91 protein-coding genes (2 of these 91 running past the window's edge) are annotated in these 115,343 nt (G+C 28.2%); 10 read left to right on the top strand and 81 right to left on the bottom strand.

Features of this window, described 5'->3' with window-relative positions; all coding sequences use genetic code 11:
• From dtd to glgA, 24 genes are all read right to left on the bottom strand, one after another.
• Window positions 1-199: the 5' end (the start) of a D-aminoacyl-tRNA deacylase gene (gene dtd, locus VJY38_RS09370; RefSeq protein WP_353680432.1), read on the bottom strand. 251 nt of this gene lie to the left of the window's left edge; the window shows 199 of its 450 coding nt (coding positions 1-199); it begins with the start codon at window positions 197-199; its stop codon lies beyond the left edge, outside the window.
• Entirely contained in the window at window positions 196-1,050 is an 855-nt protein-coding gene (gene prmC, locus VJY38_RS09365) for a peptide chain release factor N(5)-glutamine methyltransferase (RefSeq protein ID WP_353680431.1), read from the bottom strand. Before prmC ends, dtd begins: the two co-directional genes overlap by 4 nt.
• Before the next feature lie 69 nt (window positions 1,051-1,119).
• Window positions 1,120-2,448 (bottom strand): c-type cytochrome, encoded by a 1,329-nt coding sequence (locus VJY38_RS09360; RefSeq protein WP_353680430.1) that lies wholly within the window; start codon window positions 2,446-2,448, stop codon window positions 1,120-1,122.
• Between the two features lie 11 nt (window positions 2,449-2,459).
• Window positions 2,460-3,344 carry a protoheme IX farnesyltransferase gene (locus VJY38_RS09355; protein WP_353680429.1) on the bottom strand — a complete coding sequence of 295 codons (885 nt, stop codon included), beginning with the start codon at window positions 3,342-3,344 and terminating at the stop codon, window positions 2,460-2,462.
• A 2-nt stretch (window positions 3,345-3,346) separates the two neighbouring features.
• Window positions 3,347-3,949 (bottom strand): cytochrome c oxidase subunit II, encoded by a 603-nt coding sequence (gene coxB / locus VJY38_RS09350; RefSeq protein ID WP_353680428.1) that lies wholly within the window; start codon window positions 3,947-3,949, stop codon window positions 3,347-3,349.
• 9 nt (window positions 3,950-3,958) lie between these two features.
• A complete protein-coding gene (locus tag VJY38_RS09345; RefSeq protein ID WP_353680427.1) occupies window positions 3,959-4,240 on the bottom strand; it encodes a cytochrome C oxidase subunit IV family protein in 282 nt (93 codons plus the stop codon).
• A gap of 6 nt (window positions 4,241-4,246) precedes the next feature.
• Window positions 4,247-4,879 (bottom strand): cytochrome c oxidase subunit 3 family protein, encoded by a 633-nt coding sequence (locus tag VJY38_RS09340; RefSeq protein ID WP_353680426.1) that lies wholly within the window; start codon window positions 4,877-4,879, stop codon window positions 4,247-4,249.
• Window positions 4,872-6,509 (bottom strand): cytochrome c oxidase subunit I, encoded by a 1,638-nt coding sequence (gene ctaD, locus VJY38_RS09335; protein ID WP_353680425.1) that lies wholly within the window; start codon window positions 6,507-6,509, stop codon window positions 4,872-4,874. Before ctaD ends, VJY38_RS09340 begins: the two co-directional genes overlap by 8 nt.
• Window positions 6,510-6,515: 6 nt before the next feature.
• Window positions 6,516-7,298, bottom strand: a complete 783-nt coding sequence (locus VJY38_RS09330) for an SCO family protein (protein ID WP_353680424.1) — start codon at window positions 7,296-7,298, stop codon at window positions 6,516-6,518.
• Window positions 7,299-7,308: 10 nt separating this feature from the next.
• Entirely contained in the window at window positions 7,309-8,229 is a 921-nt protein-coding gene (locus VJY38_RS09325) for a c-type cytochrome (RefSeq protein ID WP_353680423.1), read from the bottom strand.
• A gap of 3 nt (window positions 8,230-8,232) precedes the next feature.
• Window positions 8,233-9,420 carry a quinol:cytochrome C oxidoreductase gene (locus VJY38_RS09320; RefSeq protein ID WP_353680422.1) on the bottom strand — a complete coding sequence of 396 codons (1,188 nt, stop codon included), beginning with the start codon at window positions 9,418-9,420 and terminating at the stop codon, window positions 8,233-8,235.
• Entirely contained in the window at window positions 9,417-10,556 is a 1,140-nt protein-coding gene (locus VJY38_RS09315) for a quinol:electron acceptor oxidoreductase subunit ActD (protein WP_353680421.1), read from the bottom strand. Before VJY38_RS09315 ends, VJY38_RS09320 begins: the two co-directional genes overlap by 4 nt.
• An 18-nt stretch (window positions 10,557-10,574) precedes the next feature.
• Window positions 10,575-11,939 carry an NrfD/PsrC family molybdoenzyme membrane anchor subunit gene (gene nrfD / locus VJY38_RS09310; protein WP_353680420.1) on the bottom strand — a complete coding sequence of 455 codons (1,365 nt, stop codon included), beginning with the start codon at window positions 11,937-11,939 and terminating at the stop codon, window positions 10,575-10,577.
• A complete protein-coding gene (locus tag VJY38_RS09305) occupies window positions 11,936-14,995 on the bottom strand; it encodes a 4Fe-4S dicluster domain-containing protein (protein WP_353680419.1) in 3,060 nt (1,019 codons plus the stop codon). Before VJY38_RS09305 ends, nrfD begins: the two co-directional genes overlap by 4 nt.
• Window positions 14,996-14,997: 2 nt before the next feature.
• On the bottom strand, window positions 14,998-15,168 hold the full coding sequence (locus tag VJY38_RS09300; RefSeq protein WP_353680418.1) for a hypothetical protein: 171 nt from the start codon (window positions 15,166-15,168) through the stop codon (window positions 14,998-15,000).
• Between the two features lie 12 nt (window positions 15,169-15,180).
• Window positions 15,181-15,750: a cytochrome c3 family protein gene (locus VJY38_RS09295; RefSeq protein WP_353680417.1), complete on the bottom strand. Its 570-nt coding sequence runs from the start codon at window positions 15,748-15,750 to the stop codon at window positions 15,181-15,183.
• 129 nt (window positions 15,751-15,879) lie between these two features.
• Entirely contained in the window at window positions 15,880-16,854 is a 975-nt protein-coding gene (locus VJY38_RS09290; protein WP_353680416.1) for a polyprenyl synthetase family protein, read from the bottom strand.
• Entirely contained in the window at window positions 16,851-17,606 is a 756-nt protein-coding gene (gene tatC / locus VJY38_RS09285; protein ID WP_353680415.1) for a twin-arginine translocase subunit TatC, read from the bottom strand. The genes VJY38_RS09290 and tatC overlap by 4 nt, the downstream gene beginning before the upstream one ends.
• A 7-nt stretch (window positions 17,607-17,613) precedes the next feature.
• Entirely contained in the window at window positions 17,614-18,915 is a 1,302-nt protein-coding gene (glyA, locus tag VJY38_RS09280) for a serine hydroxymethyltransferase (RefSeq protein ID WP_353680414.1), read from the bottom strand.
• 24 nt (window positions 18,916-18,939) lie between these two features.
• A complete protein-coding gene (locus VJY38_RS09275) occupies window positions 18,940-20,172 on the bottom strand; it encodes a tetratricopeptide repeat protein (RefSeq protein ID WP_353680413.1) in 1,233 nt (410 codons plus the stop codon).
• 22 nt (window positions 20,173-20,194) lie between these two features.
• Window positions 20,195-21,442, bottom strand: a complete 1,248-nt coding sequence (gene bamG, locus VJY38_RS09270; RefSeq protein ID WP_353680412.1) for a BamG family beta-barrel-assembly machinery protein — start codon at window positions 21,440-21,442, stop codon at window positions 20,195-20,197.
• Between the two features lie 5 nt (window positions 21,443-21,447).
• Entirely contained in the window at window positions 21,448-22,644 is a 1,197-nt protein-coding gene (locus VJY38_RS09265) for a DNRLRE domain-containing protein (RefSeq protein WP_353680411.1), read from the bottom strand.
• The gene (locus VJY38_RS09260; RefSeq protein ID WP_353680410.1) at window positions 22,645-23,220 is read right to left on the bottom strand and encodes a D-glycero-alpha-D-manno-heptose-1,7-bisphosphate 7-phosphatase; all 576 of its coding nucleotides are present in this window, start codon (window positions 23,218-23,220) and stop codon (window positions 22,645-22,647) included.
• Window positions 23,220-24,713 carry a glycogen synthase GlgA gene (gene glgA / locus VJY38_RS09255; RefSeq protein ID WP_353680409.1) on the bottom strand — a complete coding sequence of 498 codons (1,494 nt, stop codon included), beginning with the start codon at window positions 24,711-24,713 and terminating at the stop codon, window positions 23,220-23,222. Before glgA ends, VJY38_RS09260 begins: the two co-directional genes overlap by 1 nt.
• Before the next feature lie 124 nt (window positions 24,714-24,837).
• Between glgA and hutI the strand changes: the two genes are divergently transcribed.
• From hutI to VJY38_RS09230, 5 genes are read left to right on the top strand one after another with little or no spacing between them, the layout of a single operon-like run.
• Window positions 24,838-26,082, top strand: coding sequence for an imidazolonepropionase (hutI, locus tag VJY38_RS09250; protein ID WP_353680408.1), 1,245 nt, complete (start codon window positions 24,838-24,840; stop codon window positions 26,080-26,082).
• A 9-nt stretch (window positions 26,083-26,091) separates the two neighbouring features.
• Window positions 26,092-27,111: a glutamate formimidoyltransferase gene (gene ftcD, locus VJY38_RS09245; protein ID WP_353680407.1), complete on the top strand. Its 1,020-nt coding sequence runs from the start codon at window positions 26,092-26,094 to the stop codon at window positions 27,109-27,111.
• Between the two features lie 17 nt (window positions 27,112-27,128).
• Window positions 27,129-27,758 carry a cyclodeaminase/cyclohydrolase family protein gene (locus tag VJY38_RS09240; RefSeq protein WP_353680406.1) on the top strand — a complete coding sequence of 210 codons (630 nt, stop codon included), beginning with the start codon at window positions 27,129-27,131 and terminating at the stop codon, window positions 27,756-27,758.
• Window positions 27,758-29,008 (top strand): exo-beta-N-acetylmuramidase NamZ family protein, encoded by a 1,251-nt coding sequence (locus VJY38_RS09235; protein ID WP_353680405.1) that lies wholly within the window; start codon window positions 27,758-27,760, stop codon window positions 29,006-29,008. Before VJY38_RS09240 ends, VJY38_RS09235 begins: the two co-directional genes overlap by 1 nt.
• A 59-nt stretch (window positions 29,009-29,067) precedes the next feature.
• Window positions 29,068-29,619 (top strand): hypothetical protein, encoded by a 552-nt coding sequence (locus tag VJY38_RS09230; RefSeq protein ID WP_353680404.1) that lies wholly within the window; start codon window positions 29,068-29,070, stop codon window positions 29,617-29,619.
• Between the two features lie 124 nt (window positions 29,620-29,743).
• Here the strand turns inward: VJY38_RS09230 and VJY38_RS09225 are convergent, their stop codons facing one another.
• The 5 genes from VJY38_RS09225 to VJY38_RS09205 form a co-directional block, all read right to left on the bottom strand.
• The gene (locus VJY38_RS09225; protein ID WP_353680403.1) at window positions 29,744-31,408 is read right to left on the bottom strand and encodes an Ig-like domain-containing domain; all 1,665 of its coding nucleotides are present in this window, start codon (window positions 31,406-31,408) and stop codon (window positions 29,744-29,746) included.
• Entirely contained in the window at window positions 31,387-32,433 is a 1,047-nt protein-coding gene (mltG, locus tag VJY38_RS09220; protein WP_353680402.1) for an endolytic transglycosylase MltG, read from the bottom strand. Before mltG ends, VJY38_RS09225 begins: the two co-directional genes overlap by 22 nt.
• A gap of 884 nt (window positions 32,434-33,317) precedes the next feature.
• A complete protein-coding gene (gene tsaD / locus VJY38_RS09215) occupies window positions 33,318-34,358 on the bottom strand; it encodes a tRNA (adenosine(37)-N6)-threonylcarbamoyltransferase complex transferase subunit TsaD (protein WP_353680401.1) in 1,041 nt (346 codons plus the stop codon).
• Window positions 34,358-35,257, bottom strand: a complete 900-nt coding sequence (locus VJY38_RS09210; protein WP_353680400.1) for a proline dehydrogenase family protein — start codon at window positions 35,255-35,257, stop codon at window positions 34,358-34,360. The genes tsaD and VJY38_RS09210 overlap by 1 nt, the downstream gene beginning before the upstream one ends.
• Before the next feature lie 131 nt (window positions 35,258-35,388).
• Complete coding sequence (locus VJY38_RS09205) at window positions 35,389-37,581, bottom strand: sodium-translocating pyrophosphatase (protein ID WP_353680399.1); 2,193 nt, start codon at window positions 37,579-37,581, stop codon at window positions 35,389-35,391.
• 318 nt (window positions 37,582-37,899) lie between these two features.
• Between VJY38_RS09205 and VJY38_RS09200 the strand changes: the two genes are divergently transcribed.
• The 3 genes from VJY38_RS09200 to VJY38_RS09190 all read left to right on the top strand — a co-directional run bounded on the left by VJY38_RS09200 (window position 37,900) and on the right by VJY38_RS09190 (window position 39,285).
• Window positions 37,900-38,214, top strand: a complete 315-nt coding sequence (locus tag VJY38_RS09200) for a hypothetical protein (protein ID WP_353680398.1) — start codon at window positions 37,900-37,902, stop codon at window positions 38,212-38,214.
• Window positions 38,207-38,560: an iron-sulfur cluster insertion protein ErpA gene (gene erpA, locus VJY38_RS09195; RefSeq protein ID WP_353680397.1), complete on the top strand. Its 354-nt coding sequence runs from the start codon at window positions 38,207-38,209 to the stop codon at window positions 38,558-38,560. Before VJY38_RS09200 ends, erpA begins: the two co-directional genes overlap by 8 nt.
• Window positions 38,561-38,673: 113 nt before the next feature.
• Window positions 38,674-39,285, top strand: a complete 612-nt coding sequence (locus VJY38_RS09190) for a superoxide dismutase (protein ID WP_353680627.1) — start codon at window positions 38,674-38,676, stop codon at window positions 39,283-39,285.
• 620 nt (window positions 39,286-39,905) lie between these two features.
• Here the strand turns inward: VJY38_RS09190 and VJY38_RS09185 are convergent.
• The 15 genes from VJY38_RS09185 to VJY38_RS09115 form a co-directional block, all read right to left on the bottom strand.
• Window positions 39,906-46,871 carry an SdrD B-like domain-containing protein gene (locus tag VJY38_RS09185; protein WP_353680396.1) on the bottom strand — a complete coding sequence of 2,322 codons (6,966 nt, stop codon included), beginning with the start codon at window positions 46,869-46,871 and terminating at the stop codon, window positions 39,906-39,908.
• A 30-nt stretch (window positions 46,872-46,901) separates the two neighbouring features.
• Window positions 46,902-47,318 (bottom strand): DUF1573 domain-containing protein, encoded by a 417-nt coding sequence (locus VJY38_RS09180; RefSeq protein ID WP_353680395.1) that lies wholly within the window; start codon window positions 47,316-47,318, stop codon window positions 46,902-46,904.
• Window positions 47,319-47,336: 18 nt separating this feature from the next.
• Window positions 47,337-47,606, bottom strand: a complete 270-nt coding sequence (locus VJY38_RS09175) for a hypothetical protein (RefSeq protein ID WP_353680394.1) — start codon at window positions 47,604-47,606, stop codon at window positions 47,337-47,339.
• A gap of 169 nt (window positions 47,607-47,775) precedes the next feature.
• Window positions 47,776-50,826 carry a ligand-binding sensor domain-containing protein gene (locus tag VJY38_RS09170; protein ID WP_353680393.1) on the bottom strand — a complete coding sequence of 1,017 codons (3,051 nt, stop codon included), beginning with the start codon at window positions 50,824-50,826 and terminating at the stop codon, window positions 47,776-47,778.
• Between the two features lie 2 nt (window positions 50,827-50,828).
• Entirely contained in the window at window positions 50,829-51,572 is a 744-nt protein-coding gene (locus tag VJY38_RS09165) for a LytR/AlgR family response regulator transcription factor (RefSeq protein ID WP_353680392.1), read from the bottom strand.
• Window positions 51,573-51,945: 373 nt separating this feature from the next.
• Window positions 51,946-52,944: a dihydroorotate dehydrogenase-like protein gene (locus tag VJY38_RS09160; RefSeq protein ID WP_353680391.1), complete on the bottom strand. Its 999-nt coding sequence runs from the start codon at window positions 52,942-52,944 to the stop codon at window positions 51,946-51,948.
• A 58-nt stretch (window positions 52,945-53,002) separates the two neighbouring features.
• A complete protein-coding gene (gene nifJ / locus VJY38_RS09155) occupies window positions 53,003-56,602 on the bottom strand; it encodes a pyruvate:ferredoxin (flavodoxin) oxidoreductase (RefSeq protein ID WP_353680390.1) in 3,600 nt (1,199 codons plus the stop codon).
• A 1,250-nt stretch (window positions 56,603-57,852) separates the two neighbouring features.
• The gene (hepT, locus tag VJY38_RS09150; protein WP_353680389.1) at window positions 57,853-58,272 is read right to left on the bottom strand and encodes a type VII toxin-antitoxin system HepT family RNase toxin; all 420 of its coding nucleotides are present in this window, start codon (window positions 58,270-58,272) and stop codon (window positions 57,853-57,855) included.
• On the bottom strand, window positions 58,259-58,684 hold the full coding sequence (locus tag VJY38_RS09145) for a nucleotidyltransferase domain-containing protein (protein WP_353680388.1): 426 nt from the start codon (window positions 58,682-58,684) through the stop codon (window positions 58,259-58,261). Before VJY38_RS09145 ends, hepT begins: the two co-directional genes overlap by 14 nt.
• Before the next feature lie 337 nt (window positions 58,685-59,021).
• Window positions 59,022-60,047, bottom strand: coding sequence for an IS110 family RNA-guided transposase (locus VJY38_RS09140; protein WP_353680387.1), 1,026 nt, complete (start codon window positions 60,045-60,047; stop codon window positions 59,022-59,024).
• Between the two features lie 649 nt (window positions 60,048-60,696).
• Window positions 60,697-61,968, bottom strand: coding sequence for an ATP-binding protein (locus VJY38_RS09135; RefSeq protein ID WP_353680386.1), 1,272 nt, complete (start codon window positions 61,966-61,968; stop codon window positions 60,697-60,699).
• 499 nt (window positions 61,969-62,467) lie between these two features.
• Entirely contained in the window at window positions 62,468-63,754 is a 1,287-nt protein-coding gene (locus VJY38_RS09130) for an ATP-binding protein (RefSeq protein WP_353680385.1), read from the bottom strand.
• Window positions 63,755-64,422: 668 nt separating this feature from the next.
• Complete coding sequence (locus VJY38_RS09125; protein ID WP_353680384.1) at window positions 64,423-65,040, bottom strand: sugar transferase; 618 nt, start codon at window positions 65,038-65,040, stop codon at window positions 64,423-64,425.
• 220 nt (window positions 65,041-65,260) lie between these two features.
• Window positions 65,261-65,956: a YjbH domain-containing protein gene (locus VJY38_RS09120; protein ID WP_353680383.1), complete on the bottom strand. Its 696-nt coding sequence runs from the start codon at window positions 65,954-65,956 to the stop codon at window positions 65,261-65,263.
• Window positions 65,957-65,958: 2 nt separating this feature from the next.
• The gene (locus VJY38_RS09115) at window positions 65,959-67,890 is read right to left on the bottom strand and encodes a sugar transferase (RefSeq protein WP_353680382.1); all 1,932 of its coding nucleotides are present in this window, start codon (window positions 67,888-67,890) and stop codon (window positions 65,959-65,961) included.
• A 414-nt stretch (window positions 67,891-68,304) separates the two neighbouring features.
• Here VJY38_RS09115 and VJY38_RS09110 point away from each other — a divergent pair, with 414 nt between their 5' ends.
• Entirely contained in the window at window positions 68,305-69,096 is a 792-nt protein-coding gene (locus VJY38_RS09110; RefSeq protein WP_353680381.1) for an O-antigen ligase family protein, read from the top strand.
• A gap of 714 nt (window positions 69,097-69,810) precedes the next feature.
• Here VJY38_RS09110 and VJY38_RS09105 read toward each other — a convergent pair.
• The 27 genes from VJY38_RS09105 to VJY38_RS08975 form a co-directional block, all read right to left on the bottom strand.
• Complete coding sequence (locus VJY38_RS09105) at window positions 69,811-70,449, bottom strand: PIG-L deacetylase family protein (RefSeq protein WP_353680380.1); 639 nt, start codon at window positions 70,447-70,449, stop codon at window positions 69,811-69,813.
• Window positions 70,439-71,077, bottom strand: a complete 639-nt coding sequence (locus VJY38_RS09100) for an HAD-IA family hydrolase (protein WP_353680379.1) — start codon at window positions 71,075-71,077, stop codon at window positions 70,439-70,441. Before VJY38_RS09100 ends, VJY38_RS09105 begins: the two co-directional genes overlap by 11 nt.
• Before the next feature lie 2 nt (window positions 71,078-71,079).
• Window positions 71,080-72,129, bottom strand: coding sequence for an ATP-grasp domain-containing protein (locus VJY38_RS09095; RefSeq protein ID WP_353680378.1), 1,050 nt, complete (start codon window positions 72,127-72,129; stop codon window positions 71,080-71,082).
• A 321-nt stretch (window positions 72,130-72,450) separates the two neighbouring features.
• Window positions 72,451-73,566, bottom strand: a complete 1,116-nt coding sequence (gene wecB, locus VJY38_RS09090) for a non-hydrolyzing UDP-N-acetylglucosamine 2-epimerase (protein ID WP_353680377.1) — start codon at window positions 73,564-73,566, stop codon at window positions 72,451-72,453.
• Window positions 73,567-74,234: 668 nt separating this feature from the next.
• Window positions 74,235-74,675, bottom strand: a complete 441-nt coding sequence (locus VJY38_RS09085) for a hypothetical protein (protein ID WP_353680376.1) — start codon at window positions 74,673-74,675, stop codon at window positions 74,235-74,237.
• 151 nt (window positions 74,676-74,826) lie between these two features.
• Window positions 74,827-75,639 carry a hypothetical protein gene (locus VJY38_RS09080; RefSeq protein ID WP_353680375.1) on the bottom strand — a complete coding sequence of 271 codons (813 nt, stop codon included), beginning with the start codon at window positions 75,637-75,639 and terminating at the stop codon, window positions 74,827-74,829.
• A gap of 2 nt (window positions 75,640-75,641) precedes the next feature.
• Window positions 75,642-76,175 carry a haloacid dehalogenase-like hydrolase gene (locus VJY38_RS09075; protein WP_353680374.1) on the bottom strand — a complete coding sequence of 178 codons (534 nt, stop codon included), beginning with the start codon at window positions 76,173-76,175 and terminating at the stop codon, window positions 75,642-75,644.
• Window positions 76,176-76,184: 9 nt separating this feature from the next.
• Window positions 76,185-77,252 carry an ATP-grasp domain-containing protein gene (locus tag VJY38_RS09070; RefSeq protein ID WP_353680373.1) on the bottom strand — a complete coding sequence of 356 codons (1,068 nt, stop codon included), beginning with the start codon at window positions 77,250-77,252 and terminating at the stop codon, window positions 76,185-76,187.
• Between the two features lie 222 nt (window positions 77,253-77,474).
• Entirely contained in the window at window positions 77,475-79,505 is a 2,031-nt protein-coding gene (locus VJY38_RS09065; protein WP_353680372.1) for a hypothetical protein, read from the bottom strand.
• Window positions 79,506-80,597: a glycosyltransferase family 4 protein gene (locus VJY38_RS09060; RefSeq protein ID WP_353680371.1), complete on the bottom strand. Its 1,092-nt coding sequence runs from the start codon at window positions 80,595-80,597 to the stop codon at window positions 79,506-79,508.
• Window positions 80,598-80,939: 342 nt separating this feature from the next.
• Window positions 80,940-81,668 (bottom strand): methyltransferase domain-containing protein, encoded by a 729-nt coding sequence (locus tag VJY38_RS09055; protein ID WP_353680370.1) that lies wholly within the window; start codon window positions 81,666-81,668, stop codon window positions 80,940-80,942.
• A 559-nt stretch (window positions 81,669-82,227) separates the two neighbouring features.
• On the bottom strand, window positions 82,228-83,316 hold the full coding sequence (locus tag VJY38_RS09050; protein WP_353680369.1) for a glycosyltransferase: 1,089 nt from the start codon (window positions 83,314-83,316) through the stop codon (window positions 82,228-82,230).
• Complete coding sequence (locus VJY38_RS09045) at window positions 83,309-84,265, bottom strand: GDP-mannose 4,6-dehydratase (RefSeq protein ID WP_353680368.1); 957 nt, start codon at window positions 84,263-84,265, stop codon at window positions 83,309-83,311. The genes VJY38_RS09050 and VJY38_RS09045 overlap by 8 nt, the downstream gene beginning before the upstream one ends.
• A 331-nt stretch (window positions 84,266-84,596) precedes the next feature.
• Window positions 84,597-85,796, bottom strand: a complete 1,200-nt coding sequence (locus tag VJY38_RS09040; protein ID WP_353680367.1) for a glycosyltransferase — start codon at window positions 85,794-85,796, stop codon at window positions 84,597-84,599.
• Between the two features lie 628 nt (window positions 85,797-86,424).
• Window positions 86,425-87,741, bottom strand: coding sequence for a glycosyltransferase (locus VJY38_RS09035; protein ID WP_353680366.1), 1,317 nt, complete (start codon window positions 87,739-87,741; stop codon window positions 86,425-86,427).
• An 8-nt stretch (window positions 87,742-87,749) separates the two neighbouring features.
• Entirely contained in the window at window positions 87,750-88,988 is a 1,239-nt protein-coding gene (locus VJY38_RS09030) for an ACT domain-containing protein (RefSeq protein ID WP_353680365.1), read from the bottom strand.
• A gap of 418 nt (window positions 88,989-89,406) precedes the next feature.
• A complete protein-coding gene (locus tag VJY38_RS09025) occupies window positions 89,407-90,636 on the bottom strand; it encodes a glycosyltransferase family 4 protein (protein WP_353680364.1) in 1,230 nt (409 codons plus the stop codon).
• Entirely contained in the window at window positions 90,633-91,955 is a 1,323-nt protein-coding gene (locus tag VJY38_RS09020; RefSeq protein WP_353680363.1) for an MATE family efflux transporter, read from the bottom strand. Before VJY38_RS09020 ends, VJY38_RS09025 begins: the two co-directional genes overlap by 4 nt.
• 521 nt (window positions 91,956-92,476) lie before the next feature.
• The gene (locus tag VJY38_RS09015; RefSeq protein WP_353680626.1) at window positions 92,477-92,779 is read right to left on the bottom strand and encodes a transposase; all 303 of its coding nucleotides are present in this window, start codon (window positions 92,777-92,779) and stop codon (window positions 92,477-92,479) included.
• A gap of 19 nt (window positions 92,780-92,798) precedes the next feature.
• Window positions 92,799-93,104 carry a hypothetical protein gene (locus tag VJY38_RS09010; protein ID WP_353680362.1) on the bottom strand — a complete coding sequence of 102 codons (306 nt, stop codon included), beginning with the start codon at window positions 93,102-93,104 and terminating at the stop codon, window positions 92,799-92,801.
• 153 nt (window positions 93,105-93,257) lie between these two features.
• Entirely contained in the window at window positions 93,258-93,413 is a 156-nt protein-coding gene (locus VJY38_RS09005; protein WP_353680361.1) for a hypothetical protein, read from the bottom strand.
• 70 nt (window positions 93,414-93,483) lie between these two features.
• Window positions 93,484-93,720 (bottom strand): hypothetical protein, encoded by a 237-nt coding sequence (locus VJY38_RS09000; protein WP_353680360.1) that lies wholly within the window; start codon window positions 93,718-93,720, stop codon window positions 93,484-93,486.
• Window positions 93,721-93,923: 203 nt separating this feature from the next.
• A complete protein-coding gene (gene wecB, locus VJY38_RS08995; RefSeq protein ID WP_353680359.1) occupies window positions 93,924-95,066 on the bottom strand; it encodes a non-hydrolyzing UDP-N-acetylglucosamine 2-epimerase in 1,143 nt (380 codons plus the stop codon).
• A gap of 29 nt (window positions 95,067-95,095) precedes the next feature.
• On the bottom strand, window positions 95,096-96,220 hold the full coding sequence (locus tag VJY38_RS08990; RefSeq protein ID WP_353680358.1) for a polysaccharide biosynthesis C-terminal domain-containing protein: 1,125 nt from the start codon (window positions 96,218-96,220) through the stop codon (window positions 95,096-95,098).
• Window positions 96,221-96,265: 45 nt separating this feature from the next.
• Window positions 96,266-97,309: a polysaccharide biosynthesis protein gene (locus VJY38_RS08985; protein WP_353680357.1), complete on the bottom strand. Its 1,044-nt coding sequence runs from the start codon at window positions 97,307-97,309 to the stop codon at window positions 96,266-96,268.
• A 193-nt stretch (window positions 97,310-97,502) separates the two neighbouring features.
• Window positions 97,503-97,577, bottom strand: a complete 75-nt coding sequence (locus tag VJY38_RS08980; protein ID WP_353680625.1) for an NAD-dependent epimerase/dehydratase family protein — start codon at window positions 97,575-97,577, stop codon at window positions 97,503-97,505.
• Window positions 97,578-97,915: 338 nt separating this feature from the next.
• Window positions 97,916-98,257 carry a four helix bundle protein gene (locus VJY38_RS08975; protein WP_353680356.1) on the bottom strand — a complete coding sequence of 114 codons (342 nt, stop codon included), beginning with the start codon at window positions 98,255-98,257 and terminating at the stop codon, window positions 97,916-97,918.
• Between the two features lie 922 nt (window positions 98,258-99,179).
• On the opposite strand from VJY38_RS08975, the gene VJY38_RS08970 reads away from it, so the two are divergent.
• Window positions 99,180-99,872, top strand: a complete 693-nt coding sequence (locus VJY38_RS08970) for a hypothetical protein (protein ID WP_353680355.1) — start codon at window positions 99,180-99,182, stop codon at window positions 99,870-99,872.
• Between the two features lie 572 nt (window positions 99,873-100,444).
• Here the strand turns inward: VJY38_RS08970 and VJY38_RS08965 are convergent.
• The 10 genes from VJY38_RS08965 to VJY38_RS08920 all read right to left on the bottom strand — a co-directional run.
• A complete protein-coding gene (locus VJY38_RS08965) occupies window positions 100,445-101,191 on the bottom strand; it encodes a hypothetical protein (protein ID WP_353680354.1) in 747 nt (248 codons plus the stop codon).
• Between the two features lie 1,045 nt (window positions 101,192-102,236).
• Entirely contained in the window at window positions 102,237-103,562 is a 1,326-nt protein-coding gene (locus VJY38_RS08960) for an MFS transporter (protein ID WP_353680353.1), read from the bottom strand.
• Window positions 103,563-103,730: 168 nt separating this feature from the next.
• A complete protein-coding gene (locus VJY38_RS08955; RefSeq protein WP_353680352.1) occupies window positions 103,731-105,194 on the bottom strand; it encodes an aminoacyl-histidine dipeptidase in 1,464 nt (487 codons plus the stop codon).
• A 2-nt stretch (window positions 105,195-105,196) separates the two neighbouring features.
• Window positions 105,197-105,568, bottom strand: coding sequence for a PqqD family protein (locus VJY38_RS08950; protein WP_353680351.1), 372 nt, complete (start codon window positions 105,566-105,568; stop codon window positions 105,197-105,199).
• Window positions 105,569-105,805: 237 nt separating this feature from the next.
• Window positions 105,806-111,205 (bottom strand): C25 family cysteine peptidase, encoded by a 5,400-nt coding sequence (locus VJY38_RS08945; protein ID WP_353680350.1) that lies wholly within the window; start codon window positions 111,203-111,205, stop codon window positions 105,806-105,808.
• Entirely contained in the window at window positions 111,159-111,944 is a 786-nt protein-coding gene (locus VJY38_RS08940; RefSeq protein ID WP_353680349.1) for a WecB/TagA/CpsF family glycosyltransferase, read from the bottom strand. Before VJY38_RS08940 ends, VJY38_RS08945 begins: the two co-directional genes overlap by 47 nt.
• Window positions 111,945-111,948: 4 nt before the next feature.
• Complete coding sequence (locus VJY38_RS08935) at window positions 111,949-113,058, bottom strand: glycosyltransferase (RefSeq protein WP_353680348.1); 1,110 nt, start codon at window positions 113,056-113,058, stop codon at window positions 111,949-111,951.
• On the bottom strand, window positions 113,015-114,190 hold the full coding sequence (locus VJY38_RS08930; RefSeq protein ID WP_353680347.1) for a glycosyltransferase: 1,176 nt from the start codon (window positions 114,188-114,190) through the stop codon (window positions 113,015-113,017). The genes VJY38_RS08935 and VJY38_RS08930 overlap by 44 nt, the downstream gene beginning before the upstream one ends.
• Window positions 114,177-115,262 (bottom strand): glycosyltransferase, encoded by a 1,086-nt coding sequence (locus VJY38_RS08925; RefSeq protein ID WP_353680346.1) that lies wholly within the window; start codon window positions 115,260-115,262, stop codon window positions 114,177-114,179. The genes VJY38_RS08930 and VJY38_RS08925 overlap by 14 nt, the downstream gene beginning before the upstream one ends.
• A 72-nt stretch (window positions 115,263-115,334) precedes the next feature.
• A protein-coding gene (locus tag VJY38_RS08920) for an OPT family oligopeptide transporter (RefSeq protein ID WP_353680345.1) crosses the window boundary here: on the bottom strand, window positions 115,335-115,343 show its final stretch. The gene runs 2,037 nt beyond the window's last position; only the last 9 of its 2,046 coding nucleotides appear in the window; the start codon falls outside the window, past its right edge; its stop codon occupies window positions 115,335-115,337.

Here is a 115,343-nt window from a genome sequence, read left to right as displayed (position 1 = left end):
AAGATAAATTCATTTTACCATTTTCATCTTCGAATATTCTTAAATTCGAACACTTATCAGCAACAAAAATCATATCTTCATCAGTATCTCCTTCTTTAACACCGAGAAGAATAACCATACCTTTTCCTATTGATGCATAATAATTTGCTTCTTTAATTTCTACAGAACCTTCTGTAACTCTCTGTACAAGTGCTCTCATATTTTTATCCCGTAAACAATTCTATTTATTTGTTGATAATCTTTTACAAATTGAATATTGCTAAATCCAGTAGTAGTCAGAATATTTTCAATTTGTTCACTTCTACCTGCTCCAATTTCAAGATATATTCTTCCACCTGTTTTTAAATTTTTATCTGCAATCTCAGAAATTTTTCTATAAAATTTTAATCCATCATCATTATCTGTGACAGCAATTTGTGGTTCATAAAGAATTATTTCTTCCTGCAGTGATTGATATTCATTAATACTTACATAAGGTGGGTTGGAAACTATAATATCAAACTTTAGATTATAGAAATTAGTGTCTTCTAAAATATTTTTTCTTACTAATTCTATTTGATTTATAACATTATGTTTATTAACATTTTCTTCAGCAACCTTCAATGCTTCGTTCGATATATCAACAGCAACAATTTTGCTTTGAGAAAGACTTTTTGCAAGAGCAATAGCAATATTACCACTACCTGTTCCAATATCCAGTATCAGTAATGAATTTTTATCTTTTTCTCTATTAATGATTGTTTCAACTAAAATTTCGGTTTCAGGTCGTGGAATTAGCACAGACTTATTTATCTTCAGTTCCAATCCAAAAAAATCGACTTTTCCAATTATATATTGAAGTGGTTCTCTTTTAGCTCGTCTGGAAATATATTCTCTGTACTTATTAATTTCATCTTCGGATAATGGTTGATCATATTTCAAATATAAATCGAGCCTTTTGCAATTAAGAATATCTGCCAATAACAACTCTGCATTCAATCTTGGAGATTCAACCCCTTTTTTCTCTAAGTATTCAGTTGATAATTTTATAGAATCTAATACAGTAATCATAAATTAAAAAGTATTTAAGAAGCAATTAAAGATAACAAAATAGAAGGAAGTATGTTAATACTTTACAAATTATTTCTTATAAGTATTCATAATATAATTCGCAACTGCCTCAGCTTCTTTTGGTTTTAATCCTTGATTTGGCATTGATGGATAATCTGGATTTACTTTAACTGGATTTAAAATAAAATTAATGAGTTCATCCATTTTACCTTCATATTTGGGAAGTACCTCATTATAAGGTGGTCCAACAACTTTCTTATCAAATTGATGGCATGCTATACATTTACTGTTAAATATTTCTTCGCCACTGATTGTCTCTTTCAATAAACCAGTTTCTTCTAATAATTTTTTTTGATACGATTCATAATTAGCAGCTAATTGTACAAATTGTTTTTTTGCAGCTATATTAAATGCATACTGATCTTTAATAATTAAAAATGCAATTATCAATACAAATAAAAGGATTGAAATAAAATTATAATTTATTTTCCCCTGCTTAAGCATTACATACAATAGTATGCTAACAAAAAGAATTAAAATCAGTGCTATAAGTGTAAAGCTAAACAAATTATACGATAGAGAATATTTTGATTTAGTAATTACAGTAATAGTTATAATGACAGGTAAAGTTATTGTGCTTATCAAACCCAGCTTAAGTGAAAAATTATGAATAAAATTTTTATAACTTTCTTCCTGTTCTATTGCCTGTCTATTTTTTGTAAGTATAATTAAAGAAGTAAAACCAAGTGATATAAGAATGAATTGAATATAGTTGATGAAAGCATTAAAGGAAAAAATTACACCAGAATAATTATTCGAATTAGTCCACTTTTCAGGATTTTGTGTAAACTCAACAGAAGCTATAAATAAATATGTTGATAATAAAATAAATATTAATCCCAGAATTTTACTTGCATTTATAATCTTGCTTGATTTAAGAAGATAATTTCTAACATCAGATTCACTTCCATCGGGATTATAATCTTTTACAACATCTAAAGCATTTTTTATATGAATTGCATGCTTGTATGTGTATATAGATATCAATGCCAAGAAAAATAAAAAAGTTGAAATAAATATTGCTTCTGTAACAATTAAACCAGATAAATGAAGCAATTGTGCATAGCAAAAAGCTGAACTCAATAATGGTATGATACCCAATGAGAAAGCTATTCCTTTATTAAAAGTAATAAGATCAATTAATTCAATAGAAACTTTTTTATATGTAAGATTATTTTGCTTTTTACTCTTTTGTTCAAATATAATTGATAAAATAAACGAGCCAAATAACAAACTTGCATAAGAAATAAACAATATAAATGTCAGAACAAGAATATATTTGAGTAACAATAAATGTTGTGCAGATTGTGGTAAAATAATTTTATCGATAAGCTCCATATTTCTTCCCGTTATATTTCTTTAAATAATAATCTATCAATTGATATAACTGTAATTACAGCAAGGACATATAAATTAATACGAAGGAAAGTTTCTTTTAAAAAACTTTTTTCTGAATATTTTAATAATAGTCTACTTGATTCTATTATAAGCCAGATTGATAAAACAATTAGAGCAATAACGGAATAGATCTTGAACGAATAATCAAGTAAAAAAATAAAATAGCTACAAACTGAAAGAGAGACAATCCATATAAAAGTAATTCTCGATAATTGCTCATTAGAAAATATTTTAGTTAAAGTCGGGAAATTTGCTTTCTGATAATCATTATTAAAGATTAGAAGTAATAACCAGAAATGTGGAATTTGCCAGATAAAGAAAAATAAAGCTAAAGCCAGAATTTGATAATCAAATGGTGACCCTCCTGCTGATGTATAACCAATCATTGGTGGTAAAGCACCAATTAATGAACCAGGTACTACTGCCATTGCAATTTTTTTCTTAAGTGGTGTGTAAAAGAAATTATACCAGATAAGTGCCAGTAAACTTAAAATTAACGAAACAATATTTGTTGTAAAGTAAATTATTGTTAAGGAAATAATTATAATAGCAATAGATAAAATTAAAGCATGATTAGCACTTATTCTACCTGAAGGGATTGGTCTTTTGCATGTTCTACTCATTAAAGCATCTGTAAATCTTTCCTGATAATGATTTAAAGATGAAGAACCACAAGCTAAAATAAAAACTCCAATTACTGGTAATATCATATTTATGGATAATTCTTTGGAATAAAGAATATATCCAACAAAAGTAGAAAGAGCTACGAAAGAAGTAATTTTAAATTTGCATAACTCAAGAAGTAACTTAATATAGTTTAAAATTTTTTTTATCATTATTAATTCTTATTTAACCAAAAATCAAAATCTTCTTTTGATAAAACTTTTACCTTGGTATACATCATTGAATGTCCCAAGCCACAATATTCTGCACATGCAACATCATAATCACCAATTTTACTGGGTGTAAAAGCTAAATAAGTTGTCCTGCCATATATTGCATCTTCTTTAATTCTAAAAGCTGGTATATAAAATGAATGATTAACATCAGAAGAAGTCATCTCTAATTTAATTGGTTTGTTAACAGGTACATATAAAGTATCAGTAACTTTATTATTTGGATATTTAAATTCCCATTGCCACATTTTTGCAGTAACTTTAATCACAAATGCATCTTTCGGGATATACCTGATTTTCTTGAATCCAGTATAACCAAAATAAAACATCGACAATGCTATTATCGTTGGAATGATAACCCATGTAATTTCCAGCCAGATATTTCCATGTACATCAACTGGTTTGTGACCTTTGTTTCTGTTATACTTAATTACAAAGTAAATCATAGTTATAGTAACACCAAGTAAAAGTATAACAGCTATACTTACTATATATAACATTACAAAATCTACAGTTTCAGTATGTAAAGATGGTGCAGACGACATTTATTTACCTCATCTATAAATAATATCGAAAAATGTTAGAACGAATAATATTATTAAAGTTGTTCCGCTGAGAGCCAGAAATACCTTAAATATTGGCTCATCAAATTTGATATGCATAAATATATTTATCACAAGAGCAGACTTTATTGATGCTATAATCAGAGCAATAAACAAAGTATATTTTTCGAGATTTAGACCTGCTACTGTAACAGTAATTGATGTGAGAGCAAGCAAAGATATCCAAACAATAACATAAGTTAGAATACTTATATGATTATTATGATTTTTCATTTTGCCTCACTGAATTAGATAAAATAATGGGAATAAAAAAATCCAGATTAAATCGACAAGATGCCAGTATAAACCAGAATTTTCAAGTTTTATATTATTGTCTTTGGTAATTTTATTTCTTATCAAAAAGAATAACATGAATGATAAAATTATGATGCCAATTATAACATGAAGTGCATGTAAGCCTGTCATAACATAATACAATCCAAAAAATAATATTTGTCCGTTTGGTCTATTTAATAACTCATTAGAGCCTGGGTAAATTCCATGTTCAAATTTAGCTGTCCATTCAAAATATTTATTAACAAGGAATATTAAAGCAAGTAATATTGTTGAGATTAAAAAAAGTATAGATAATAACTTATTCCCTTTCTGGATGAAAGCAATAGAAAGAGCCATTGTCAAACTACTGGTTAATAGTATGATAGTATTGAATGTTCCAATCAATGTATTTAATTCCATTCCAGCAATATGAAAATCAATACTATATTGATATCGATATAAAGCATATGCTAAGAACAATCCACCAAATAATAAAACTTCAGTAAACAAAAAAAGCCACATTCCCATTTTAGCACCAATCTTATCGATATGAGAATGTTCGTGCGACATAGTTACTGTATTAAGATTTTCATTCATCTGTTTTCTCCTTAAGCTGAGTAAAATCATATGGGTCATGATTAATCACAGGGATCGTCTTAAAGTTCTCAAGTGGTGGTGGTGAAGGAATTTGCCATTCCAGAGTAGCTCCTCCCCAGGGATTTGAATCTGCTTTTGGACCTTTAAACAGTGCATACAATAAATAACCAACCATAAAAAATATAGAACCAGCTAAAATCCATGAGCCTATTGTTGAAATTAATTGCAACTTTGCAAATTCTGGTAAATAATCATAATATCTTCTTGGCATTCCCATATAGCCCATAATAAATTTTGTAAAGTATAACATATTGAAACCAATAAAGAAAAATGGGACTGTTATATAAGCTAATTTTTTATTATACATTCGACCAAACATTTTAGGAAACCAGTAATGTAGAGCTGCGAAGAAAATTGTTCCTGTACCACCAAACATCACATAATGAAAATGTGCCACAACAAAATATGTATCGTGAAGATGTATATCTGTTGCCAGAGAACCTAAAACCAATCCAGTTAATCCACCAATCGAAAATAAAAATATAAAAGTCATTACCCACAAAAATGGTGGTTGAATATCAATTGAACCCTTGTACATAGTTGCAACCCAATTAAAAATCTTAACACCACTTGGAACTGCTACTAAAAATGTAAGTAATGAAAAAATCCATCTTGCAGTATCACTCATTCCACTGGTAAACATATGATGTGCCCATACAAGATAACCTATAAATGCAATTGCAAGACTTGACATAGCTATTGCTTTATAACCAAATATTGTTCTTCTTGAAAATGTTGGAATAATTTCCGATACAACACCCATAGCTGGTAAAATCATAATATAAACTGCTGGATGTGAGTAGATCCAGAACAAATGTTGAAACAATAAAGGATCACCTCCAAGTGCAGGATCAAATATTCCTACATTAAAAGATCTTTCAATTATAACAAGTAAAATTGTAATTCCAACAACTGGAGTTGCTATAACCTGTATCCAGGCAGTTGCATAAGTTGCCCAGACAAATAATGGCATTCTGAAAAAGGTCATGCCCGGTGCTCTTAATCGATGAACTGTGGTTATAAAATTTATTCCAGTAAGAATAGATGAAAAGCCTAAAACAAATGCAGCAAAAATTGCTAAAGAAACATTTGATGTTGTTCTAACACTATAAGGAATATAAAATGTCCATCCGGTATCTATTGGTCCGCCAGGTCTAAATAATGAAATAAGAGCAAGTATTGCACCAACAACATAAATGTAATACGATAATAAATTTAATCTTGGAAAAGCAACATCTCTTGCTCCAATTTGAATCGGAAGAAAGAAATTGCCAAATATAGCTGGTAGCCCTGGAATTATAAAAAGAAAAATCATTATGACACCATGTAGCGTAAACAATGCATTATATTCTTGTGCACTCATAATAGTTCTACCTGGTGTCATAAGTTCAAGTCTCATTAGAACACCAAGTATTACACCAACTAAAAAGAAAAACAATATCGAAACGAGATACATCAAACCAATTCTTTTATGGTCTGTTGTTAATAACCATGAAAGAATACCAGAAAATCTATTTGTGCTTGTGTTATAAAAGTCTCTTTCATTTACTGCTATTGTACCATTTGACATCTTTTTCTATTGCTCCATTTTCTTTTTACTTTTTAACAATAAAATCAGTAAAAAAATTCCTATAAAGAAAAGAATAATTATCCCACTTACTCTTAAAAAATTAAAAGCATACTTTTTCCCTTCCGGGTCGTAACTATAACACAACTCTAAAACTTTTGTAACAGTAGGTCTACTAATTCCTGCTTTTGCTTCAATTAAAGCCATTTTTACATCAAAAGGATTAAATGTTGGTCCTAAAATATAACGTACTATCTTACCATCCGGAGATAATGTAATTAAAACTGCAGGATGTATTATCTGTCCTGCTTTATTCTTCTCAAAAAAATATCCTGCTTCTTTTGTAATTTTATAGATATTAGAACTATCGCCTGTTAAAAAAATCCAGTCATCTTTATTTATTTTCTTTTTAATTAGTTGTAAATAATTTCTTTTCCATCTATTTGCAATTTCTGGTTTTTCTCTTGAATCAATACTTAAAGAAATTATTTTATAATCTACACCTAACTCTAAATCAATTTTATCTATTAACCATGCTACATCGTGGAGCATTGGACTGCAAATACCCGGGCATTCATAGTAAATAAAAGCTAATAGTATTGGTTTATCAACCAATTTATTTAATTGAATTGTATCATTTTCTGAAGTAACAAAACTTAAGTTTAAGGGGAGTTTTTTGCCGAGTTGTTCATCTATTCCAACATAATTAGTTTGCGTTATATTTTTACTTAAATGATTTTTATAACTTATTGTAAATAAAATTGTTAATAAAATTATATTTATTTTTTTCATAGTATATATGTTATTTAATATTCTCTCTCAGATATTTATAAACAAGTTCTAATTCAGAATCATTCAATCTACAAATAGAAGGCTTGAAACCCATATTTTGTGAAACTTTAATAACCTGCTTAAAATCTGGAAAAGATATATTTTCATTTGATAAAAATGTTGTGATTATTTTTTCAATGTCATTAGCATTTTCAACTATTAATCTTGCTCCCACATCATTTGAAGTCAGAATCATATTTTTTGAAGATTTTATTTTCTCACTAATTAAAGAATTTTCTTTTACCAAGATATTAATCGCTTTTTCCACTGGAATTTGATTTGGAGTACTTTTCCCTTTACTAATGTTATACTGATTATCTATATTTTTTAATTGATCATCAGTTATTGATGGAAAATCAGCTAATGTTCTTATGTACAAAATTATACTAAATCTATCAATTGGACTTAAGAAGTCATAAGAAGGCATTCCGTTTTTGGGAATTCCTTCTTGAAGTGTTTTATACATAGCATCAATCGTACGACCATTTGTCCATCCTTCCTTTAAATGGAAATTACGTGGCTTAGGATTTAAATTCGCTCCTGCTATTCCATCCCCTAAACCATTCTCACCGTGACAGGATTTACAATTTGAATCAAAGAGTTCTTTCCCTTTCAATATTATTTCTTTAGTTGGATTTTTAATCTCCTCAAAATTAATCGGGGGTATTACAATTCCTCTTTTTTCTACTATTTCTTTTTTAATATTTGTTGTATCATTTAGACCGGGATTTAATTCATTAAATGAAATTTGATTCAGATTCTGTGCAAAATAAATTCCCAGTACTAAAATTAAAATAAAAAAGAATGGAAAAAACCAGCCAAATAATTTTAGTGGCTTCTGGAAAATACTTTTGAAATTGATTTCATCAAGAAAATTTTTATTTGTTTCCATAAGCTATAATTTGAATTCTATTCCTCTTTTTAATTTTGGATCTCCAATTGGAATTAAATTATACTTTTTAGTGAATGAATAAAAAATTAATATAATTGTACCAACAGTAAATAATATGAATGAAATTTCACTCCAGCTAAAGATAAAATTGTTCTTACTGAAATTTGGCATTGCCATCCAGTATAAATCATAATAATGTGCAAATAATATGATTGATGACATTATTAATAATCTTTTAGGATTCATTTTCGATGGTTGAGATAACAAACCAAAATATGGAACGACAAAATGTATTATAATTAATCCTATGCTTACATATTTCCAGTTACCCTGCCATCTATTTAAAAACCAGATTGTTTCTTCAGGAAGATTTGCATACCAGATTAATAAGTACTGCGAAAATGCTATGTATGCCCAGAAATTAATGAAAGCAAATAATAAAGCTCCTAAACTATAATAATGATCTCCTGATAATCCTTTAACTAAATATCCTCTTTCATTCAGTAATATAATTGTAATTGTGGATGCAGCTATAGATGATACAACAGTTCCAGAAAAATAATAGACGCCAAAAATAGTAGAAAACCAGTGTGGTTCTAAACTCATTAACCAATCTATAGCAGTAAATGTAATTGTTATGGCAAACAATGGTAAAAACAAAGCTGAATATTTAATATTCTTTTTTGTGAATAACTGTTCTCCTGTAAGATCCTGTTTGAAAGAATTCTTTGTAAATAAATAAAAGAATAAAATCCAGATTGAAATAAAGATTATAACTCTTACTATAAAAAAATCAGAATTTAGATAAGGAGCTTTATTTTGTAATAAGGGATCAACTTTCAAAATTTCTGGATGAAGCCACTCAAAAATATTTTTCATATTAAATAGTAAAGGTAGAACAATAACAGGAAGTAAAAGAACAACACCAGAAAGAAATTCAGGAATTCTTCTAAAAGGAACACTCCAGACTGCTCCAGAAAGATATTCTATACTTATCAAAAACATCGAACCTAATCCAATGCTAATTAAAAATAAAAGTATTATAATATTATTATACGAAGCTCTTATAGGGTTGAAATAATAACTTAATGCTATTCCAATTAAACCCAATAAAAGTAAAATAATACCTGTTGATTTAAATTTTTCTGGAATTTCTTTTTTTGTGTAATTAGTTTCAATAAAGTTGCTCATTGTAAGTCAGTCTCCCTGGCATTTAATGACCTTTGTAATACTCTTATATAATGTACAATAGCCCATCTTTCATCTGCAGTAAGTTGTGTTGAATAAGAGGGCATAATATTTTGTCCTTCTGTAATAACATAAAAAAATCTTCCATCACTCCAGGTTTTAAGTTTTTCTGTATGAAGACTTGGTGGATTAGGAAATTGTCCTCTTAGCCTGCTATCACCTTCACCATAATAGCCATGACATGGACTACAATAAATATCATATTTTTTTTGACCCAATTGTAGAACAGATTTAGAAACTGGCAAAGGATTAACAAGATATTTTCCAGCTTCTTCAGGTTTATCTTTGAACATAAAAGGCATATGTCCTCTTGCAACTGTTCCTTCAACTGGAGTACGCATTCCAAACCTATCTTTAAAGATATTTGAAGTGTGTTGAGGATTTAACTTAGACTGTTCCATCATCCAGCTAAACGGTGGCATATAAAGTAATTTATTCAAGGTAAAATATGTTAATCCAGAAGTAACGGCAGAAACTAATACAAGAAATAATAAAAATTTTGGTTCAAGAAGTTGAATGCTTTTATTGATTTCATTATTATCAAAATAAATTGGAATTATTTCCTTCGAGCCTAATTTTTCAAATAACCTTACAACCTTTGAATCATCAAAAATATCATCATTTGCTTGAATTACTATTCCATACTTATCAGAGGATACTTTCTTCATATATTCAGTATCATTCAAAGGATGAGAATTATTTGGGAATTTAAAAATTATAAAGAGCATTGTAACCACTGTTGCAATTGAAGCAGAAAGTACAGTTACTTCAAAAATAACTGGTACGTAAGCCGGGAAAGAGAAAAAAGGTTTACCTCCAATAATTAATGGATAATCAACAGCTGAAATCCAGAAAGTAATAAGCAAAGCAGTAATTGCACCGGTTAAACCAAATATTAAAGCTGCATAACCTAATTTAGAAGGAGGTAAATTCATAGCTTTTGGCATGCCATGAATTGGATATGGTGAATGAACATCAAATTTTTTATAGCCTTCATTACGTACTTCTTCTGCTGCTTTTATAATTTCATCAGGAGTATCAAATATTGCTGCGTAACCGTATAATCTTTTCTCTATCATTCTATTCCTCTATATTAATCAGTGTTTATGTGAAGGTTGTGAACCTTCAACAACAGATTTTACTTCTGCTATTGATACAACTGGTAATGATTTTGTAAATAATAAAATCCAGGTAAAGAAAAATCCAAAGCTACCAATCAAAATCATTATATCAACAATTGTCGGTTTGAAATATCCCCAGCTTGAAGGTAAGAAATCACGAGATATTGATGTAACTACAATAACAAATCTTTCAAACCACATACCTATATTTACAAATACACCAATTACAAACATTATCGGTATAGACCTTCTAATTTTTTTTATCCAGAATAATTGAGGTGAAACAACATTGCAGGTTACCATAATCCAGTATGCCCATGCATAAGGACCTAATGCACGATTAATAAATGTAAATTGTTCAATTTGTATTCCACTATACCATGCAATAAAAAATTCCATACCATATGCATATCCCACCATCATACCTGTAACAAGAATTATTTTGTTCATTTTTTCAAGAGTATCTACAGTTATAATATGCTCATAGTTAAAAATTTTTCTTATAAATATCAGAACATTTTGAACCATAGCGAATCCAGAGAATACAGCACCGGCGACAAAGTAAGGTGGAAAAATTGTTGCATGCCAGCCAGGTATTATTGAAACTGCAAAATCAAAACTAACTATTGTATGAACTGATAACACTAATGGTGTAGCAAATCCTGCAAGAATTAAATAAACCATTTCATAATGTTGCCAGTGTCTATTTGAAAATCGCCAGCCAAGACTTAAAATTGAATAAATAACTTTCTTAATTTTATTTGTAGTTCTTTCTCTTAGTGTAGCTAAATCTGGTATTAATCCAACATACCAGAATATTAGTGATACTGTAAAATATGTTGATACAGCAAATACATCCCACAAGAGTGGGGATGTAAAATTGACCCATATAGAATGTTGATTTGGATAAGGGAATAAATAACCAGCTAACCAGGGTCTACCAGTGTGAATCACTGGAAATAAAGCAGCTGTCATAACAGCAAAGATTGTCATCCCTTCTGCAAATCGTGCAATTCCAGTTCTCCATTTCTGTCTGAATAAAAATAAGATTGCAGATATCAAAGTACCTGCATGACCAATTCCTACCCAGAAAACAAAATTAACAATACCAAAACCCCAACCAACAGGATTATTATTTCCCCACGTCCCTATACCATACATTAACGTCAATGCTAATCCTATTACAAATAAAGCGAGCATCGATAATGTTATTGATAACGCTATAAAAAATTTTTTATCTGGTTTTGTATCTAATGGTTTTGAAATTAATTCATCAAGAGACCTTAGTGAAGGTTTACCTTCAATAACAGATATTTCCTTTGAATATTCAATAGCACTCACTCAATTTCCTCCGAATGTGTATTTCTTAATTTAGCTATGTATGTTACATTAGGTTTTACATTGAGTTCTTCAAGAACATGATAAGAGAGATTATGATTACGAAGTTTTGATATTTCAGAATTAACGTCGTGCATATCCCCAAAAATTATAGCATTAGAAGGACATGCTTGCTGGCATGCAGTTTTTACATCACTACCTTTTAATTCTCTACCTTCTCTTATTGCCAGTGAACGAGCTTCCATTATTCTTTGAATGCAGAATGTACATTTTTCCATTACACCTCTTGAACGAACAGTAACTTCTGGATTATGAACAAGCGATGTTAATTCGTTATCATAATATGCATTTTCGAAATGATCACGGAAATTATAAAAATTGAATCTTCTTACTTTGTAAGGACAGTTATTTGAACAATATCTTGTTCCAACACAACGATTATAAACCATCTGATTTAAGCCATCTGGACTATGATTTGTCGCATTAACTGGACAAACATTTTCACAGGGAGCATTATCACAATGTTGACAGAGCATTGGTTGATTACTCACAACAGGATCATCATCAGTACCTGAATAATATCTATCTATTCTAATCCACTGCATTTCTCTTCCTAAATAAACCTGATCTTTTCCTACTACAGGAATATTATTTTCAACATTGCAGGCAGCAACACACGCACTACAACCTGTACATTTATTCAAATCAATAGCCATTGCCCATTTTACACCTTCGAATTTATGCTCTCGTGTTATACTAAATAATTCATGTTTTTCTTTATGAAGGAAGTGAGAATCCTTTTGATATTTTTTTAATGTCCCTTCTTGAATTATTTTTCTTATACGATGAAAATCCTTAACAAATTTATCTGTTAAAAGATGATGTTCCTGTGTAGTAGCTAATTCATATTTACCATCAACTTTTTTAACAGAAGCATTCTTTAAAATATATGGAGATAAAGAATAATTTCTCGACATTAACATTATCGCATTGAAACCAACTCCCTTTCCTACTTCTCCAACAACTTTTCTTCCATAGCCCAGTTCAATATTTATTGTATCGTCTGTCATTCCAGGTTGAATTACAACTGGCAAAGTCAATTTTCTATTTTCAACTTTTACTTCAATTAAATCATTCATTTCTACTTTTAATTTTTCTGCAGTCTTAACAGATATAGCAGCATAATTATCCCATGCTACTTTTGTTACAGGATGTGGAATTTCCTGTAACCAGCCATTATTTGCAAACTTACCATTATCAATAAAGTAATTATTTGTAAGATGTATTACATAATCATCATTTTGATTATATGATACTTCACCAACATCATTTAAGAAGTTTTGAATTAAAGATAAATTTAATTGTGGGATAGTAAAACTTTCTTTAATATTAACAACTCCATCATGAAGTGCAGAAAACCAATAGATATCAAATTCAACCGAAGAATTTGTTTTAGCATAAATTTCTTTTTGAAAATTGTTTTTTAAATAATTATGATAAATTTTTTCATCATACTTATTATCATTTATCCATGTAAGAAGAATTGCTTCTTTTTGTCTTGTATTGAAAATTGGTTCAATTACTGGTTGCATTAAACTATAAACACCTCTACGAATAAATGCATCGCCCCAGCTTTCAAGTTGATTATTTATTGGAAGAACATATTTACTCAATGCAGATGTTTCTGTTTTACTTTCAGTAAGTGTTACAACTGTATTTACTTTTTTCAATGCATTAACGTAACCATAATCTTCGGGGAAATGAAATGCTGGATTACTATCAAAATGAATTACAGCTTCAACTTCACCTTTATTCATTGAATCGATTATATTGAGAATTTCTGATTGAGTAGAATTTTTAATGTACTGTTTATATGCTTTTGAGTAATCATATAAATTTGTGTTACCTAAAATTTCGTTGAGAAGATTAACAGCAATATGCACACTTTCAGAAAGTGTATTGCCTGCATAAACAATAGATTTACCTCGATTATCATTTAAATCCTTTATTAGATAATCTATTTTTTCTTTGTTTATAATTTTAAATTCATCAAGGTTGAATTTATTAATTATAGAAAGTGCATATGAATCTAATTTAATAGAAGAGCCTTTTTTAATAATTTCATTTATTAATCCCATTACAAACTTAAACTGAAGATGTGGTGACACACGCAACCTGTAATCTGCCATCATACCGGTAATAGACATTCTACTTTCTGCAACATAAAGCCTGTTGAAATTTACATTTTTAATTGCTTCTCGTTTTGATGTAAACTTTATTGTATTTTCAATGAAATTATCTTCGTTACCTAAAAAATCTGAATCAAGTGCAAGTATTACATCTGCTTCGTTCCACTTAATAGCTGGATACTCATAGGTATTATAACATTTAAACCATGCACTTCTTCTTACATCATCATTAATTAATTCATAAGATATAACTTCTGTTGTAGGGAATTTTATTTTAAAATCATCAAATAATTTTTTTACTGTTGGAGATACAATAGTATTTGTAACTAAAAGAATTTTTTTATCATTCTTTGTTGCATTCTTGAGAGCTGAAAGTATTTCATTATTTATATTTTCCCAATCAGATTCTTTGTTGTTTTTTAAAGGCTCTTTTAATCTTTCTGGGTCATACAAATTAAGAATGCTTGCCTGTCCTTTACTACAAATTTTTCCTTCATTAATTGGATGTTCTGGATTACCATCAATTTTGATAGGGCGACCTTCTCTTGTTTTAATCAGAATTCCACATGAATTTGAGCAACCAGCACATGTTGAAGCATAATAATTAGCTTCGCCGGGTAATATTTCTTCTGGTCGTTTATTATATGCAACTATTTCCCCTTTATCTCGATATCCTGTGCATGATGTAGTTACAAAAGCAGCCGAAGCAGAAAGCAATGCAAAAAATTTTCTTCTTGATATTTTTGATAACTTAGTTATATCAAAATCATTTGTAACGCTTTCTAAAAATTCATCATAATTAATTTGATGATCTGAATTAAGATTTTGATTTCTCTTTTCTTCTTCAGAATTTAAGAGTTCTTCGTTCATACCTATACCTTATTTACTCTTTTAACAGAAAGAGGATTTATTTTTACTTTAATATTTTTTCGGGCAATTTTTTTGATATTAAATTTCATAAAAGAAAATGAACCAATAATAATTGCAACTACACTTAGAATAATTTTATTAATAAAGTTTTTTCTACTGGTTACATTTTTCATAATAACTCCCGCTCATCTATGACAGGCAAAACAATTTTCAGGACCGGTTTTAAAATTTTTAAGATATTTTAAATTTTCATGTGGATTACGATGACAATCCAAGCATGCTGCCATTGTAAACTGTCGCACTTGAGAAATTTTTTCCATATGCTTTACATCTCCATGACAGCTTTCACATTTAATTCCTTTATTTACATGCACACTATGATTGAAATAAGCATAATCTGGAACTCTATGAATTCTTCTCCAGGGTATTGGTTTCCCTTCTTGATAATATTTGTTTAGCTTGATGATTTCAGGTCTGTCTTTTCTTGCAATTGTATGACAATTCATACAAATGTTTGTCGAAGGGATTAATGCATTTCGAACTTTTTCAACTCCAATGTGGCAATACTGACAATCAATTGCCATATCTCCAGCATGAAGCTTATGAGAAAAATTTATTGGTTGCTCTGGAGAATATCCAAGACCATCCCTTTCGGGTCTTGATACATAATATGTAATTACGTAAGTAATTGCTATTACAAATAATGTTAAAGGTAAGCGAATTTTAAGAGTATAATCAAGTATGGTTCTTTTCATTTAATAACAGAATTTGTTAAAAAGGATACATTGTATAATTTTTATAATTCAGTTACACAAAATATTAAATCATTTTTTAATTACAAAAGTTCAATTAGAAAAAAAATTTTTTGTAAAGGTATGTTTTTGCTAATTCTTTCTATTAATTACAAATTCTACCAGGTGAATTAAAGAATCTTTTGCTTCGGATGGATTAAATATATCGAGGGATTGGATTGCTTTTTGTGCATAATTTTTTGCTACTTCTTCAGAATATGTTATTCCTTCATATTTTTTTACAAATTCAATTACGTCTTTAATTATTAATTTTTTTCCACCACTTTTAATTGATTTCAAAATTTTTTCTGCTTCTGCATTATTTGAATTTCTAAGTGCATGAATAATTGGGAGGGTTAATTTTTTTTCTCGAATGTCGCCACCAAGAGGTTTACCAATAATTTTTATCTTACCTACAAAATCAAGAATATCATCACGAATTTGAAATGCAATTCCAAGATTTTCACCAAAATTTTTTAATGCTTCTATTTTTTTATTATCATCAGTCGATGCTCTTGCTCCTATTTCACAACAAGTTGAGATTAAAGATGCGGTTTTATCAGATATTATTTTAAAATATGTTTCTTCATCATTATCAAGTTTTCTTGTTTTATTAATCTGAAGCAATTCTCCTTCTGACATTCTTTTTACAGTTTGAGTAATAACTTCCAGAAAATCATAATCTTTATTATCCACTGCAAGCATTAATCCACGTGCTAATAAATAATCTCCCATTAATACAGCAACTTTATTTTTCCAAATAGCATTAATCGATGGGAAGTATCTTCTTGTTTCTGCATTATCAACTACATCATCGTGAACAAGTGTAGCAGTATGAAGTAATTCTACTAAACCAGCTCCTCTATAACTTCTCTCATTAATGCCACCTGAAATTTTACTTGAAAGCAAAACAAGAATTGGTCTTATCTTTTTCCCTTTTTGCTTAAGTAAATAACGTGTTATTAAATCAACAATTCCAATTTTTGATTTAATGGATTGGCGAAATATTTTATTAAACTCTTCTAACTCAGATTCAATTATATGAGTAATTTTATTAAGATTATTCAAGTTTTCTTCTGGAAAATTTTTGAAACTAAAATACTTATTTCATATAAGAAAACCAATGGTACAGCAAGTACGACTTGTGATACTGGATCTGTTCCTGGTGTAAGAATTGCTGCCAGAATTAAAATGATAACTATAGCATGTCTTCGATATTTCCTCATAAACTTTGGTGTCAAAATACCAATCCTGGATAGAAAGAAAGATAACATTGGTAATTCAAAAACCAATCCAGCTCCAATTATAACACTTAAAATAATTGAGAAATATTCATCAACAGCAATATTATTCTCAATAGCTGGAGAACCAAACTGTGCAGCGAATTTTAATGTGAGAGGAAGCATTACAAAATATGCAAATATTACTCCACATAAAAAACAAAAAGTTGTAAACAAAACAATTGAAGTTATATATTTTTTTTCTTTTTCTTTGAGTGCAGGTGCAATAAACTTCCAGATCTGGTAGACAACATTTGGAAAACTTAAAATCAAGCCAATTATAATTGCAACTTCGAAATAAAGAAAAAGTTGACCGAATGGTTTTAGGTTCTGGAGTTTAAGATTAGCCTGTTTAGCAGGTAGTAATAATATTTCGTTAATTATAAAATCTATAAAAATCCATGCGATTATAGTACCAATTAAAATTCCTATCAAAGAATAAATAATTCTCCATCTTAATTCCTCGAGATGTTCGAGGAAAGTCATTTCCACTTCTTCAGAATTATTCTCTTCGGCAAGCAGTTTTTCCTCTTCTTTCACAATCAGCTTAATTTAATTGTAATTCAGGATATAAAGGAAACTTTGAACAAAGTTCTGTTACATCTTTTCTTATTGACTTTAACTCTTCTTCATTATCAACATTTTTAATTGCTCTATCAATAAATGATGCAATTAATCTCATCTCATTCTCTTTCATACCACGAGTAGTAACAGCAGGTGTGCCTATTCTTATTCCACTTGTAATAAATGGACTTTTTGAATCAAATGGAATCATGTTTTTATTAACAGTAATTCCTGCAATACCAAGAGCAGTTTCAACTTTTTTTCCACTTAAATCTTTATTTGTTAAATCAATCAACATAAGATGATTATCTGTACCTCCAGATACAATTTCATAACCAAGTTTTGTCAATTCTTCTGCTAATGTTTTTGCATTTTTGATTATTTGTTTTGCATAATCAGTAAAAGATCCCTGCAATGCTTCTCCAAAAGCAACTGCTTTTGCCATAATAATATGCATTAAAGGTCCACCTTGAATTCCAGGCATAACTATACTATCAATTACTTCAGACATCATTTTCAGACGATCTCCTTTTGGAGTTTTAATTCCAAGAGGATTTTCTTTATCTTTCCCAATAAGAATTACACCACCACGAGGTCCTCTCAAAGTTTTATGTGTTGTAGATGTAACTATATCGCAGTAAGGTAAAGGATTATTCAATAAACCTTTTGCAATTAAACCTGCAGGATGAGCCATATCGCACATTAAAAATGCACCGACTTTATCTGCAATCTCTCTAAATTTTTTATAATCCCAATCACGAGAGTAAGCACTTGCTCCTGTTATTATTAACTTTGGTTTTTCTTTTTTTGCAATATCTTCTATTAAATTATAATCAAGTAACTTAGTTTCACGATTTAGTGTATAAGGTACAGATTGATAAATTTGTCCAGAAAAATTAACAAGAGAACCATGAGTTAAATGTCCACCATGATCTAAGCTTAAACCTAAAATTTTATCACCAGGTTTAAGTAAAGCCATATAAACAGCCATATTTGCTTGAGAACCACTATGGGGTTGAACATTTACGTATTCTGCTCCAAATAATTTTTTAAGTCTTTCACGTGCAAGATTTTCTGCCATATCAACATATTCACAACCGCCATAATATCTTTTACCTGGATAACCTTCTGCGTATTTATTTGTAAGAACCGAACCTGCTGCACTTAAAACTGCAAGACTCACAAAATTTTCTGATGCAATTAATTCTAAATTATAAGCCTGTCTATTAATTTCCAGTTTAACAATGTTTAATATTTCTGGATCTTGATTTAAATATTGTAACATAAATTCTCTTATTTTATTAAAAAATTATGGTACTTGAACGCTTTTACCAATCCATGAATAACATTCACCTTCGATTTTTATAGTATCTCCACTTTTCAATTTTCTAAAGAAATAATCTTCTTTTGTTGGAATTGAATTTTGAAGTGCTTTAACTCTTTCGGCTGCAAGACTTGAAAATTGACCATTCATTGATGCAGCTTTTCTATATGTATTTACTGCAAGTAAATAAACACACTTTGCCATAAAATCAAATTCACAACCTCGAGCAGCCTGTTCATATAATTGAGCTTCGATAAATACAGGGTAATCCCAATTGGGGTCAATATTCATTGCCTTTTGTAAAAATGATCTTGCAACAGAAAGTTGATCTAATCTTTTATAAACTAATGCTAAATTAACATAATTTTCTTTTCCATCAGGTTGAAGTTCAATTAATTTTCTATAAGCTCTAATTGCTTTATCGTTTTGATCTAATTTATCATATACACTTGCAAGTTGTTTCCAGTAATTAATTACATCTGGTGCTTTAGTAGTTAAAAATTCTAAAGGTTCACGTGCTTTTTCATATTCCTGAGCTCGAATACATGTTGCTGCATATTTCCATGCTTTTTCTAAATTTTCTTTATCGAGATCCCATGACTTTTTTGTTATCTCTACAAGTTCATTAATATTTTCTGCTATCGATTCAAGTTTTTGTATCCAGATTGGATTATTAGGTTCAGCTTCAGATAATTTTGAATATAAATCAAGTGCTCTGAGTTTATAATCATTCAAGTCAGAAGCATTTGCAATGTATAAAATTCCCAATCGATCTTTATAAAATGCTGGTAAATTTGGATCCAACTCAATTGCCTTTTCGTAAATTGGGATTATCTCTTCTGGTTTATCTTTTCTCCATACTTCTTTTACATAAGCTTTACGTGCAGTGTAGTAGCCTGCCAACTGTGGTTCATATTGTATTGCTTTGTCATAAAAATAAAGGATTGTATCATTTAATTTTTTTATTGCATCTTCAGAAGCATTTGTACTATCATGAAGATACCATAAAGTCTCTTCCATTTTAGGGAACAGCTTAAACTTTATAAAATTAGTCGGGTCACTATTGATAACTTTCCAACCATAAGGTTCTGCACTTACATAGTCTTTGTTCTTATGATATTCATAAAAAAGTGAAAAATTTGCCATTATATCGCTTTGTGCCAGTAACGAAGTAATATTAATAAATATAATTGCTAATAAATATTTTACTACTTTCAATTTTTATTCTCCTTTAATTGTTTTACCTTTCTTGTCTAAGGAACCAGAGTTCTCCAAGACTTAATGTAACCGAAAACTTATAAATATTTTCTTTTAATAAATTATTTTCGGTAGTTCCCCTTTTTCCAAATTGAAATGCTAAATCCAGTGTACTTTCAAATCCTAATGGTAACGATAGTCCTGTATAGACAGCATACATATCAATGCCTGTATTATTCAAATAGTATTGAGTCTTTTCGTAACTTAAACCTCCTCGAAATTTTACCTGTTCCCAGAAAGATTGTGACCTTATATCAGCTTTACGATATTCGAAACCAATGCTAAGTTTTTGAAAATTCCTTAATTCTTTTATGTTGCGATTATCTATCTTAAATTTATTAAATGGTTGATATAAATAATCAAATACAAAAAGATAATCACCTTTCCAGTTGAGTGAAATTCCGATACCAACTTTGTATGGAAGATTTGTTTTGATTCTCCCTGATGAGTTAGTTATAGTTCCAAGTATGGTTGTTGATTTATTAACTGTATCAGCCTTTAATGTAACATTATTTGAATAAATTAAGCCTACTCTTAAATCTTTAATATTGCTAAGCTTTAATATTGGTGCAAAATTACTCGAAATCAATCCAACCGAAAATCCAATACCATTATAGCTATATTCATCAAGAAAAGAACCATCACGAAATTGCGAGCTATCAGAAAAGTTTATAAAAGATTGATTAGTAATTTTTCCAAGATAATAATCAAACGATGCACCAATTGAAAAATTAAAAGGTAGCTTATAAGATATTCCAATAAACGATTTTGATAGACCACCTTTTCCACTGTGTGTTAATTCATATGATTCTGTTAACTCACTATTCTCAATTGTTGTTACATCATAATCTACATTTGAAAATGGTAACAATCCTGCGGTTAAACTTATTCCATAGTCGTGATCAATAGGAAAACCAAGCATAAATCCAGTAAATATTGTTTGTGAATAATAAACAGAAGAAGAATTTGAAGAAATATTATTCCCGTGATAAATTATTCCAGTTTCAATACGAGTTAATCTAAGTTTAGACCAGCTTGCAGGATTAAGATTATTAAGATAGTCATAATCATTTATTGCAATACCAAGTTCACCTATTGCCATTCTTCTCGAAGAAAATGATTGATAAAAATCTCCAAGACCAAATCTTGAATAAATAGATCCACCTGATGCAAAAATTAAACTGGGCATTATAAATAATGCAATTATGTATATTCTAAAATTTGTTTTCATATAATTTATTTTTGTAAGTAATAAATTTTTAATCTTGGACGCAAAGCTTCAGAATTCTTACTACCATAAAGCCAGATACGTGCAACAGAAGAAACTTCGTCTGCAAGGTATAATTCCAAGCCTTGATTTTCTACTTCATTGCTAATCCATTTTTGAACCATCCACGAAATATCTCCACTATATAAATTCCCTGTCCTGCTTAATGTTGAATAATAAGAGCTATCTGAAGTATAAGTTTTATTTGTACTATCTTCTAAGATTTTTACTAAAATTGAATTTGAAGAAGGACTACCATCAATAGTTTTTAAAGTATCGACACTTAATTCTAAAGTTGCTTTACTTATGATAATATTCTTAGGTAAATCACTAATATCAAAATATAAATATCCTTTATATCCAAGACTTCCCTGAAGAACAATGTCGTTAGGTGAATTAATTTCTGTACCATTCACAACACTAATATCCATATAAGGAGAAACTAATATTGTATCTTTAAAAACAGATGGTTGTTCAAATACGATATATAAAGTTGGTACATCTACATCGCTTGTTAATTGATAAGCTTGAAATCCCAAGAAACGTTGAGTATTTGGTGTTGGTTTAAATAATAAACCATAATTTTTGGGAGCTGATGTTGAATCGACAGAATATTTTAACCATTCAAAAATTGCATTCTGATTCAAATTAAATTTAACGAGTGTATCTGTAATACTTTTTTGATATGAAACATCAGTAGCATCATAATTTAAAACTTTAAGACTATCGTAGTTAAATCCTTCTGAACTCCAATCGTTTCTAACTTGATGTACAGTGAAATCAAATGGTAACGATTTATCACCAAGTGAATATTTAACTTTCATATCCATCCAGGTTTCAACAATTTGAAGCTTATTTTCCTTTATTTTATTAACAATAGAATCTGCTAAGTAAATACTAAAACGCAATAGAAAAGAAGATTCTACAAATGAATTTTTACCAAGCAATAATTTATCTGCTACTCCAAGTGAAATTGTTTTTTTATATGTGTAAGAATTTGTTTTAACATTTTTTACGTTTGTATCAAATTCATTTAACTTTATTTTATTTACATCTTCCAGAAGATTATATCCAACAGATGTGGGATCGCTATTACAACCAGAGATTAATAATATCAAAAAAAAGTTAAATAAACAGAGCTTCAAACATTTCAATAAATTATTCAATTAATTTTCCTCCGCTAAGCACTGAGTTATAAAATTATAAATATCATCAAAACTGTTAGCTACAAAATTGGGCTTTTTACCTTGATTTATCAAGTTAGAAATTTCTTCATCACTTAAAGTTGTTCTTAATAAAATTGTTTTTACGTTTGCATTAATACCAGCTTCAATATCACTTCCTCGATCTCCAATCATAAAAGATTTTGATAAATCAATATTGTGTTCTTCAGCTGCTTTTAAAATCATTAATGGAGAAGGTTTCCGACAATTTGTTTTTTCTGGTGGATCAAAATCAGGATGGTATGGACAATAATAAATTGCATCAATTTCAACACCTTCATTTTTCAATAATTCTATTATGCGATTATTAACAGCTTCAACATCTTGAATTGTCATTAATCCCTTTGAAACACCTGCCTGATTCGATACAACAATTAGTTTGAATCCAAATTGTTCTTTTAACTTTTTAAGATTTGTAGCAACTCCATTTATTAAAGTCACAGACGCAGGTTCTTTTATATAACCTGTGTCGTGATTAATTGTACCATCTCTATCTAAAAATAATGCAGGATATAACATTAATTTTTTTCAGTAAGTTTTTTATAAAATTCAATATACTTCTTAGCAGAGTTAAGCCAGGAGAAATCTGATTTCATTCCATTTTTCATCAAAGTTCGCCAGGTATCTTTATCGTTTGTAAATATCTTTATAGCTTTTTTAATTTCAGAAATCATTGCAGAAACAGTATACTTTTCAAAAACAAATCCATTACCAGAACCATTTTTCTCGTTGTACGGAATTATTGTGTCTGCCAGTCCACCAGTTTTATGAACAATTGGAACTGTTCCATACACAAGACTATACATTTGATTTAAACCACACGGTTCATATTTTGATGGAATCAAAAACATATCGCTACCTGCTTCTATCAAATGAGCTAAATCGTCATCAAATCCAATAAAGCAAGAAAATTTATTTGAATACTTTGTTGACATACTTGTAAAGAATTTGTTATACTTTTTATCACCTGTTCCTAACAAAACTAAATGCATATCCAGTTCCATTAATTGCTTGAAAGATTCTTCTAAAAGATCCATTCCTTTCTCTTCTGTTAATCTTGAAATTATTCCAATAACAGGAATATTTTCATCGTATTGAAAATTAAAGTTATCTGCCAGTGCTTTTTTATTATCTTTTTTTGCATCAATATTTCTTAAAGAATATTGTTTTGGAATTTTTTTATCTAATTGTGGATTCCAGATGGAAGTATCTATTCCATTTACAACACCAAAAATATCTTTTTTACGTTTGGATAAAATCTCGTGTAAACCTGCACCAAATTCTTTATTCTCACACAATTCTTTTGCATAAGTTTCGCTTACTGTATTAATCATATCAGCAAAGACCAAACCACTTTTCAAAAAATTTAATTTACCATTATGGAAGACTCCTTTTTCGCTCGCTAATTGCTGTGGTAATGAAGTTTTAGCAAAAGATTCTTTTGGAAAAATTCCCTGATATGTAATATTATGAATTGTAAAAAGAGTTTTAACAGAAGCATATTGGGGATCATCTTTATACATAGTTTTTAAATATGCAGGTATTAATCCACATTGCCAATCATTACAATGAATTACATCTGGAGTCCAGCCCAATTTAGTAATTAATTCAAATACAGCTCGTGAAAATAAAATAAATCTTTCGTCGTTATCGGGATAATCTTCTCCTGTTAATGGATCAGCATATAAACTATGACGACTCCCAAAATATTCTGGATTATCCAAGAAGTAAATTTGTACACGTACTTTTTCTCCAATTAAAAAGGAAGATCTTAAAGAAAAAATTACTTCTTTTTCGCCAATATTGATTTTAATATCCTTTAATCTTACTACTTCATGAATTTTGAATTTCCTTTCGTCAATCGCTCCATATTTTGGTACAATAAGTCTAACATCATGCCCCAATTCGTATAATTTTTGCGGTAATGCAGAAGATACATCAGCTAATCCGCCAGTTTTTATGAAAGGAACAACTTCGGAGGTAGCAAAAAGAATTTTTAATTTTGATGGCATTTTTTGATAATCCTTGCATTTTTAATATCGAAAAATACGAAATTATAGGTCTCTTAACAAAAAGATTAGAAATTAAGGTTTCGAATTGTCTATTTTTAATATATTAATTAGAAAAAATTATGTTATGAAAAAATTAATAAAATTCCCATCTCTAATAATAACAGTGAATACTAATGGAAAAAATCTTAAAAGAGGCAAAGAATTAAATGATATTTCCCCCGTTACTGATCATTCTATTTTGATTGAAGATGGATTTATTAAAGACATAATTCCAAACACATCATTAAATAAAATTCATGTGGATGAAGTAATTGATATTAAAGATAAAATAGTTTTACCTGGACTTATAGAATGTCATACACATGCTGCTTTTGTTGGAAGCAGAGCAAATGAATTTATACAAAGATTAAATGGAATGAGCTACGAGCAAATATTAAACAACGGTGGTGGAATAATCTCAACAGTTAATGCTGTAAGAAATTCTTCTTATGATGAATTGATAAGCATTTTAAAACCTAAAATCGATCACTTTATTACTCAAGGAATTACAACACTCGAAATTAAAAGTGGTTATGGTCTTAGTTATTACGACGAAATTAAATTATTGCAAGTTATAGATTTCTTCAAAAAAAATTCAAAAATAGATATTATTTCAACATTTCTTGGAGCTCACGTATTCCCCTTAGAATATAAAAACGATCATTCAGGCTATCTGAAATTAATTATTGATGAATTACTGCCTTACATTAAAAAAAATAATTTATCGGAATTTGTTGATGTATATTGTGAAAAATCTGCTTTTAATATCGAAGAAACAGAATTAATCTTATCAAAAGCACAAAAACTTAATTATAAAATCCGTCTTCATACAAATCAATTTAATAGTATTGGTGGCATTCAGCTTGCAATTAAATTTAAGGCTCTTTCAGTTGACCATTTAGAAGTTATTACAGAAAACGAAATATTAGAAATTTCAAAAAGTGATACAGTAGCAGTGTTATTACCTGGAGTATCATTTTTTTCTAAAACTGATTATGCACCAGCAAGAAAATTAATTGATAACAATGCTATTGTTGCTTTATCTACAGACTATAATCCAGGAACATCAAACATTATTAATTTACATTTAATAATGAGTCTCGCAGCTATAAATATGAATATGAGTCCCGAAGAAATTATATCAGCAGTAACTATAAATGCTGCAAAAGCATTAGATATAAGTAATATTACTGGAAGTATAGAAACAGGCAAACAAGCTGATTTTGCTATTTTTGACACTAAAGACTATCGAGACATAATTTATAATATTGGACAAAACTTAAATTTAATGACAATTAAAAAAGGTGAAATCATTTACAAGAAATTATAGAGAAAAAAAATGAAAATTATAGAATGTGTACCAAACTTCAGTGAAGGTAAAAACGAAAAAACATTTGAAGAAATCCGAACAGCAATTGCTGAAACTCCCAATGTAAAACTTTTAAATCTTGAACCTGATGCAGATTATAATCGAGTAGTTGTAACAATGGTCGGAAATGAAGAAGGAATTCTAAATGGAGCTATAAATGCCTGCAAAGCTGCAGCAAATAATATTGATATGCGATATCACAAAGGAGAGCATCCAAGAATTGGTGCAATTGATGTTGTTCCTTTTGTCCCAGTTTCAAATGTTACAATGGAAGATTGTGTAAAAATATCTGAACAATTCGCAGAAATTATATCTAAGGAATTAAATGTCCCTGTTTATTTATATGAATACTCTGCTCGCAAACCAGAAAGAAAAAGTCTTTCTAATATTCGTCAGGGAGAATATGAAGGACTTCAAGAAAAATTAAAAGATCCAGAATGGATGCCCGACTTTGGAGAACCAATCTTCAATCCTAAACTTGGTGCTATTGTAACTGGTGCAAGATTTTTTTTAATTGCATATAATGTAAACATTAAATCGAATGATATTAAATTTGCTAAAGAAATAAGTGAAGTACTTCGTGAAAGTGGTTATCCAAAACGAGATCAGAATGGCAATATCATAAAAATTGATGGTAAAACTGTAAGAGTTCCAGGAAGATTAAAAGAAGTAAAAGCAATGGGAGTATTTTTAGAAAAATATAACATTACTCAGGTGTCAATGAATTTAACGAATTATAATGTAACGCCTATTCATCTTGCTTTTGAAGAAGTCAAGAAAGAAGCAAATAGACTTGGAGTTGAAGTATATGGAAGTGAAATAGTTGGTTTAGTACCACTCCAAGCAATTTTGAATGCAGGAAAATTTTATACAAATTATAAAGAGAATAATGAAACAAAGTTAGTAGAAGCAGCAATAGAAAATTTAGGACTGAATTCACTCAACAAGTTTATACCAGAAGAAAAAATTATTGAATATATGATTAAATAAATTCACAGGAGCTTAAAATGAATATTTCCAAAACAATTTCTGAATATCTAACTGAATTATCATCAAGTTCTCCTACACCTGGTGGTGGCAATGTAGCTGCATTTTGTGGTGCACTTTCTTCAAGCTTAGGAATGATGGTTTGCAATCTTACTATTGGCAAAAAGAAATATGCTGATGTCGAAGATGAACTCAAATCAATTAAAGATAAATTAGAAAGTTTTCAAAAATCTTTTATCGAATTAGCCGAAAAAGATAACGAAGCATTCAACAAAGTTATAGAAGCAATGAAACTTCCAAAAGAAAATGAAGAACAAAATGAAATTCGTTCTAAAAAAATTGAAGAAGCTACAATTCACGCTGCCGAAATTCCATCTGAAGTACTAAAAAATTGTTATAATATGTTACCTTTACTTAAGACTATTTTAGATAAAGGGAACAAAAATTCTTTATCAGATGCAGGTGTATCAATAGCACTATTAAAAGCAGCAGCACAATCAGCTTATTTTAATGTATTAATAAATTGCAAATCGCTAAGCAATCAAACTATTGCTTCCGAAATTCAAAAAGGTGTTCAGGTAATTTATGATGAAATTGAAAAAACATCTGAAATACTTTTAAGCATTGTTTCAAACTCAATACAGTTATAATGAAAATAATTTACACACACTTAAAACTCATTATAATTATTTTAATTTATTCTTCAACTTTATTATCACAAAGTAAAAAAGTTTTACTCGGTATTGATGTACTTGAAAAAGAGAATTATTCTATACTCACTGGTAAAAATGTGGGATTAATTGCAAATCATACAAGTGTAAATAGTAAATTAATATCAACTTACGATTTATTTAAAAACGCTAAGAACTTCAAACTTGTTGCTGTATTCAGTCCAGAACACGGATTTAAAGGAATATCAAGATCAGGAGAACTTATTGATGATTACATTGATACCACTACTGGAATAAAATTTTATTCACTATATGGAAAAACATTAAAACCTACTCCAGAAATGTTGAAAGGCATTGATGTTCTTGTGTATGACATTCAGGATATTGGTTGTCGTTCTTATACATATATTTCAACATTAGGATTGGCAATGGAAGCAGCAGCAGAAAATAATATTGAATTTGTAGTTCTCGATAGACCAAATCCTTTAGGTGGATTAAGAATTGAAGGTAATATTGTTGAAGATAATTTTATTTCGTTTGTCAGTAAATTCAAAATTCCATATGTATATGGTTTAACCTGTGGCGAATTAGCTTTATTACTTAATGAAGAAAAAATGTTATCAAATGGATTAAAGTGTAAACTTCTTGTAGTTAAAATGGAAGGATGGAAACGCTGGATGAAATTTGATGATACTGGTTTGATATGGATTCCAACTTCAGCTAATGTGCCTGATAGTAAAACACCTTTTTATCTTGTAGCTACAGGAATTTTAGGTGAACTTAATGAAATATCTATCGGAATAAGTTACACATTACCTTTTCAAACACTTGCTGCAGAATGGATTAATGCTGATACTCTTGCAAAATATATGAATGCATTAAATCTCGATGGAGTTATATTCAGACCAATTAGCTATAAACCATTGTATGGTAAATGGCAGAATAAAATTTTAAACGGTGTTCAAATACATATATATGATTTTAATAAAGTAAAGTTGATCCCCATACAATTTTATTTTCTTGAAACTATTGCAAAACTATATCCAGAGAAAAAAATATTTAATATTGTAGACACAACAAGAATAAATATGTTTGATAAAGTACTTGGTACAGACAAAATTAGACTTGAATTTTCCAGAAGATATAAAGTTGATGATATCATCAGCATTCTGAATAAAGACATTAACAACTTTAAAATCCTATCAAAGAAGTATCATCTCTACAAATAGTAACATTCAATTTAATGAACTTTTATTATTCTAATTTTCGTTTCACTAATAAAAAATGTATGATAGATAGAAGTCAATTACTTGTTCTTACTTCAATTTTATATGGACTTGCTATTGCAAGATACTTTGACTTAAATAGCAAATACTTTTACAATAAAAACAAAATTGTTTTTGAATGGTTAATCACAGGTTGGTCAATTCTTGCATTTCTATTTATGGTAAGAACCTGGTGGGAATATGCAAACACTTCTGCACTTATACAAATATCATTTTTCAATTATATCGAAATTTTAACAGTAGCAATAATACTTTATATTCAATCAACTTTACTTACACCTGATATACCTAAAGATGAATTATTGGATTTAAAAAAGCATTATCTAAAAATATCGCCCTACTTTTTCGGAAGTATACTTCTAATTTTTCTTAAAAATCAAATTACAAGATTATTTACAAATGTAAATGAAATTTTTAGTCTACTAAATTATATAAGATTAATTTTTATTGTATGTCTTTTGATAATGATAATAAATAAAAATCGCATCTTTCACATCATAATGTTTTTTGTATCAGCTGTTCTATATCTTTCATTTGTAATATTAGCAAAATAAATTTATAATATAGTAACCACAAAGAACGTTAACATCATATTTTAATTCTTTGTGTCCTTGGCGGTTTCAACATAATTTAGAATTGAAGATGTTGTTTTATATACAATTTATGTTGAAAATCTTTTCATTTAATCACAATATCTCCCACAGGCCAGCGAGCTCGTAGATTTAAAGTATCTGGATAGAATTTAAATTCTTCAGAGTAGCTAAATAGATTTACTTTTCCAAAAGTATATTTCCCATCTTTATTCTTATCGACAAAGCTCCATAATAAATATTTTCCTGGTAACACTTTATTAAAGTTAAATTTCTTTGTATCGTCCACTTTTTGTTTATAAAGATTCACACTGTTTTCTGAATCTTCAAGAACAACAATAATTTCATTCTCTTCATTTTCATATTCTACAAAACCAGAAACACCAGAAAAATCGAGTTCACTAACTGTAGTAAATTTATATTTATAAATGGAATCAACTTTATTACCGCAAACATCAGTCAATTTAGATAAATTAATATCAAGGTTATATTCACTTCTCTGTTTTAATTTCGATTTTATATTAACATTAAAAGTAGCATCATCAATTTTCCCGATTTCAAAAGGGAAAATATTCTGTTTTGCATCGTAGATTTTAATAGCTGATCTTAAGCTATCTATATCTATTCCATCATCAAATTTTATAGTTAATACTGGATTATCGAAATCAATTTTATCACCTGGATATTGTCCTGCAATTTTAATAATCCTTGGTGCAATAGTATCTCGAACATTCTTTATTGAAAAATTAACTTCTTCGTTCTTCATAATTCCATTTTTATCATAAATGTTTTCTGCAATTAAAAATGTTTTATTACTCAAACTCAAAGTGTCGACAAATGCTAAATAAAAATAATTATCCTTTGCATCTCCTTTATAAAAATATTCTGGAATAATTTTTTTGTTTATAGACGAATCAATTAAATAAAAATTATTAACTGTAATTTTTGTAGAATCGATAGCTTCACTAAATTCAATCAGTAAATGATTCAAATCTTTCATTGAAACATTCGATATTGAAGGTGGGATCGTATCTTCAATAGTTAAGAAAAAATTCACTTCATTAATTTCATTTACATCATCTATTAATACAACCTTTTTAAATTGAACTCCATATTTATCAATATTCTTCTGATACAAAAAATCTCTTAATTGATCTTTAACAGCAAGTAAGTAATATTCTCCATTACTTAAACCTACTAAATTATATTTACCATTTTTTCCAACTTGAGAAATATAATCAGGTAGTTGAATTGCTGGATTGAATGTATTATCATTTTTTTTATAAGCAAAAACTAATGTGCCAGCTGGATCTTTATCATATATTTTACCAGATATTTTACCAATGTCAATTTTCTCACCAGTTGAAAATGCAAATGAAAAAGGTTCAATCATTTTATTACGATTATTCAAATCTTCTATAACAGCTCCAATTGAAACTGTGTACGTTGTATTTTCTTTCAAAGTATCCTGGAAATAAACTCTTAATGTTCTTCCACTCCAATCATACTCTAATGGATGTTTTAAAGGAGGCGAAATAAAAATTGCATCCCGTACTGTTCTTTTATCCACATATTCACTAAAAGTAATCTCAAAAAAATTTTTATTAAAGTTGGTTGTACCATTTGAAGGAAATACTTCAATAATCTGAGGTGGAGTTGTATCAATTGGACCTCCACCAGGTGGAATTTGATTTGCACAATTCCATAAAAAAATTGATAGAATAATTATTACTAATTTTGATTTCTTAGCCATTGTCGATATCGCAATATATTTTGAACATGTTCAGATGGAGAAGACGAAAAATTGTGTTGTCCCATTCCATTTGCTACAAAATAGAGATAATTGTGTTTCTCTGGATACAATGCTGCCATAATTGCATCTTTACCAGGATTATTTATTGGCGAAGGAGGTAATCCAGCGTATTTATAAGTATTATATCTTGAATTAATGTTAAGGTCTTTATAATAAACTTTTTTATTCTTTCTATTTCTTATAAGATATTGAACAGTTGGATCTGCTTGCAACAGCATTTCTTTCTTTAATCTATTATGATATACACCAGAGATTTTTTTAAATTCAGCTACATAATTCGACTCTGCTTCAATTATCGATGCAAGTGTAAGAATTTGATGTTTATTCATCTTTAATTCTTTCATTCTTTTAATTATGACTGAATCTTCAAAAATTTTATCCATTTCTTTTTTCAATCTTCTTAATACATCTTCTGCAGTACTATTTGAATAAAAATAATATGTTTCTGGTAGAAGATAACCTTCAAGATTGTCAACATTTAATCCCAGCGATGTTATAAATGATTTACTTTTACTCAACTCCATAACTTCTGTTGAATCAATACCTAACTTTTCATTAAGTATTTTAGCCAGATCATTTTGCCATATTCCTTCTGGAATTGTAACAGCAATTTGAATTACTTCTCGAGGATTAATCAACTTTTCAATTAATTCAAAGTAATTTAATCCATTTGGAATATTATATCGCCCTGCTCTTATTTTTTTTTCTGCTCCATAAATTATAGCTGCAATTTTCATATTTGTTTTGCTCGGGATTAATTTCTTTTCATATAATGTATCTATTACCTGGTTTAAAGTTACTCCCCTTGGTATATCAATTATAACTGGTGATGCTTGTTCATAATAATTAGGAGCATAAAATGTAAAAATGAGAAGAGAGAGAACAAAGACAAAAAAAGTGATAATTAAATAAATCTCATTACGAGTAAATAGACTTTTTATTTTATCATCAATAATTTTTATCAATATTACTACCTTATTTTTCTAAAAATAAATGATAATTCTAAACTATCCAAAGTTTATTCTCGTTATCATTTTAATGTCATAATAGTAACTACCATGTCATTCTGATTCAGCTTCTTGTAAGAAGAATCTCTTTTAGATCCCTCATCTTGACTCTTTCGACCTAAAATAAATTAATCAATTTACCATGTCATTCTGAATCCCGCTGAAAACAGAATGAAGAATCTCTATGTTTTATTCTATTTCTTTTTAGATCCTTCGTCCGACTACGTCGGACTCAGGATGATAGTGAAAATTACAATATGCTCTAATGAAAAAAATTGCACTTGAATCTGACGTCAATCAATCAGGTTTATTTATATGTCAATAAAATTATCAAGACTAATTTACTAACCACATTTTTAAAAATTACTGTTCTCCTTTTTCAAAGGAATAGCTTTGCCAAGTGAACTGAATATAAGAACTCAAAGAAAAATCTGGCTTTAGCCACATTTACAATCAATAATTATAAAACTCAATTTTTTTAATCTATCACTCATTAAATCATCATTGAATGTCATTCTGATTCCGCTTCTTGCGAAGAAGAATCTTTTTAGATCCCTCGTCTCGACTCTTTCGGATCTAAAATAAATTAATCAATTTACCATGTCATTCTGAATCCCGCTGAAGGCGGGATGAAGAATCTCTATGTTTTATTCTATTTCTTTTTAGATCCTTCGTCCGACTACGTCGGACTCAGGATGACTACTTCATCATTATCTGTCATTCTGAGCGTAGCGAAGAATCTCAGAACCTTCAATTGGTTCACTCCTCATGATGAGTTCGTCAGATTCTTCAGTCGTTTCAATCCTTCAAAATGACAGTGTCAAGTTATCAATGGCAAGTTATTATAAACTTCTTATAAACGTATTACCATTTAAATTAGGATACGCATTCTGATTCATAAAATAATCATGCTTATTTCCAAAGTTCTGTAAATACTCAAACAATTTTAATCCACGATATGCTATCATAGCTGCATTATCACCACAAAATTCCAGCGAAGGAATTACTAATTTTTTATTGAATTGAGAAGCTAACTTAACAAATTCATCTCTCAATAATTTATTTGCTGCCACACCACCTACTAACGAAAGAGTTTTTATTTCAAAATTATTCAATGCTTTTTCAACATTCTTCGTAAGAGCTTTTACAGCTGCTTTCTGAAAAGATGCAGCAATTAAAGGAATATGATCGGCAGGAATATTTTCAACTTTTCCATAATTTTTCTGGATAAATCTAATAACAGATGTTTTTAATCCACTAAAAGAAAAATCATATTCATTTTTACATTGAGCAACTGGAAAATCAACAAAATCAGAATTCTGATTTTCTGCAATTCTTTGAATTTGTGGACCACCAGGATAACCAAGTCCCAGTAACTTAGAAACTTTATCAAATGCTTCGCCAACAGCATCATCTAATGTGGAACCAAGTTTAATTATATCATAATCACTATTTACTATTAATAAAAGTGTATGTCCACCAGATACAACCAGACATAAATATGGAAACACTGGTTTATCTTCCATTAGAAATCCAGAAAAAATATGTCCTTCAACATGATTTACAGGAATAAAATTTTTTTTAAGAGAATAAGCCAGACTTTTTGCAAATGTAAATCCCACAAGTAATGCTCCAATCAAACCAGGACCAGCTGTTGCTGTAACAAGATCAATATCCTGTATATCTAATTTTGATTCGTGGAGAGCTTTTTTAAGTAATGGTACTACAATCTGTAGATGTGCTCTACTCGATAATTCGGGAACTACTCCACCATAATCAACATGAAAGTGCTGTGAGGAAATTAAATTGGATGTTAATTTACCATTTGAAATTACAGCAACAGAAGTCTCATCACACGATGTTTCTATACCTATTACATTCATTAGTTATGCGAAAAAATACTTTTTGTTATATACCATGCAACTTGAGGATTTTCCTGTAATCTTCTTATAGAATAGTTATACCAGTGTTTACCAAATGGAACATAAACACGAATCTTATAACCATCTGCATTAATTTTGTCTCTTAACTTTTCTTTAACACCGTAAAGCATCTGAAATTCAAATTTGTCTTTTGATATATTTTTTTCTTTTATCATTTTGTAAGCATTTTCAATTAAATAATCGTCATGAGTAGCAATACCAACATAATTACCATTATCAAAAAGGTAATTGAGAATTCGTATAAAATTTTCTCTTACTTCCTGTCTATCTTGATATGCAATTTCTTCTGGTTCAATATAAATTCCTTTGCATAATCTATAATTTGTATCCTTCATATCATTCCTGCTAATCTCATTTATAATTCGTTTAAGATAAGCTTGAATAACCACACCAACATTATCATATTTTGATTTCAGTTTTCTATAAAGTTCAAATGTAGCATATGTAGTAGAAGAATCTTCCATATCGATTCTTACAAAGTTATTATACTTTGAAGCATGTTCAATAATTTCTGAAAATTGATGATAACAAAATTCCTTATCGATATTCAAACCCATTTGAGTTGGTTTTACAGACAGATTAGAATTCAATTTAAATTCATTAATTGCATCAAGAACTTTTAAGCACTCGTTTTTTGCTTGAATAGATTCTTCTTTATTTGTAACGGCTTCGCCCAGAACATCCATAGTTGCCAGAATTCCTTTTGAATTCAATTCTCTTACTACACGTATTCCATCTTCAAGTGTCTCGCCTGCTATATATTTTTTTGCAAATATAAAAACTATGGATTGGGGGAGATTTTTTACAACACTTACGATTGCTTTGTTAATGGGATTCACAAATCACCAATATTGAAAGAATGTGATAAACAAAATTAGGTTAACATTAAAGATAAATCAAGAAATATAAAGTAGATAAAAAAAGCCTGCTCAATTAAAACTGAGCAGGCTATAAAAATTCACATAAAATATTATAAAATATGGAATGCTACTGTAACACCAGCCATTACGATAGCAACCATGCTCATTAACTTAATTAAAATATTCAAGCTTGGACCTGATGTATCTTTGAAAGGATCTCCAACAGTATCACCAATTACAGCAGCTTTATGAGGATTTGATCCTTTACCACCATAGTTACCTTCTTCAATAAATTTTTTGGCGTTATCCCATGCACCACCTGAATTTGCCATGAAAATTGCAAGAACAAATCCAGCACCAAGGCCACCTGTTAACAATCCCATCACTCCAGCCACACCAAATATTACTCCAGTAATAATTGGAGCTAAAATTGCAAGTAAAGATGGAAGAACCATTTCTCTCTGAGCACCACGAGTTGATATAGCAACGCAACTTGCATAATCTGGTTCTGCTTTCCCTTCGAGTATTCCAGGAATTTCTTTAAACTGTCTGCGAACTTCATCAACCATTTTTCCAGCAGCACGACCAACAGCACTCATAGTTAAACCACAGAACATAAATGCCATCATTGCACCAATGAAAACCCCAACAAGAACATTTGGATTCATTAAATTAATCTGGTAGTAATTCATAAAATCCATAATACTTGCTTTTTGAGTTTCTATAATTATACCATTTCCAAAATCTAAAATAGTTTTTCCAGCTCTGACCAGTGCTATTTTTACTTCTTCAACATAAGAAGCTAGAAGTGCAAGGGCTGTCAATGCTGCCGAGCCAATTGCAAATCCTTTTCCAGTAGCAGCTGTTGTATTTCCTAATGAATCGAGTGCATCTGTTCTTTTACGAACTTCTTTTCCTAAACCACACATTTCTGCGTTACCGCCTGCATTATCCGCAATTGGTCCATAAGCATCTGTTGCAAGAGTAATTCCTAAAGTAGAAAGCATTCCAACAGCAGCAATACCAATTCCATATAATCCCATATTTATATTTGTTAAATCAAAATTTGTAGCAAATAAGAATGCAAGAATAATCCCAATTGCTACGGAAATAACAGGTATTGCAGTAGACATCATCCCAACACTTAAACCAGAAATAATAACAGTTGCTGGACCTGTTTGTGAACTATCTGCAATTCTTTGAGTTGGTTTATATGAATGTGAAGTGTAATATTCGGTTGACTTTCCTATTATGATACCAGTTACAAGTCCTGTAACAATCGAACCCCAAATACCCAGAGCATTATCAAATCCAAGCAAATAAACAATTAATAAAGAGAAAATTATAATTAAAACAGAACTGATATTTATTCCCCTTGATAAAGATGCAAGCAAATCTTTTTGAGTTGCATCTTCTTTAGTTCTTACCATAAAAATACCAACGATGGAAAGAACAATTCCAACAGCAGCAACAAGCATTGGAGCCAGAACTGCTCTCATTTGTAATTCAGGAGCATTAATAAAAGCAGAAGCACCTAAAGCAGCAGTAGCTAAAATTGAACCGCAATAAGATTCATATAAATCTGCACCCATACCAGCAACATCACCAACATTATCTCCAACATTATCTGCAATCGTAGCTGGATTTCGAGGGTCATCTTCTGGAATTCCAGCTTCAACTTTACCGACCAAATCTGCACCAACGTCTGCGGCTTTTGTAAAGATACCACCCCCTACCCTTGCAAATAATGCTTGAGTCGATGCTCCCATTCCAAATGTTAACATTGTAGTAGTAACAACGACAAGATTATGAGCATCTGTAGCGTGAGGATAAACAGTATTTAAAATCGTAAACCAAATTGAAATATCAAGTAAACCAAGTCCAACTACAACCAATCCCATTACAGCACCACTTCGAAATGCAATTCTCAAACCTTTGTTCAAAGATTCTCTGGCTGCATTGGCAGTTCTGGCTGAAGCATAAGTTGCTGTCTTCATACCGAAAAATCCAGACAAACCAGAAAAGAAACCACCAGTAATAAATGCAAATGGTACCCATGGATTCTGGACATTAAAACCATAAGCAAGTATCAAGAAAATTACCATGATAACAATAAAGAACATACCAACAACTTTATATTGTTGTTTAAGGTAAGCCATAGCTCCTTTACGAACATACAATGCTATGCTTGCCATTTTTTCTGTGCCTTCGCTTTCCTTCATCATTTGTTTGAAGAAAAACCAGGCAAAAAATAGAGCTAATAATGATGACGCAGGAGCAATCCAAAATAGACTGTTGACCATTTTTTCTCCATTACTTATTTAACATGACTATTTAATTTAATTCTCTTTTTCTATCTGTATCTAAAACTTATCTTGCTTTCATACGTATTCTATGCATCATAAAACAAAAATTTTAAAAAATTATTTTTCGAAATTAATAAAAATTGTTGATATAATAAATTGTTGATATAATAATATGTTGAATGATTTTTTTATTCTTCCAAACATTATAATTTAGTCTCTGTCAATTTTCATCTTTTCTCAATAAAACACTTAATAGACGAGGGTAATTTTTATAAAATATATTAAATAAAATCACTATTAATCAAAAGGTGTAATATGAATTATCTTGAAGAATTAATTAATAATCAAAATATCTTTTTCAGATTTATGAAAGAAAAATATCCTTTGTTTACAAACTCCAATATCTTCTTGCGTGATTTACAGTACGCAATTAAAAGTTATTTTGAGAAAAAAAATATAAAGCTCAGTTACACACAATCAGAAAAATTAACTTTAGATTTTATTAATTTCTTAGAAAAAGAGAATAAATTAAAAAAAGTTGCATCGAATGCATGGAAAGTGAATTTTTTTCTAAATAATAATGTTAATAATGCAGAAAGCTTAAAAGAAGAAAGGATTCAAAATGAATGAACAAATAAATCTTGCAACAGAAATAGATTTAACAGAAAAAGCAATTAAGCAATTATTAAAAATAAAAGAAGAGAACAATATTCCAGATAATTATGGATTAAGAGTTAGTGTTAAAGGTGGAGGTTGTTCTGGTTTTACATATCAGCTTGGTTTTGATGATAGTGAAAAACCTGGCGATACAATAATCGAGAAAAATGGATTGAAAATTCTTGTGGATGGAAAGAGTCTTTTTTATTTGACTGGAACAGTCATTGACTTTAGTGATGGATTAAATGGAAGAGGATTTGTCTTCAACAATCCCAATGCTAAAAAAACATGTGGATGTGGTGAATCTTTTGGTGTATGATAATGAATAGAAGAAAGTTTTTAAATGCTTTAGGAATTATTACAGCTGGATTAAGTATAAATAATTTTACAATAATTAATCAACAAAAAAATAAAAATAGGAGTAATCAAAAAATGAGCAAATTCGAATTACCTGCTTTACCATATGCATTTAATGCCCTTGAACCATATATAGATGCAAGAACAATGGAAATACATCACGATAAACATCATGGTGCTTACGTTACTAATTTAAATAAAGCCATTGAAGGAACTGATCTGGAAGGGAAGACACTTGAAGAACTTTTTAAGAATGTTTCTAAACTTCCAGTAGCAGTTCGTAATAACGGCGGTGGTCACTACAATCATACAATGTTCTGGGAAATTATGGGACCAAATAAAGGAGGAGAACCAACTGGTGCTCTTGCCGATGCTATAAATGGTACTTTTGGTTCATTTGAAAAATTCAAAGAAATATTTAATAATGCTGCTGCTACAAGATTTGGTTCTGGATGGGCATGGCTTGTACTAAGTGATGGTAAACTTGTTGTAACATCAACTCCAAATCAAGATAATCCTTTAATGGATGTTGCCGAAGTAAAAGGATTTCCAGTGATGGGACTTGATGTTTGGGAACATGCATACTACTTATTGTATCAAAACAGAAGACCTGAATATATTGCAAACTGGTGGAATGTTGTTAACTGGGATGCAGTTGCAAAAAGATTTGCTGAAGCTACAAAGTAAATTAAAAATGTCAGTCTGAACATTTCCACTAAATGTGGTTTATTAAAGACTGACATTTTTTTTATTCATAATTTAGATACATAAACAATTTTATCCCTGTCTATTTTTCTTTTAACAATTTTTAACTCTTAAAATATCTCTTCCTCTTTATTGTTATAAAATCTTTCTTTTGATCTTTGATAAGTTTTTTTAAAATCTATTTCATCTATTATTATAAACTATCAGCAAGAATCAAAATTTTATTATCAATAACTTCTACAATATCATATACATTTGTAAATTCAATTTATTATCTAAACTACATTATTATTGTCACATTCAAAAGTATTCAATTAAGTTAAATGCACAAAGAAAACTTGAAAACATTCTCAACCTGTGTTAACAGTCATTGAATTAAAAACCTTTATATTCATGTTTTAGCAAAGTAACAATTTCTAAATTAATTTCTTTAATTTTATTTTTTGCTGAGAGACAATTCAAACTCTTGTTGTGATATTATTTGCTCAGTTGTTTTCTAAAGAACAATATAAACTCTGTTTGTTGTATATATTTCTTCCGGTTAGTTTTTTTGTTACTTCCTGTTTTATTGTAACCTTTATAAACTAACCGGAAGATTTTTCTTATTTAATCAATATCATTTTTTTGACCTGATTAAATTCTGAAGTTCTGATTGAATAAAAATATACTCCACTTGCTAAACCTTTCGCATCAAAAGTAACATTATAACTACCTGGAGCTTTTACTTCATTAACCAGTATTCTTACTTCTCTTCCAAGAATATCATAAACCGATATTTTCACAAAACCAGCTTTTATCAAATCATATCTAATAGTTGTACTTGGATTAAATGGATTTGGATAATTCTGTTGCAACGAATACTTCTGAGGTAAAATAATTTCCTTTTTATCATCCACCGAAGTAGGAATATTACTGCACGAGTACTTCGCGATATTGTTTGCATTAATATTTCCAGCTGAAGAGAATCGTCCACCGACATAAAGACCATCATTCATAAGTTCAATTGCAAATACCCCTGTATAATTATTTCCACTTACACCAGTACCCAACGCAACCCAGTTTGTTCCTTCCCAATAGGCAATTCCATTCACACTAACACCATTTGCAGAAAGAAATGAGCCGCCAGCATAAATATTTTGTCCATCAACTTTAAGTGCGTGAACATACCCTAAGTTCATTCCTGAACCGAGCGATGTCCAATTTGAGTTTACATTATCCCATTTAGTTATGTAATTAACATAACTATTCCAGCTTCCAGATACGGTGAAGCTACCTCCGGCATATAGCTCGCCATTTAAAATTGAAAGTGTATAGACTGTTCCATTGCCCATACCAGGATCAAGACCAGTACCAATCGGTGACCAACTGGAGTTGGTACTATTCAATTTTACTAAATGCCTTGCACCACTTGCTCCGCCGGTTCCAGAAAAGAGGCCACCAACAAAAAGTTCACTACCATTTTTTATCAGTGCATACACACCAGATCCAAATCCAAACTCTGGATCTACACCAGCACCAAGAGCCATCCAGAAAGAACTTGTAATATCCCATTTGGCAATACAATTTGCATTTACTATACCAGCAGTTGAGAAAATACCACCAACATATAGATCCAAACCTATTACTTCCAGTGCTCTTACAGTACCATTCGTACCATCACCAAGTGCATTCCAGTTTGATCCATCCCACATAGCAATATTTTTTGCACTAACATTACCGGCCAATGTAAATGACCCACCCACATAAAGTTTATTTCCAACAACTTTTAGTGCATATACTGGACCATTTACACCACCGCCAATATCAGACCAACTTGATCCATTCCACATTGCAAGATTATTAACATTTACACCACCAGCTATAGTGAATGAACCACCTACAAATAAATTGTTACCATCCGCTGCTAATGCATAAACAAATCCATTTACACCACTACCAAGCGGCGACCAGGTTTTTTGTCCATCAGTACATGGATCATCAGCAAATCCAAAATTGAGTCCATCAATGGTTTGTGCTTCTCCTAATTTAATAGAATGTCTTCCGCCAAAAGGATAAGTACAAGACCAATTATTATAAGATGCCACCGAAAGAGTGTAATCACCCGGCTGGCAACCAGTAAACTCGAAGTTTCCATTAAGATCTGTTTCTGTTTGCACAATTGTTGGTCCATTCAACAATACAGGCCATTTTTCTAAACCAACCTCGTTTGGATCCATAACTCCATTGTGATTAATGTCGTACCAAAGTGTTCCAGAAACAGTACCTCCACTACTATTTGGTTTACATTTTCCAGCACTACCGGCATTATAAATTGCCTGCACTTCTTGAGATGTTAATACTCGATTGAACAATTCTATTTCGTCAAGTATTCCTTTGAATGTACCGATTGGATCGTTACTTCCAGCTGAAGAATTTCTTCCAATCCTTAAATTATCTGTATTTGTGAGTGTGGCTGGATTTGTTGTAGGATCTCCAAATTGGGTTGATACACCATCAAGATAAAATAGTATTCCCTGCCTGTTATTTCTTGAAACTGTTATAGCAATATGGTGCCAGTTACCATCAGCAACAAAAACCGGTGAAGCATAGTTTGTGTAACCAGAAAATCCTGAACCATCTGCTAATTGCAAGCTAAGGTATCCATCATTAAGGAAAAATGAATAACCTGTGTTATATGCTTTTCTTTTATCAACTAAAACTTCTACTCCAGTTTTAGCATCGGTTTTAATCCAGGCATCAAAAGAAAAATCACCCGTTCCAAAGTTCAGTTCTGAATGATCTTTAACTTCAATGTAATCATCAATACCATCAAATTGTAATGCACCCAGAACTTTTCCAGCAACTGCTATAGGTCCATTCATCTTTGTACCAAAGTTGTTATATCCAGCTAAATCCTGCGGAGAATCTTTCGAAGAAAAATCGAAACTCCACCACGCAACCATATTGCTTGGCGGTGTAATACAACCTGTTTTTGGTTCATATTTATTACCAAAGTAATAACCATCAAGATTCTGACCGGATGAGAGTACTACTGTATAAGAATTTGGAGAAACTGGTTCCTTTTGTATCCAATCTAATCGAGGTTCTTCTTTAATAATGTATGTTCCTGGAGGCAGATTTTCAAAGCAATATTTGCCTTCTTTATTAGTGTTAATACTTCTATCAACTGGACCGCTAATATTAATTTGCCAATCAGCTATTCCGGGTTCAGCTGGATCTTTTCTGCCATCGCCATTTCTATCTAAATATTTCATTCCGCAGATTGAACCATTACGTATTCCTATATCTTCTTTATTACCAAAATAAAATGTATCAGGCTTACTATTATCTTCAGAGAGTTCGATAGTAAAACTGCCAGTTGAAGGCGCTGTCTGTCTCCATTTATCTTTATGCTCTTCTGATAAAGTGTATCGCCCTAAGGTTAAGTTATCAAAACAGAATTTGCCTCTTGCATCAGTTCGTGTAGTTAGATTCATTGTTCCGGATAAAGTGATAGTCCAATTTGGAATTGCTGGTTCATTATCCTGCTTTTTTCCATCTCCATTTAAATCATTAAATTTAATTCCACAGATTGAGCCAAGTATAACAGTTGGATCTTCAAAATTTCCGAAATCAATCCCGGTCAAATTATTGCCATTACCAACTTCCAAAGTATATTTAATTGAAGAAGGTTTTGTTTGTCTCCATCCACTTTCGTTCTTTTCTCTCACTGTGTATGTACCTGGAATCAATCCATAAAAACAGAAGTTACCATTTTCATCAGTAACTGCGGTTAAATTCATCGGACCATCGAGATAGATAGTCCAGTTAGCAATTCCTAATTCACCGGTCACTCTTCTTCCATCACGATTTTTATCATAGAATTTAGTTCCACAAATAGAACCAAGCTGTACTTTATCATCCTGTGTATTTCCAAATTGTAAATCGGTAACATTTTGTCCTGATGCAAGTTGTATGATATAGAAGTTTGTTGAAGGTTTAGTCTGTCTCCAACCCGAACGATATTTTTCGGCAACTTTATATTCACCTGGTGGCAAATTATTGAAGCAGAATTTTCCTTCTTTATCTGTTACAACAGTCATATCAACTTGTCCACCAATTTGTATTTGCCAATCAGGAATTCCTAATTCACCAGGATCTTGCTGACCATTTGCATTTTTGTCGTTAAATTTAATTCCACAAATTGAACCGAGCACAACAGACGAATCTTCTTTATTACCAAAATTAAGTCCTTCTATATTTTCTCCAGGTGCAATAGTTCTTAAATATGCAAATTCAGATGGCTCAGTTTTCGTATAACCATCTTTCTGAATTTCTCCAATTAAATATGTTCCTTGCCTAACATTGGTGAAGCAGTAATCACCATTTTTATCTGTTGTTACAGTACTTATCAAATTCAAGTTATTATCAAGTCCCCCCTGACCGGAATAATTGTTTTGATATAATGAAAGAGTAATTTGCCAGTTTGGAAGTCTGGGTTCGCCAGTATCCCAATCTCCATCACCGTTCAAATCATTATATTTAAAACCGCATATCGAGCCAAGTTTTTCTTTGTTACCGAAAAATAAATTTTCAAGATTTTGTCCTTCAGCAAGGTTAACATTTATTATTCCAGTATTATTGGGATATGTTGGTTCCCAACCATCTTGAATAATTTCTTTAATTGTATATGAGCCAGCACTTAAATTTGTAAAACAGAAAGTTCCATCCAGACCAGTAACAACTGTTTGATTAGAAGCACCTGACAGCTGGAAAGTAACTCCCGATAATCCTGTCTCACCAGGAAGGTCTTGATCGCCATCTCCATTTATATCATTAAATTTTATTCCGCATATAGAACCAAGTCTTATAGAAATATCTTCTACGTTGGAGAAATTTATATTAGTTTTATTCTCTCCTGGTAAAAGAGTAAATGTATAAACTCCGGGATCTGAAGGAAATATTTGTCTAAAGCCGGTGCGATGTTCTTCGCTTACTGTATAATTACCAGCTGGAAGATTTTCAAAGCAATATTTTCCATTGGTATCAGTTGTTGCTGTATAAGTTGTTATTCCATCTGTTAAAGTAATTCCCCAGTTTGCAATAATATCTTCGTTAGAATCTCTAACACCATCACCATTTTTATCTAAAATTTTGAATCCACATATTGAACCAAGTCGCGATGGCGATTCACAATCTCCAGTATTTTTTAGACAGATATTATCATAACCAATTTTTTCATTTTGATAACTTGTTGGATCAACAAGGAGTCTAACCTTTGTAACATTGGTTAAAAGTGTATTCCAATCAGAAGCTGTGCCCACTGTCATTATCCAGTAACCATCAGAGTTCGAAGGAAGTGTTCCATCAGAATTTAGAAAACTCAATGGAGCACAGAATGTATGCCATCCACTTCCAACTGAAATTGATTGATTAACAACAAATGATGCTTTAAATCCAGCTCCTTCAAGTGCAATGTATGGATTTAATGTTTGAGGTGGTGTTACACCATTATAAACATCTCCACCATAAATAAAATTAATATCAAAACATAATGAACCACAACCATTTGCAAATAAACTTGTCCAGTTGCCAGTAAAAGGTTTGCTGGTAGTAAAAAATGTAGATACACCAGCCTGGTCAGTTGTTTGAATGTAATGATTGTTCCCATTTTGTTGAAATGAAGTAGAAATATTATTTGCTTGCCAGCCATTCATTGAGTTGTTTTCAAAGTCTATACAATCCGGATTAAGAATTTCTTTATTACCAAAATCTTTTCCTATGAGATTTAATTCCTGATTGATTGTTATAGTGTAACTGCCAGAAGCTGGCGCAGTTTGAGTCCATCCAGATTTATTAACTTCTGATAAAGTAAAAGTAGCAAATGGAAGATTGTTGAAACAGTAATTTCCATCTGAATCTGTTGTATCTCGTTGAGTAATTTGTCCATTCACACCAAAATAAGTTAATTCAATAATCCAACCGGAGAGCCCTGGTTCATTATCATTAATTCCATTGCCATTTAAGTCATTAAACTTTGTCCCGCAGATTGAACAAACTAATTGTCTATTACCAAAATCAATATCACTCACACTTTGCCCTGCAGATAGAATTACTGTTTGTGTACCTGGAGAAGCTGGAAAAGTTTGTTGCCAGGCATCCTGTTGTGTTTCTTCAAGTGTGTAAGTTCCTGCTGGCAAATCGTTAAAGCAATAACTCCCATCTTCGCCAGTTGTTCTAGTCATAGGAACAGCGCCACCTGATAAAGTTATTGTCCATCCTAAAATTCCTGGTTCTCCTTCATCCTTATTACCATTACCATTTAAGTCATTAAACTTTGTCCCGCAGATTGAACCAATTTGTTGATTTGCAAAATCTTTCCACAATCCTTCTCCTTCTGAAATAACTACAACATAAGAACCGGATGGAGGATTTATAGGTCGCCAACCCTGTTGATTTACTTCCTGTATTGTATACGTTCCAGGAGGTAAATGGTCAATTCGATAATAACCGTTGGCATCGGTTGTAGTACTTACAGTAACAGGACCGCTAATTATTATAGTCCAATTTGCTAATCCAGGTTCATCGGGAAGTTGTTGGTCTCCACTTCCATTTATATCATTGAATTTTGTTCCAGAGATGAAACCGACAATTTGCTTATTACCAAAATCTACATTCAAAATATTTTCCCCTTCTGAAAGCTCTACAGTGTGGGTTGATGGATTTAGCGGGTATGTTTGAGCCCAGTCTTCTTGTGGAGTTTCCGAAAGAGTATATGTTCCTGCAGATAAATTATTAAAACAATAACTTCCATCAGCACCAGTTGTTGCAGTCATATTAACTGCTCCCATTGATAAATTAATTGTCCATCCTTGTAACCCTTCATCATCTCCATTTTTTATTCCATCTCCATTCCTGTCATTAAATTTTATTCCGCATATAGAACTGGTGGTTAAAGCTGGTGATGTTCTCCCCTCAATAATCACATTTCTATGTGTAGAAAAAGAAGGAGTCATAGCTACAGCTCCATTAGGAGCATAAGGATAAATCCTAATTGAAAAAGTATGACCGTTTTGAACCAGTACATTAACACTGCCAGAAAAATTCTGGATTGATGATGACAAATAGTCCAATGGATTTGAATTAAGTTTAACACTACTATTCCAGTTATTATCAATCGCATACCAGACTTCACTTTTCAGTATATGGAAATCTGTATTAGTAGGAGTTGGATAATCGCTATATTGAAAAGAAATATTTTGTACTGTAAAGTTATTTCCAGAAGTAGGATTAACATCAAATTGAATATATCTTGTATAATCCGGCATACCCGCAATCCATCCAGTTCCTTGATTACCAGTCCAGAGTTGTTGACCATTAGTAGCATAAGGTTGTTGTGGCCACATTTCTAATTTATATGGTGAAGATGGTGTTCCTATAACTTGTGGGAATGCTTGTATATTTCCAGTAGGTGTGTTTGGATTTTGATTACTTGTTAATGGCCAGTTAACAAAAGCCGACTGGGAAAAAATATTAGTTATTGCAAACAAGAAGAACAGAATTGCAATTAATTTATTTATTTTTTTCATTTTAAATATCCTTTGATTTTATTTTTTTAATTATTTACTCAATATTTCACACGTAAAAGAAAGCAGCACATCAGGATTTTCAGGATCGTTTGTTTGAACTGAAATTGTTTTGTTTTGAATACCAGATCTACCATTTGTATCAAAACTAACTTTAATTTCACCTTCTTCTTCAGTAATAAATTTTTTCTTTTCGCCAATTGTTACACCTGTACATCCACAACTGGCACGAATATTTTTTATTACAAGTGTATCTTCACCTGTATTCTTAAATTTATATCCATATATAAGTACTGTGCCCTGTTCTACTTTGCCGAAATTGTGCCTGGTTTCAACAAAATGAATTCTGGATGATTTTACCTGTGCTATTGCTTGATTAGTATTAAAAGCAACGCAAAGAAATGTAATTAGAATATATTTTACTTTGAAAGCATTTATTAAAATCCCCATTTTTTCTCCTTTTTAATTTTATTTAATGATTTCCCCATCTTTGATTTTAATAGAAGTTCTATTCTTTAATTTTTTCAGAGATATTTTAAGTATCTCTATTTTCTCTGAAGAAACATTTGGATCATTTTCTAAGTCAATAATTACATCTTCAATAGACTTATATTCTTTAATAATTTCATCGTCATTTTCTTTCTTGATAATTATGAGAGGGAAAGAACTTTTCTTTTTGAAAAAATATTTATTTATGATTGATGAAATCTTTTCAAGTATATTTCTTATAGTAATCATAACCATATCCATTTTTGTGTCAAATTTAATTTCATAATTGTGTTTGTGAAATATTAAATAAGGATACGGTGTTTTTTAATAAATGATCGGTAGTAAATTTTAAATTAACGGTTTAGATAAAGTGTGGTTGTTTTACGAAATGTTATAGGTGAGATAATTTCAAGGGGAATTAATTAATCGAAATGTCTTTATACATTGGTGAAGAAAGTGAAATTATAACTTCAGTTCCATGTGAGTTAACATATCTTTCACTCAAATCTTCAAGTATAATTGGTTTAGGTAGTTCCATTTTAGTACTCAAAAGTTTCAGACGTTCTTCAATAATCTGAATCCCTTTTGAGATGTGGTCTTCTCTTCTATTTTGTTTTGCCTGTTTAATTCCAACTCCATTATCAGTTACTTTTATTATTAGCGATTTACTTATTATTGAATCAATCTCAATATTCTCAAATAAAAAAGAAATTGTTAGCAGTCCATTATTTCCTGAATTTATAATACCATGCCACAAAGAATTTTCAACAAATGGTTGAATTATCATATTTGGTATTAAAAGTGAATCAGGTTTAACATCTTCACCTAAAATAATCTCATAGGAAAATCTTTCCTGAAATCTCAACTTTTCAAGATCAAGATAAAGTTTCAATCGATTTATCTCTTCCGATAAAAGTATAAATCCATTTCCTGCAGTGTCAAGATTTTTTCTAATTAATTTTGCCATCATTGCAATGTAGTTATTCGCTTCTTCATTCTTCTTGCTATTTATTAAAAACTGTACTGAATTGAGTGAATTAAAAATAAAATGAGGATTCATCATCGCAGATAATGCCTGATGCTTGAGATTATTGATTTTCTCAGTTAATTCTAATTCAAGTCTAATTTTTTTGTTGTTCAATTTTAAACGCCAAATTATGATTAGCACAAACAAACTGACAAGTACACTTATAAGTAAAATCTCGAACCAGATTGTTTCAATGAATCTCGGCAGAATACGGAAAGAAAGAAAATATGTTTTACTCCAATCAGCATTTTGCGTTTTTGCTTTTATCTGTAGTTTGTAATCTCCATGTTTTAGGGCTAAGAAATTTAAAAAATCATTTTCTGTTTCAATCCATGGATCATCATTAAGCTTATATTTATATTTGATTGAACCTGGAGAAGAATAACTTATGGTTTTGTAATTAATAAAGATATCATGCTGTTCAGGATTAAAAACCAAATTGCTGTAGTTAGTATAAACCGAATCACCAGCTTTGATATTTAGCATTTGTACTGTGAGTTTAGGATTTACATAAGAATCGAATGAAGTCATATCAAGTAAAGAAATTCCATCACTTGTGCCGATATATAAAGAATTTTTTTCATCATCAAAATAAAGAGAAAGTATTTCGTTTGAAGGCAAACCTTCGTTTCTATTCAGGAATTTTGTTTTTCCATTATCAAGTAGATAAAGTCCTTTCATTGTTCCAATCCAGATTCTCTGTTTACTATCTATTGCTACAGAAGTTGGAAGTGAATTATCAAGATCTATTATGCTCAAATTATTTGCAATAGAATCAGTTTCAAGATCGTAACAGGCAATACCTTTTACTCCTGTAAACCAAACTCTGTTTTTTTTATCGGTGTAAATCGAATTAATTTTTGAACTGAGCACAGGATTATCTGGAAAGAAAGTTTTAGTGAATTTAATTGGAGTGGTTTTTATATTTATTTCAGAAAGTTTGCAAAGACCAAGACTTGTACCAATCCAAATATTATTTTTTGAGTCTTCAACAATGGCATTTATTCGATTTGTTGAAAGGCTGTCTCCAAAAATTGTTATTGGTATAGTTCCTTTGAATTTTGTTTTATACTCATTTAAAATCCTAATATCATTTCCCACATTTCCATAAATATAAAGTCCTGATCTTGTTTTATAGAACGAAGGAAAATTTACGAAATGAAAATTCAAATCTTTATAAGATACACTTTTTATTTCAGGAGTTTCAGAAGCCCAGTTGATATATATATTCTTATCGTAAGATTTAATATCATTTATGTAGCCCGTTAAAATTTTGCCAGATTTATTTTTGAGTGGACTAATAATTCCATTATCAAGAATATTAATGCCGTTTATTGTACCAAATAAAATTTTACCTGACTTTTCTTTTTCAATACAGTTGACATTATTATTTGTTAATCCATCTTTTTCAGAATAATTTCTCAAATAAAGGTTATTCAAGCAAAAGACACCTTTGCCAAATGTTGAAATCCAGATATTTTCTTCTTTATCTTCATAAAAGCCATCAATCTGAGTATTCTCCAGTCCCATCTTTTCACCGAGATTTAATATTTTATTACTTCCAGAAGGAATTAGAAAGAAACCTTTGCCCAGAATTGAGAACCAAATATTATTTTTTTTATCGCAGTAAATTGAATAAATAAGTTTATTAGCATACGAGTTCATTACAAATTTATTAATTACACTATTATTATTTATTTGATAAACTGCTCCTTTTGCTCCAACAAAATAACTTCCATCACTTCGTTCAGCAAGACAATAATAATAACCATCAGGCAATCCGTTTATATTCATTTTAATAAGTTTATTATTCTCAATGCGAAATATTCCTTTTGAAGTTAATACAAGTATATTTCCATTTGATAATCTGGCTAATCTAATAATAAAAGTTGCAGGATGAACTACAATAAAACCATCCTTGCTTGAATCAGTATTTTCATTAAAAAATACTATTCTTCCATAACTGGAGTAAGAATAAATTTTATTATCCTGTCTTAGAAAAAAAGAAGTATTAAAATTTGTCCCTTTTATTTTACTACGGAAATTTTCGATTTTACCATTGCGTAAAATGTTTATTCCTTTCTCATAATTACCAATATAAATTTCACCGTTAATACCATGCAGTAATGTTGTAATTACAACAGAATTCAGTCCGTCCTTTTCATTAAAGTTAATAAAATGTTTTCCGTCAAATCTACTTAATCCATTCAAAGTGCCGAACCACATAAATCCTTCTTTATCCTGAAGCATATCAAATACAGTAGAAGAAGGTAATCCATCAGATGAAGTGTAATGGTAATATGGAGGAGTTTGAGAGTAGAGAGATTGAAAAGTGAAAATAAAAATCATTAATGAATATAAAATCAAAGTGGGATATTTAAAAGGAGGGGATTTTATAAGAACAATTCCCAAAATCGTTCTGGTAATTTTATACTTAATCATTGTCAGACTGTTTTCATCAATTCTTTTGATCTTAGAAGAAATTCTGAAACTTTTCTACGTGATATTTCGACTTTACTGTTATCCATCATTAATACATAATAACCGTCAAATCTTGAATATCCTTTTATGCACTTTAAATTAACAATATGCGATTTATGTGTTCGGAAGAATAAATCTTTTGGAAGTATATCTTCAAAATCTTTCAATGTGCGGGAAACAGTTTTATATTTTCCCCCATTTAAAAATATTTTTGTATAACATCCTTGAGCTTCAAGACGAATGACATCCTTAATTTCCAGAACATCATATCCATGAGATGCAGGTAAAACTAATTTATTTGCTTCATGAACTGTATCGACTTTCACATTCTTTTGCTTATTATGTAAAAGTTTTTTTATTGTCAATTTAAGTTCTTTGATGTTTATAGGTTTTAAAAGATAATCTGCAACATTAGCTTTAACTGCTTTAATTCCAAACTCTTCATAAGCTGTTACAAACACTACCATAAAATTTCGTTCTTCAAACTCATTAAGAAAATCGAATCCATCAAGTACAGGCATACTAATATCAAGAAAAACCACATCTGGATTGCATTCTTCAACTATTTTCATTGCACTCGGCACAGATTCAGCACAGTCAAGCACTTCAACTTCAGGACAATATAATTCAATAATTTTCTTTAAATTCTCTCTGCCATGAAGTTCATCATCAACTATTATTGCAGTCAAAGTTTTATTTTGATTCATACTAACCAGATTTCAATTTATATAGGATAACAAGTCTAAAATAAATGAATTTTATTTAATATCCTATTGATTTTTCATTTATATGAAAATATAATAATCAAACAATATCAGGTAGAAATTAAATTCTGAAATTCATCCCATGTAAGTATAATTTAATCATCTTCAAAAGCATTTTTGATTTTAAACACATTATACGTGAGGGATCGTTTGGAGAAAGTTTAAGTATTTTATTTGTTTAAAATTGTATGAACTAACAGCAATTTTTTCTTACGTCAGATTTGCGTTTTGAGTTTTGAGGAGTGTTTCTGGAAGTAGATGAATAATTGAAACCCTGCCTGTTTGCTTCAGGCAAGGTTTCGATATTTATATTATATCAAATATGTGTTTTATAACTCTGTAACATCTTCATATAGTTTGCTCGTTCGAATGCTGACGGTACAGCAACTGACTTTTGACTCATACTCCCTTTCATCATCTGGATTGAATTATAACCATTTTCTTCCATCCAATTTTCGAGACCTTTCAACATTTCTTTTATTCTTCCAATTCCATGCATTAAAAGTTCAGAACAAACCATTGCTACATCTGCTCCAGCCATTATCACTTTAATTACATCTTCATGAGAATGTATTCCACTTGTAGCAGCAAGCGAAGCTTTGATGTTACCATATAAAATAGAAATCCATCTTAATGGTAATCTCATTTCCCAGTTTGTACTTAATATAAGATTTGGCACAACCTCTAATTTTTCTAAATCAAAATCTGGTTGATAAAATCTATTAAATAAAACAAGTGCATCAGCACCAGCTTCATCTAATTTTTTTGCCATATTCGCCATAGATGAAAAATATGGACTTAATTTAACTGCAACTGGAATTTTAACCTGACTTTTAACTGCCTGCAAAGTATCAATATAAATATTTTCAACTTCACTACCAGTCATTTCTGGATTTGTTGCTACATAATAAATATTTAATTCAAGTGCATCAGCACCAGCCTGTTCAATACTTTTTGCATATTGAACCCAACCTCCTTTACTTACTCCATTTAAACTTCCTATAACAGGAATTTTAACTGACTTTTTTAATTGTGCTATATGATCTAAATATTGATAAGGTGTTAAATGAAATTCTTCTGGTTGTGGAAAATAATTTAATGCTTCTGCAAAACTTTCTGCATGATACGAAAGATAATGATCAAGTTCACCACTTTCATGAATAATTTGCTCTTCGAATAATGAATATACAACAATTGCTGCAGCACCAGCTTCCTCCATTGCTTTTACAGTATCTATACTCTGTGATAAAGGTGATGCAGATGGGACAATAGGATTTTTTAATTTTAATCCCATGTAATTAGTAGATAAGTCCATAATTCCCCCAAAAACTTATTAATAAAAAAAGCTGCTCATTAAGAGCAGCTTTTCGAGGTTAATTTGCAACTTTTTCTTCTTTCTTTTCTGTTACACTCACAGAATAATCAAAACTTGCCATCTGTTCATATAATTTCCATCTCTTAATAACTTCTTCCTGTGCTTTTTCAAGTAGTTGTCTTGCAATTAGTGGATGAGATTTAGTTAACATCTTATATCTGGTTTCAGTGTAAATATAGTCTTCAAGTTTAATCTTTGGAGCTTTTGAATCTAATTTAAGAGGATTCTTCCCTTCTTTAAGATTTTCTGGATTATATCTAATTAATGGCCAGTATCCACTATCAACTGCTAATTTTTGACTTTCAAGTCCTTTAGACATATTAATACCATGAGCAATACAATGACTGTAAGCAATAATGATAGATGGTCCATCATATGCTTCTGCTTCGAGGAATGCACGAACTGTTTGAGCATCATTTGCACCAAAAGCTACTCGAGCTACATAAACATTACCATAATTCATTGCCATCATAGCTAAATCTTTCTTTGGTGTAGGTTTACCTGCTGCAGCAAATTTTGCAACAGCACCCATTCCTGTTGCTTTCGACATCTGTCCACCAGTATTTGAATAAACTTCTGTATCAAGAACAAGAATATTTACATTTTTACCAGAAGCCAAAACATGATCTAATCCACCATAGCCAATATCATAAGCCCATCCATCACCACCAACAATCCAGACAGATTTTTTAACAAGATAATCAGCTACTTGGAGTAATTTCTTTGCATCAGGAGTATTAATGTTTTCTAATTTTTTCTTTAATTCAGCTACTCTTTGTCTCTGTTCATAAATTCCAGCTTCATCTTTTTGATCTGCGTTGATAATTGATTCAACAAATTCTTTTCCTAATTCATTCTGTAGTTTTACAAGTAATTCTTTTGCAAACTCATTTTGTTTATCGATTGCAAGACGCATACCCATACCAAATTCTGCATTATCTTCGAATAATGAATTTGACCATGCAGGACCTCTTCCTTCTTTATTTTTTGCCCATGGTGTTGTAGGTAAATTGCCACCATAAATCGATGAACATCCTGTAGCATTTGCTATAATTGCTCTATCACCAAATAATTGCGACATTAGTTTGAGATAAGGAGTTTCACCACAACCTGAACATGCACCAGAGAACTCAAATAAAGGTTCTAATAATTGATTACTTTTTACAAGTGATGGATTAACCAATCTTCTATCTATTTCAGGTAATTCAAGGAAGAAATCAAAATTAACTCTTTCCTGTTCACGAATTGGTATTTGTGGAACCATATTAAGTGCTTTACGTTTTGTATCTCTCTTATTTTTTGCTGGACATACTTCATAACATAATTCACAACCTGTACAATCTTCTACTGCCACTTGAATTGTATAAGCATAACCTTCAGGGAATTCTTTCCCTTTTGCATCCATGTGCTTAAATGTTGCAGGTGCATTTTCTAAATACTTTTTATCATATACTTTTATTCTTATTGCAGCATGAGGACAAACAAGAGCACATTTACCGCATTGTATACACCATTCAGGATCCCACTCAGGTACTTCGAGAGCAATATTTCTTTTTTCCCATCTTGTTGTTGCTGATGGAAATGTACCATCTACAGGCATTTCACTTACTTTTACATAATCACCTTTGCCAGCCATTATTTTTGCAAGAACATTTTTAACATAATCTGGTGCTTTATCAGATACAATTGGTGGTAGCTCAATAGTACTTGTTACTTTTTCTGGAACTTCAATTTTATAAAGATTTTCGAGTGTCTGGTCAACTGCTTCAAAATTCTTTTTAACTATTTCTTCTCCTTTTGCACCGTATGTTTTCTTAATTGCTTTTTTAATTTGCTCAATAGCTTCATCTTTAGGAAGAATACCCGATATTGCAAAGAAGCATGTTTGCATTATAGTATTAACACGACTTCCCATTCCAGTCTTTGCAGCAACACTATAAGCATCAATTACATAGAAATTTAATTTTTTATCTATAATTTGTTGTTGAACTTTTCTTGGTAATTTATCCCATGTATCATCTTTACCATAAGGAGAATTTAGAAGAAATGTTCCACCATCTACGATATTTTCAAGTACATCAAATTTTTCAAGTAATGTAAACTGATGGCATCCAACAAAATTTGCTTTTTGAACAAGGTAAGTTGAACGAATTGGTTTCTTACCAAATCTTAAATGCGATACGGTTGTAGATCCAGATTTCTTTGAATCATAAACAAAATAACCCTGAGCATAATTATCTGTTTCTTCACCAATAATTTTAATAGAATTTTTATTTGCACCAACTGTACCATCTGCACCAAGACCATAGAATAAACATTTTACAACATCATCTCCTTCAATTATAAATGAAGGATCATAATCCAAGCTTGTGAAAGTAACATCGTCAATAATTCCAACTGTAAAATGATTTTTAGGATTATCTAATTTAAGATTATCAAAAACTGCTTTTACCATTGCAGGAGTAAATTCTTTTGAAGATAATCCATAACGACCACCAACAATTTTTGGCATTTTTGCAAATGGTGGATTATCTGAATTCATTGCATCACTAATTGCAGATACAACATCAAGGTAAAGTGGTTCACCAAATGAACCTGGTTCTTTGGTTCTATCGAGAACTGCAATTTTTTCTACAGTTTTAGGAATAGCAGCAAGCAAATGTTTTGCAGAGAATGGACGATACAATCTTACTTTTATTATACCAACTTTTTCTTCCATTCTTTGAGTTAGATAATCAACAGTCTCTTCAGCTGTTTCTGCACCAGAACCCATCAATATAATTATTCTTTTAGCATCAGGTGCACCATAATAATCAAACAAATGATATTGACGACCTGTTAACTGTGCAAATTTATCCATATACTTTTGAACTATATCTGGACAAGCATTATAAAATCGATTTACAACTTCTCTCCCCTGGAAATAAACATCTGGATTTTGAGCAGTTCCTCTTATAAATGGGTTATCAGGGTTTAGTGCTCTTTTCTTAAATTCTTTTACATAATCATCATTAATCATAGCACGAATATCATCCTCACTCAGGGATTCAATTTTCATTACTTCATGTGAAGTTCTAAATCCATCAAAGAAATGGACAAAAGGAATTCTTGATTCCAGAGAAGCTGCATGAGCAATTAAAGCTGTATCCATTACTTCCTGAACAGAGTTAGAACAAATCAATCCAAATCCAGTTTGACGGGTAGCCATAACATCGCTATGATCACCAAAAATTGATAGAGCCGATGCAGCTAATGAGCGAGCACTTACATGAAATACAGTGGGGGTTAATTCACCAGCTATTTTATACATATTTGGAATCATTAACAATAAACCCTGAGATGCTGTAAATGTAGTAGTCAAAGCACCAGCTTGAAGTGCACCATGAACAGCTCCAGCAGCACCACCTTCGCTTTGCATTTCTGTTACAGTTGGAACTGTACCCCAGATATTTTTTATACCAGCTGCCGACCATGCATCCGACAGTTCACCCATTGGTGAAGATGGTGTTATTGGATAAATTGCAATTACTTCACTCACACGATAAGCAACATATGCCGCTGCTTCGTTTCCATCAATCGTTATTTTTTTTCTTTCCATTAAAGCACCTTATTTTATTTTAAACAAAAATTTCTAATAATCATTTATAAAACAAATATCTTGCCATCTTACCATAAATAAAAACTTTTAAAAAACATTATTTTTCGAATATTTTGAGCCATTTAGATTGATGTTTATGAATTATAAAAAAATTTTCTCTTATTCTTAAGAATTTTGAAATTTTTATAAACCAATAATAGAAAGAATGCTGAATAAAATAAAGACAATCTGACGCAGTCATCCTGAGTCAGACGAAGTCTGACGAAGGATCTGAGATTCTTCACCCCGCTTTCAGCGGGATTCAGAATGACATGATGATGTCTATAAAATGAGATGATAAGTTGACGAAGTCATCCTGAGTCAGACGAAGTCCGACAAAGTCATTCTGAAGGAACAAAGTGACTGAAGAATCTGAGATTCTTCTTCGCTTGAAGCGGAATCAGAATTACATGGTAAAACCAACACTGTCATTCTGAGGGAGTCCGACGAAGTCGAGACGACCGAAGAATCTCTTAAAGCGAAGTGACCAAAGGATATGAAAAGAGATCCTTCATCCCGCCTTTGACGGGATTCAGGATGACAGACGAGTACTTGCCAATTCATTCTGAGGGAGTGAAACGACCGAAGAATCTCTTAAAGAGAAACGATCGATGTATCTAAGATCCTTCATCTCGACTTTAGCGGATTCAGAATGACATGATGATGTCTATAAAATGAGATGATAAGTTGACGAAGTCATAATGAGTAATGTAAAAAGTAAAATAAAGAATCAATTTTTTGTTCAACTTAAACTGTCATTCTGAGTCCGACGGAGTCGGACGAAGAATCTAACGAAGTTATTATAAGAATTAACAAAGTTATAATGAAATAATATAGTAAGAGATTCTTCACCCCGCTTTCAGCGGGGTTCAGAATGACAATAGTAATTGACAAAGTCATAATATAGGAGTGAAATAATAAAAGAATCTGAGATTCTTCTTCACTTGAAGTGGAATCAGAATTACATGGTAAAACCAACACTGTCATTCTGAGGGAGTCCGACAAAGTCGGACGACCGAAGAATCTCTTAAAGCGAAGTAACCAAAGGATATGAAAAGAGATCCTTCATCCCGCCTTTGGCGGGATTCAGGATGACAGACGAGTACTTGCCAATTCATTCTGAGGGAGTGAAACGACCGAAGGATCTAATGAAGTTATAAGGGAACAAAGTGACCGAAGAATCTAACGAAGACATTAAATATGGATAATCTTTATAACTTACAATAATCTTTTATAACAGATAAAAACTTAGTAAAATATTTTAAACGATTATTCACTATATCAATCAAAACATTTACTTCTAAAGTTAAGTATTCATGACTTAGTCGATTTCTATAACCAGCCATCTTTTTTAATTGTTCTGCTTCTTCTTGTGATATTAAATTATGCTTAAGAAGTATGTCTGGAATGTCTGTATAATAATCCCAGCTTTCATTAAAATCTGCTGCTATTATATGTGCAAACATGTCAAATAAATTTTGGATTAATAAATATATTCCTCTTTCCAGTATCCATAATAAATCCTTGTTCTGTTTTATATCATCAGCAGTAACATTTTTATGTTTCTTCAGATTCTCAAAATCCAGTAGAAAATTTTCTATTCGTTTGGCAATTATTTCAATATCCGGCATTTTCTATTTTCCTGCTTAGATAATAGCTCTTTATTTTTCTAAGGGGTTCTGCATCAATATAGTTTTTTCTTATTGTATTTTCATAGAATACTCTAAAGTTATCATTTTTACTAAATAATAAAATTCCATTATTAATTATTCTCTGTTGTAATAATAAATTAGAATTATTCATTATAACCACATCAACTTTCATTCTAACTTTTAGACTCAATTCGCTAATTAAATAACTTTCATATCCATAGGGGTATTTATTAAAATCATTTTTATTAAACTCTTCTGAAAGATAAATCCCAATATCCAAATCGTGAAATATATTTTTTTTAAAAAATGAACCAAAAATATAAGCCAGAATTATTTCTGGTTTTTCAATTAAATATTCTGTGACTATATTTTTTATTTTATCCTTGTGCATAAAAAATCATTATTCCCTCTCTACTAAAAGTTTATACACATAATTCCTTATACAAATTTTAAACTTGCAATTATAATCTTAAAGAATCTATTAAGTTTTTATTCACTTTATACAAGTTAACAAAAATTAAAATACTTTTGAATAAAAAGATTCTTCTTCGCTTGAAGCGGAATCAGAATGACATAATGAAGTTTACACTGTCATTCTGAGGGAATCCGACGAAGTCGGATGACCGAAGAATCTCTTAAAGCGAAGTAACCAAAGGATATGAGATTCTTCACTTCGTTCAGAATGACAGACGGGTACTTGCGAAGTCATTCTGAATATTATGACAAAGTCAATCTGATTTTAATAAATTTGGATTAATAGATTTATAATTTTCAGTATAAGCAACACCAGAATTAATGACAGCACAAATTATTTTTAATAGTTTATTTTCAATGTTGTTTAGTATTAGGCGTTTATTTTTTCCTTCAGATACTTTGCGAAGAAAGTATTTCTTAAAGTTACGTTTATGTGTTCTTACAGATAATGCTGCAAGATAAAGTAGTTTTCTGAGTTTAGATGGACCACACTTTCTTGATCTTGGTGGTTTATGCAGCGATGTTCCGCTCATCTGTTCATAGGGACATATTCCAGTATAGGAGGCTATACGTTTGTAGTTAAGCACTTCGGTAAAGCCTTTTGCTAGAACAAGGAGATTTGCAGCTAAAAGTAATCCAACACCAGGAACAGACATGGCTAAAAAAATATTGTTCTTAAATGAATCGTCTTTATTGATTAAAGCCTTTATTTCCCGGTCAATCTCTTTGATATGTTCTTTAAGTTTACTGATAGTTTTTTCATAAATCTGATTAGCCAGCGGAGTTTGATAATATTTATGCTTTAGAGTTTTAAGAGCATTTATATTAGCAGTCATCTGAACGCTAAGGTGTTCACGAGTAGTTAAAAGCACCTGTATTTGCTCTAATATCTCATTTTTTGGTTTCCAGATAGGGAGTTTATCATAATACCTGTAAGCATATTCTGCTATTGATAGAGCATCAATAAAGTCATTTTTTCTTGGCGTATCTTTCGTTTTGTTCTTTACTTTCTGTGGAGCTTCAATAGAAATAGTAAATCCTTTTGAAGCTAAGAAGTAAGTAATGTTCTCAGAATAAACTCCTGTTGCTTCCATACAAATGATAGTTTCAGACTGTTTTATGTTGTGTTTAGAGAGCAAAGATAAAAACTCTTCAGCACCATCAATGTTATTTGAAAACTTTTGTGTTGAGAAAACAATATTATCAGGACTACTAATACAACTAGCAGAAAAATCATCTGCTGAAATATCGATGCCAATGAAATATTTTGTTTTATGCATTGTTCTTTTTTAATTAAACACCCTTAGTGGTATGAGCTTACTCCATTTTAATAATCTTTTTTATGGAAATATTATTTAGCTTTAACCACCAAAGAACCGGGTCTTATTCAGAATATAGTTTTTTTTTCTGAGGAACGAATAGACTTACTCGGTTCTTTGGGTATTTTATTTAATCCTTATTTTATTATTAAATTCTTTTATAAAATAATTTATTTTACTATCTAAGTCTAATGGAGGGAGTCCAACGAAGTCGAGACGACCGAAGAATCTGAGATTCTTCACTTCGTTCAGAATGACATGGTGATGCTGATAAAATGATGTGATAAGTTGACGAAGTCATAATGAGTAATGTAAAAAGTAAAATAAAAAATCAATTTTTTGTTCAACTTAAACTGTCATTCTGAGTCCGACGGAGTCGGACGAAGAATCTAACGAAGTTATTATAAGAATTAACAAAGTTATAATGAAATAATATAGTAAGAGATTCTTCATCCCGCCTCTGGCGGGATTCAGAATGACAATGTAAAACCAACACTGTCATTTTGAGGGAGTCCGACAAAGTCGGACGACCGAAGAATCTCTCCTGCAAGAGGTGGGATTTACACAATTTCTCTATTTATTCTTAAAAATTATCAGATAAATTTTTACTTCATTCCTGTAACAATATCCATTTCCAAACCGGCATAATCTTTATAACATTTCCATCAACTATTTCTTCCCCCTCCTCATCATTTGTAAGCAGTAATGCTGAATAATTTTTAAACTTTTTTAATCCATTCAAAAAAGAATTAATCTCTCTAATTCTTGTCGCTCTTGAGGATAAATCATAACAAACATTTATTAATTTTTTCTCTTCACTTAATACAAAATCAATTTCTTGTTCTGACAAATAATAATAAATATTATTACTTCTTCTTCTCAAATGCATAAATACAATCGACTCAAGTAATTTCCCTTTATCTTCACTTGTAGAAACTAATTTTTTCAGTCCATTATCTAATGTAAAATACTTACTCGGATTTCTAAATTGCTCTCTCAAATTTCTGGTGAATAACTTGACATTGAATATGATATATGAATCTTCCAGATAAGAAATATATTCATAAACCGAATTCCTCGAAATATTCAGACCAGAAGATTTTAGTTCATTATAAATTTTATTAATAGAAATAAGATTACCACTATTACTAAATAAAAATCTTATAAGATATTTCATTAAATGAATGTTTGATACACCATATCTTTCAACAATATCTTTATAAATGATCAAATCTAAATATTCACGTAATGATTTTTGTTTTAATTCATCTTCCATATTTATTAGTTCTGGGAAAGAGGTAGAACTAACATATTTATTAAATATGTTAATAATTTTAGTTACTGATTTTGTTGAGTGAATATTTATTTCTATATCATTAAAAGACAAATATTCTTTAAAATCTAATGGGAATAACTCATAGCTTATACTTCTACCTCTTAATGCTGTACTTAATTCTTTAATTAAGAGTTTTGAAGAAGAGCCAGTTATAAAGATGCTACATTTTTCGTTATCATAAATTCTGCGTATAAATTTTTCCCAATTATCAACTAACTGTATTTCATCAAAAAAGAAATATACATGTTGCAATTTATTATCAGGGAACAACTCATAATATGATTGAAGAAATAAATCCATTGTTTTTAGAGTTGGGGGGAATAATCTATCATCTTCAAAATTAAAATATACTATTCTATCTGAGGGAATTTCTGCTCGTAATTTATTTATCAAAAGGTATAATAAAAAAGTTTTGCCAGTTCTTCTTGCTCCAACAATAGAAATAATTTTACCTGAATTAAGAGGGATGTTTATACTGCGATCTTTGATTTGAGGTAAATCTCTTTCAATAAAATCAACAATTATTCTTTTTATTAAGTCTTTCATTTTATACCTATTTACAGGTATAAAAATAAATTATTTTGTACCTTTATACAAGTACAAACATTAACCAGAATAAATATTATTAGTGTTAAGTTGCTCACAATACAGCAAAATGAACATCTTTGAATCTTTGATTTATACCATTTGTTTTCTAAGAGAATCAGAATGACATGGTGATGCTGATAAAATGATGTGATATGTTGACGAAGTTATTCTGAGTCCTGCTGTAGGCACGACGAAGGATCTCTTAAATTGAAATAACCGAAGAATCTAATACTAATGTAGCTAAAGTTAGATTATTCTTTGAAATTTTTTATTCATTTCACTTGACATAGCCATTCCTTCGGAAGAAGTGAACAGTAATTTTATCAATTGAGTAAACCTACATGATGGTAGTCAGATTAAGTGTAATTTTTTTATTCATTAACATTAAACGATTCTACTTCTTTCAATAATTTATTAAAATCACTCTTAAAAATACTTTAAAGTTATTATTGTAAAATTACTCGTTATTCTTCTTCAGTAGCCATTGCCATGCTGGCACAATCTTTATGTGTTTTCCATTAACTACCAATTCATCTGATTGATTTAATGTTATTATAGTTCCTTTCTTTAACCCAAAATATTCCAGTGCATCTATTAATCCTTCAATTTCTCGTTCTCTGTTGTTGCTATTCAATTCCTTAGTAACTTGAATTGCATCTTTTATTTTGCCCTCCTTTATTACAACAAAATCGCATTCTCTTTTATCACGAAAATAATATATATAATACCCATCTACTCTTAAACTAAGATAAATAATGTTTTCCAGAAGTCTTCCAATATTTTCTGAAGCTGCATAAGAAATTGATGAAACAATACCATTATCTACACAATAAATTTTTTTATCATTTGTATTTTGAATATGTATAGATTCCGAGTAAATATTAATCAGAAATAATAAATAACAATCATTCACATAATTTATAAAATCATATATAGAATCTTTAGAAATTTTTATACCTGCAGATTTTAGTTCATTATAAAGTTTATTAATAGATAAATAATTAGCCACATTAGATATTGATTTCTTAATAAAGTATTTCAATGCTAATACATTTCTTATTTCATAACGTTCAATAATATCGCGATAAATCATTACATCGAAATAAGATTGCAAAGTTCTTAACCTTAATTCTTTATCAAAATTTACAACTTCAGGATATCCTCCATTAAATAAATATTCATTAAAAGCTCTTCTTATCTTAGCTTTATTTCTGGTCGAATAAATATCACTACTATCAATATTCCTGAACTGCAAGTATTCATTAAAAGTTAGAGGAAATAACTCATAAGTAATAGATCGTCCTCTTAAACTTGTGGCTATTTCTTTACTTAGTAATTTAGAAGAAGAACCCGTTATAAAAATTTTTTTTGATATAGAATCATATATTCTTCTGACAAATCTTTCCCAGTTTTTAAAATATTGAATCTCATCAAAAAAGAAATATAATTCACTTTTATTATCCGGGTATAATTCATAATAAGCATCAATAATTAATTGTAATTCTTTATCAGAAATATTTAAACGTTCATCTTCGAAATTAATATAAACTATATTAGTTATCTCTGTATAATCTAAGATTTGGTTTATTAATTGATATAAATAATAAGTTTTACCAGTCCTTCTACCTCCGATAATTGTCACAATTTTATTCGAGTTAATAGGGACAGATAGATTTCTTTTCTTTACTGCTGGAATAAAATTAGTATGGAAGTCTTTAATTATTGTTTTGAATAAATCTTTCATATAAGTTTCCTTCTTATAAGGAAAATTAATAAAATAAGTTTCCTTTTCAAAAGGAAGTTTTTATATTTTTATATGATTGACTATAAATATAGCTAAAGTAAGATTATTCTTGAATTCTTTTATTCATAATAACAAGAGATTCTTCACCCCGCCTCTGGCGGGATTCAGAATGACAATAGTAATATTCATCATGGCATGATAAAATAACACTGTCATTCTGAGGGAGTCCGACAAAGTCGGATGACCGAAGAATCTGACGAAGTCATTCTGAGGGAGTGAAACGACCGAAGAATCTCTTAAAGAGAAACGATCGATGTATCTAAGATCCTTCATCTCGACTTTAGCGGATTCAGAATGACATGATGATGTCTATAAAATGAGATGATAAGTTGACGAAGTCATAATGAGTAATGTAAAAATTAAAATAAAGAATCAATGTTTTGTCAAACCTAAACTGTCATTCTGAGGGAGTCCGACGAAGTCGAGACGACCGAAGAATCTGAGATCCTTCACTTCGTTCAGGATGACATGGTAATGCTGATAAAATGATGTGATAAGTTGACGAAGTCATCCTGAGTCCGACAGAGTCGAGACGAAGGATCTCTTAAAACGAAGTGATCGAAGGATTTATCGAATATGTCAAACTAAAATTCTATTAATCATTCTACTTAGCACTTACTACTTCTATCCCCTTTTATCATCTTCCAAAGTGTCATAAAAATAATTTTCACGTCCAGCCATAATGACCAATTTCTTATATACCACAAATCATAATCCAAACGTTTCTTTATTAATTCATCATTTAATTTACCTCTTAAATTATTAACCTGTGCCCATCCTGTTATTCCAGGTAAAACTTCATAACGATTATTATATTCACTTAGCATTCCAGAATATTTTAAATCTTCTTCTACTGCATGAGGTCTTGGTCCTACCACACTCATTTCACCTTTTAATACATTAATAATTTGTGGTATTTCATCAATAAATCTCTTCCTGATAAAATTTCCATATTTAGTATATTCTTTCCCATCTAAATTCATCGAACGGAATTTATAAATAGTGAATATTTCTCTTTTGTAACCAAATCTTTTTTGTTTGAATAATACACTCCCTCCATCTGTTAACTTTACTATAGAAAATATAATTATAAAAACAATTGGTAATAATATCACAAACAGAAAAATTGAAATCACTATATCAATAAATTTCTTAATGATTTTATTGTGATACTTATTAATTCGTGATTCCATTTTAGCAGGAAGATTATATAACTTCTTCAACAAGATAAACTTACTTTTATTTAAAAAAAAGGACGACTCAATAAGTCGTCCTCACCCTCCAATCTATATAAAAAAGCATATCGACTGGTACAGAAATTAAAGGAGTCTTTAATGCCCTTTTGTAAAATTTATAAAATATTATATTATTTATCTATAATTTAAATCACAATATAATAAATAATGACAAACTTTAAAATTGAAGAAATTCAATAGTTTATAATATTTATTGAAGTACAAAAGAATAACCAACACCTCCACTAAAATCTTTCATTCCCATAAATCCAGCCAAGATTTTAATATGGTTTAATAAAGTAAATCTTAAAGCAGAATTAAATCTTTCAGCGTCATATTCAATCATTACTTCCATAAAATTAAAAGGCTTATAAGAAACACCACCAAAGAAACCAATGAATTGGTAATCTGCGGCTTTAATTAAATCAGAGCCATATCCCAATGTTATATTCAATGCTTGAGTTGAGTCACTTAAATAAATATTTTTAGTTATTACTAAATAAGTAGAATTAAAATGATTAGCATTCACTTCAGTACTTACAGGATTATTCATACCAAAAGCTATAACAGGCAAATATTTTTTTTCTTCAATTAACTTAATTTTGAAGTTAAACATCCTATCTACTGTATGACTTTTCCCTTGATAATTCAACTGTCTAGTTGCTCTTAAACCAATTTCGAGAAATGGTAAGTAATTTAAATACACATAAAAATTAATAATATCTCGATTACCATTTGCATATTTCAAATATTTTCTTTCTATATAATTTATACCAGATGTAAATTCCCCATCTTTGTTTATTGTTGCTATAGGTATTGAAAACATTCCTGAAATCCCTGTTAAAGATTGAGGATAAGATTGATGTATAGATAAAATTATAACAACAAGTAGTAAATAAATTTTCAAAATTAATTCGAACGAGCTTTTCTTATTAGAATATTATAAGCAGATACAATAAAATATCTTATATCTGTAATTATAGGATGTTTATCATATGAATCAAGGTATTTTCTTTCTGATGCCATTATTTCATCAAGTGTTTTAGGAAGATCATAATAAAAAGGAGGCACTAAACCAGGCTTATATTTAATTCTTCTGTTTCTCAATTCTTCATCATAAAGATAAAAGTATTGTAAACTTAATGGTCGTACACCAACTATTTTTAATTCGCCTTTAAAATAATTTATAAACATTGGTAATTCATCAAGCCAGAGTTTTCTTAAAACTTTTCCCCAGCTTGTTATTCTAAAATCATCTTTAAATTTTCCACCTTCCTGCAAATTAGCTTTTTCAAAAATAAATCTTTGTAAATATTCTGAATAAGGATACATTGTTCTAAACTTATATACCTTGATAATATTGCCATCTTTTCCAACTCGTTTTAATTTAATCAATGGTCCATAAGATGGTGAATCATCAGAAAGTGGTTCTTTAATTTTCTTTGCAATAAAATAAATTAAATTATTTATTTCTTTAATTGCTATTACTTCAAAACCGCAATAATATAAACGGCCCAGTGTTTCTGATAAAGATATTGCACGATGCTTTCCTTTGGTTATAGCGAAATAAAAATGTTTAAAAGCAGGTAATTTAGGAAATACTCTATGCCATATAAAATCAATAAAATAAAATATAACTGCTAAATAGTATGGATAATTAAATAAGAATCTTTTTCTACGCAAATTATTAGGTTCAACATTACCAATAAAAACACCTCCATCTTTTAATTTAGAATTTACCTGAATAAAATATTTATTAATTCTTCTCATATCATTGATTTCATGTAAATTCACGTACATTTCAAGAGCATTCTCTGGTAAAACTTCAACATTATACATATCAGAAGATCTATGCATTATACATTTTCTGAAATTAAATAATGCTAAATTTAATGTGTCATTTATAAAATTAAAAACTTCTGGAAAGCGTTTTAAATAAACTTCAGATAATAATTCAAATAAATCTTTACTTGATTCATTCTCTTCAACATAATACTTCTCTTTCTTTACTTCTAAATATTTAAGTAAAGGTTCATCAAATACTTCAGATGCACGTATAAATTTATATTTGACTACATCATCTGACGGCTTTTTTCTAATTAAATAAAAGAAGGAATTGGCAGGTATTGCAATAAATCCAAATAGGAATGATAAATTTCTTATAATATTAATACCATTTATGCTTGAGCTTAAAATATAAAGTATAATATTAAATATGATTAAGAAGTATAAATAGCTCTTTAATCTAAGCCAGATGAATTTCCAGAAATTATATTTTGTAACAGGATTAAATTGATGAACACATAAACCAATCAAAAACCAGATTATTATAAAAGTAATAATTGCTATAAAATCTTTTTCAAAATATTTTATATCATATTTAATAAAATAAGCATAACAAATAATAGCACTAACAATTAAAAACTCTATATTAAAAGAGCCAATCGAAAAATTAATTTTAGAAAGATCTTCTTTCTTAAAAATGATTACATTATTTAAAATGTATAAAAAGAATTTAATTATAAATCCAGAACATAAAGTTACAATCAAAATAATATTTAAATATGGTTGCAGTTCCTTTTCAAATAAAAAGTATAATAGAAGAAATAAAAATGATATAACAAGAGCAGTAAAAATTTGTTTAATATAATCCAGTAATTTTTTATAATTATTATAAGAATACTGGTCAGTTAAAAGAGAGCCGATGATTACTGATAACCAAGTTATAATTAGACTAATGGGATATTTGCTTATTAAATTTACATTACCAGTTAATAAAGTCGTACAAGACAGCAATATTAAAGTATATATAAATAAATCGAAAAAGATTTTAGCTGCCATATAATTTTTTTATAATGTAAAAATGAGCCCTTCGAGAGAAAATTTATTAAATATTATACTTTTATTTTTTATTACATTACAAATTTATGTTGCTCAGATTTCTAACTATACTTTATTGAGTTTCTTAATAAAATCTGGCTTGTTATTATTAATAATCCCTCTATTCAGAAAAGTTCTAATATTTTCTTATCCCAGTTTAAAAAGTTTTTTTGAAACAATCAATCATAACATAAAAATTTTATTATTATTTATAATAACAATTCCCTTAATAACTATAATATATTCAAAAAATCCTCTCTTTGGTTTACAGAAATGGATTAATATAATAATTGGATTAATCCCTCAGTAATTCTTGCTTATTTTATTAAAGAAAATATTAAAGTAGATATCTTAGAAAAATTTTTTACAATTTTATTGATACTGTCTTTTTTTATAAGCATTTTATTTTTTATCAAAAATCCTTTTACTTATAAAGGTTACTATAACTTAACAAATTTCGAATTCAGTCATGTAATATTCAGTAGATTTATTTCACCATTAATTTTATACTCATACTATAAAATTTTAATTTCGGACAATATTAAAAAAGTATTTTATTTTTCTTTTACTGCATTCATTTTAACTATTACATTAATATATACATCACATCGAGCCACTACAATTGGTTTAATTTTATCTTTAATCATTTTATTAATTCTATCAAAGCAAAAACTTACTCATAATAATTTAATAATATTTACAGGAGTATTAATTGTAAGTTTATTGGTTGTAACAAAATTTAATTTGATAGAAAAAAGAAATTATGAATTAATTGATTTCGTCTTAAGCAATAAAACAACAGATGCTTCAATCAATACAAGATTAGAATTATATAAAATTTCTTTTGAGTTAATAAAAAAGAATCCTGTAACTGGAATAGGTTTCGGCGGTTTTAAAAGTTATTATAAAAGTGACTTACCTATGAAATTAAAATACCCCCATAATTTATTTTTAGAAACTCAGGTTGAACTTGGGATAATTGGTTCAATATTATTATTCGCCCTTATATATTTAATATTAAAAAATACAATAAAGTATTCAAGATTAATTTTTGTATTTGCATTATTCAGTTTATGGTTATCATTATTTTCCAAGGATTTAACAACTCAAAATTTATTATTTATAAACATTATTTTTATTAATAATAGAAATCATAATCACAATTAAATATTCATTTATTTTTTTTCAATTACTTTAACTAATTTTTCAACAAGTATTTTAATTATTTCTGTATCTCCACTTTCTTAACTATCTCACTCATAATTTCATTGATCACACCTAAAGCAAATTTAAAATTATCTCCGAATAATTAACTTGTAACACTTACAACGGTTACAGGTAGTTCACTAGCTTTCATTAAAGTAATGGATGGGACGTAGTACAATTTCTTTATTAAAGAATGTTAACAATATTTTTCTCGAGAGTATGTTAATATCATTATATTATTTTATACGTTATTTGATTAGATACTAAAATATTTTTTGTAAACAGCAACAGGTACAATATAAAATATTTTAATCCATATTATAGTTTATCTTTAATACCATCACCAGCAAATTATAATTTATGACCTAAAAAGTTTTTAGACTGTATATTCATTATTCTTTCAAAACCTTCATAGTAAAATCAGGTATTTTAATAGTTATCTAAAAGTTTTCCCTCGAATTTAAGAGATATAATATTCTTAATACTTCTTCTATTTTTTGCTTTTGATTGACTATCCCTGCAGTTGTTCTTGTGCTTTTTATTCAATGGATATTTTTTTTAAGTCAACTTAGAATTTACAAAATGTGCAAACATTATTTTCATCAAAGGTAATACTTTATATCTATCGTCTATTATGAATCTGACATTTATATTTGTAATACTTTCAACTTATTTTTAATCAATTATTCTTAGCACATCAAAAGATTCAGCATACTTATAATTAATTTGTGCCCCTCTTGTTAATGCCAAACCTCTGACCATATCTTCAGAAAAATAAAAGCGATTTAATACTATCTGAGTTTCATATTTACTTAAGATCTTTAGTTTCATTTGAATATGTCGTTCTTCTAATTTGATGAAATACGAAGACGTAAAATTTATATGATTCCAGGGTAGTTCATAACATAAAATACTGCTATGTGTTTTAAAAGCTCTTATCATTTCATTTGAAATCACTTGATGATCCTGATGATAATCATTCTGCGAAGGTCCAATAACAAGGTCTGGTTTAAATTCCTGCTTAAACTTTATAAGTGATTCTAATATTTCCTGTCGATAATCACTTAACTTTCTTACAGGATATCTGAAAATGGTATAATCACTTTCTTTAAGATTAAGTTCTTTTGTAACATTAATAAACTCATTTTGTAATTTTAACTTATTCAATTCATTGGGAAGTGAATCTTCAGCAATAGAAAAAACCACCCAATGTATTTCTTTATTATTTTCTAAAAACTTAACAATTGTTCCACCGCAACCAAATTCTGCATCATCTGTGTGGGGAGAAAGTATAAGGATTCTATTATATTCCATATGAGTTCAATAATTTTTTTAAAATATTTACATGTAAAAAATCGATTTTAGCATTTTGTGCAGTTTGAAAATCAATTTCTGAATCACCAATAAATAATATATTATTTCGATTTATTTTTAATTTATTTATAAGTTTTATTATTAATAAAGGATCTGGTTTTTCATAGCCAGATTTTGATGCATAAATTACTTTTATTTTATCCTTATATGGTATTTTTATAGCTTTATACTTATTTCTTTGTTGTATATAATTCCCATTAGTTAAAATATAGATCTTACTTTTTTTACCTATTTTTTTTATATACTCTTCTATTTCTTTATATGGTAAAATAGAATTCTTTTTTAATCTTACATTTCGTAAACAATATAAAAAATCATCAATTGTAAAATTATTGATTTTATATTTTAAGATAAATTTTTGATATATATTTTTACGACCTTCATTTATTCTGGTCTTTATTAAATAATTCAATAGTTTTTTTTCATATTTAAAGTTCTGATTTCTGTTAACAACTTCTTTAACAACTTTTTCATACGCTTTATTTAAATATAACATCTCATCATAAATAGTATTATCTAAATCGAATATAAACACTTTATATTTATATGTGCTTTTATCATTTATCATATCTAAACAATTATCATCTTATCATTTATACCTATCGCCCCCCAGTATCTATATAATTTTGTATTTTTATTTAGATTAAAATCTGGAATCCTTTTATTTAACAAAGCATTAACAGTTGCATAGATAAGATTACACCCAGCCAAGGTACTAAAAACCATCGTGCCCTGAATTCTTGGATTACACTCTATCAAATATGGAACTTTATTTTTATCAATTATGAATTGAAAACCAAATGCATATTTTAAATCTACTGATTCACTTAATATTTTTGAATAATGAATAATTTCATCACTTTCATAGTATTCATTTATAAAACTAATACCATTTAATATTTGTTTGCGTATCCTGGGAATAAAAATTTCATTAGAAGAATATCTAAAAGCATCAACAGTAATTTCATCGCCCTCAATAAATTCAGTTATCATCAATTCAGGGAATTTATCCCCTAATATAGAATGTAAGATCTCCATTTTAGTAAATATATTATTAGGTTTTTCATTATAAAATTGATTCAAATAATTTAATTGTTCATCAATAATTCTTAATCCTCTCGAGCCATTAGATTTAGGTGGTTTAATTAAAACTCTTTTATCTGGCCATCCCAGCTCTTTAGCATATTTTACTAAATCATTAAATGTAGATACAATATATGTAGCAGGAACTGGAATATTTAATTTTTTTGCTAATTGCGTAAGATTAAATTTATTATTAACAAGTAGTAGCGAATTATATTCTGAGACAGCTACTTTTATTTGATTTTTTTCAAAAATATTAATGTGTTCAGATAATACTTCTAATTCTAATGTATTTTGAGGAATAATTACATCAATTTTATGTTGCTTTGAAATATCCAATATTTGTTGTAGATAATTTTCTTTATCACGAGAATGAGCTATAACAAAAAATTCATCTGCTAAATACTTACCAGCACAATCTTCCTTTACATCAGTTACAGCAATAAAAACATTTTCACATACACTGTTATTTCTTAATGAAAAAATTGTACCTTTAATTCCTGGAGCTCCTCCACCCGTTACCAATATTCTTATCATATATATAACATATTATAATTGAATTATAAATAATTTCATTAAAATCATATAACCTAAATTAATGGAATGTAAAAATCAAATTTATATGAAATTTCATAGATACTCACTTCAGTTTTAATTCTGATTTAATTGATATTTTCAACAAATTCAGTCTTTCATAATTATTTATTCTTCAAAGATATTTTCTTAACAGTTAATATAAGTTCTCAATTACATAGTTGTAAGGAATAGTCCTGAATCTGTTTAATCATACTTAATTATTTTTATGGGAGTCTCTATAATTTTAGTACATTTCATTAAATATTCTTTACAACTATTTTTTTATCTACTGATATTTAAAAACTTTTCAACAAGTATTTTAACTATTCTTTCAGCTGCTCTTCCATCCCACAATTCTGGTATTTTACCTATCTTTTTCTCGCCATTAAAAATTTCTTCACATATATTAAATGCATATTCTAAATCTTCGCCTATAAGGTAATTTGTACCTACATCAACGGTTATTGGTCTTTCAGTTGTAGTTCTTAATGTAATACATGGAATACCCAAATAAGTAGTTTCTTCCTGAATACCACCACTATCAGTTACAACAAATAAAGCATGTTTCATTAGAGTAATAAATTCAAGATAACCAAGCGGGTTCATTAAATAAATTGATGATTTATCATTAATTGGTAATGAATTATTTTCAATTGCTTTACGAGTTCTTGGATGTACAGGAAAAATTACTTTTTTATACTTTGATATTTTATTTATAAAATCTATTAATTCACTTAATCGTTCTGGATTATCAACATTAGAAGGACGATGTAGTGTTACAAGAACATAGTTTTTAGGTAACAGATTATAACTCAAATCTGATAGTTCTGGAAGTTTTGGAAGATAACTTATTAGACTATCTATCATACAATTGCCAACAAAAAAAACTTTTTCATCAGATATTCCTTCTCGTTTAAGATTTACAAGACCACTTTTTTCTGTTACAAAAAGATAGTCTGAAATCGAATCAGTTAAAATTCGATTTATTTCTTCAGGCATAGAGCGATCAAAACTTCTTAAACCTGCTTCAACATGTGCTACTTTAATACCTAATTTTACTGCAGTTAAGCTGCAGGCTAAAGTTGAATTCACATCCCCAACTACAATTATTAAATCTGGTTTCTCATTTAATAATATTTTTTCAAATTCAATCATAATATATGCTGTTTGTTTTGCATGAGAAGAGCTTCCTACACCGAGATAGAAATCAGGTTCAGGCAATTCCAGATCATTAAAAAAAATTTTAGACATATTTTCATCATAATGCTGGCCTGTATGACAAATCATATGTTTCAAATTTAGAGAATTATTTTTTTGAATTAAATTTTGAAAAGCTCGATGAATTGGAGCAACTTTCATAAAATTAGGACGGGCACCTACGACTGATATTATTTTCATGATAGTAAATTTTTTTTCATAAAAGTTAATTATTAATTAACGAAAATTGATGTATTAATATTCAGACAATTCATTTTAACGAAATTATAAAAGGAATATTCTTCATCTCCAATATTAAAAAACACAATTTGTTCAAGCAGAATTTCATCTTTAAGTTATTTATATGTCAATAAAGTAAAAAGTTATACCAGTATAACTTGTACTAACTTTAGATATAATTTTCTGAGTTTAGATGAATATTGATATTGTGAACTTTGCTTTATTATTACTTTTTCAATAAAATCAACAAACTTTTTTAATTACGTTTTTCATTTTACAATTGACTACAGGTACAAAATTAAATTTTTTTGTTCCTGTATATGAGGATATAAATTCGGCAGGATAAACATAATTCCATGAATACGCGGTAATAATTAGTAATTAGTACACACAAATTACTCTCGAATATTCGTATAAGTTAACTATTACTTACAACTTTATAAGTCACGTAAATTTACATATAAAAAGCTTTTTACTAAATATTTGTGTTCTACTTATTAATTACTATTGCATTCCCAAAAAGAAAATTTTAGAAATAATAATATAGTTTCAACATATGATCTTAAAATTATTAGTTATTGTTTTTAACTATGAAATTATTTTCATCAAAATTAAGATATATAATACTTCTAAAAAGTAAACGAATATTTAAAACCAAATGAAATCGAAGGTAAAATATCAATATTTTCTTGATATATTTTATCGCCAATAACTGCAGATAAATCTAATAGTAAATGTAGTTCCTTTGAAATATTAAAAAAATTTATTAAACCTGCATTTAAATAAATATTAGATTTTTTAAAAGTATGATTGTAAAAAGGGCCTCCTCCCATTTTAATTATGAGATTCCAATTTTTTCTATTGAAACTAAGAAATTGATTAACATTTATTAAACCATCAATGGATAGAAAATTATAATAGTGTTTAAAATCATCCATAATATAGTAAAAATAAAAACCACGATATCCAATTTGAATTCCTAAAATTGGATTTATCCACCTTCCAATATTAAAAATCAAGACAGGAGCGTAATTATCCTTTCTAAAATCTTCATCTTTTATTCCGGACATTTGATAACCATAACTCATAGATATAAAATAATTTTTGGTAATTTCTAACTCATTCACGTTTTGCGAAAAGATATTCAAGGAGGGGCATAAAATCATTATAATCAAAATAGTGTAATTTAATATCATTTGAAAAATTAAAGATAATATTTTTTTATTTTTCTTTTCTTATTAAGATCAAATTACGTTTTGCTATATTTTTAATATTTTGTAAAATTAAATTAATTGTCCAAGAAAATAATTCATCACTCCATCGTTCTGGATGAATCGTGAATAAAATTTTATTAGGAAGCTTATCGATATTATTAATTATTTCATGTGTGGTCTTAAAATTAAAATTAAATTTACTATTTACTTTATCTCTAACATTATACTTATTACTGTTCCATCTTCTTCCAGTATCAGTAAAATATGCAAATTCATTAAAGTCAATATCATAATAAGGTTCTCCAATAATACCTAATTGCTTATAATCATATTTTCCCCATATTATTCTATTATCAAATTTCGATCTGGGACTGCCATGCATACAAATTGTTTTTATATTAAAATTTCGACGTAACATCTCCAAATTTTTACAAAAACTTTCATAAGCCAAATCAATTATTTTTTCTTTATCTTTTTCGTCTTTGACTTTTATATTATATTTCTTAATCACTAAATCAACATCTTCATAGTGATAACCGATTTCATGTCCTAGTTCAGCGACCTTGTTCATTATTACCAGATTGAAACTTTTTGGTACTACACGAAAATAATATGTACCCTTTATATAGTAGTCATGCTCAACCTGAGCAAGAGCAAGTGAATTTTTGGCTAACCTATCAACATCATGTCTAAGAAGTATGCAAGTACTGTTATTTTTATTTTTTTTATTTTCTAAATAAGAAGAAATAGTATAAAATTTAAAATTTTTATATACAAATGCTTCAAGAAAAGATTTATAAATATTTTGGGTGAAATCCATAATTAAGAAACCAATTCATAATTATTAAACAATTTTAATAATTCTAAATCTGATATACTATCGGAAATTGCATAATTATAAAAAAATTTTTCTCTTGGATATTCTCTTAGAAGGTTAAGTACTTTTTTTTCCCCATAATTATGAAAAAATTTTTCAACTGTAACTAAAGTAGAAATTGATTCCCATCCTAGTTTTTCAGCTACTAGATTAACATAATCTGATGGAGATGCACTTGCTAAAATATTAATGGTATTTTCATCCGAAATTAAATTGATCTTTAAGAATATTTCTTGGTTAATATTTTCCATGATATAATCTGCAAATTCTCTTATAAATTTATTGTAATTTCTTTTTTTTCGACATCTTAATATCACTTTTCTTTTAAATTCTTCTAATGTTAATATTCTAATCTTTCTCAATAAAATCAAAAATCCTAATAAAAAATCACCCTTTTTAAGAAATTTGATTGTGAAGATTTTAAAAGAATCAAACTTAATCAATGTATTGTCAAGATCAATTACATTTATTTTTTTCATAATTTTTTTTCATAATATTTTTCTTAATAAAATACTTAACCACCCTGTTGGATCATCAAATAATGACACATCAGCTTTATTATTCCTTACGTTTTTTAGAAATAAAATTAAAGGTTTTATATTTCCTCTTATTAAATAAAATAGAAGAGATAAATAAATTTGAGGCGAAAGATAGGTATTAATTTTTTTAGATTGTTTATTTTCTTTTATGTCTTTCTTTTTAGCTTTTAATATGGGTTCAAAATAATCTATACCGTTTTGTAGACCTTGGTTAATTGAACCCCATATTCTTGGATTAACTTCAATTAATATTAATTCTCCTTTAGGAGTTAATTTGAATTCAAACATTGCAAAGCCAGTCCATGGAATCTTTTCAAATATTTTCTTTGCAATAATATACATTTCTTCTTTATAAAAAGAAGTTCTATAAACACTTGACCCGCCACTTATTGGGTATTCTGCAAGTCTTAAATGCCCATATCCTATTTTAATTTCCCCATTTACAGCATAAACTGAGTAGCCACATCCCGTACCTTGTATATATTCCTGAAAAATATAATTAGAGAAGTCATAATTAAAGAATTTATTTCTTTTATTTTCATTAAAAAAATATAAAACTCCTTTGGATGATGATCCTGAAATAGGTTTTGCAACAAATGGTAATTTTGCATCTTTAAAAGTTTCATATTTATAAGGAATAACTATATCTAAATCTTTTACAATTTCTTGTATTAAATTTTTATTATGAAGTTTTTGATAGCTTTCAAAATCTCCTAAATAAGATAATGTTTTACCAAAAGCTTGTTTATTTTGAAGTATTATACCAATAAAATCACTATGAATCGGTAAATAAACATCTATTTTTTCTTCTTGAATTAATTTTATCAATTCAAAAATATATGAATTAATATCCTTTTTTTTAATTTGAAAATGTTTATCAGTATATTTAGTAATTAGACCTTTTATTTGAGTTTTATAATCATAAGAAATTATATTAATATTAGCATAGTTTTTTTTAATATATTTACAAATAACTATTGCCTTATAACTACTTATTTCTCCTACTAAAATATTCATTTTTAAAATATTTATAATATTACATTAAAATGAAATTTATAAACAATACTGATAAATACAATACACTTAAAAATATACTTATAACTTAGAAAAAGTACTTTTTACTAAAAATAAAAAACATTATTAGCTACATTTACGTTTAAGGAGAACAATAATATCTATTTTTAATGAATTAGTTATAGTTGTCAAATAAATAAAAAGGAATCTTTCATTTTATTTAATTTAGTATAATTTTTTAATCTTATTAATTTTTTTTATTACAGATGTAAATTCTAATCCTAAAATTTCTAAGTACCATTTTATAGATTCGTATCTAGGTTTATTTTCTTCATTAACTAATTCTAAAGCTCTTTTTCTCGATAACATTCCTTCTCTTATCTGATTACTTCTAAATGTATCATATTCACTAAAACCAGCTACAGTATAATATATATAATTATAAAATGCAGATGTTCCATCGCCAATCCGCCAAGTTGCATTAGTATCAATTGCCATTTCCCATTCATACTCTTTTAAAATTAAATCTTCAATTTCGTTTTCATCCCATTTATAGTAATCAAATAAATTATAATAATCTTTTTTAGGCCATATATATCTTGAAACAATAGATCCTAATGAATCAATAACAGATTGATTTAAATATCTAGGATTTAATAATACATTTTTACCCACAAAATAAAATAGTTTTAGTTGATCATAAACACTTAAAGAATAATTTCTTTTTTTATTAAAATTTGGCGAAATACCTGCAAAACCAGTTTTAAAATCTGTATTTTCAAGACGATTTTCACCCCAAATATTTAATTTGATATTATTTTGTTTTTTTATCTTATTAGTATAATAAAAGAAAAATTTATCACCTGCCATAAATAAAGGTATCATCCCAAGATGTGGTTTTTTTAACCAGGCTATAATATTTCTTCTAATATTTGCTCTTTTCCAGTGTATATTTGCCGAAACAATTATATTTTCTACTCCAAGTTTACTACATACTCTTGCAATATTTCTTCTTGCCAGATCGGTCACCATTCCCCAGTCGTATGTAAATGCAATTGGATTCAAACCAAGAATTTTTTTAACAAAATGTAAGGTAAAAGTGCTATCCCTTCCACCACTATAAGGGACTAAACAATCGGGCTCACCATTTACTTTACGATATGGCTCAACTAAATCATATAAAAGCTCTACAGGTTTAGGATTATTCTTAGGTACGTAATTTCTACAATAATTACATATACCTTTATCATCAAATTCAATGAATGGAAAAGTTTCTGGTAATATACACTTGCTACATCTTTTTAATTTAGAAATTCGATCTATGTTATATTCTAATAATTTTCTTTCACTATTGGTGACTAACAAATTAGAGAAAATTTTAGGATCTATAACTGCATGTAATTGTTTTTTATAATCGACTAAATTAATAATATCTATTTTATAATACTTATCTAAATTCTTAATAATTTCAACATCATTAATATTTTTAGAGTTAAATTCAGTAATCGAAAAATTGTTTAAATTAATTTGATATCCACTTAAGGGTTTTATTTGTTTAATTATGAATTTACTATCATTAAAATCATCAAATTTTTTAATTAACTGAAGTAGAATGTTTCGTTCAGAACCAAATATAATAAGTTCTTTTTGATCTGTTAAAACATATAGTGAACCAAAGTTTGAAAAAATTATAAAAACGTCGCTATAAGTATCGTAATATGCAGTTGATATTGTGCCAATCACTTCAGAATTTGCTATTAAACAAGCCTCTGCAGGACTAACCTTACCGTCATATTTATTAATTAAATATCTTATATAACTAAAGAAAAATTCGGTATCAATTTCATACTCCCTTTTTAAATAATTATGCTTCTTCCATAACTCATCAACATTAGTTATTATACCATTGTGTATCCCAACAATTCCGTCCTTAATAACTGGTTGATTGTTTACATCTTCTAACTGGGTACCGTTTGTTACTAACCGTGCATGCCCAAATCCTATAAATAATTTTCTTTCATTTTCAGTTAATATCTCCTTTTTTAATTTCAAGTATTCATTTGATTTTAATAAAATATCAACCGAAAAGGGACCTTTAAGAACCTTTAATGTACTATTTGATTCAAATCTGAATGCTATTCCTGAGGAGTCTTTACCTCTCACTTGAGACAGTTTTGCTATATACTCAAGTTTACTAATAAGATTTTTTCTATTAAGATCAACTTCACGTGCAATTATACCGAATATTCCACACATTTAACAACCTATCAATGTACTATAGATATGATTATATTTGCTTGAAATTTTATCCCAAGTATACTCCTGAGAAACCTTATTATATGCTTTTTCAGCTTTTTTAATTAGTATATTAAAGTTACTTTGGCAGTATAATATTTTAGCTGCTAAATCATTAATATCGTTTGCTCTAAAAAATGTTATCTCACTTTCATCAAAAATACTTTTCACTGAAATGATATCACTTGCCAAGACGGGAATTTTATGGGAAATTACTTCCAGTAAAGTCATAGACATAGCTTCAAATAAGGATGGAAAGATAAAAATTTTTGATTTTTTCATATAATCATATAGTATGGATTTATCTTTTAGCAAAGGTATAAATATAACATTCATCCCTTTAGATAATGTAATGATTTTATTTTTATAATTTTCATCTTGATTAAGGTCACCGATTACAAGTAACTTTCCTTTTATATTATATGTCTTAATAGCACTTAATAATAGATGTAATCCTTTTATTTCATATATTCTTGCTGCAATAAAAAGAAAATCAAACTCTTTTTCTTTTTTTTCAATTTTAATTATATTAACACCATTCGGTATATATAAACATTCTCGATTATAATGTTCTTCTACCATTTTTTTATCTATCAAAGAAACGGAAACAACCTTATTTGCAAATTTCATATTTAATTTTTCTGAAAAACGGAAAAAATAATTGATAAATTTATTAAACTTAGGATCATATTTATCAAGAAAAATACCATGAATTGTCAAAACTACCTTATATTTTAATCTAAGGAGTGGAGTTATAAAACCACTTTCAGAATGATGTAAATGAATTAAATCATAGTTTCCGAAAAGCAGCGAATGAAAAAGAGACCTCAAGTAATATTTGAAACTACTAAAACCACTAACTTTTTTTTCTTTAAATATAATTTGAGTTACACCATTATAATTTTGTTCATATGCGTGAGTTGAAATTGCATATACTGTAAAATCAAACTTATTTTTTAATTTGCTTATTAGCTCCTCTCCAACCGAAGCTGCACCTCCAAAAGCAGGTAAACCTTTTAAACCAATTACTGCAATTCTTGGCTTATTACGCATCACTTAATCTTTTAGTATCTCAATATATTTTTTATATTTCTTTTGTTAATTATTTATTAATTTCCACTAACCTCTTAACTTAAATTAAATAACATTTAATTAAAATAATTTAATTTATAAATTTTAATTAATAATTATTCGAATTCAATTACATTAAAAGCATTATTATTAGCATAAATCAATTTTTTAAATATTATAGAAACCTAATACTTTTTTATGTAATGTTTCAAAAGTAAATTCAATAATAAAATGGTCTTTCACGTAAAATAAAATTAATTAGTGTGATATAGTTAAAATTCCACTTGCTTCTACTCAATTAATGTCATTCAATGGTGGAAAAAATTATTTTTTTAAATGAATAATAAAATGACTTAGCAAAAAATAAGCTGCAATCTGATTTGAAAATAATACCTGTCCTAACTTCCTTAATTGTTTAGGTGATGTCCAGACTAAACTTGTGAACCGAAAACCAACTTTCTCTAATAATTCTATCCATACCTCTGGACTATGGTGTTTTTGCCATTCTATAGACCACGCTAATGGACTTTTTATTCCTAAAGAATTAAAAAAATTTTTATTGGAACAATCCGCAATGATTATAATTCCATTTTCATTTAATAAATTATATATTGAGAAAAATAAGTTTTTATATATTTCATAAGAATTTTTATCAATTAATAAATTAATACAAGCATTTTCATTAAGGTGATTTATTGAATTATGTAGTATAATAACGTCATATTTTTCAATTGTTGAATAGGTTTGAAAAGTTTGATTAAATATATAGACCTTATTTGATATACTTTTTAAATTATTTTTTATAATATTAAATTTTTTAATTGATAAACTGTCTGAACCATCTCCATAAGGCTCTATTAAGTCAACTTTATTTGAACCTGCAGCCGCAGCGTAAAAACTAGTTAAACCTGCACCACCACCGATATCTAATACTTTTTTGTCCTTGAAATTTATATCTTTAAACAACTGGTTTTTGTAATACCATATAAGACTTTTGGGTGAGTGGTATATTCTATTTTTAATTATAAAATCCAAAAAAATTTTTATTTCCATTTCCATAATTTTAAAAAGGTTTTATTAAACTTATTATAAATGATTTAAATTTACAAAAATAAACCTCCATCTCTTATATTTAATTTAGTAAATAATATTTTAAATGATATTTTATCAAATCATAAATATTAAAAAATTATCAACATATATATATTCATAATTTTCATTAAAATTAATAATATTTTTTATTAATTAAATAAACATTAAGAATATTGAAGTTATCTGATAAATTAAAATTAATCCCATATTTAATATTGTACAAAATTTTGAAATAAAAAAAATAATATAAGAATGGCAATAATTATATTATTAAAATAACAATAATTAAAATTAATCACTGTTAAAATAAATATTGATTACGCTAAAACTCATTATTCTTTAAAAATTACATTAATTAAAAAATTTCATTATTGAATTATTCTTAGAAGAAAATTTTAGAAGAAATAAACAAGTAAATATCAATAAATAATATTATTCTTAATCAAATCAATTAAATACACAATGCTATATAATATATATATATATATATATATATATATACTATTGCTATTAAATAATATTAAGAAACATTAAGTATTTTATCAATAAAATAAAAATATTTTTCACGAAAAGCTTTTAATGAATAATTCTGGTATAATCTATTATAACTATTTAACCCAAATGTTAATCTAAGATTAGAATCAACGATTAATCTAAAAAGATTAGCTGAAATATTAGTATAGTCCTTGATTGGGGATAAAAAACCATTTTTATTATCTTCAACAAGAAATTTATTATCACCAACATCTGTAGCAACTATTGGTAAAGATAAAGCCATCGCTTCCATAATAGAGTTTGATGTCCCCTCAAAAAGCGATGTCATCAAAAAAATATCACATTCTTTAAGTAAATCAAATACATTATCTGGTTTAATAAATACTTCTACAACCTTTTTAAGTTGTAATTCATTTATCCAACGATAAATCTGTAATTCTTGCTCTCCATAACCAATAATTCTATACCTAATCTCATTTTCATTCAAATTATAATTTTTAATTAAATGTTGTATTGATTTAAGAGCTGTATAATAATCCTTTTGTGGAACAAATCTTGCAAGTGTAACAATTTTTATTGTTTTTTTAGGTACTCTCTCAATATATTCTATTTCTTGCTCAAAACAATTTGGTATAACAATGCATTTAGATGCTTCAAAACCTTTATCAACAAAATACTTGCAACCCGTGTAATTATTAAAAATAGTAAATTCGAGCAAATGATTATGAAGGTATTTTTGAATTATAAATTTTAAAAACGGTACTTTAGAGTTTCTAATACCACCAACTATATGAGGTACTCTTGCCAACTTACCAATAATTGAGCTATATAAATTGTTACTTGCTAAGAAATTAAATATGATTTCTATTTTTTTTCTTTTAAGAAATAGATATAATTTCAGAAATCGTTTAATAATATTACCACTAAGAAAATAATATTGAATTTTATTATCATCTAAATATTTTTTGAACTTCATTTCTACTTTACGTTTGTCCCATACAACAACATATGGTGAATATTTATTCATTAAAACCTTTGATAGAATCACCGCTTGTTTTTCTGCACCACCAGAAGTTAATGTCGGTATAAAAACAACTATATTAGTTTTAGACATGATTGTTTTGTTTAAACCAGTTTACAAAATCAATAATGCCTTCTTCAAATTCGATTTCTGGAGTATAACCTAGTATTTCTCTTGCTCTTGAAATATCAGCATATGTTTGAAGTAGATCACCATCTTGTATTGGTAAAAATTTTTTACGTGCTTTCTTTCCCGTAATGCTTTCCAATAAATTAACTAAATACTCTAAAGAAATTGGTTTAGAACCACCAAGATTTAATATCTCATAACCTTTTAGTAACTCTATAGATTTTTTAATTCCCTTAATTATGTCATTAATATGAGTATAATCTCTTCTAGTTTGTCCATAACCATAAAGTGGAATTTCTTCATGCCTAAATATCGATTTAGTAAATTTATGAATAGCAAGATCGGGACGCTGACGAGGACCATATACTGTGAAAAAACGCAAACAGAATATATCCATCTTATATAGATGATGATATGTATGACAAAGTAATTCACCTGCTTTTTTACTGGCAGCATATGGAGAAATAGGATTATCAACATTCATATCTTCCCTAAATGGCACATCTTTGCAATTGCCATAAACAGAAGAAGAAGAAGCAAATATCATTTTTTTACTTTCAGAAATTCGCATTGCTTCCAACACATTTAGTGTTCCCAAAACATTTACTTCAAAATAACTAATCGGATTTTGTATTGAATTTCGAACTCCAGCTTTTGCTGCCAAATGAATAACAATATCTGGGCATGAATCTAAAAATAAATTTGTAAGATTAATTCTATCTAAAATATCTAATTCATAAAATGAAAAATTTATATTACCCAAGGCATTTTTGAGATTGGCAACTTTAATTTCCCTCTCATAAAAATTATCGAAATTGTCAATACCTATAATCTGGTATTGATTATCTTTAATTAAGGAATCAATAAGGTTACTACCAATAAATCCTGCCGCCCCTGTTATAAGTATTTTCATTTCTTTAATTAATTAATTTTACCAAAACTTATTTATTTTTTATCCGTATTTTCAGAATTAATAAACTGTTTCATTATTAAATCTTGTATTTAATATTTTCGCAAATTATTAATTAAGCCTTTAATATATCCATTTAACTCACTAATTTATTACTAAAATTAAGTAAATAGTATATTCATGAATAAAATAAGAAAAGTATTAGTATAGAGTAGATGCCAAAATGTTAAAAATTGAAAAACCAACATTCTTACAAAAGTTTTCTTTTTTAAATTTAATATTTAATAAATTTATTATAAATATATGCTTTAAATAAAATCAACATATTCTAGTTTTAATCAAATAAAAATTTGTTCAGTGTCTCTGCATACAATCTATAATCAAAATATTTTTTTGCTGTATTATAAGCCTCCTGGGTAATTTTATATTTTGTTTTCTCATAATTTTTTAAAATTTCGATGATTTTTTTTTCAAAGCCTGCTGGCGTTATGTCATGGACTATATAACCATTAATACCATCTTGAATGTATTTTGAATTATCACTTACATCTGTTACAAGAACCGGCACTCCACTTATAAGATATTCAGCCAATTTTGTGGAAAAACCATATTTAGTCTGTTGGTTATGTGGCCTGGGTAAAATCAAAAGATCCATTTTCTGCATTTCATCAAGGACAACATCATGTTTTAAAATACCATTATAAAAAATCTTATTTGTCATATCTTCTTTCTTTAACCATTCTTGAAAATATTCATACTCTACATTACTAATAGGCCCATATAGAAAAAGTTTTGTATTTATATCCTTCCGGTTTAAATTTTTTATAACCAATAAAATATTTTCAATGCCTTCTTTTCTAAATGATACAGTACCGAAAAAACCAATATTGAAAGAATCTTTTACCGATGATAAATTATTATTTTTTTTCTCTGTAAAGTCTATAAGTATTGGTATCAAAAGTATTTTTTTATTGTATTTACTATAGTAGCTGTATAAATTTGTTGAGATTACCAGAATTCCATTATAAAATGACGAAGAATATTCTAGAATCTTATAAAAGAATATATCTATTAAATTTTTAATTATTCTTAAAAATTTAAAATATAAAGTTCTCTCTGGATAACGATTTTTAGGATATGCTCTTCTTAATTCATTTATTTCTAAAAATATTTTATTAGATGAGAATATTTTAAATATAATTAAAAAAATAATATCTGCTCCGAATTTAGAAGTTGGATATAATATGAAACAGGTATTATAATTTTTTAAATATTTTTTAATTCTATTAAGAGAAAAAATAAATTTTAAGTATGATCCCTTTGCTTTAATTTTCTCTTTTATTCTATAAATGTTATCAGAAATTTTTTCTAAATCTTTTATGTCATTAAAATTCCCATAAAATGAAAATAATATGACAGTAGTTGAATGAATTGCCAGGGCTTTTGCATAATTAATAATTCTATTATAACCAGCTGTAGTATTCTGAGAAAAAGATAACGTTGATACAAAAACAACTACTCTCTTATTTATCATTTAGTTAATAATTTCTTTTATAAAAATTTATATTATATCAATACAATGGAAATCAATAAGTTTTTATTATAAAATGTAAAATATCATTTAATATCTTCTTGCTATATTGCTTGATGACAAAAAAACTTAATATTCTCATTTTTAAAAATTGAAACAAATATTTTTAATTTTTAATAAACCAATCAAATAAAAATTATAAAAACCTATATACTTAAAATCAAAAATTCTTGTAAAAATAATTGATGTATTAAAATTAATTTAAATTCCATTTTATTAATCATAATATATTTAGTGCAAATTTTAGAAATAAAGATTATATATTCTATATTTAATTTTAACAAAGAATATATAATTATAAATAATATTCTATAATATGTATCACAGAATAAACTAAATCTATTTTTAGATATTAAATTATTGATTTTATTATAATTAAACTTTTAATAGTTCAAATTAAATATTAATATAAATATATAAAATTTATGAATTATTTTTAATTAAGTTATGATTAAAATTTAAAATTGTAATATCTATGTCTACGAATACTCAGCTTGATATAGATTTACAGTTACTCCTTTTCACTACTATTCCAATTTATTTATAAATATCTTATTTATTATTAAAAATATTATTGAATAAGTTTCTCGTAAAATTCTTTTGTAACTTTTTGTATATCATAATTTTTAATAGCAAAATTTTTAGCATTTTTACTTATGTGTTTTCTTAATTCTTCATTGTTATATAAATCTAGTATTTTAGAAGCTAAAATCTTGTAATTATTTTCATTGATAACAATAGCCCATTCGTTTTTTTTAGCATGTTCTGATAAAAAAGTTTTACTATCTGCGAAAACAATAGTCGGTGTACCTGATATCATATACTCAGTAGCCTTTGTAGGCATAGATAATCTAGCAAATTGAATACTCTTTTTATCAAAATCCAGTGGTAAAATAAGTAAATCAGCACTACTTAGAAGTTTTGGCATGCTTTCATAATTTACTGGTGGGAAAACTTTAACCCTTTTATATTTTTTTTCAAAATACTTAACATTTTTAGGATCAAAATTATTAGCATAAATTTTAAAAGTAATATTTATTGAATATTTCAAAAATATATAATCAATTGCTTTGCAGATAGTATGCAAGCTATTAGAATTAGCCAGTCCTATACGGCCTGTATATAATATCTTATATGGATTATTTTTTCCCCACTCCTTTTTAGAATATGGAAGCCATTTATTTAAATCTATAGGATTATGAAATGGGATGAATTCTCTTCCATAGCGCTGTAAATACTCTCTCGACATACCTTCTGAAATAGAAAATAGGAATTTAGCTTCATTGAATAACTTTCTTAATTCCTTATCAATTATTTTTTCCCAATATTTTTTAAAAATTATACACTTATCTGGCAGATATTTTGGCCAATCGTCCATTATATGAATTGCAAGCGGAACCTTTAGATTGTTCGAAATAATTGAAACAAACCGAATAAGCTCAAGAGTACTTAATTGAGTATATATAATATCCGGTTTAAATTCTGAAATAAAATCATACAATCTTTTAGAAGGGAGAGTTCTTGATAGTAAAAAGTATAAACCAAAAGACGAAAATAATTTATCAATTAATTTTTTAATATTACCATTAAAATGTATGGGTGTTTTACTCATTCCTTTTTTATTATAATCAACATTAAAAATATATCTTCCAGAATAATATTTTTGTTGTAATAAATTAAGCGGGAATTTTGGCCTAATCTCATCCGTTCCCAATTGATAAATTGGTATATAATGATAGTTACTATCTGTTTTAACGATTGTTTTGTGTGTAGATACTACCGCTATATTTTCTTTTGGCCAATTTGAAAAAAGATTAAGTAAAGTTATACCACCTCCACTTCTTTTATGAAAAGTTTCTCCAATAATTAAAACTCGTGGAAAAAACATATCTATTTTTATTTTCGATTCATATAATAAGAAGTATAATTTAGGCCAAGATAAATAATCGATCTAAAAAATACTTTTTCAAATAGTAATTGAGAAAATGCAAGAATTAGAATAGTAGTTAAACCAGCAATAGCATAAATTCGTGATAAATTATATTTTGTTGTAATTTTTTCAAATGATTTATATATCAAAAACCAATATAAAAATGTATAAATAAAACCATATGACCTTAATAAATTCGTTATTCCATTAGGTCTGTGTGAAGAAATTAAATCATTTCCGAATAAGACCTCTGTTCTTCGACTCCAACCAGTTAATGGTCTCTCTTTAATATCTTTCAAATCTAATAACAGAGCCCCAAATCTATTTGCCGAAATATATGCTTCTGTAAATTGTTGTTCTATTTTGGGTTTTAGAAATTGAAGATTAATAAATAAATAATATCCTAATAAAATAAAAAAGATAGAAACAAAGACCTTATAAAAACCTTTCATTTTGAAAGAAAATAATATTAATACGAAAAATAATGCAACAAAACAAGTTGTTGAAAAAGTGGTTATTATTGCCAGTATTAGAATTTTAGATGTTCTATCAAATAAACCTCTTATACTACCGGGTTTAATCTCTAATAAATATAAAAAGTAAGCAATAACTAAAAAAGAACCAAAAGCTCCAGCTTCCCAAAATATTCCAGCATTCCTAGGAAATTGTGTTTGTCCCATTATATAATTAGGATCAAAAGTATAAATTAATAATGTAGGGGTTTTATAATTTTGATAATCACCTTTTAAAGGGAATAAATTATCGGCTAAATTGTAAAGTGGATGAATTATTGTATGAATAAAATTTATGGCATAAAAAATAAAACTAACCAATGCTATTATTGTCATTGATTTTACATATATATTAATATAACTTTTTCCTATATAAATAATTATAGAGTACCCATAAATATATAATAATGCAATTTTTATAATTGTTTTAGAATAATCAAGGCTAAAAATTATAGAATGAAACACTTCAAAGCCAACAAAGAATAATAGAGAAAGTAAAAAAGTTTTATTAAAATAAATTTTTGGATTTCTTAAAAATATAGGAATGAAAAATATAAGTGTAAATGAACCAAATAAATCAATATTTTGATTAAAAAATGGATTACCTGATAATAAAAGCATATATAAAACTAAAGTATAATTATAAAATTTATAAGACATTTTATTTTCATAAGTGTAATTATTTTTTTTCATTTATATTTTTTTAGTAAATATTATAATAAAATATGATTAAAAAGATATAAAAAACGATAATTAAAATAGATTAAAACAATATGCTACCTAAAATATTGAGACATAAATTATAATATCACATAAAATTCAACAAAATCTATTTTATAAGCTATAATCTAAACGGCATCAGATTTAGTTATATTCAAATAATACTTTAATTAAATAAGATGATGTTTAAATTTTATTGATATAATAAATATTATAAATCTTTCTCAATTAATTTGTTTATACAATAGTTCTTTATTTATTGAATGCTTATTATTTAGTTAACTAATATTTTATTAGCGCGTAATTATTTTTATTTATCCAATGAGTAAACACATAAATATTTTTATAATGCTATTTTGTTTGAAAAAAACAATTATAAAATTTTATTAGGTCATGTCAATTTTTCGGATATTATAATATCATTATATATATTTATTAATTCATTTACAATTTTAGTTTTATCATGTCTAATCAGTGCTCTTTGTCTAGCATTGGACCCCAAATCAATAGCTCTACCTCTATTTTTTATAATCTCTAAAATTGCACCTGCTAAAGCCCAAGGATCCCCATCTTGTACTAAAATTCCATCCTCATTATTGTTCACAATTGAACCAGTTCCTCCTACAAATGTGGAGATGCAGGGTAACCCAAGTATCATTGCCTCACATAAATTGTTAGGGCTATTTTCAATATGTGAAGGCATGACGTATAAATCAGCTTCAAGTAAATTCTTAACCAATTCTTTATCATTAAGTTTTCCCAAAAATATTATATTTTTTAATGTGTACTTATCTCTCAGTTTCCTTTTTATAACTTTTAAAATACTATTATTTAATTCTATACCAGCAATTAACCACTCAATATCTAATCCTAATTTCCCAAGCTCATACATAGTTTCAAATATCGTCTCTAAACCTTTATAAAATACAGGGGTGGTAGTAGTAATAATTCTAAATCTCTTATTATATGGTGGGTTCCATTTTGTATTATAAAATACATCCCTTAATATCTCATCACAATGGTAATATTTACTTTTGGGCGCGAAAATTCTAGATATTCTTCTATCCCAATCTGTCCTACCAATGATATACTTACAATGCTGTAAATTATTTATTTCTCTTTTTGCCATTTTTTTAAATTTATAATAATTCATTTTATGTTCATTTAAAATATTAATATTTAAATAATGTCTTTCTATACCAGAGAAATATTTGTGATAATATATTGTTACATTCCCTTGAATTGATATAACAACTGGTATTTGTACATATGGAACTATACATGCAAATGGATTTTCGGTTCCATGAATATGAATAATATCTGGTTTTATTGTGTTAATAATGTTTATGTAAATATTTAAATGTTCATTCAATATTATTTTATTAAAATATTTTCTAATAAATCTTTTAATTAAGCTCTCGTTTATGTGTATTGGAATATAATTAGTATTCTGATATTTAAATGGTAAATGTTTAGTCTTATAATAAAAAGCAATATAAAGTTCTAAAGACTTTTGAATTTCTTGGTCAAGAGCTTTTAGCCACCCTCCACTTCCTTTTAATTCGTTTTTGAAATATTCATCAGCATTACATGGTGTGTTTGTAAACCAAAGAACTCTCATCTTTTTATAAATTTAAGATATTGAATAGGTGCAATAATCGGCCCATAAAAATTTGAAATAATAATTGCTAACACAATACCAGATAACCCAAATGATAATATTTTTATAAATAAATATGCTAAAATTATAAAAATTAAAGGGCTAATTAATGATGATATTGTTTGTACATTAATTTTTCCTATACCATTTATAAACATAACAAAAATACTACCAAAACATAATAAAAGGACATAAATAAGCATTAAAAATGAAAGACAATAGGGTATTTCAATTCTAGATCCAATCCATATTCTAAATCCAATTGGTGATAATATTAATAAAATAAAACCTACAAAAGAGAACAATAACCAAAGTTTTATTGTTTTATTTATAACTTTTTTTATCCAAGTTATTTCATTTTTTGAATATGCTTCAGTAAATGCAGACCAGTAAGGTGCTATTATTAAAGAAAACGACATCGAAATAATGGAAAAATATTTATAACAAATATTATAAACAGCAACATCTTCTGCACTAAACCAATGCGCTATTAAAATATTTGCTGTTTGGAATTGAATTATAACAGCAATTTGAATAATAAAAAAAAGTGAACCTAATCCAAAAAGTGATTTAATATCAGAAATTCTAACATAACTAAATTTAGGTTTAAATTTTTTATAAATTGTATTAAAAAAATATATGTTATAAAAGAGTAATACGATTGTTGGTACAATGCTATAAATAAAAGACAAAATAACAAGATTCCCAGTTAAAGTCTTTTTTGCAATAAATATAAAGACTAAACTGAATAAGTTGCTAATCAAAGAAATAAATGAAGCAATAGCATTTAACTGGCTAGCCATCAAAAGGCTATTAATTAGTTTTAATAATAGTTGAAATAAAAAAGTATATACGACAATAGAGGCTACAATAGAAAGATTATATGCTGTATCTTGTGGAGCGGCTAAAATTACGGCCCAATTTATGAAGGGTTCTAAAATTTTATATATTAAAGACAATAATATAATTATAATTGCTAGAGTAAAATAAGCACTACTAACGTAGTGTTTAGCTCTTTCTAACTCATTTAATGCGATTGCTTCGGCGAATTTGTTGCGTAAACCGTGACCTAAACCTACATCAAATAAACTCGCCCAACCAATTATTGAACTCAATGTTAACCATATTCCATATTGTTTTACGTCCACAAAATCTATAGTTAATGGTACTAATAAAAGTGTACATATAACTACACCTCCTTTTATAAACAAACCTGCAAGTATATTTTTTACGAGTAGTTTAGTTCTTGGATGGGATGTATTGTATTTATGTAAATACAAATAAAAAAAATTTTTAAATTTAGAATTACTATGTATAAATTTAGTAATAACCTTTAACAGATGACTTTTTACTAGATATGTTAATAAGTTTATTTTCACAATTGCTATATTACCATAATTTTGAATTTTTTTTTATATTTTAATGTATGAATTATTACCTTCTTATTTTTTTATATTATTTTAATTCAATTAAAAATTATACTAACAATTTTAATCATAAAACTAAGTATTGTAAATAGGACTAAAACTTTTTATTAATCCCTTAAATCCGATATAGGAACACAAGAAAGGGGATTTGTGTCCAAAAATATAGATGAGATGTTATAAAATTAATTTTCTATCGACTATGTGAGTTTTTATTCCTTGTATTTTTAGATTTTTCTGTTATAACTAAAATGATTTTTTGTGAAATATTTATAATTATCCATTATTTGTTCTTTTAATAGGAAAAATATTATTGTTTATTTGTTCTCAGGCTAATAAAATAACAGAGGTGATAATCAAACTCTTAGATATGCATTTTAGAATATTTTGATGTTTCTTAAAGGTGCTGATATTCTGAGTATAATGTATCTTGCTTGTAAAACTAATTTCCCAGTCAATTTTATTAGTTGATATCTTATGGATCTTATTGTCTTACTTCTAAATTCAGGCGGCAATGCAAATATCTTCAATAACTCGATTATGTTATATGCCATAAGACCAATTGTGAAATACAAAATATTGGTATTAAATTGTCCGCAGGGCAAATGGTCTAAATTAATTTGATGCTTAAGTTCACCTATCCTTTTCTCCATACCTCCACGCTTCTGATGAAATTTTATTACTTCATACGATGTATATTTATCTTTTGGTAAGTTTTGTCCCTATTACCCAATAATGATAATTATCAAACAAATTCATTTGCGCTCCACGAAACTTTCGCTTTACTACAAGTCTCAACTTCCTTTTTTTATTACCAAAATAATATTCTGTCTCCCCTACTTCGTATCCTTCTCTTATTCCATATTCATCTAAGGCTTTCTCCCAACTTATTTCAGGAATTGATCTTACAGCTTCCAAAACCGACATTGTCTGATCTGATGTAATTGTAAAATAAAGTCCTTCCTCAATTGCGTAATCTACAAGTTTTTTATTCCATCGTGCCAAATCTATTCTAAAATACTTTATCTTTGTATTTACCCTTCTGCACTTCTCTATAAACTCAACCAGTCCTGATTGTGGTTAAATATTTCCTTGACGAAAATCACTATTTACTACCATTCCACTCTCACTCATTATCCCAATCAATGGCTGATAACCTCAAACCTTTTTATAACTCCACTCTGCATCTCCTTTGTCTGCTTCAATTATGTTTGTGTCTATATCCAATATCTTGCCAGGATTTTCAATCAATCTAAAAAGCAATTTATTCATTTCCCACAATGCCCCCTCTGTGTATTTACTTCTAACTCTCATTAACTAATCCTCTATGGCATCACTGGTAGGTAATTTCATATCCCTTAAAAACTCTTGAAATGCTTCTACGCTATGAAGATGATTTACATCTTCCAAGTGAATTGCTCCATCTATAAAATATATATACAAGTGTCATCACATAATTACTACTCCTTATCCCTCGATTGCTACCAGGTTTGGGAAATCTTTTATCGATCTCTTCTCGTATCTTAACTCTTCTTACTAACTCTTCTATTATTGGTAAACCAATTCTGTTACTCAGTCGTTCTTCACTACGTTGTATTTTTATAGGTTCTATTGGCTTCATTGACATCCTTTTTTTGGCAATTTAAAATTTTTCACCTATTAGGTGAAAAATTTATAGAAAAAAAATTCTATAATAGACGTCATTATTATTTGGTTTTTGTCCCCCTATTTCGGATTTAAGGTAAAAAAATTCCCACATACATACGCTTCTTATATACAAAGAAATTTAATATACTTTAACATATTTATGCTCGCTTTATACTCTTAATTAATCGAATTCCACTTATTACTTAATTTTGCCGTTCCTATAATAAGTTTAGCCACTCTTAATGAAGTATTTTCAACTTTATAATCATTTGTAAATTCTTTTTTAAAGCCTCTATTTTTTTCATATAAAACAAGCTTAATTGAATCTATTATATTATCTTCATTTAATCCTGTAAGTATAATTGAACCTGTATCTAATCCTTCCGGTCTTTCCATAGAATTTCTAACAGTTATTGCAGGAAAATCTAGTATTGAAGATTCTTCATTTATTGTACCGCTATCCGATATAACACATAAAGCATTTTTTTGAAGTTTAACATAATCAAAAAATCCAAAGGGTTTAAGGAATTCAATTTTCGAATCAATTTTTATATTATTCAAAGCTTCTATTCTTTTTCTTGTTCTTGGATGGGTTGATACAATCACTTTTCTTTCGAACAAATAGGTAATTTTATTTAATGTGTTGAGTAATATAATAAGATTATCTTTATTATCAACATTTTCTTCCCTATGAATACTCACAAGAAAATATTCCTTTTCTTTTAAATTTAGCCTATCTAATACATCGGACATTTCAATTTTTGGTAAATAATATTTTAATACTTCATTTAACGGAGATCCAGTTAAATAAATTCTCCTATGAGGTAAACCCTCACTTAAAAGGTGTCTACGTGCATGCTCGGTATAGACTAAATTAAAATCTGCAATGTGGTCAATGATTCTTCTATTAATCTCCTCTGGAACATTAAAATCAAAACATCTATTACCAGCTTCCATGTGATAAATTGGTATATGCATCCTTTTTGCCATATATGCAGATAGACAAGAATTTGTATCCCCAAGGACAAGTAATGCATCCGGCTTCTCTTTTTTCAGGATTTCTTCACTTTTTTTAAAAATATCACCTATTGTAGCACCTAAAGAGCTCACATCAGCGTTCATAAAATAATCTGGTTTTCTTATTTCAAGTTCACGAAAGAATATTTCATTCAATTCATAATCATAATTTTGCCCAGTATGAACAAGAATGTGATTTACAGTTTCATCTAAAAGTGCTATAACTCGTGAAAGTCTTATAACCTCAGGTCTAGTACCGACGACTGTCATTACTTTTAATTTACTTTTCTCTTTTATTAACATTAAATAACCAATTTTTTTAAATTAATTTTTTAAACTGGTTCAAAATAAGTATCAGGATCTGTTACATTATAAAATTCATTAATCCAAAATACTGTATATAATTCTTCTTCACCAATATTAATCAAATTATGAGTATACCATATAGGCATATCAACAAAACCAGGATTACCATTCTCAATAGTAAATTCAATTATATCATTTGTGTTATATTTTCTTATCTGGATTTTTGCTTTTCCCTTTATTACGGAAAACCTCTCTATTTTTCTTGTATGAAAATGATTACCTCTCGTAACACCAGGTTTGGTTGTTGAAAAAGATATTTGCCCTTTTATTTTGGATTTAACAAGTTCACTGAAGATTCCTCTTTCATCACTATGTGTTTTATAAAATACCGGGAAAAAATTTAAATAATTGATATAACTTCTAAATGTGTTAAATAAATTAATATCAAAATGATTTATTAATTCTGGTATAATTTTATTTTCTATATAGTCATAATAATATATTTCCAATAATTTCAATATTTTTGACACTTTTGAAGAATAAGTAGAAGGTACGTAATATTCTTCAATGAGTTGATCTCTATAATTAATTACGACTTTATGGATTTCATCACACAATTCCTGAACATAAATTAAATTTAATTCTTTATCATTTATAATATTTGGTTCTTCTCCAACTATTAATTGATGCGAAAATGTGGACACAACAGAGTTATAATATGGCTTCCCAAATGGTCCAAATACATTTGGAATAACCAATCCAGTAAAACCATACCCTAATTTTTTCGCCCATTCTATAAATATTTTCCGCCCCATTTTTTTTGATAATCCATAAGGATTATCTAATTTTTCCTGCGTTGATGATGAAAAAATAATATGTGGCCTACTACTACTTTTACTAATTGCTGATATAAGTTTTTCAACCAGTTCTATATTAACTTTAATTATCTCATTTTCATTATGATGCCTATTGAGAGCAGCTAAGTGTATAATAACATCGCAATTTGAAACAAATTCAATTAATTTATTCTCATCATTAAAAATGATATTTTCAAAAGGAATTAATTTATATTCATTTCTGAATAATGATAAGTAATTATACAGGTGACTACCTATAAATCCATTTTGGCCAGTAATTCCAATTTTTATCATAAAAGTAAGAAGTTTTTATTTTTCATCTAAAACTAATAATAGCTATTATGGCTCATAAATGGGTTCTAATTTCTCACCTAATACATCTTCTTTAATAAATCTTAATTTCATTAATAGTTCTTTAGTTTCCTCAATATTTAGTCTGTATGTATTGTTTGAAGTATAATCTTCAGAAAATCTAAATTTATTTTCTCCTTCTGTAAAAAATTTATTATAATTTAGATCGCGTACATCAGCAGGTATTCTGAAAAATTTACCTAAATCCTCTGCCTTTGCCATCTCTTCTCTATTGACGAGAGTTTCATGAATCTTTTCACCATGTCTTACACCTATTATCTTAATCTCATTTTTAGCGTTATATAGTTCCAGTAAAGCTTTAGCTATAGTTTCAATTGTAGCTGCAGGTGCTTTTTGTATAAAAATATCCCCTGGTTTACCATTTTCAAAAGCAAATAAAACTAAATCAACAGCCTCTTCAAGTGTCATCATAAATCTAGTCATTTGGGGTTCAGTAATTGTTATTGGTTTCCCTGCTTTTATCTGTTCAACGAATAATGGTATCACAGAACCTCTCGAAGCCATTACGTTTCCATAGCGAGTTCCAACTATTAATGTCTTATTTCCATTTTTATCAAATTCCCTCGACTTCGCAACCAAAACTTTTTCTGCAAGTGCTTTAGTCATTCCCATTGCATTTATTGGATAAACAGCTTTGTCTGTGCTTAGTACAACAACTTTCTTTACCAAATGTTCTATTGCTGAATCTAATACATTTTGCGTACCTATAACATTTGTATAAACTGCTTGCACAGGAAAAAACTCACAGGAGGGAACCTGTTTAAGAGCCGCTGCATGAAAAACATAATCCGCTCCTCTCATTGCTTCATCAACTGCTCTTTTATCTCTTACATCACCAACGAAATATTTAATCTTGTTATTTTTATAAAACTGTCTCATATCATCTTGCTTTTTTTCATCGCGGCTAAAAATTCTTATTTCTTTTATATCTGTATTTAAAAATCTTCTTAAGACTGCATTCCCGAATGATCCCGTTCCACCAGTTATCAGTAAAATTTTATTGGAAAACATTTTTTGACTCCAACAATTTTAAATTATTTACGTGAATAATTCACTTGAAGAAATTTACTTTATCTTTTGTTATATTAAATTATTTTTTGTTAGCCTATTTACTTAAAAAAATTGACTTGTTATTATTAAAATGCACTTTTATAATTTATATTATTATTTTTGTTAATTTAATTTACCCAGGTATGCCAATCTTTCATCCTAAATCCAGTAAATGGTCTATTAAATTACTTCCTATAAATCCTGCCCCGCCTGTTACAAGTATTTTCATATAATAAGTTTTTTAATTATGAGATCCTCGAAATTGCACGAATATTGTGTTATCAAATTTATGCTGGTAATTTGCTTGTATTTGTAGTTAATAATTTCTAAACTTCCTTTAATTCATCTAATAATACCCCTATTATTTTCCCACTCCCGCGATAATGTAAGCACACAGTTATAATTATACATAACAACATTTTGCACATATAGGTACTCAATAATTAAATACATGTTAAGAATTATAAGTGATAATTATAAATTATAAATGATAAATGATAAGTGGTAAATTGTAAAGGATAAATTGTAAATGTTAAGAATTTTAATCAATTACTAATAACTATATATTTATTTCTTGTTTTTCGAGTTAATTGCACCGAGAATATTTTTTAGTTCAATCGATTCATTAATTAAAAATTTTAATTCATTATCAATAGCGGTAATTTCCATTAAAATTCGTAACCAATAATTAGCTTCTCTTATTTCTTTCAATGTAATATTTATCTTATTAAAGAAATCAGGTTTTGAAATGGAACTTTGAGCTTCTTCATAATTAGCATCCTCTGAAGTAGAAGATTTTATTAATTGATTTTTAATGATGTCATATTCTTTACCTCTTGGTAATTTGCGGCTGTACTTGATTATCCTCACAGCAAAATCAAATAATCTTTGGCCTAATCCTTTGTCCATAATTTATAATTGCTAATTTATAATTTATAATTTATAATTTTTAATTTCTATTAAAGCCAAAGTAAAGTTAGTACAGAATTATATCTTTGCATAACAACATTCTGTTTCTGTAAATAAAAATCTCTTTTGCACCTGTAATCCTCACTAAACCAGGTGTGGGCTGGGATTAAATCGGGACAAGTTTGTGTTTCTTTACCCTCAAAATAATTGTAAACAGTAGATTCTTTTATTTTATTCAACCACTAAGTACCACCAAGGATAATATTAAGAATTCAAAGAGTCTCTAAAATTATAAAAATCTTATAAATCCTTTCTCAATTATATTCTACTTTTTTATCAGAACTTCTAAAATTCTATAACCGACCTATTATCTTATTCACTATGGTTATTATTAGAATTTCCTTATTCCCTCTCAATTTATAAATCTAAAACTAAATGAAATTTTTTTTCATTTAATTCACTAAATATTACCAAAAAAAATTTCTTCGCTTCCAGTTTTTTTCATTTAGAGCACTATATATTATTAAAAAAATTTCAATTATCTCAAGTTTTTTTTGATTTAAATCACTAAATATTAAAAGCAACATATATAAACCGTTGTATTATATTATATATAAAAATACTTGGTTTTGTAAATGATTGAATATTTAGTAAAAATAATGTCAAATATTTTATGGCTCCCGGCTATATATTATTTAATTCTCGATATATTCTCGTTTATCTTTCGTTTATCTCTCGTTTTAAATTCGATTGTCTCTCGCTCAATAGCGAGAGATAGGTTAATTTTTGCAAACTTTAACGAGATTAAAATTCGTGCTCCCCCCATTAATGTATATAAAAAATACTTAATATCTATAATTATTTAAAATAATACAATTAATTAAAATAATAGAATTAATTAAAAAAAATAGCGGAGGTATAAATGGCAAAACTAAATAAACAATTCTTTGGTTTTATCCAAGGAACATTCGGAAAAGCTGTTTTCAAACAGCGTAATGGTAAAAATTTCATTACTCAGAAACCTGAATCGTATACTCCACCTAATTCTGAAGACTACAAAAAACGCATTTATAAATTTTCCTGTTCTGCTAAAATCAGTTCTTTAATAAACTCAAATCTTGAACTGAAGGAAATCTGGACAAGCCATAAACCTAATAACTTAAGTACTTTTAACTATTTAATGTCTACATTTTGTAATTATACTGATAATAATTCAGTTATAAATGAACTCATTATTGTTCCTGATTCGAATATTGGAGTGAGACTTGATTCTGTTACTATTGCTAATGATAAGCTGAATATTAAACTTCTACCATTAACAGAAACATCATTGATAAATCCAGATGTTGAAAAATTTGGGAAAATTATTTCTCTATTATTATTAACAAATAGTACTACAGAAACTATTCCCCAATTTGATGTTTCTTTAATGAGTTCTAATTCAGTTATAATTAATCTTGATAATCCACTCAACTTTGAAACTCTTATTCCTACAACTATCCAACAAAAGTTGAGTAATTATCAGGATAAGAAATTATTCTCAACATTACTTACTTACGATGAGAATAATTCTCTGATTAATTATTCCAGTACTTTTTATAGTCAACTCAGCTAATTCCTCTTACTTTAAAAGGGGTTGCACAAAAGGCAACCTCTATATTGAAACCGCAGAGCTCGCAAAGGATAAAAGCTTAGTAAGCTTAGCGTCCTCTGCGGTTAAACTATATTAAAACCGCTAAGGACGCTAAGTTTATTAAAGAAATACATGGTTAACAAAAACAGACAAGTGTTAGGAATATAAAAAATGCCCTCGTTCCCGAGTATCTTAACCCTCCTAATAAGTTTTGATTAGTGTAAAATTAATTTTGAATAGTGCTCCGCTTAGTCAGTTACATCTGACTATTTTATGAAAATAAAATCTAATGAGGTAAAATACTTTAGCATATCCAAAAACTCTGTGGATTAGCTAAAAATTTTACCGTAACGCATAATCCACATCATTCGAAAATTTCAGAATCTGGAATCTATCTGGTAGTAAGCCCTTTCTATCTGCCCTTTATATATACAAATATCTAATTTTTTTTATAAAAAATCAATCTACTTGAAAATTTTTACTAAAATATAATTTGTTACAAGAAATAAATTTTTATACCATCTGTTTATTTGTAATATTATTTCAGAAAATATTTAAAGCGGGAATCCAACATTCAACTGTAGAGTTGCAGAGAATTTACTTTTATTAACTGGATAATTTTTTGAATCCTGTACAGGTATCACAATGTTTTTATTATCATCATAAAATTTTTCAATTAAATAAAATGAATAGCCAGCTGTTGCTTCGATACTAACATAATCCGGTATTAAGTGAACTATTATTCCAGAACCTACAAAGTAACCAATCCTGACTTTATCTGTTGTTAATTTATTTTCATTCAGAATATTATTATTAACATCAAGTTCTTCTGTACTGAATTCTGGATTCATAAATGTAACATGTCCTTCTAATAATTTAAAATCAAGAAGTGAAAAAATCGGGAATCCTAAGTCCAATCCCACTCCCCAGTGATTCATTGATAATTCATATTTATAATTTCTTTCTCCATTAATATCAGTATAAATTTGTCGATTATGTGATTCTTTAAGGAATTGATAATATCCTTTGGCTGTAATAAATACTTTAGAAAATTTTGCTCTAAATATATTTGCACCAACTCGATAGCCAGTAGCTTTTTTAAAATTAAAATCTGTGTGTAAATCAGGATTATTAATACTTTCAGGGAAAAGATATTCTGTAATTCCTTTTGATTCATATTCCTGTTGTGTAATACCTGCATAGAAACCACTTAATCCAAGGCATCCAAATCCAAATGTTTGTGGGTATAGATTTATTTTGAATAAAATTAATGTTAATATTATTAACAATATTTTTCGCATAGATTTTTTATTTTTTTCGAAGTTAATTTAATAGTTCTTTTAAAAGTAATTATTTATTTCTTTTTATTCTAATTCAAGTTAAGAATTTAAGATTTTTGAATCATCGAAGTACATGAGATTCTTCGGTTACTTCGCTTAAATTAAATGTCTTCATTATTTTTACTGTCATTCTGAATCCCACTTCTAGTAGGATGAAAAATCTCAGTTTTCATTTTATTTTTTTATTAATTCCTTCGTCTCGACTCTGTCGGACTCAGGATGACTTCGTCAACTTATCACATCATTTTATCAGCATTACCATGTCATTCTGAACGGAGTGAAGAATCTCAGATTCTTCGGTCGTTTCACTCCCTCAGAATGACAGTGTTGGTTTTACATTGTCATTCTGAATCCCGCTTTAGCGGGATGAAGAATCTCTTACTATATTATTTCATTATAACTTCGTTAATTCTTATAATGACTTCGTTAGATTCTTCGTCCGACTCTGTCAGACTCAGAATGACAGTTTAAGTTGAACAAAACATTGATTCTTCATTTTGCTTTTTATATGACTCATCATGACTTCTTTGTTTTACTATGTCATTCTGATTCCGCTTCAAGCGAAAAGAATCTCAGATTCTTCGGTCGTTTCACTCCCTCAGAATGACTTCGCAAGTACTCGTCTGTCATCCTGAACGGAGTGAAGGATCTCAGATTCTTCAGTCATCCGACTTCGTCGAGATTACCTCAGAATCATAATATTGGAGTCTTCGGTAACTTCGTTCCATGATGACTTCGTTAGATTCTTCGTCCGACTCTGTCAGACTCAGAATGACAATTTAGGTTGAACAAAACATTGATTCTTCATTTTGCTTTTTATATGACTCATCATGACTTCTTTGTTTTATTATGTCATTCTGAATACTGCATAAAGCGGATGAAGAATAAAAGTATTATTATCTCAAAGAACTTAATTTTGCATATTCTTTTATTAAAATATTATCTTAAAAAATTATTCTATAATCAAATTACAAAAAAGAATTAAAGAATAGAAAATATGAATATATTATTTATCAAGTTTCTTATCACTTTTACCAAGTAAATAAGCAAAGAGCAAACCAAAAAATCCAAGTGTTGAAAAAATCCACATACCTAAGTTATAACCAGCTGGATTTTGCGCACTTGCATTCGAGATATCATTCGCAAAGCCAATTATTAAATTGAAAGAAAATAAACCAATATTCTGTATCATAGTCATTAATCCATATGCAGTACCAAGTTTAGCATTATCAACAATCAATGCAACAGATGGCCACATTACAGCAGGTACAAGTGAAAATGCAATTCCCATTATAGACATTGGTATCATTAAATAAATCGGTATTGATGCATGTATATCAAAGAAATTAATGTTAATGTTTATAAAATCACTTTCTGTCATTATATCAGGTTTACCAACTTTATACGCCATCATTAAATAAACTGGAATTATCATTAATGATCCAATCATCATCAATAAAGAGCGTTTTCCAATTTTATCAACAAGTAATCCAAATAAAGGTGTAAATATCATAGCAGCTAATGTTAACATGCTTGATAAATTTCCACCAACTTCTCGAGATGTGTTATGTGCATCCTGAAAAAATTTTATAGCAAAAGTTTGAAACGGAAACATCGCAGAGTAAAATGTAACACAAAGTGCAGTTATATACCAGAAAGATTTTGGAAAAGTAAATACTTCTTTTAAAACAACTTTTTCCTGTGAACCTTCTTCCGGTAAAGTGAATTTTTTTGTTCCGAGAGTATCAAGAAAATAATAAATTAGAATTGTTATTAATGCAAATACTCCAGCACCAACTGTAATAAGTAAAGGTGATTGCCAGTAATTATATAAACTTTTTCCCCAGGTTGGAGAGTTAAGTGCAAGAAAAGAGCCGAGTCGTGCAACTGTTAAATTCAATCCAAATGCTAATGATAATTCTTTTCCTTTAAACCATCTCGCAATTATTGTAGTAATTGCAACTATCATCGATTCTGCACCCAGGCCAAATATTAGTCGTCCAGTAGCCATTACAATCAAATTACCTGTAAGTGCAGTAATAATTGATCCAATCATTATCAAACAAGTAAATATTAAAACGGAAAGACGTGTTCCAATTTTATCAATTATAATTCCACCAATAAGAACCATTATTATATTCGGGAAGCTATAAATTCCCTGTAGTAAACCAATGTCTGCATCTGTAAACTTTAGTTGTTTTACTAATAAATCAGCAAGTGGACTTATACTATCATAAATGTAATAATTGCCAAACATTGCAAGACTAATAAAAAGAAGAATCGTCCAGCGATATAAAAATGTTGGTTGTGGTTTAGATATTGATTGGGTCATATTTTTCTCTTTATGATATTTTTTATGACTATATTGCTTCGTTGTAATTAATCATAATTTCCCTTTGTGTTCCTTAGTGAAGGTACTTCGTGAACTTTGTGGTTAGTTTTTAACCACTAAGAGCACTAAGTTCACTAAGTTTTAACTACCAGCAGACAAAGTTCATTTTTATACTTCTTCGGGTATATTTTTTAATACATTTACTAATGTATTCCAGAATTTTTCTACGGTGCTTATTTGTACTCTTTCATCAGGTGAATGTGCACCAATAATCGTTGGACCAAATGAAATCATATCCATCTCTGGAAATTTCTCTTTTATAATTCCACATTCCAGACCAGCATGAATTGCTTTTACATGTGGTTCACTTCCATATAAATTTTTATATACATCCTTCATCAAATGCAAAATTGGTGAATTGACATCAGGTTTCCATCCAGGATAACTATCTTTTTGCTGAACTTCTGCTTTTGCTAAATTAAATACAGATGCAATTGCATTGGAAATATCACGTTTCTCTGATTCAACTGAACTTCTTTGACTTGTTACTACTTCTACTGTTTTCCCTTTAGTTGTAACAACAGCCAGATTAGACGATGTTTCAACCAGTCCTTCAATATCAGCACTCATTTTAATAACACCATTTGGAATTCCATATAATGCATTAATTAAATTAGTTGCACTTACCTTATCCATTACCTTAGAACGATTTTTAAATTCTGATACTTCTACACTTAAATTTGGTTCAACTGTTGATAATTCTGCTTTTACAATTTGATTATAATTTTCTACATAACTTTTTACTTCGTTCAAATTTTTTAATGGAACTCTAATTACTGAAAAACATTCACGTGGAATTGCATTGTGTTTACTACCACCATTGATACTAACCAATCTTATCCCGAATTTATAATTCAATTCATGAAGTAAACGTACCATCAATTTAATTGCATTCCCCCTTCCTTTATGAATATCCAAACCAGAATGTCCACCATTCAAACCTGTAATTTTTATTTCAAGTGCAGATGTATTTTTAGGAATTTCAGAAGGTTTGAAAGTAAATTTTGCAGTTGTTGATTGTCCACCTGCACAACCAATATATAAATCTCCATCTTCTTCGGAATCGAGATTAATCAGTATTTTTGAATTTAAGAATCCAGGTTTAAGTGATTGTGCACCATTTAAACCAGTCTCTTCATCAAGTGTAAATAAAGCTTCGATTGGACCGTGTTCAATATCTGTTGATTCAAGAACTGCAAGAGCAGCAGCTACTCCAATTCCATTATCAGAACCAAGTGTTGTTCCTTTTGCTTTTACCCAATCACCATCAATGTAAGGTTGAATTGGATCTTTTTCAAAATCATGCTGAACATCTGCATTTTTTTCTGCTACCATATCAAGATGTCCCTGCAATACAACTGATTTTAAATTTTCTTTACCTGGTGTAGCTTTTTTACGTATAACTATATTCCCAAATTCATCTCGTTTATATTCCAATCCATTTTTCTTAGCAACAGAAATTACATATTCTGCAACTTTCTCTTCTTTTCTCGAAGGATGTGGTCTTTTACAAATTTCTTCAAAGTGATTCCACAGAAGGGATGGTTTTAAGTGTCCTAAAATTTCACCCATGATTATTCTCCTTTTATTTCTTTAAAGGTTATTAATTTTTGTTCATACAATTGATTTAAAAATTTTGTTAATCTTTCTTCTACAGGTTGAATTTTATTCCCAAATTTTTCACTTAAATTATTTGCAATGTCAATTACTTTTTTATTACCATCAATCTCAAGCCAGGCAGCAGAACCAAGTTCATCTAATTTTAATTTAATGAAAGGAGTTTTTAATCTTGGCATAATATACTTCTTTGCAAATTCACTACTAAATTTTGGAATAAGAACTGTAACCAGATTAATCTCATTTGTTTCGTAGCTGGCTATGTGATATGGTATTAAATCAAGGTAGTTAACATATTTCAAATTCTTTTTAGAACGGAAAAAATTCATAATTTTTCTATTAATATTTTATATTAATTAAATTCTTATTGCTCACCAAAATTATAAAAATATATCTTCTTAAAAAATCTTTATCTTATTTAATTGATAAAAGTAAATTAAACTCATTTATTGTAGAAAATTGTGGTTATGGAAGGAATCTTTAAAGTAAGGATTTAGTAATTTTAATTAATTGCTCATTAATCATTAATAGTGAATTATAATCATCATTCTAACAATTATTTAAAATCATCTTACAATAGCCAGTTTTTGAATCATTGAAGAATATTTGTCTCCCCTTTTAGCTATTACTTTATAAAAATAAACTCCATTGGCTAATAAATTTCCATCTTCATCTCTTCCATCCCAGAAGATTGTATTAAGATTTGTTGATAATTCTGAATTGTAAATTCTGATTTCCTTAACTAATCTACCTGCAACAGTATAAATTCTTATTTTTAATTCATCTGGAATTTGTGTTAAGACAAATATAAAGCAGGTTTCGTTATTAAATGGATTCGGGATGTTATAAACATTCTTCATTTCTAATTCTGAAGTTACAAGAAAATATTTTTCATATACAGGCAATGAAGAAAAATCTTCAAAATTATTTTTTATAAATATTTTTAAGCTATGCTCTCCTTCATCAAACTTTTGATAAAATGAGATAATAGTTTTTTTATTTATCGCATCATATTCAATTTTGCTTCTATTTCGTAACTGATTGAATGAAATCAATTTATTATCTAAAAATATTTTTATAAGTGTAGAATCTTTTCCTGATAATTCAAGTTGTTGATTCAATTCAATTTGAATATATGCATCTGGATCAATGTAATCCCGATCTTGAATTTCCACACCATTAAACCTTACACTTATTTCAGCAAGATTCACTGAAGTAAGTGTATCTTTAAATACATAAAAAGATTTTATAAATGTGTTATTATTTTCATACAATTCTAATACATCATTATTTTTATCAACTGTAAGAGTAAAATTAAAGTTGCCATAACCATCTTCATTCTTATGTGTGTAGATATAAGATACTGGTATATAACTGAAAGGTTTTAAATTATTAATTGTATCAAGAAGAGTAATACTGGAATTATTATTTCTATTCAGTTGCAAAGTTATTCTGAAAGAATCAGTTTGAGTTTCACCCACATTATAAATTTTCGATTTAAAATTTATTTGTTCTCCCTGTTTGATTGTATCCAGACTTATAAATACAGTTTGATAATTCAAAGCCAGTTCAGGCAAATAAGAAAAATATGCAGTTAATGATTTAATAACTGGACTTTCATTTTGAGTATTCGAAATAAATTTAGAAATTAATTGTAATTCTGGATAGACTTTTGCATCTATGCTACTTATATCAATTGTATCTTTTTTAGTTGTAAAATTATTTAAAGTATCTATTTTACCATCAGACCTGATTCCTGTAATTGAGTAAATCAAATTAGAATTTTCTGGTTGTTCAGTTGAGAGTATAATTTTTTCCCATTTACCTGAATTACTAATTTCTGGAAAGATCACAAAACCCGAATCGTAATTTATCTCTTTTGAAACTTCTAATTGAGTTGCACCACTTAATTGTTTTTTATATGATTCTGGCACACTACCAGCTGGAGCTCCTTTTTTTCCAAGCATACACCAGGAATCACGATATTGTACACTATCAATATACTTACTCCCCAATTTCTTAATAGCATTTCTTGATTTTGAATTTTTACTACCAAGAATACTTTGCTGAGCATCAGCACTAATTGTCATTGCAATCAGAGTTCCATCATTCAAAGAATTAATAAAATTAACAACTGAATCCATAACTCCTGCATCTGGCACAAGAAAATATTTTACTGATACTGGCTTTAATGTAGAAGAATCAATAATTGCTGCAGCTAAACCCCAGTAAAAAGTTGTAGGAAGTTGTTCCTGATTATCATAAAGTATAGAGCCATACGAACCATCTAACCAGCCTGCTGATTTAATAATCAAAGAAATAGTTCTTTTATTTAATTTCCAGCATTTATCTTTTTCATCATAAATCGTATTGATGTATTTAAACTCTTCGCTATTAAATTTCGGATTATCAATATAAATTTTAGATTCATTCTTCATTTTAAAAAATGAATATATATCAGAAAATGAATTTGATGAGCTGTTCAATTTAAGCCTATAATAATATCTGTTGTTATCATTTAGATTATTCAGTGGGATCTTTGTAATTAATGTATCTAAAGATTTATAAATTTCGATTGGGGCAATAAAATCATAATCATCATCAATTTGTAATAATATTTCACCGTCATTGGTTGATTTTTCTAATGGATTAAGAATTTTCAAAGTATCCTGAATAACACTAAAATATTTACTCGGTACAAGTGGCATCAACGAACTCGAAGAGACTAAAAATGTTAGTTCTGCAATATTATCATCTTCATAAATTTCATTTATTTTATTATCAATATCTAATTCTACTTTTAATTTATGTTCACCTGCATAATTTTTTACTGGAATGTTGATATTAATGGAATCTTCAAATTCAGGAAGAGATATTTTAAATAATTTTTCAAAAGAGATTTTGTTATTAAAATAATCTGTAACAATAATTTTTATTGAATCATTATTAAATAAGCCATAGTTGTTAATAATTATCTTTACTGTCACAGAATCATAGTTGTCTGTAATATTTTTTGGAATAATAATTTTTGAATTATCAATAACTAAATTTGTCTTTTCTGGTAGAGCAAGATTAACTATTGGATCACCTAATAACAAGTTACAATAAGTAAACACACGATTGACATCATTAAATCCATTTTCTAATAGTTGTAGAATTTTTGTAGAAAGATGTACATAACCAATATTTTTTAATGAATCACTTAAAAACATATCATAAAAATACTTTGGAAATCTTAATGAAGTAGAAAGATAACCCCAGCTCGAATTTCCCAGATAAGCAATTGCCTGTGCATTTACAGATTGACAGACAAATAATTCACCAAAAGCATCAACATCAGGTTCAGCAAACTTTCCAGTAGAACAACCAAAATCTGTTATAAGTGAAAATCTATCTGAATATTTATTTTTAATGTGTTCTACTTCTGTTATTCCATTATCCCAGGTTCTTGTACCGCTATGACCAATATATGATATAAATAATCCGCCTTCATCAATTGCATTTTGAAATTCTTCATTTGTATAAGGTCCAAAATTTGTATTTGGATTTAGTGTTTTATAAAAATGTTTTCCAGTTCCATAAACTGGTGGTGAAAGAACAAATTTGTGATAAAGCAAATCATTTACATTTTTAATTTCATCGAGTTCTGATTGTCGTGTTGTATTACCACCACTAAAGAATAAAAATGTTTTATTGAACTTATCTTTTTTTCTTATCAAATAGTTTTTATGCTTTTGTAGATAATTGAGAACTTCATCATCATTGTTTGCAGGTATTCTTCCAACATACATCTGTGGAATTGCATTACTAATACTATCCCATATCACATACCAGATATCACTTACAGGAAAACCAAAAGATATAACAAGATTTTTCTTACGAATATCTGGAGCAGGAAAAGTAACATTTTTATAATCATAATTTGCATCACCAATTATATTCAAATAAGAAGGTTTAGGTGATTGCCAGTTATAATATGCTGCAATTAAAAAATTTCTAATTGCTTCTGCATTAATCTGTCCATATGAAAATTCATCATAAATATCTTCATCATAAATTAATTCTACTTTTACATTGTATGAATTCGTAATAAAATTTTTATACTCATTAGTGGAATTTGTTAGTGATTTATTAGTGATAATAATATAATCTGCAGCTCTCGAATTACTTCTTAGATTTATAAACTGTTTTCTGTATTTAAAAACTGGTTCGTCAACATTATCAAGTTTAGTAATAAAATATTTATCGCCGCCAGTTACTGTATCTATAATTAATAGTGTTTTATTAGTTTGTCCACTTAAAATATAATTATCAAATTTTTTTGTTACAGGATGAATTTTATAAACAAGAATTTCATCTTTTTCACTATTAATATTTTCTACTTTTATAACTCTTAATTTTTTATCTAAATTATCTGGAATAGTAATTAATAATGAATCATTAACTGCTCTATTTTTTCTTAAGTATTCAACATCAACCCAATCAATTAATGATTGATGAAATGAAACACTGGTTGGCAAGCCAGTAATTTTAATAGTATTTGTTCCATCTTTTAATTGAGATGCATTAAAGGTTGAAGAAAAATTTACTGTTTCTTTATAATTAAATGTTATTGTATCCTGTATATTAAGTGAGTTGAGACTCATTCCATATTTATGTGCATTGTACTTCAACGATGCATTATTAACAATATCTGCTGCATAACTAATTAATCTTGCAGTTACATTTAAATTAGAATTTTCCAGAACATCGTTCGCATTAAAATTAAAATTTACCGAACCTGAGTTCCCCACAACTTGCCAGGTATATAATTTATTCTCCTGCCAGAATGGTAATTGTACTCTTGGTTCTGTTGGATCATAATACCATAAGCGAGTATCTTCTTCGAGATGTAATTTTACTAAATGATAATTAATTGTATCTTCAATAAACGTGTAATTGGTCTTATCCAGTTGAATCCTTTTTCCATAATTACCATCCCAAGTAAGCCAAACAAAACTTGTATCACAATATCGATCCATATAATGAATGTAATCTTCGCCAACTTTAACTATTTTCTTGTAATCCTGATAGGAATAATTTTTTTCACAATAAAATTCGATGTAATCATTTTCATCGAACTGATAATCTTCTTCTCCTTTTATATAAACAGGAATTTCTTTACCACGCAGATAAGCTTTAATTGTAGCAGGATTAATTAAATTAGGATCGATGTTGTGAGTTATTAGATAGTCATAAGTTATTCGATATAAATTATCTTCTGCAATTGCAATCTTTATATAATTTTTAGAATAATCAATCCAGTCACTTTTATCTATCACATATTTATTAAATGAACGAAATTCTTTTGCTTCTTCATAATTCACAATTATGTTTTTTAATAATTCATCAAACTTTGAAACTGGTTCATTATTTCTGAAGTAATTCTTTTGATTATCATAAATTACTCTAATATTACATGATTTAATTATAAATAAATTATTATCTCGAAATGAATAACGATGAGTGTTAACTTGAATAATTACACAATAATATTCACGAATCCATGTATAGCCAATTATTTTAAATTCTTCTTCGGGATAAATGTCAGAGATATTTTTTTTAAGTAATTTGTTATCAATTTGAACATCAATCACATCATCATTTAAATGTTCTGCCTTTCGATTATACGATACATTAACATCTTTGAGTTGTATTATATTTTTATCAGTAATTTCAATATTTACTTTTGATTCAGGTGGGATTGCAAATATTAATGTTTTAGAAGGTAATTTGGGACTTCCATAATTTGATTCATCTTCATCAAAAATAAAATCAATTTCATTTTTTTCATTAATTATATAATCATGCTGTTTGAATTTTATATTTGCCTCGAAGCCATTTTCAATTTTCTTTATTCTAATATCTTTTGAATAACAATTAAAATGAACTATTAATAAAAATGTTATCAGAACTTGTTTGTTCATAATTAACTTGCCCTCTGGATAAATTCATTTTTATAGTGAATGATAAAACATTATAAATAAAAAATGGGATTCCAGAAATGTATCGCTCGGATAATCTTACTGGTTCATTAATTATTCTATAAAACCATTCCAGCTCTAAATTTCGTATCCACAATGGTGCCCTCTTTTTTAATCCCAGATAGTAATTAAAAAAATCACCCACACACAGATAATTTAGATGTGGTAAATATTTTCTCAAATTATAAGCTACAAATTCTTGTCTTGGCTTTCCCATTCCAATAAAAACAAACTCTGCTTTAGAATTTTTTATTTTATTAATAAGATGAATCATTTCATGCTTATTAAAAAATCCATGATAATATCCTGCCAGATAAATATTCTTTTCTCTGAACTTTTGCTCAATAAATCTTTTTTTATAATTATACCCTACTACAAATATTTTAACTTTCTTTTCTTTTAATTTTTCAATTAGATAACTGAAGTAATTAGTACTAACTATTCTATCAATATTTTTAAATATTAATTTTAATGCTAAATACATTCCAATCCCATCTTGAAATGCATAAAAACTATCTTTAATCAAAGAAAAGTATTCATTGCTTTTTACTGAATAATTAAATGCGTTGAAATCATAATATGTAATTAATAGACCTCTTTGAGAGAATAAATTATTAATTGTAAAATCGACTAATTCTTTTTTTGTCAATATTAATTTTTCAGGAAATTGAATTACATCCATAGTTTTATAAATTTATGTAAATACTCAAAAGCTTATTTGCATAATTTTTCGGATTATCGAACATGTTAATTAAGGAATATAAGTTTTCAGTCATCACATGCTTCTTTTCTTCTGACATATTTATTGCTTGATAAATTGCATTTATCAATGCTCTATGATTATCTGTCTCAAACATTATAGCATGTTTATTATGTTCTATAAATTCTTTCATTACTTCAATGTTTGATGTGATTAACAATTTTTTGTTTGATGCTGATTCGATGGCAGCATATGGAAGTGATGATTCAATTAAAGAAGGAACTACAACTATATCTGTTAACTGATAATATTCTGTTATATCATCACATGGTTTTATAAATATAATTTTAGAATTTCGAGATATAATTTTCTTTTGTTCTTTCTCATTAGCATCTGAAATCATCATTAAAAACACATTTTTATGTTTTACAATCTCACTAAAAGCTTTTAATAAAACCTTAATCCCTTTTTCATTACTAAATCTACCTACATAAAGAATTATTTTACTTTCATCTGGAATACCATATTTATTTCTTCCAATCTTTTCTTTGACTTTATTATTTAATCTATCTACTGGATTAAATTGTTGGATAATTTTTTCCTCTGCAATCCTGTAGTTATCTATTAAATATTTTTTTATTGTATTACTTACAGCAATTATTTTATCTGATTGAAAACTTATACTTCTATACCCTTTAACAATACTATGTGCAGTAGTAATTGTTTTTATCTTCTTACCAGTTTTACTAAAAATTCTTTTTTGAATTATAGATGAGAGCAATTCAGGATATCTATGATGAGTATGAATAACATCTATATCATTATTTAAGCAAAAATCTTCGAGTTGAATGATGTTATTTTTAAGATAAACTAAATTTATTAATCCTTTCTTGAAAGTAAATAATGTTGGTTTAATTCCTGCAGCAAGTAATCTATTCAAACCATCGCCACCATTAGTAATAAAATGCAAATTCAATTTTAAATCGCTGTCAGATAATTTTTTAAGTTCCTTCAAGACTAAATAAACATACTTACTTACTCCACACACATAATTAAAATATGGCGAAATGTGAAGTATGTTTAATTCTTTTTTCATTTATTATATCATGATAATAATCTTCAAAGAATATTCTAAAATTATTCTCGTTATATTTATTCATAATTGCATTAAAACCATTTTCACCAAATTTTCTGTGCAATTGTTTATCATTCATTAATAAGATTATTTTTTGAACTGCATCATTAATATCATTTTTAAAGACCAATCCACAATTTTCCTGTTCAAGTATTTCTTTAATTCCACCTACATCACTTGATATAACTGGAATTTGATTGTACATGGCTTCCCACACAATCAGAGGGAGACCTTCTCTATTTGAAGTGATTAATAATAAATCAAAATATTTCATATAAGAAGATGCATTATAGAGATAACCATATAATTTGATATTCTGAATTGTTTTTAAGCTTATATACTTTTTCAATTTATCTTCATCTTCTCCACTACCAAAGATTACCAGAAATACATTCATCTTATTTTTGTTAAGTATATCAATAATTTCCAGAGCTCTAAAAACATTTTTTTCTCTATTTAATCTCCCGACATAACCTATTAAAAAATACTTCGTTTTTAATTTTGTTAATTCATTTATGATTGAAACATCACTTTTATCATCTTCAGATAATTTGCAGTATCCATTATAATAGGCTGTAATTTTTTTAAATAATTTTGTTTCATTCACTAATAATATTGAGCTTGTTTTTGATGGCGTGACAACATAAACATTATTAAATAAACTAATCAGCCAGTGTAATATTTTATAAATCAGCTGTTCAGTTTTTGTATTATAATCATTCTTAATAAAACTTCCATGATAATTATAAATTAATTTTCTTCTTAAGAAAATATTTAATAAACCAGCTATTACATAAGGTTTTATTTTATGAGCAATAATTATATCTACATCTTCAGAAGTAATTATTTTGTAGAATTGAATAAATACTTTTAATGAATATTTTTTATTCAAGCATTCAAGGGAACAATACTTAACATTAAACTTATTAACTATTCTTTCAACATCTTTTTCCCCCTGATAAATAATAATTTGTTCAAATTCACTCAATAATTTAATCTGAGCAAGTATGTGATTTAAAACGCCATCTTCCCTGCCTGTTATTTTATTTACAAAATGACATATCTTTATTTTATCGTGTTTATGCTCTTTCATATAAATCAGTATAATGTTTAATAACATTATCCCAGTTTAATATAGAATATATTTTTGTAGCATTCTCGGAAACTTTATTAACTAAAAATTTATTATTATATAAATTTTTTATAGTCATAATTATTTCATCATAATTGTTGCAGATAAAACCATTAACACAATTTTCAATTAATTCGCTTACACCTATATTATAATTTAGTATTACAATTTTGCCCATTGCCATACATTCTGCAGCAAATAATGGAAATGAATCAAAAGTAAATCCTTTTATTAAAATCTGTTTATCTTTTAGAAAATTAATCAAGTCACTCTTAGACATATAATTTTTATAAATTACATCCACATTATTCTTTGAAATAACATTTTCATCATTATCTCCTATAACAAAAAGTTGAATATTGATATCATTCACTTCAAGTAGAGTACGATAAACCATATATAAATCACGATTGATATACTGGGATGAATTATAAAAAATAATTTTCAGTGGATTAGTAAAATTCATTTCAATTTTATTTTGGTAAAAATCTTTATCTACTGCATGATAAATAATAGATAAGTTTTTCTTCGATAAATCATAATATTTCATTAAAATCTTTTTAAGTAAATTGGAAACAAGAACCAATTCATCAGACTTTGATATGGCAAGTTTTTCGAGAGAGTTTAGTTTTAGTTTTTGTAACCAATTAAATTTATTAACAGAATTTGCGAGTTCATATTTTACACAAGCATGTAGAGTTGTAATAATATGTATTCTTAATAATTTCTTAAGTAAGAAAAGAATAATCTGATGTCGTTCTAAAGTTAGAACATGAATTATCTTAACATCTTTCGAAATAGTTAACAGTAATAATTTGAATATGCCTGTACGAAAAACATTTTCATTTAATTTCTCGAAGCCAAAAAGTCGATTTAATAATGTTGTGTTCTTTCTATCTTTAAAATAAAAATCGCAAAAGATTACATTGAAATTTCTTAGTAATAGATAATGAAAAATTCTTTTAGCAATTTTTTCTGGACCTGATAATATTTCAGATTCATTATAACGCCCCAGAAGTATAATTTTTTTCATTAAAACTTTTACCCTCAAAAAGTTTTAATACAGGCTGACTAAAAGTAAATACTTTCAGTCAGCCTTATAAAATTACATAGA

The sequence above is a fragment of the Rosettibacter firmus genome, assembly GCF_036860695.1.
Taxonomy (GTDB): domain Bacteria; phylum Bacteroidota; class Ignavibacteria; order Ignavibacteriales; family Melioribacteraceae; genus Rosettibacter; species Rosettibacter firmus.
The sequence above is the reverse complement of the archived record's forward strand: the minus strand, read 5'-3'. Positions and strand labels throughout refer to the sequence as shown.

Excerpts from the sequence above, each read along its gene's own strand:
- VJY38_RS09165 (WP_353680392.1), bottom strand. The coding sequence starts at position 51,572 with ATGAATCAAAATAAAACTTTGACTGCAATAATAGTTGATGATGAACTT.
- VJY38_RS09040 (WP_353680367.1), bottom strand. The coding sequence starts at position 85,796 with ATGATAAATAAGAGAGTAGTTGTTTTTGTATCAACGTTATCTTTTTCT.
- VJY38_RS08950 (WP_353680351.1), bottom strand. The coding sequence starts at position 105,568 with ATGAATTTTTTCCGTTCTAAAAAGAATTTGAAATATGTTAACTACCTT.
- VJY38_RS09200 (WP_353680398.1), top strand. The coding sequence starts at position 37,900 with ATGAATTATCTTGAAGAATTAATTAATAATCAAAATATCTTTTTCAGA.
- VJY38_RS08990 (WP_353680358.1), bottom strand. The coding sequence starts at position 96,220 with ATGATAAAAATTGGAATTACTGGCCAAAATGGATTTATAGGTAGTCAC.
- VJY38_RS09135 (WP_353680386.1), bottom strand. The coding sequence starts at position 61,968 with ATGAAAGACTTAATAAAAAGAATAATTGTTGATTTTATTGAAAGAGAT.
- VJY38_RS08945 (WP_353680350.1), bottom strand. The coding sequence starts at position 111,205 with ATGAACAAACAAGTTCTGATAACATTTTTATTAATAGTTCATTTTAAT.
- VJY38_RS09100 (WP_353680379.1), bottom strand. The coding sequence starts at position 71,077 with ATGATAAATGATAAAAGCACATATAAATATAAAGTGTTTATATTCGAT.
- VJY38_RS09260 (WP_353680410.1), bottom strand. The coding sequence starts at position 23,220 with ATGTTATATCCTGCATTATTTTTAGATAGAGATGGTACAATTAATCAC.
- VJY38_RS09190 (WP_353680627.1), top strand. The coding sequence starts at position 38,674 with ATGAGCAAATTCGAATTACCTGCTTTACCATATGCATTTAATGCCCTT.
- VJY38_RS08935 (WP_353680348.1), bottom strand. The coding sequence starts at position 113,058 with ATGAAAAAAGAATTAAACATACTTCACATTTCGCCATATTTTAATTAT.
- VJY38_RS08960 (WP_353680353.1), bottom strand. The coding sequence starts at position 103,562 with ATGACCCAATCAATATCTAAACCACAACCAACATTTTTATATCGCTGG.
- VJY38_RS09130 (WP_353680385.1), bottom strand. The coding sequence starts at position 63,754 with ATGAAAGATTTATTCAAAACAATAATTAAAGACTTCCATACTAATTTT.
- VJY38_RS09050 (WP_353680369.1), bottom strand. The coding sequence starts at position 83,316 with ATGTCTAAAACTAATATAGTTGTTTTTATACCGACATTAACTTCTGGT.
- prmC (WP_353680431.1), bottom strand. The coding sequence starts at position 1,050 with ATGATTACTGTATTAGATTCTATAAAATTATCAACTGAATACTTAGAG.
- VJY38_RS09330 (WP_353680424.1), bottom strand. The coding sequence starts at position 7,298 with ATGAAAAAAATAAATATAATTTTATTAACAATTTTATTTACAATAAGT.
- hepT (WP_353680389.1), bottom strand. The coding sequence starts at position 58,272 with ATGCCGGATATTGAAATAATTGCCAAACGAATAGAAAATTTTCTACTG.
- VJY38_RS08965 (WP_353680354.1), bottom strand. The coding sequence starts at position 101,191 with ATGCGAAAAATATTGTTAATAATATTAACATTAATTTTATTCAAAATA.
- VJY38_RS09325 (WP_353680423.1), bottom strand. The coding sequence starts at position 8,229 with ATGGAAACAAATAAAAATTTTCTTGATGAAATCAATTTCAAAAGTATT.
- VJY38_RS09205 (WP_353680399.1), bottom strand. The coding sequence starts at position 37,581 with ATGGTCAACAGTCTATTTTGGATTGCTCCTGCGTCATCATTATTAGCT.
- VJY38_RS09305 (WP_353680419.1), bottom strand. The coding sequence starts at position 14,995 with ATGAACGAAGAACTCTTAAATTCTGAAGAAGAAAAGAGAAATCAAAAT.
- VJY38_RS09075 (WP_353680374.1), bottom strand. The coding sequence starts at position 76,175 with ATGAAAAAAATAAATGTAATTGATCTTGACAATACATTGATTAAGTTT.
- VJY38_RS09005 (WP_353680361.1), bottom strand. The coding sequence starts at position 93,413 with ATGAGAGTTAGAAGTAAATACACAGAGGGGGCATTGTGGGAAATGAAT.
- VJY38_RS09045 (WP_353680368.1), bottom strand. The coding sequence starts at position 84,265 with ATGAAAATACTTATAACAGGGGCGGCAGGATTTATTGGTAGTAACCTT.
- VJY38_RS09145 (WP_353680388.1), bottom strand. The coding sequence starts at position 58,684 with ATGCACAAGGATAAAATAAAAAATATAGTCACAGAATATTTAATTGAA.
- ftcD (WP_353680407.1), top strand. The coding sequence starts at position 26,092 with ATGAAAATTATAGAATGTGTACCAAACTTCAGTGAAGGTAAAAACGAA.
- VJY38_RS09095 (WP_353680378.1), bottom strand. The coding sequence starts at position 72,129 with ATGATAAGAATATTGGTAACGGGTGGAGGAGCTCCAGGAATTAAAGGT.
- VJY38_RS09315 (WP_353680421.1), bottom strand. The coding sequence starts at position 10,556 with ATGATAGAGAAAAGATTATACGGTTACGCAGCAATATTTGATACTCCT.
- VJY38_RS09115 (WP_353680382.1), bottom strand. The coding sequence starts at position 67,890 with ATGGCAGCTAAAATCTTTTTCGATTTATTTATATATACTTTAATATTG.
- VJY38_RS09065 (WP_353680372.1), bottom strand. The coding sequence starts at position 79,505 with ATGTGTGGAATATTCGGTATAATTGCACGTGAAGTTGATCTTAATAGA.
- VJY38_RS09180 (WP_353680395.1), bottom strand. The coding sequence starts at position 47,318 with ATGGGGATTTTAATAAATGCTTTCAAAGTAAAATATATTCTAATTACA.
- ctaD (WP_353680425.1), bottom strand. The coding sequence starts at position 6,509 with ATGTCAAATGGTACAATAGCAGTAAATGAAAGAGACTTTTATAACACA.
- VJY38_RS08975 (WP_353680356.1), bottom strand. The coding sequence starts at position 98,257 with ATGGACAAAGGATTAGGCCAAAGATTATTTGATTTTGCTGTGAGGATA.
- VJY38_RS09160 (WP_353680391.1), bottom strand. The coding sequence starts at position 52,944 with ATGGACTTATCTACTAATTACATGGGATTAAAATTAAAAAATCCTATT.
- VJY38_RS09170 (WP_353680393.1), bottom strand. The coding sequence starts at position 50,826 with ATGATTAAGTATAAAATTACCAGAACGATTTTGGGAATTGTTCTTATA.
- coxB (WP_353680428.1), bottom strand. The coding sequence starts at position 3,949 with ATGTCGTCTGCACCATCTTTACATACTGAAACTGTAGATTTTGTAATG.
- wecB (WP_353680359.1), bottom strand. The coding sequence starts at position 95,066 with ATGTTAATAAAAGAGAAAAGTAAATTAAAAGTAATGACAGTCGTCGGT.
- VJY38_RS08985 (WP_353680357.1), bottom strand. The coding sequence starts at position 97,309 with ATGTTTTCCAATAAAATTTTACTGATAACTGGTGGAACGGGATCATTC.
- VJY38_RS08970 (WP_353680355.1), top strand. The coding sequence starts at position 99,180 with ATGGCAAAACTAAATAAACAATTCTTTGGTTTTATCCAAGGAACATTC.
- VJY38_RS09300 (WP_353680418.1), bottom strand. The coding sequence starts at position 15,168 with ATGAAAAATGTAACCAGTAGAAAAAACTTTATTAATAAAATTATTCTA.
- VJY38_RS09030 (WP_353680365.1), bottom strand. The coding sequence starts at position 88,988 with ATGAAAAAAAATAATTACACTTATGAAAATAAAATGTCTTATAAATTT.
- VJY38_RS09035 (WP_353680366.1), bottom strand. The coding sequence starts at position 87,741 with ATGTTTTTTCCACGAGTTTTAATTATTGGAGAAACTTTTCATAAAAGA.
- nifJ (WP_353680390.1), bottom strand. The coding sequence starts at position 56,602 with ATGGAAAGAAAAAAAATAACGATTGATGGAAACGAAGCAGCGGCATAT.
- VJY38_RS09345 (WP_353680427.1), bottom strand. The coding sequence starts at position 4,240 with ATGAAAAATCATAATAATCATATAAGTATTCTAACTTATGTTATTGTT.
- VJY38_RS09185 (WP_353680396.1), bottom strand. The coding sequence starts at position 46,871 with ATGAAAAAAATAAATAAATTAATTGCAATTCTGTTCTTCTTGTTTGCA.
- VJY38_RS09055 (WP_353680370.1), bottom strand. The coding sequence starts at position 81,668 with ATGGAAATAAAAATTTTTTTGGATTTTATAATTAAAAATAGAATATAC.
- VJY38_RS09355 (WP_353680429.1), bottom strand. The coding sequence starts at position 3,344 with ATGATAAAAAAAATTTTAAACTATATTAAGTTACTTCTTGAGTTATGC.
- VJY38_RS09080 (WP_353680375.1), bottom strand. The coding sequence starts at position 75,639 with ATGGATTTCACCCAAAATATTTATAAATCTTTTCTTGAAGCATTTGTA.
- VJY38_RS09060 (WP_353680371.1), bottom strand. The coding sequence starts at position 80,597 with ATGCGTAATAAGCCAAGAATTGCAGTAATTGGTTTAAAAGGTTTACCT.
- glgA (WP_353680409.1), bottom strand. The coding sequence starts at position 24,713 with ATGCCATCAAAATTAAAAATTCTTTTTGCTACCTCCGAAGTTGTTCCT.
- VJY38_RS08930 (WP_353680347.1), bottom strand. The coding sequence starts at position 114,190 with ATGAAAGAGCATAAACACGATAAAATAAAGATATGTCATTTTGTAAAT.
- VJY38_RS09240 (WP_353680406.1), top strand. The coding sequence starts at position 27,129 with ATGAATATTTCCAAAACAATTTCTGAATATCTAACTGAATTATCATCA.
- VJY38_RS09235 (WP_353680405.1), top strand. The coding sequence starts at position 27,758 with ATGAAAATAATTTACACACACTTAAAACTCATTATAATTATTTTAATT.
- VJY38_RS09085 (WP_353680376.1), bottom strand. The coding sequence starts at position 74,675 with ATGTCCGGAATAAAAGATGAAGATTTTAGAAAGGATAATTACGCTCCT.
- VJY38_RS09175 (WP_353680394.1), bottom strand. The coding sequence starts at position 47,606 with ATGATTACTATAAGAAATATACTTGAAAAGATTTCATCAATCATAAAT.
- VJY38_RS09105 (WP_353680380.1), bottom strand. The coding sequence starts at position 70,449 with ATGGAATATAATAGAATCCTTATACTTTCTCCCCACACAGATGATGCA.
- VJY38_RS09320 (WP_353680422.1), bottom strand. The coding sequence starts at position 9,420 with ATGAGCAACTTTATTGAAACTAATTACACAAAAAAAGAAATTCCAGAA.
- VJY38_RS09360 (WP_353680430.1), bottom strand. The coding sequence starts at position 2,448 with ATGGAGCTTATCGATAAAATTATTTTACCACAATCTGCACAACATTTA.
- VJY38_RS09140 (WP_353680387.1), bottom strand. The coding sequence starts at position 60,047 with ATGCATAAAACAAAATATTTCATTGGCATCGATATTTCAGCAGATGAT.
- VJY38_RS09295 (WP_353680417.1), bottom strand. The coding sequence starts at position 15,750 with ATGAAAAGAACCATACTTGATTATACTCTTAAAATTCGCTTACCTTTA.
- VJY38_RS08955 (WP_353680352.1), bottom strand. The coding sequence starts at position 105,194 with ATGGGTGAAATTTTAGGACACTTAAAACCATCCCTTCTGTGGAATCAC.
- VJY38_RS09225 (WP_353680403.1), bottom strand. The coding sequence starts at position 31,408 with ATGGCTAAGAAATCAAAATTAGTAATAATTATTCTATCAATTTTTTTA.
- wecB (WP_353680377.1), bottom strand. The coding sequence starts at position 73,566 with ATGAAAATAATATCAGTCGTAGGTGCCCGTCCTAATTTTATGAAAGTT.
- VJY38_RS09070 (WP_353680373.1), bottom strand. The coding sequence starts at position 77,252 with ATGAATATTTTAGTAGGAGAAATAAGTAGTTATAAGGCAATAGTTATT.
- hutI (WP_353680408.1), top strand. The coding sequence starts at position 24,838 with ATGAAAAAATTAATAAAATTCCCATCTCTAATAATAACAGTGAATACT.
- VJY38_RS09340 (WP_353680426.1), bottom strand. The coding sequence starts at position 4,879 with ATGAATGAAAATCTTAATACAGTAACTATGTCGCACGAACATTCTCAT.
- tsaD (WP_353680401.1), bottom strand. The coding sequence starts at position 34,358 with ATGAATGTAATAGGTATAGAAACATCGTGTGATGAGACTTCTGTTGCT.
- VJY38_RS08940 (WP_353680349.1), bottom strand. The coding sequence starts at position 111,944 with ATGGATGTAATTCAATTTCCTGAAAAATTAATATTGACAAAAAAAGAA.
- VJY38_RS09230 (WP_353680404.1), top strand. The coding sequence starts at position 29,068 with ATGATAGATAGAAGTCAATTACTTGTTCTTACTTCAATTTTATATGGA.
- VJY38_RS09000 (WP_353680360.1), bottom strand. The coding sequence starts at position 93,720 with ATGAAGCCAATAGAACCTATAAAAATACAACGTAGTGAAGAACGACTG.
- bamG (WP_353680412.1), bottom strand. The coding sequence starts at position 21,442 with ATGAAAACAAATTTTAGAATATACATAATTGCATTATTTATAATGCCC.
- VJY38_RS08925 (WP_353680346.1), bottom strand. The coding sequence starts at position 115,262 with ATGAAAAAAATTATACTTCTGGGGCGTTATAATGAATCTGAAATATTA.
- VJY38_RS09025 (WP_353680364.1), bottom strand. The coding sequence starts at position 90,636 with ATGAGAGTTCTTTGGTTTACAAACACACCATGTAATGCTGATGAATAT.
- glyA (WP_353680414.1), bottom strand. The coding sequence starts at position 18,915 with ATGTTACAATATTTAAATCAAGATCCAGAAATATTAAACATTGTTAAA.
- erpA (WP_353680397.1), top strand. The coding sequence starts at position 38,207 with ATGAATGAACAAATAAATCTTGCAACAGAAATAGATTTAACAGAAAAA.